At 45.1% G+C, this 115,343-nt stretch carries 119 protein-coding genes, 1 other RNA gene and 2 other annotated features (2 of these 122 running past the window's edge); of the genes, 104 read left to right on the top strand and 16 right to left on the bottom strand.

What is annotated here, in order from left to right; translation table 11 throughout:
* From rplU to OC538_RS04290, 16 genes are all read left to right on the top strand, one after another.
* On the top strand, window positions 1–210 hold the 3' portion of the coding sequence (gene rplU, locus OC538_RS04365) for a 50S ribosomal protein L21 (protein WP_251694297.1). 99 nt of this gene lie to the left of the window's left edge; only the last 210 of its 309 coding nucleotides appear in the window; its start codon lies off the left edge, out of view; the stop codon is at window positions 208–210.
* Between the two features lie 6 nt (window positions 211–216).
* Window positions 217–540 carry a ribosomal-processing cysteine protease Prp gene (locus OC538_RS04360; protein ID WP_251694298.1) on the top strand — a complete coding sequence of 108 codons (324 nt, stop codon included), beginning with the start codon at window positions 217–219 and terminating at the stop codon, window positions 538–540.
* Window positions 541–552: 12 nt separating this feature from the next.
* Window positions 553–843 carry a 50S ribosomal protein L27 gene (rpmA, locus tag OC538_RS04355; RefSeq protein ID WP_251624735.1) on the top strand — a complete coding sequence of 97 codons (291 nt, stop codon included), beginning with the start codon at window positions 553–555 and terminating at the stop codon, window positions 841–843.
* A gap of 114 nt (window positions 844–957) precedes the next feature.
* A complete protein-coding gene (locus OC538_RS04350; RefSeq protein WP_262173450.1) occupies window positions 958–1,476 on the top strand; it encodes a Spo0B domain-containing protein in 519 nt (172 codons plus the stop codon).
* An 11-nt stretch (window positions 1,477–1,487) separates the two neighbouring features.
* A complete protein-coding gene (obgE, locus tag OC538_RS04345; RefSeq protein WP_251694300.1) occupies window positions 1,488–2,780 on the top strand; it encodes a GTPase ObgE in 1,293 nt (430 codons plus the stop codon).
* Between the two features lie 45 nt (window positions 2,781–2,825).
* Complete coding sequence (locus tag OC538_RS04340) at window positions 2,826–3,281, top strand: ACT domain-containing protein (protein ID WP_251694301.1); 456 nt, start codon at window positions 2,826–2,828, stop codon at window positions 3,279–3,281.
* 58 nt (window positions 3,282–3,339) lie between these two features.
* Window positions 3,340–4,221, top strand: a complete 882-nt coding sequence (gene pheA / locus OC538_RS04335) for a prephenate dehydratase (RefSeq protein ID WP_262173449.1) — start codon at window positions 3,340–3,342, stop codon at window positions 4,219–4,221.
* 174 nt (window positions 4,222–4,395) lie between these two features.
* A complete protein-coding gene (gene safA / locus OC538_RS04330; protein WP_262173448.1) occupies window positions 4,396–5,499 on the top strand; it encodes a LysM peptidoglycan-binding domain-containing protein in 1,104 nt (367 codons plus the stop codon).
* Window positions 5,500–5,506: 7 nt separating this feature from the next.
* Window positions 5,507–6,376, top strand: a complete 870-nt coding sequence (locus OC538_RS04325; protein WP_262173447.1) for an aminoglycoside phosphotransferase family protein — start codon at window positions 5,507–5,509, stop codon at window positions 6,374–6,376.
* A gap of 11 nt (window positions 6,377–6,387) precedes the next feature.
* Window positions 6,388–7,110: a YebC/PmpR family DNA-binding transcriptional regulator gene (locus tag OC538_RS04320; RefSeq protein WP_262173446.1), complete on the top strand. Its 723-nt coding sequence runs from the start codon at window positions 6,388–6,390 to the stop codon at window positions 7,108–7,110.
* Window positions 7,111–7,330: 220 nt separating this feature from the next.
* Complete coding sequence (ruvA, locus tag OC538_RS04315; RefSeq protein ID WP_251694306.1) at window positions 7,331–7,936, top strand: Holliday junction branch migration protein RuvA; 606 nt, start codon at window positions 7,331–7,333, stop codon at window positions 7,934–7,936.
* Window positions 7,937–7,966: 30 nt separating this feature from the next.
* The gene (gene ruvB / locus OC538_RS04310; RefSeq protein ID WP_262173445.1) at window positions 7,967–8,971 is read left to right on the top strand and encodes a Holliday junction branch migration DNA helicase RuvB; all 1,005 of its coding nucleotides are present in this window, start codon (window positions 7,967–7,969) and stop codon (window positions 8,969–8,971) included.
* 188 nt (window positions 8,972–9,159) lie between these two features.
* Entirely contained in the window at window positions 9,160–10,200 is a 1,041-nt protein-coding gene (queA, locus tag OC538_RS04305) for a tRNA preQ1(34) S-adenosylmethionine ribosyltransferase-isomerase QueA (protein WP_251694308.1), read from the top strand.
* 38 nt (window positions 10,201–10,238) lie between these two features.
* Complete coding sequence (tgt, locus tag OC538_RS04300; protein ID WP_251694309.1) at window positions 10,239–11,378, top strand: tRNA guanosine(34) transglycosylase Tgt; 1,140 nt, start codon at window positions 10,239–10,241, stop codon at window positions 11,376–11,378.
* A 36-nt stretch (window positions 11,379–11,414) separates the two neighbouring features.
* A complete protein-coding gene (gene yajC, locus OC538_RS04295; protein WP_251694310.1) occupies window positions 11,415–11,684 on the top strand; it encodes a preprotein translocase subunit YajC in 270 nt (89 codons plus the stop codon).
* Window positions 11,685–11,802: 118 nt separating this feature from the next.
* Window positions 11,803–12,444 (top strand): DUF421 domain-containing protein, encoded by a 642-nt coding sequence (locus OC538_RS04290; protein WP_251694311.1) that lies wholly within the window; start codon window positions 11,803–11,805, stop codon window positions 12,442–12,444.
* Here OC538_RS04290 and OC538_RS04285 read toward each other — a convergent pair.
* The gene (locus tag OC538_RS04285) at window positions 12,438–13,955 is read right to left on the bottom strand and encodes a polysaccharide biosynthesis protein (protein ID WP_262173444.1); all 1,518 of its coding nucleotides are present in this window, start codon (window positions 13,953–13,955) and stop codon (window positions 12,438–12,440) included. The two genes, OC538_RS04290 and OC538_RS04285, sit on opposite strands and share 7 nt — an antisense overlap.
* A 102-nt stretch (window positions 13,956–14,057) precedes the next feature.
* Between OC538_RS04285 and OC538_RS04280 the strand changes: the two genes are divergently transcribed.
* The 7 genes from OC538_RS04280 (at window position 14,058) to dtd (ending at window position 22,949) form a co-directional block, all read left to right on the top strand.
* Window positions 14,058–14,366, top strand: coding sequence for a post-transcriptional regulator (locus OC538_RS04280; RefSeq protein WP_251694313.1), 309 nt, complete (start codon window positions 14,058–14,060; stop codon window positions 14,364–14,366).
* 133 nt (window positions 14,367–14,499) lie between these two features.
* Window positions 14,500–16,773: a protein translocase subunit SecDF gene (secDF, locus tag OC538_RS04275; RefSeq protein ID WP_262173443.1), complete on the top strand. Its 2,274-nt coding sequence runs from the start codon at window positions 14,500–14,502 to the stop codon at window positions 16,771–16,773.
* A gap of 95 nt (window positions 16,774–16,868) precedes the next feature.
* Window positions 16,869–17,207 (top strand): lipopolysaccharide assembly LapA domain-containing protein, encoded by a 339-nt coding sequence (locus OC538_RS04270; protein WP_251694315.1) that lies wholly within the window; start codon window positions 16,869–16,871, stop codon window positions 17,205–17,207.
* Window positions 17,208–17,315: 108 nt separating this feature from the next.
* Window positions 17,316–19,664: a single-stranded-DNA-specific exonuclease RecJ gene (gene recJ / locus OC538_RS04265; protein ID WP_251694316.1), complete on the top strand. Its 2,349-nt coding sequence runs from the start codon at window positions 17,316–17,318 to the stop codon at window positions 19,662–19,664.
* On the top strand, window positions 19,655–20,167 hold the full coding sequence (locus tag OC538_RS04260; protein WP_251694317.1) for an adenine phosphoribosyltransferase: 513 nt from the start codon (window positions 19,655–19,657) through the stop codon (window positions 20,165–20,167). Before recJ ends, OC538_RS04260 begins: the two co-directional genes overlap by 10 nt.
* A gap of 125 nt (window positions 20,168–20,292) precedes the next feature.
* Window positions 20,293–22,488, top strand: coding sequence for a RelA/SpoT family protein (locus OC538_RS04255; RefSeq protein WP_251694318.1), 2,196 nt, complete (start codon window positions 20,293–20,295; stop codon window positions 22,486–22,488).
* A gap of 20 nt (window positions 22,489–22,508) precedes the next feature.
* Complete coding sequence (gene dtd, locus OC538_RS04250; protein ID WP_262173441.1) at window positions 22,509–22,949, top strand: D-aminoacyl-tRNA deacylase; 441 nt, start codon at window positions 22,509–22,511, stop codon at window positions 22,947–22,949.
* Window positions 22,950–23,251: 302 nt separating this feature from the next.
* Here dtd and OC538_RS04245 read toward each other — a convergent pair whose 3' ends face one another.
* On the bottom strand, window positions 23,252–24,808 hold the full coding sequence (locus tag OC538_RS04245) for an SH3 domain-containing protein (protein ID WP_262173439.1): 1,557 nt from the start codon (window positions 24,806–24,808) through the stop codon (window positions 23,252–23,254).
* A 117-nt stretch (window positions 24,809–24,925) separates the two neighbouring features.
* Window positions 24,926–25,159, top strand: a binding site (T-box leader).
* A gap of 68 nt (window positions 25,160–25,227) precedes the next feature.
* On the opposite strand from OC538_RS04245, the gene hisS reads away from it, so the two are divergent.
* From hisS to OC538_RS04220, 5 genes are all read left to right on the top strand, one after another.
* A complete protein-coding gene (hisS, locus tag OC538_RS04240) occupies window positions 25,228–26,499 on the top strand; it encodes a histidine--tRNA ligase (protein ID WP_251694321.1) in 1,272 nt (423 codons plus the stop codon).
* 18 nt (window positions 26,500–26,517) lie between these two features.
* Window positions 26,518–28,275 (top strand): aspartate--tRNA ligase, encoded by a 1,758-nt coding sequence (gene aspS / locus OC538_RS04235; RefSeq protein ID WP_262173438.1) that lies wholly within the window; start codon window positions 26,518–26,520, stop codon window positions 28,273–28,275.
* Window positions 28,276–28,369: 94 nt separating this feature from the next.
* A non-coding RNA gene (gene ssrS, locus OC538_RS04230) (6S RNA) lies at window positions 28,370–28,550 on the top strand.
* A gap of 101 nt (window positions 28,551–28,651) precedes the next feature.
* Entirely contained in the window at window positions 28,652–29,419 is a 768-nt protein-coding gene (locus OC538_RS04225; protein WP_251694323.1) for a ThiF family adenylyltransferase, read from the top strand.
* Window positions 29,420–29,730: 311 nt separating this feature from the next.
* Window positions 29,731–30,636 (top strand): chemotaxis protein, encoded by a 906-nt coding sequence (locus OC538_RS04220; RefSeq protein WP_262173437.1) that lies wholly within the window; start codon window positions 29,731–29,733, stop codon window positions 30,634–30,636.
* A gap of 64 nt (window positions 30,637–30,700) precedes the next feature.
* Here OC538_RS04220 and OC538_RS04215 read toward each other — a convergent pair whose 3' ends face one another.
* On the bottom strand, window positions 30,701–31,987 hold the full coding sequence (locus OC538_RS04215) for a replication-associated recombination protein A (protein WP_262173436.1): 1,287 nt from the start codon (window positions 31,985–31,987) through the stop codon (window positions 30,701–30,703).
* 157 nt (window positions 31,988–32,144) lie between these two features.
* Here OC538_RS04215 and cymR point away from each other — a divergent pair, with 157 nt between their 5' ends.
* From cymR to mtnN, 15 genes are all read left to right on the top strand, one after another.
* Window positions 32,145–32,564 (top strand): cysteine metabolism transcriptional regulator CymR, encoded by a 420-nt coding sequence (gene cymR, locus OC538_RS04210; protein WP_251694326.1) that lies wholly within the window; start codon window positions 32,145–32,147, stop codon window positions 32,562–32,564.
* Window positions 32,565–32,588: 24 nt separating this feature from the next.
* Complete coding sequence (locus tag OC538_RS04205) at window positions 32,589–33,731, top strand: cysteine desulfurase family protein (RefSeq protein WP_262173434.1); 1,143 nt, start codon at window positions 32,589–32,591, stop codon at window positions 33,729–33,731.
* Between the two features lie 21 nt (window positions 33,732–33,752).
* Complete coding sequence (gene mnmA, locus OC538_RS04200) at window positions 33,753–34,877, top strand: tRNA 2-thiouridine(34) synthase MnmA (protein WP_262173432.1); 1,125 nt, start codon at window positions 33,753–33,755, stop codon at window positions 34,875–34,877.
* Window positions 34,878–34,888: 11 nt separating this feature from the next.
* Complete coding sequence (locus tag OC538_RS04195) at window positions 34,889–35,542, top strand: tetratricopeptide repeat protein (RefSeq protein ID WP_262173429.1); 654 nt, start codon at window positions 34,889–34,891, stop codon at window positions 35,540–35,542.
* Window positions 35,543–35,579: 37 nt separating this feature from the next.
* Window positions 35,580–38,033: an ATP-dependent RecD-like DNA helicase gene (locus OC538_RS04190; RefSeq protein WP_262173427.1), complete on the top strand. Its 2,454-nt coding sequence runs from the start codon at window positions 35,580–35,582 to the stop codon at window positions 38,031–38,033.
* Window positions 38,034–38,071: 38 nt separating this feature from the next.
* Window positions 38,072–38,272, top strand: a binding site (T-box leader).
* A 55-nt stretch (window positions 38,273–38,327) separates the two neighbouring features.
* Entirely contained in the window at window positions 38,328–40,961 is a 2,634-nt protein-coding gene (gene alaS / locus OC538_RS04185; RefSeq protein ID WP_262173425.1) for an alanine--tRNA ligase, read from the top strand.
* An 81-nt stretch (window positions 40,962–41,042) separates the two neighbouring features.
* Window positions 41,043–41,315, top strand: a complete 273-nt coding sequence (locus OC538_RS04180) for an IreB family regulatory phosphoprotein (RefSeq protein ID WP_251694332.1) — start codon at window positions 41,043–41,045, stop codon at window positions 41,313–41,315.
* Window positions 41,312–41,731: a Holliday junction resolvase RuvX gene (ruvX, locus tag OC538_RS04175; RefSeq protein ID WP_262173421.1), complete on the top strand. Its 420-nt coding sequence runs from the start codon at window positions 41,312–41,314 to the stop codon at window positions 41,729–41,731. The genes OC538_RS04180 and ruvX overlap by 4 nt, the downstream gene beginning before the upstream one ends.
* Before the next feature lie 10 nt (window positions 41,732–41,741).
* Window positions 41,742–42,035, top strand: coding sequence for a DUF1292 domain-containing protein (locus OC538_RS04170; protein WP_251694334.1), 294 nt, complete (start codon window positions 41,742–41,744; stop codon window positions 42,033–42,035).
* A gap of 102 nt (window positions 42,036–42,137) precedes the next feature.
* On the top strand, window positions 42,138–43,262 hold the full coding sequence (mltG, locus tag OC538_RS04165) for an endolytic transglycosylase MltG (protein ID WP_262173418.1): 1,125 nt from the start codon (window positions 42,138–42,140) through the stop codon (window positions 43,260–43,262).
* A 28-nt stretch (window positions 43,263–43,290) separates the two neighbouring features.
* Window positions 43,291–43,932 carry an O-methyltransferase gene (locus tag OC538_RS04160; RefSeq protein WP_262173416.1) on the top strand — a complete coding sequence of 214 codons (642 nt, stop codon included), beginning with the start codon at window positions 43,291–43,293 and terminating at the stop codon, window positions 43,930–43,932.
* A 32-nt stretch (window positions 43,933–43,964) separates the two neighbouring features.
* The gene (gene udk, locus OC538_RS04155) at window positions 43,965–44,603 is read left to right on the top strand and encodes a uridine kinase (protein WP_251694337.1); all 639 of its coding nucleotides are present in this window, start codon (window positions 43,965–43,967) and stop codon (window positions 44,601–44,603) included.
* Between the two features lie 101 nt (window positions 44,604–44,704).
* Window positions 44,705–45,181, top strand: coding sequence for a transcription elongation factor GreA (gene greA / locus OC538_RS04150; protein ID WP_251694338.1), 477 nt, complete (start codon window positions 44,705–44,707; stop codon window positions 45,179–45,181).
* Between the two features lie 65 nt (window positions 45,182–45,246).
* Window positions 45,247–45,972 (top strand): YrrS family protein, encoded by a 726-nt coding sequence (locus tag OC538_RS04145; RefSeq protein ID WP_251694339.1) that lies wholly within the window; start codon window positions 45,247–45,249, stop codon window positions 45,970–45,972.
* A 32-nt stretch (window positions 45,973–46,004) separates the two neighbouring features.
* A complete protein-coding gene (mtnN, locus tag OC538_RS04140; protein WP_262173413.1) occupies window positions 46,005–46,697 on the top strand; it encodes a 5'-methylthioadenosine/S-adenosylhomocysteine nucleosidase in 693 nt (230 codons plus the stop codon).
* Window positions 46,698–46,936: 239 nt separating this feature from the next.
* Here the strand turns inward: mtnN and sigK are convergent, their stop codons facing one another.
* The gene (gene sigK / locus OC538_RS04135; RefSeq protein ID WP_251694341.1) at window positions 46,937–47,638 is read right to left on the bottom strand and encodes an RNA polymerase sporulation sigma factor SigK; all 702 of its coding nucleotides are present in this window, start codon (window positions 47,636–47,638) and stop codon (window positions 46,937–46,939) included.
* Window positions 47,639–47,807: 169 nt separating this feature from the next.
* On the opposite strand from sigK, the gene OC538_RS04130 reads away from it, so the two are divergent.
* The 11 genes from OC538_RS04130 (at window position 47,808) to OC538_RS04080 (ending at window position 56,409) form a co-directional block, all read left to right on the top strand.
* Entirely contained in the window at window positions 47,808–48,323 is a 516-nt protein-coding gene (locus OC538_RS04130; RefSeq protein WP_251694342.1) for a YqeG family HAD IIIA-type phosphatase, read from the top strand.
* The gene (yqeH, locus tag OC538_RS04125) at window positions 48,311–49,426 is read left to right on the top strand and encodes a ribosome biogenesis GTPase YqeH (protein ID WP_262173408.1); all 1,116 of its coding nucleotides are present in this window, start codon (window positions 48,311–48,313) and stop codon (window positions 49,424–49,426) included. Before OC538_RS04130 ends, yqeH begins: the two co-directional genes overlap by 13 nt.
* Window positions 49,427–49,439: 13 nt before the next feature.
* Complete coding sequence (aroE, locus tag OC538_RS04120; RefSeq protein ID WP_251694344.1) at window positions 49,440–50,270, top strand: shikimate dehydrogenase; 831 nt, start codon at window positions 49,440–49,442, stop codon at window positions 50,268–50,270.
* On the top strand, window positions 50,271–50,558 hold the full coding sequence (gene yhbY / locus OC538_RS04115) for a ribosome assembly RNA-binding protein YhbY (RefSeq protein ID WP_251694345.1): 288 nt from the start codon (window positions 50,271–50,273) through the stop codon (window positions 50,556–50,558). It abuts the gene before it with no gap.
* A gap of 10 nt (window positions 50,559–50,568) precedes the next feature.
* Window positions 50,569–51,159: a nicotinate-nucleotide adenylyltransferase gene (locus OC538_RS04110; protein WP_262173402.1), complete on the top strand. Its 591-nt coding sequence runs from the start codon at window positions 50,569–50,571 to the stop codon at window positions 51,157–51,159.
* Entirely contained in the window at window positions 51,128–51,688 is a 561-nt protein-coding gene (gene yqeK, locus OC538_RS04105; protein ID WP_262173399.1) for a bis(5'-nucleosyl)-tetraphosphatase (symmetrical) YqeK, read from the top strand. Before OC538_RS04110 ends, yqeK begins: the two co-directional genes overlap by 32 nt.
* 31 nt (window positions 51,689–51,719) lie before the next feature.
* Complete coding sequence (rsfS, locus tag OC538_RS04100; protein WP_262173397.1) at window positions 51,720–52,064, top strand: ribosome silencing factor; 345 nt, start codon at window positions 51,720–51,722, stop codon at window positions 52,062–52,064.
* Complete coding sequence (locus tag OC538_RS04095; RefSeq protein WP_262173396.1) at window positions 52,054–52,800, top strand: class I SAM-dependent DNA methyltransferase; 747 nt, start codon at window positions 52,054–52,056, stop codon at window positions 52,798–52,800. The genes rsfS and OC538_RS04095 overlap by 11 nt, the downstream gene beginning before the upstream one ends.
* A 67-nt stretch (window positions 52,801–52,867) precedes the next feature.
* Window positions 52,868–53,530 (top strand): helix-hairpin-helix domain-containing protein, encoded by a 663-nt coding sequence (locus OC538_RS04090; RefSeq protein ID WP_262173395.1) that lies wholly within the window; start codon window positions 52,868–52,870, stop codon window positions 53,528–53,530.
* Window positions 53,531–53,554: 24 nt separating this feature from the next.
* Window positions 53,555–54,118, top strand: coding sequence for a ComE operon protein 2 (locus OC538_RS04085; RefSeq protein ID WP_262173393.1), 564 nt, complete (start codon window positions 53,555–53,557; stop codon window positions 54,116–54,118).
* A complete protein-coding gene (locus tag OC538_RS04080) occupies window positions 54,115–56,409 on the top strand; it encodes a DNA internalization-related competence protein ComEC/Rec2 (protein ID WP_262173392.1) in 2,295 nt (764 codons plus the stop codon). Before OC538_RS04085 ends, OC538_RS04080 begins: the two co-directional genes overlap by 4 nt.
* Window positions 56,410–56,467: 58 nt before the next feature.
* Here the strand turns inward: OC538_RS04080 and OC538_RS04075 are convergent, their stop codons facing one another.
* Entirely contained in the window at window positions 56,468–56,602 is a 135-nt protein-coding gene (locus OC538_RS04075; protein WP_251694353.1) for a YqzM family protein, read from the bottom strand.
* A 160-nt stretch (window positions 56,603–56,762) separates the two neighbouring features.
* Between OC538_RS04075 and holA the strand changes: the two genes are divergently transcribed.
* A complete protein-coding gene (gene holA / locus OC538_RS04070; RefSeq protein ID WP_262173389.1) occupies window positions 56,763–57,779 on the top strand; it encodes a DNA polymerase III subunit delta in 1,017 nt (338 codons plus the stop codon).
* A 256-nt stretch (window positions 57,780–58,035) separates the two neighbouring features.
* On the opposite strand, the gene rpsT is transcribed toward holA, so the two are convergent.
* The gene (gene rpsT / locus OC538_RS04065; RefSeq protein WP_251694355.1) at window positions 58,036–58,287 is read right to left on the bottom strand and encodes a 30S ribosomal protein S20; all 252 of its coding nucleotides are present in this window, start codon (window positions 58,285–58,287) and stop codon (window positions 58,036–58,038) included.
* 166 nt (window positions 58,288–58,453) lie between these two features.
* Here rpsT and gpr point away from each other — a divergent pair, with 166 nt between their 5' ends.
* The 25 genes from gpr to recO all read left to right on the top strand — a co-directional run bounded on the left by gpr (window position 58,454) and on the right by recO (window position 83,304).
* The gene (gpr, locus tag OC538_RS04060) at window positions 58,454–59,497 is read left to right on the top strand and encodes a GPR endopeptidase (protein WP_251694356.1); all 1,044 of its coding nucleotides are present in this window, start codon (window positions 58,454–58,456) and stop codon (window positions 59,495–59,497) included.
* Window positions 59,498–59,539: 42 nt separating this feature from the next.
* On the top strand, window positions 59,540–60,373 hold the full coding sequence (gene spoIIP, locus OC538_RS04055) for a stage II sporulation protein P (protein WP_262173388.1): 834 nt from the start codon (window positions 59,540–59,542) through the stop codon (window positions 60,371–60,373).
* A gap of 206 nt (window positions 60,374–60,579) precedes the next feature.
* Window positions 60,580–62,403 (top strand): translation elongation factor 4, encoded by a 1,824-nt coding sequence (gene lepA, locus OC538_RS04050; RefSeq protein ID WP_251694358.1) that lies wholly within the window; start codon window positions 60,580–60,582, stop codon window positions 62,401–62,403.
* A gap of 126 nt (window positions 62,404–62,529) precedes the next feature.
* Window positions 62,530–63,663, top strand: a complete 1,134-nt coding sequence (gene hemW, locus OC538_RS04045; RefSeq protein ID WP_262173386.1) for a radical SAM family heme chaperone HemW — start codon at window positions 62,530–62,532, stop codon at window positions 63,661–63,663.
* 95 nt (window positions 63,664–63,758) lie between these two features.
* The gene (gene hrcA, locus OC538_RS04040; RefSeq protein ID WP_251694360.1) at window positions 63,759–64,808 is read left to right on the top strand and encodes a heat-inducible transcriptional repressor HrcA; all 1,050 of its coding nucleotides are present in this window, start codon (window positions 63,759–63,761) and stop codon (window positions 64,806–64,808) included.
* On the top strand, window positions 64,805–65,413 hold the full coding sequence (gene grpE / locus OC538_RS04035; protein WP_251694361.1) for a nucleotide exchange factor GrpE: 609 nt from the start codon (window positions 64,805–64,807) through the stop codon (window positions 65,411–65,413). Before hrcA ends, grpE begins: the two co-directional genes overlap by 4 nt.
* A gap of 44 nt (window positions 65,414–65,457) precedes the next feature.
* A complete protein-coding gene (gene dnaK, locus OC538_RS04030; RefSeq protein WP_251694362.1) occupies window positions 65,458–67,296 on the top strand; it encodes a molecular chaperone DnaK in 1,839 nt (612 codons plus the stop codon).
* Window positions 67,297–67,454: 158 nt separating this feature from the next.
* On the top strand, window positions 67,455–68,576 hold the full coding sequence (gene dnaJ, locus OC538_RS04025) for a molecular chaperone DnaJ (RefSeq protein ID WP_251694363.1): 1,122 nt from the start codon (window positions 67,455–67,457) through the stop codon (window positions 68,574–68,576).
* Between the two features lie 15 nt (window positions 68,577–68,591).
* A complete protein-coding gene (gene prmA / locus OC538_RS04020; protein ID WP_262173383.1) occupies window positions 68,592–69,536 on the top strand; it encodes a 50S ribosomal protein L11 methyltransferase in 945 nt (314 codons plus the stop codon).
* Between the two features lie 3 nt (window positions 69,537–69,539).
* Window positions 69,540–70,280, top strand: a complete 741-nt coding sequence (locus OC538_RS04015) for a 16S rRNA (uracil(1498)-N(3))-methyltransferase (RefSeq protein WP_251694365.1) — start codon at window positions 69,540–69,542, stop codon at window positions 70,278–70,280.
* Between the two features lie 16 nt (window positions 70,281–70,296).
* The gene (gene mtaB, locus OC538_RS04010) at window positions 70,297–71,637 is read left to right on the top strand and encodes a tRNA (N(6)-L-threonylcarbamoyladenosine(37)-C(2))-methylthiotransferase MtaB (RefSeq protein ID WP_262173381.1); all 1,341 of its coding nucleotides are present in this window, start codon (window positions 70,297–70,299) and stop codon (window positions 71,635–71,637) included.
* A 109-nt stretch (window positions 71,638–71,746) separates the two neighbouring features.
* Window positions 71,747–72,418, top strand: a complete 672-nt coding sequence (gene deoC, locus OC538_RS04005) for a deoxyribose-phosphate aldolase (RefSeq protein WP_251694367.1) — start codon at window positions 71,747–71,749, stop codon at window positions 72,416–72,418.
* A gap of 153 nt (window positions 72,419–72,571) precedes the next feature.
* Window positions 72,572–72,745: a 30S ribosomal protein S21 gene (rpsU, locus tag OC538_RS04000; RefSeq protein ID WP_009496905.1), complete on the top strand. Its 174-nt coding sequence runs from the start codon at window positions 72,572–72,574 to the stop codon at window positions 72,743–72,745.
* Between the two features lie 159 nt (window positions 72,746–72,904).
* Window positions 72,905–74,236: an NfeD family protein gene (locus OC538_RS03995; RefSeq protein ID WP_262173371.1), complete on the top strand. Its 1,332-nt coding sequence runs from the start codon at window positions 72,905–72,907 to the stop codon at window positions 74,234–74,236.
* A gap of 32 nt (window positions 74,237–74,268) precedes the next feature.
* The gene (floA, locus tag OC538_RS03990; protein ID WP_251695261.1) at window positions 74,269–75,255 is read left to right on the top strand and encodes a flotillin-like protein FloA; all 987 of its coding nucleotides are present in this window, start codon (window positions 74,269–74,271) and stop codon (window positions 75,253–75,255) included.
* Between the two features lie 37 nt (window positions 75,256–75,292).
* Complete coding sequence (locus OC538_RS03985; protein WP_251694369.1) at window positions 75,293–75,784, top strand: hypothetical protein; 492 nt, start codon at window positions 75,293–75,295, stop codon at window positions 75,782–75,784.
* 47 nt (window positions 75,785–75,831) lie between these two features.
* Window positions 75,832–76,089, top strand: coding sequence for a hypothetical protein (locus tag OC538_RS03980; protein ID WP_251694370.1), 258 nt, complete (start codon window positions 75,832–75,834; stop codon window positions 76,087–76,089).
* Window positions 76,079–77,167, top strand: coding sequence for a sporulation protein YqfD (locus tag OC538_RS03975; protein WP_251694371.1), 1,089 nt, complete (start codon window positions 76,079–76,081; stop codon window positions 77,165–77,167). The genes OC538_RS03980 and OC538_RS03975 overlap by 11 nt, the downstream gene beginning before the upstream one ends.
* 5 nt (window positions 77,168–77,172) lie before the next feature.
* Window positions 77,173–78,132, top strand: coding sequence for a PhoH family protein (locus OC538_RS03970; RefSeq protein ID WP_262173368.1), 960 nt, complete (start codon window positions 77,173–77,175; stop codon window positions 78,130–78,132).
* Window positions 78,133–78,197: 65 nt separating this feature from the next.
* A complete protein-coding gene (locus OC538_RS03965) occupies window positions 78,198–80,324 on the top strand; it encodes an HD family phosphohydrolase (RefSeq protein ID WP_251694373.1) in 2,127 nt (708 codons plus the stop codon).
* Between the two features lie 19 nt (window positions 80,325–80,343).
* Window positions 80,344–80,814, top strand: coding sequence for an rRNA maturation RNase YbeY (gene ybeY, locus OC538_RS03960; RefSeq protein ID WP_251694374.1), 471 nt, complete (start codon window positions 80,344–80,346; stop codon window positions 80,812–80,814).
* A gap of 7 nt (window positions 80,815–80,821) precedes the next feature.
* Entirely contained in the window at window positions 80,822–81,172 is a 351-nt protein-coding gene (locus tag OC538_RS03955; RefSeq protein WP_251694375.1) for a diacylglycerol kinase family protein, read from the top strand.
* Between the two features lie 22 nt (window positions 81,173–81,194).
* Window positions 81,195–81,608: a cytidine deaminase gene (locus tag OC538_RS03950; protein ID WP_251694376.1), complete on the top strand. Its 414-nt coding sequence runs from the start codon at window positions 81,195–81,197 to the stop codon at window positions 81,606–81,608.
* Window positions 81,589–82,503 carry a GTPase Era gene (gene era, locus OC538_RS03945; RefSeq protein ID WP_251694377.1) on the top strand — a complete coding sequence of 305 codons (915 nt, stop codon included), beginning with the start codon at window positions 81,589–81,591 and terminating at the stop codon, window positions 82,501–82,503. Before OC538_RS03950 ends, era begins: the two co-directional genes overlap by 20 nt.
* A gap of 15 nt (window positions 82,504–82,518) precedes the next feature.
* Window positions 82,519–83,304, top strand: coding sequence for a DNA repair protein RecO (gene recO / locus OC538_RS03940; protein WP_251694378.1), 786 nt, complete (start codon window positions 82,519–82,521; stop codon window positions 83,302–83,304).
* A gap of 139 nt (window positions 83,305–83,443) precedes the next feature.
* On the opposite strand, the gene OC538_RS03935 is transcribed toward recO, so the two are convergent.
* Complete coding sequence (locus tag OC538_RS03935; protein ID WP_262173362.1) at window positions 83,444–84,823, bottom strand: glycine--tRNA ligase; 1,380 nt, start codon at window positions 84,821–84,823, stop codon at window positions 83,444–83,446.
* Between the two features lie 1,100 nt (window positions 84,824–85,923).
* Here OC538_RS03935 and ltrA point away from each other — a divergent pair.
* The 11 genes from ltrA (at window position 85,924) to OC538_RS03880 (ending at window position 97,185) form a co-directional block, all read left to right on the top strand.
* Window positions 85,924–87,198: a group II intron reverse transcriptase/maturase gene (gene ltrA / locus OC538_RS03930; protein WP_262173361.1), complete on the top strand. Its 1,275-nt coding sequence runs from the start codon at window positions 85,924–85,926 to the stop codon at window positions 87,196–87,198.
* A 173-nt stretch (window positions 87,199–87,371) separates the two neighbouring features.
* Complete coding sequence (locus tag OC538_RS03925) at window positions 87,372–87,926, top strand: hypothetical protein (protein WP_251693436.1); 555 nt, start codon at window positions 87,372–87,374, stop codon at window positions 87,924–87,926.
* A gap of 405 nt (window positions 87,927–88,331) precedes the next feature.
* A complete protein-coding gene (locus tag OC538_RS03920) occupies window positions 88,332–88,961 on the top strand; it encodes a helix-turn-helix transcriptional regulator (protein WP_285846962.1) in 630 nt (209 codons plus the stop codon).
* A 39-nt stretch (window positions 88,962–89,000) separates the two neighbouring features.
* Window positions 89,001–89,816: a pyruvate, water dikinase regulatory protein gene (locus OC538_RS03915; protein WP_251694382.1), complete on the top strand. Its 816-nt coding sequence runs from the start codon at window positions 89,001–89,003 to the stop codon at window positions 89,814–89,816.
* 194 nt (window positions 89,817–90,010) lie between these two features.
* Complete coding sequence (dnaG, locus tag OC538_RS03910; RefSeq protein WP_251694383.1) at window positions 90,011–91,819, top strand: DNA primase; 1,809 nt, start codon at window positions 90,011–90,013, stop codon at window positions 91,817–91,819.
* 35 nt (window positions 91,820–91,854) lie between these two features.
* Window positions 91,855–93,027, top strand: coding sequence for an RNA polymerase sigma factor RpoD (gene rpoD / locus OC538_RS03905; RefSeq protein ID WP_251694384.1), 1,173 nt, complete (start codon window positions 91,855–91,857; stop codon window positions 93,025–93,027).
* A gap of 72 nt (window positions 93,028–93,099) precedes the next feature.
* Window positions 93,100–93,513 (top strand): hypothetical protein, encoded by a 414-nt coding sequence (locus tag OC538_RS03900; RefSeq protein ID WP_251694385.1) that lies wholly within the window; start codon window positions 93,100–93,102, stop codon window positions 93,511–93,513.
* Window positions 93,514–93,599: 86 nt separating this feature from the next.
* Window positions 93,600–94,742 (top strand): acyl-CoA dehydrogenase, encoded by a 1,143-nt coding sequence (locus tag OC538_RS03895; protein WP_251694386.1) that lies wholly within the window; start codon window positions 93,600–93,602, stop codon window positions 94,740–94,742.
* A 136-nt stretch (window positions 94,743–94,878) separates the two neighbouring features.
* Window positions 94,879–95,262, top strand: a complete 384-nt coding sequence (cccA, locus tag OC538_RS03890) for a cytochrome c550 (RefSeq protein WP_251694387.1) — start codon at window positions 94,879–94,881, stop codon at window positions 95,260–95,262.
* A 109-nt stretch (window positions 95,263–95,371) separates the two neighbouring features.
* On the top strand, window positions 95,372–96,070 hold the full coding sequence (locus OC538_RS03885) for a tRNA (adenine(22)-N(1))-methyltransferase (RefSeq protein WP_251694388.1): 699 nt from the start codon (window positions 95,372–95,374) through the stop codon (window positions 96,068–96,070).
* The gene (locus OC538_RS03880) at window positions 96,067–97,185 is read left to right on the top strand and encodes a Nif3-like dinuclear metal center hexameric protein (protein ID WP_251694389.1); all 1,119 of its coding nucleotides are present in this window, start codon (window positions 96,067–96,069) and stop codon (window positions 97,183–97,185) included. The genes OC538_RS03885 and OC538_RS03880 overlap by 4 nt, the downstream gene beginning before the upstream one ends.
* A gap of 55 nt (window positions 97,186–97,240) precedes the next feature.
* On the opposite strand, the gene OC538_RS03875 is transcribed toward OC538_RS03880, so the two are convergent.
* Entirely contained in the window at window positions 97,241–98,221 is a 981-nt protein-coding gene (locus tag OC538_RS03875) for a 4-hydroxy-3-methylbut-2-enyl diphosphate reductase (protein ID WP_251694390.1), read from the bottom strand.
* A 64-nt stretch (window positions 98,222–98,285) separates the two neighbouring features.
* Window positions 98,286–98,717 (bottom strand): YqfQ family protein, encoded by a 432-nt coding sequence (locus OC538_RS03870; protein ID WP_262173358.1) that lies wholly within the window; start codon window positions 98,715–98,717, stop codon window positions 98,286–98,288.
* 112 nt (window positions 98,718–98,829) lie between these two features.
* On the opposite strand from OC538_RS03870, the gene OC538_RS03865 reads away from it, so the two are divergent.
* Complete coding sequence (locus tag OC538_RS03865) at window positions 98,830–100,131, top strand: DEAD/DEAH box helicase (protein ID WP_251694392.1); 1,302 nt, start codon at window positions 98,830–98,832, stop codon at window positions 100,129–100,131.
* 7 nt (window positions 100,132–100,138) lie between these two features.
* A complete protein-coding gene (locus OC538_RS03860) occupies window positions 100,139–101,026 on the top strand; it encodes a deoxyribonuclease IV (RefSeq protein WP_262175138.1) in 888 nt (295 codons plus the stop codon).
* Between the two features lie 47 nt (window positions 101,027–101,073).
* Here the strand turns inward: OC538_RS03860 and OC538_RS03855 are convergent, their stop codons facing one another.
* Entirely contained in the window at window positions 101,074–101,319 is a 246-nt protein-coding gene (locus OC538_RS03855; protein ID WP_410055847.1) for a hypothetical protein, read from the bottom strand.
* Between the two features lie 113 nt (window positions 101,320–101,432).
* Between OC538_RS03855 and OC538_RS03850 the strand changes: the two genes are divergently transcribed.
* From OC538_RS03850 to OC538_RS03840, 3 genes are read left to right on the top strand one after another with little or no spacing between them, the layout of a single operon-like run.
* The gene (locus OC538_RS03850) at window positions 101,433–102,197 is read left to right on the top strand and encodes a metal ABC transporter ATP-binding protein (protein WP_262173357.1); all 765 of its coding nucleotides are present in this window, start codon (window positions 101,433–101,435) and stop codon (window positions 102,195–102,197) included.
* A 2-nt stretch (window positions 102,198–102,199) separates the two neighbouring features.
* Entirely contained in the window at window positions 102,200–103,066 is an 867-nt protein-coding gene (locus OC538_RS03845; protein WP_262173356.1) for a metal ABC transporter permease, read from the top strand.
* A complete protein-coding gene (locus OC538_RS03840; protein ID WP_251694395.1) occupies window positions 103,063–103,476 on the top strand; it encodes a Fur family transcriptional regulator in 414 nt (137 codons plus the stop codon). The genes OC538_RS03845 and OC538_RS03840 overlap by 4 nt, the downstream gene beginning before the upstream one ends.
* Window positions 103,477–103,874: 398 nt before the next feature.
* Here the strand turns inward: OC538_RS03840 and OC538_RS03835 are convergent, their stop codons facing one another.
* The 4 genes from OC538_RS03835 to OC538_RS03820 form a co-directional block, all read right to left on the bottom strand.
* A complete protein-coding gene (locus OC538_RS03835) occupies window positions 103,875–104,459 on the bottom strand; it encodes a 5' nucleotidase, NT5C type (protein ID WP_262173355.1) in 585 nt (194 codons plus the stop codon).
* Window positions 104,456–105,580, bottom strand: coding sequence for a flavodoxin-dependent (E)-4-hydroxy-3-methylbut-2-enyl-diphosphate synthase (gene ispG / locus OC538_RS03830; protein ID WP_410055846.1), 1,125 nt, complete (start codon window positions 105,578–105,580; stop codon window positions 104,456–104,458). The genes OC538_RS03835 and ispG overlap by 4 nt, the downstream gene beginning before the upstream one ends.
* A gap of 91 nt (window positions 105,581–105,671) precedes the next feature.
* On the bottom strand, window positions 105,672–106,001 hold the full coding sequence (locus OC538_RS03825; RefSeq protein ID WP_251694397.1) for a hypothetical protein: 330 nt from the start codon (window positions 105,999–106,001) through the stop codon (window positions 105,672–105,674).
* 45 nt (window positions 106,002–106,046) lie between these two features.
* On the bottom strand, window positions 106,047–106,550 hold the full coding sequence (locus tag OC538_RS03820; RefSeq protein ID WP_262173354.1) for a DUF1189 domain-containing protein: 504 nt from the start codon (window positions 106,548–106,550) through the stop codon (window positions 106,047–106,049).
* Window positions 106,551–106,752: 202 nt separating this feature from the next.
* On the opposite strand from OC538_RS03820, the gene OC538_RS03815 reads away from it, so the two are divergent.
* From OC538_RS03815 to OC538_RS03800, 4 genes are all read left to right on the top strand, one after another.
* Entirely contained in the window at window positions 106,753–108,384 is a 1,632-nt protein-coding gene (locus tag OC538_RS03815) for a Na/Pi cotransporter family protein (protein ID WP_262173353.1), read from the top strand.
* 128 nt (window positions 108,385–108,512) lie between these two features.
* The gene (locus OC538_RS03810) at window positions 108,513–108,998 is read left to right on the top strand and encodes a DUF456 domain-containing protein (RefSeq protein ID WP_251694400.1); all 486 of its coding nucleotides are present in this window, start codon (window positions 108,513–108,515) and stop codon (window positions 108,996–108,998) included.
* An 85-nt stretch (window positions 108,999–109,083) separates the two neighbouring features.
* Window positions 109,084–109,686 (top strand): superoxide dismutase SodA, encoded by a 603-nt coding sequence (sodA, locus tag OC538_RS03805; RefSeq protein WP_251694401.1) that lies wholly within the window; start codon window positions 109,084–109,086, stop codon window positions 109,684–109,686.
* Between the two features lie 105 nt (window positions 109,687–109,791).
* Window positions 109,792–111,993, top strand: coding sequence for a peptidoglycan D,D-transpeptidase FtsI family protein (locus OC538_RS03800; RefSeq protein WP_262173352.1), 2,202 nt, complete (start codon window positions 109,792–109,794; stop codon window positions 111,991–111,993).
* A 45-nt stretch (window positions 111,994–112,038) separates the two neighbouring features.
* Here OC538_RS03800 and OC538_RS03795 read toward each other — a convergent pair whose 3' ends face one another.
* Window positions 112,039–112,533, bottom strand: a complete 495-nt coding sequence (locus OC538_RS03795; RefSeq protein WP_251694403.1) for an endolytic transglycosylase MltG — start codon at window positions 112,531–112,533, stop codon at window positions 112,039–112,041.
* The gene (locus OC538_RS03790; protein ID WP_251694404.1) at window positions 112,530–112,892 is read right to left on the bottom strand and encodes a hypothetical protein; all 363 of its coding nucleotides are present in this window, start codon (window positions 112,890–112,892) and stop codon (window positions 112,530–112,532) included. The genes OC538_RS03795 and OC538_RS03790 overlap by 4 nt, the downstream gene beginning before the upstream one ends.
* A gap of 171 nt (window positions 112,893–113,063) precedes the next feature.
* On the opposite strand from OC538_RS03790, the gene rpmG reads away from it, so the two are divergent.
* The 4 genes from rpmG to OC538_RS03770 form a co-directional block, all read left to right on the top strand.
* Window positions 113,064–113,213: a 50S ribosomal protein L33 gene (gene rpmG / locus OC538_RS03785; RefSeq protein ID WP_060210366.1), complete on the top strand. Its 150-nt coding sequence runs from the start codon at window positions 113,064–113,066 to the stop codon at window positions 113,211–113,213.
* A gap of 63 nt (window positions 113,214–113,276) precedes the next feature.
* On the top strand, window positions 113,277–113,858 hold the full coding sequence (locus OC538_RS03780; RefSeq protein ID WP_262173350.1) for a 5-formyltetrahydrofolate cyclo-ligase: 582 nt from the start codon (window positions 113,277–113,279) through the stop codon (window positions 113,856–113,858).
* A complete protein-coding gene (locus tag OC538_RS03775; protein WP_251694406.1) occupies window positions 113,855–114,049 on the top strand; it encodes a YqgQ family protein in 195 nt (64 codons plus the stop codon). Before OC538_RS03780 ends, OC538_RS03775 begins: the two co-directional genes overlap by 4 nt.
* Window positions 114,050–114,190: 141 nt before the next feature.
* Window positions 114,191–115,343, top strand: the 5' portion of a protein-coding gene (locus OC538_RS03770; RefSeq protein ID WP_262173348.1) for an LTA synthase family protein. It continues 728 nt past the right edge of the window; only the first 1,153 of its 1,881 coding nucleotides appear in the window; it begins with the start codon at window positions 114,191–114,193; its stop codon lies off the right edge, out of view.

The raw sequence follows: 115,343 nt of genomic DNA, 5'->3' as shown, positions 1-115,343 counted from the left end.
ACATTCGACAAAGTTCTATTCGTTGGTGGAGAAGACGTGAAAGTCGGCGCTCCATTCGTGGAAGGTGCTTCTGTAACGGCTAAAATCGTTAAACAAGGCCGCGCTAAGAAAATCACTGTTTTCAAATACAAGCCGAAAAAGAACTACCACAAAAAGCAAGGTCATCGTCAGCCATACACGAAAGTTGTCATCGAAGGCATCAACGCGTAAGCCGGCATGATCAAAATCATTATTGATGAACAATCCGGCCGCATCAGCTCTTTTGAGATGAAAGGCCATGCTGAATTCGCAGAACATGGAAAAGACCTCGTCTGTGCGGGCGCATCCGCGGTTTCATTCGGAGCCGTCAATGCCGTCATTGCACTCACTGGCATAACCCCTGACATCCAACAAGGATCCGACGGAGGTTATTTGAAAGTGATTTTTCCGGAAACGGAGAAAGATGATGAAATCCAATTGATCGTGAAGGCGATGATTGTTTCATTACAGACGATTGAACAAGATTATGGGCAACATATAAAAATTATTTTCAACCGATAGGAGGTGGCACTTATGTTACGTTTGGATCTCCAGTTTTTTGCATCGAAAAAAGGGGTAGGTTCTACAAAGAACGGTCGTGACTCTCACTCGAAGCGTCTTGGCGCAAAGCGTGCTGATGGACAATTCGTTTCAGGCGGCTCTATCCTTTATCGCCAACGCGGAACAAAAATTCACCCAGGTGAAAACGTTGGCCGCGGCGGGGACGATACACTTTTCGCAAAAGTTGACGGCGTAGTTCGTTTCGAACGCTTTGGCCGCGACAAGAAAAAAGTGAGCGTGTACCCTGTAGCTCAAGAAGCTTAATGTTATTACTAACATTGAAAGGACTGCATTTTACCGTGCAGTCCTTTTTATTTTTGGCGAATTTTGTGAAAGGGATGCTATACTGTAGTATATGAAACAGTTGGCGGTGAGAAAATGGAGTCGGAAAATCTGACGATTGGAAAAGCATTGAAGTTTGCACGCCATGATTTTTTAAATGAACTGCAATTAATGTTATTATATATGGATCTCGGGAAAATACCCGAAGCGCGAAGAGCATTGCTGGAAGCGACGGAACGAATGCGTCATCTATCCATGCTGGAAAAGCTCCGCCTGCCAAAGACGGAAATGTGGCTTAACACATTCGAATGGAGGCATACTGCGTTCTCAAAGAAGTTGTACAGCGATATCATTGCTGGGAACCGAAACGCAAATGACGAGGCAGTCGCGAATTATTTGGAACAATTGATCGTCATTGTTGAAGCAGCGGTCGATCCGATGGATGAATATTTCATTCGTATAGAGGTACATGCTACTGATAAGCAATGGATGATCCAATTGACAGTCGAAGGAGCCTTAGCAGGACCGCTCGATTTGCCACAGACGGATAGCGGGTTTGAAGCGAGTGGTGTTCTGCAGGATAAGGAATGGACGTTCACGATAAGTGGACAATAGGAGGAAAAAACATGTTTGTCGATCACGTTAAAGTATATGTAAAAGGCGGCAACGGCGGTGATGGAATGGTTGCATTCCGCCGCGAGAAGTATATTGCATACGGAGGCCCAGCCGGAGGGGATGGCGGAAAAGGCGGCGATGTCGTGTTCATCGTTGACGAAGGCTTGCGGACACTTATGGATTTCCGTTACCAGCGCCATTTTAAAGCCCCGCGCGGAGAGCACGGCGGCAGTAAAAACCAACACGGCAGAGGCGGCCAGGACATGGTCGTTAAAGTTCCGCCGGGTACAATTGTGAAGGATGCCGAGACGGAGACAATCATCGCTGACCTCGTTGAGCACGGCCAGACAGCGGTCATTGCTAAAGGCGGAAGAGGTGGGCGCGGGAATTCCCGTTTTGCAACCCCTCAAAACCCAGCGCCTGAGCTTTCGGAAAAAGGAGAGCCGGGTGTTGAGCGTGAAATCACACTTGAATTGAAAGTACTTGCGGATGCAGGCCTTGTAGGTTTCCCGAGCGTCGGAAAGTCGACATTATTATCTGTCGTATCGGCCGCAAAGCCAAAAATCGCCGATTACCATTTCACGACGCTTGTACCGAATCTAGGCATGGTTGAGCTGGAGGCAGGCACAACGTTCGTTCTCGCAGATCTGCCGGGGCTTATCGAAGGAGCGCATGAAGGCGTCGGACTCGGTCATCAATTCCTGCGCCATATCGAAAGGACAAGGGTCATCATCCACGTCGTCGATATGTCTGGGATGGAAGGACGGGATCCTTACGATGATTTCATCACAATCAACGAGGAGCTAGAGAAGTATAATCTCCGTTTGATGGAGCGTCCGCAAATCATCGTTGCCAATAAAATGGACATGCCGGAAGCGGAAGAGAATCTTAAGCTGTTCAAAGAGAAGCTCAATGATGAAGAAGCGCGTGTGTTTCCGATTTCTGCAATCACACGTGAAGGCTTGGATCAGCTGTTGTTTGCCGTAGCGGACTTGCTTGAAACGACGCCAGAGTTTCCGATGCATGAAATCGAGGAAGAAGATGAAAATCGTTCAGTATTGTATAAGCATGAAGCCGAAGCTGAGGACTTCAAGATTACCCGCGATGACGACGGAGCATTTGTCCTGTCGGGTTATACGCTTGAACGCCTATTCAAGATGACCGACTTCAATTTCGATCAGTCCGTCCGTAAATTTGCACGTCAAATGCGTGGGATGGGTATCGATGATGCACTCCGTGAACGTGGGGCGAAGGACGGGGATACAGTTAGGATCCTCGACTTTGAATTCGAATTCCTTGAATAGATGACAGAAGCTGTCGGTTAATGATTTGTTGCAAGGAGGCATTCAATGAAGCCATTGGGGGAAGGGCAGTTTTATCTTGTAAGGGAAGATGTGCTGACGGAATCAATGTTGAAGATGCTGGAGGCGAAAAGGCTTCTGGCGAGCGGAGAGGAAAGGACGATCCAGGAAGCGACGAAGCGGGTCGGATTGTCCCGCAGCGCCTACTACAAATATAAGGACACCGTCTTCCCGTTCGAGTCGATCGCCCGGGAACGTGTTTTGACGATTTTCATTCAACTGGAGGATCGAAAAGGCTCGCTTGCAACGATTCTTCGGATCATTTCGGAAGCGAAATGCAATGTGCTGACGATTCACCAGACGATACCGGTGCAAGGTCGAGCGAATATTACATTATCACTCGACGTTACCGAGATGCCGATCAAAATGGAGGAATTCATGCAAAAATTGAAAGCCCCGAATTTCATCGATTCCGTCCATTTGATCAGTTCTGGCGCACTATAAAAGCGTAGGGCGCTTTAATCAATAAAAATACAGAGAGCAAGAAGTTGGAGGATCTGGGATGGGCGAAAAAAAATACAAGCCTACGGTCGCCTATTTGGGGCCGGAAGCATCATTTACTCATGTTGCGGCAACTCATCTTTTTGGTACTGATGGTCTTGTACCACAACCGACAATACCTGATTGTATTGAAGCCGTTACAACTGGACATGTCGCATATGCAGTTGTGCCGCTTGAAAATGCATTGGAAGGCTCCGTGCCGATGACAATCGATTATTTGTTCCACGGAAGTGACCTGTTCATCAACGCGGAAATTTCAATACCGATTGAACAGCATCTGATGGTGAATGAAAAATGGAAGGATTCATTGGAACAGCTTGAATCAGTCCGTTCCCATCCACATGCACTTGCACAGTGCCATAAATATCTTCAATACCATTACCGCCGTACGCCATTGATTCAGACAACATCGACTGCGGCGGCAGCAAAGTATATCTCCGAAAATCCGGATCTATGCATTGCCGCAATTGGAAATAGTTTGGCTGCTGAAAAATATGGCTTACATATCGCAGAAGAAAATATCCATGATTTTCATTTCAACCATACAAGGTTTGTTATCTTGTCTTTACGGAAAGGGCAGTTGGAAAAGAACGGCCATTCTGAATTGCCGAAAACGACTTTCATGGTCAAGTTGCCCGAGGACGACCGTTCAGGTGTGCTCCATCAAGTACTATCCGTTTTTGCATGGCGGAAGCTTAATTTAAGCAAAATTGAATCCAGGCCAATGAAAACCGGGTTGGGCAATTATTTTTTCATCATCGATGTAATGGAAAGTGAAGAGCATCCGATGATGAGAGGAGCGCTTGAAGAGCTTGCCGCACTCAACGTCACTGTACGATCTTTCGGCACGTATTTCAGTTATGAACAAAGACCTTCACGCTAATCACAGTGTGAGGGCTTTTTCATGCATACAGCAGTGCGGACATCGTTTTTTTGAATGAATAAACAAGCCACTTCTACAATATACATACTAAGAGAGAGGGCGCCTTTGACAAATTTGCGTCACATAGACGGGCGTTCGTTCATACGATGGATTGATGGAAGGGGGATTTTGTTAGTGGATGTCCATATTGTTGTAAAAGGGGATACGTTGTGGAAGATTGCACGCCAGTACGGTATCTCTTTTGATGAATTGAAAAGGGTGAATGCCCATCTGGCAAATCCGGATTATATCGTTCCGGGCATGAAAATTTTCCTGCCGAAGAAGAAGGCGGACCATATGCCGAGTCAGAAGGGGAAAGACAAGATGCCGGAGAAAGTTGCGCCGCAAACACAGGAAAAACCGAGCCCAATCCCATTGCCGAAGGAAAAAACCGAATTTGAAATGCCGAAGCCGCCATCCGTGCCGATGCAACCTATTCCAAGTGCACCTGTTCAGAGGCCTCCTGCTGCGATGACACCGCCGGCTGAAAAAACGGTTCAACCTTTGCCGTCTGTACCGTCCTTACCGCCGACGCCGCCAATGCAGATGCCACAATTTTTTCAACCGATGATGCCGGTGCCTTGCGGATGGATGCCTATTTACGACGCGGATTGTGCTCCGATGGCATTCCCGAGTTTTACACAACAACTACCTGCGGCCCCCGCTATGCCGCAACAGCTCATGCCGTCGCAAGAATTGCCGATGCCGCCTGCACGGCTCGGTGTGAAGCCGCCTTCAATTGACATGACCGAAGACCTTGATGAGTTCGATGAATCGCCGATTTATCCTGGTAGAGGTGCAGGAGCTTCTCCGCCATATCCAATTACAGGTTGGGAATTGATGGAGTCGCCAATTATGCCGGAAGAATCTCCGGAACAGCAGGTTCATTGCCCGCCTGAGCAAGGCTATGTACCTCAAATGGTATCACCTGAATATCAAAACCCCTATGGGATGATGCAACCGACTCCGCAGCCGTTCCCATTCGGTTATCCATGTCCGCCAATGCAACAACCAATGCATCACTGTGGTTGCGGTTGCCATTCACAAGGATTCTACAGTGTGGCTCCAAACGAGATGCAGCCGAATTACATGATGCCGATGCAAGTGAGCCCAATGCAAATGCAGCCGGCACAAATGTATCCCATGCAGATGAATCCGATGCCGATGAACCAGATGCCGATGAATCCGATGCAAATGCAACCATTTAACCCTATGGACAATTACGGGTGCGGTTGCTGACCGGCGTATGGCGCTGGAAAAGGAAATCCGGAAAATAAAAAAGAATGTCTGGAAGATGGTGGAAGGGGATGCGGCCTATTCTCTGAAAAGGTATACATCTCGATCGACAGCCGTGAAAGTGGAATATGTACACCGGCAGCTGCAAGCAATCCGATTCCCGCACATTATGCCAGTAATCCCAACTGAAGATCCGTTATTCATCATGCAACCATGGATTGAAGGGACGAAAGCCGTAAACTTCAGGCGCAGGATTGATCGGACCGATTCATTAACTGCACTTCAAGCATTGCACAGAACGAAGGAGCAGATCGATTGGGACGCCTCCCCTTATCTGCATAGATATCAGCTCCTGGATAAATGGCGGGAGAGATTGGATCGATTCATCGATCATCGTGATGTGTTGGGAAATTTCCTACGGATACAAGCGATTGACGAAATCATCATGTATGGGGAGGAAGCCCTTCCTGTATTGAAGAAGAACTATCGTCAACTTTCAGGTCATACGCTCTTGCATGGAGATGTCGTCCATCACAACATTCTCCGTGATGGCAACGGGCTCATTCGTTTCATCGATTTCGATCTTGCGTGTGCAGGGCCCCCCGGAACCGAGTTGGCGCTTTGGATGCACCGCGTCTTGCCGAATGTGTGTTATAATTTGGAGTTTCTTCTGGCGGAGCAATCATCTTTAAGCGATCTGGATGATGCTTCGATGTCCATGCTACTTTATCCGAATGAATTGCTAAGGGAATGGCTGCACCTGTCGAGCATGCCGGAACCGAAGCAGGAAAGTCTTGCGAAGAAGCTCATCCCCTTTACGGAATATGCACTCTCTTCATGGCCGAAGCTATGGTATGATATAGAACGGAACATGAAGTAGGAGGATGCATAATGGCTGGCCATTCAAAGTGGAAAAATATCCAGAACCGTAAAGGGGCGCAAGACGCAAAACGAGGTAAAATCTTTCAAAAGATGTCAAGGGAACTATATGTAGCGGCGAAATCAGGTGGCGGAGATCCTGAAATGAATCCCGCGCTCCGTCTAGCAATCGAGAAATCGAAAGGCTTCAACGTCCCAAATGATGTCATAAAGAGAGCAATCGATAAAGCGACCGGTACAGGTGCGGATGAAAACTATGAAGAAGTCGTCTATGAAGGATATGGACCTGGAGGAGTAGCGGTTCTTGTACAATGTCTGACAGAGAATCGAAACAGGACAGGGCCGAATATCCGTGTAGCTTTCAATAAAAACGGCGGCAGTTTAGGGGAAAGCGGTTCAGTTGGCTATCTTTTCAATCGTAAGGGACGTCTGTTCGTTGAGCGTACAGAGGAAACCGATGAAGAAGCGATTATGCTAGCTGCGCTTGAAGCGGGAGCTGAGGATATAGAGTCAACGAAAGACGGCTTCGAAATTATTACAGAACCCTCGAGCTTCATGGAAGTAAAGGAATCCCTTGAAGCTGAAGGATTTGAATTTATTTCAGCAGAAGTTGACATGATTCCAACAATCTATACAGAATTACAAGGTGAAAACGCCGACCAATTCGAAAAAATGATTGAGGCATTGGAAGACGATGATGACGTACAAAACATCTATCATAACGCAAGTGAATGAGCCGCCTCGTCTGCGGCTTTTTTTATTTGTCCAGCTCCGTGTGGCAGCATCTCGGGTCACTTCGATCTTGAAGCAAAAGGCAAAAAGCGCCTTTTGTCCAAGCCCTCCATCGCCTGTCGCAGCTCACCGCCACACTGCGCATTTCGTTGACATCCACATCGATAGGTAGAAAACGCGTTCGTATGCTATAATAGTTTCGATACTTTAGGGGGAGAATGTCTTGTACGATTATATTAAAGGAATAATTACACGGGTGACACCCGAATACATAACGCTTGAACAAGACGGCATCGGTTGGCAGATAATGACACCAAATCCATATGCCTTTCATCAGACGGATGAGATCCAGCAAGTGTTCACATATTTGCACGTCCGTGAAGATGTGCAATGGCTCCTCGGATTCAAGTCACTTGAACAGCGCGAACTGTTCAAGAAGCTCATCACTGTTTCCGGAATTGGTCCGAAAGGCGCGCTCGCCATATTGGCTAGCGGCATCCCTTCACAAGTTATTGGCGCAATCGAAAGGGAAGACGAAGCTTTTCTCGTACAGTTCCCGGGAGTCGGAAAGAAGACGGCTCGTCAAATGATCCTAGATTTAAAAGGAAAGCTGGGAGATTTATTCACAGAAATCGAAATGCCTGATACGGATGTAACATTACTTTCCATGGCTGAAAACGGCGCATTGGAAGAAGCGATCCTCGCCTTGCAGGCACTTGGTTATTCGCAGCGTGAATTGGCGAAAGTGAAAACGGACATGCAGAAGGAAGAGTTGGATACGGAAGGCTATATGAAGCTCGCATTACGTTTGCTTCTAAAACATAAATAACAATATACAAAGGAAGGAGGAGCGGCAGTCATGGAACGGGTCATTTCAAGTGAACAATCCAATTACGACGACAGTTTTGAACAATCTTTGCGGCCCCAGACGTTGCAGCAATACATTGGACAGGAGACCGTGAAGGATAATCTAAGCATTTTTATCCAAGCCGCAAAAGGCAGGAGTGAAAGCCTTGACCATGTCCTATTATACGGTCCGCCTGGTCTAGGGAAAACGACGCTGGCGACCGTTATCGCAAATGAAATGGGCGTCAATGTAAAGATGACGAGCGGCCCGGCAATTGAAAGGCCAGGAGATCTGGCTGCCGTCGTTTCATCTTTGGAACCGGGCGATGTCTTGTTCATAGATGAAATCCATCGGTTAAATCGATCGATTGAGGAAGTGCTCTATCCCGCGATGGAAGACTTTTGTCTCGATATCGTTGTCGGAAAAGGTCCTTCCGCAAAATCGATACGTCTCGACCTTCCGCCTTTTACGTTGATCGGAGCGACAACGAGGGCGGGTTCTTTATCCGCTCCACTCCGTGACCGTTTTGGCGTGCCGCTCCGCCTTGAATATTACGGCGAAGGCCCGTTGAAAGAAATCGTCATCAGAAGCGCCAATCTATTTGATGTCAGCATAGATGCAAATGCGGCGGTTGAAATCGCAAGGCGCTCGAGAGGAACGCCGAGGATTGCGAATCGCCTCCTGCGCCGGGTGCGGGATTACGCCCAAGTGCGAGGAGACGGCAGCATCACAATGGATATCGCAAAAGAAGCGCTCGAAATGCTGCAAGTCGATTCACACGGTCTCGATCATATCGACCATAAACTGCTCATCAGCATGATCGAACGGTTCCGAGGCGGTCCGGTCGGAATTGATACAATCGCCGCAAGCATCGGTGAAGAGTCCATAACAATTGAGGACGTCTACGAACCTTACTTGCTGCAAATCGGTTTCATTCAAAGAACCCCGCGCGGCAGGATTGCAACTAAACTCGCGTACGACCACTTTGGCTACGCTTTCCCTGTGACAATCAAATAAATCACTAAAGTGAATTAGTAGCAGTCTCCATTGATTGAAGCGGAAGGCGGCGACTCCAGCGGGAACAGCACGAGCTGAAGACCCTGGACTGAGCGTAGCGAGGGAAGCGGCTGAAGCCGTGCCCGCGGAAAGCGTCCGCCTGGAGCGGAAATCAATAATATCGAATATAGAAGGAGTTCACCCGCATAATGGATGTAAATGATTTTGATTTTGAATTGCCTGAAAGTCTCATTGCTCAAACGCCACTCGCAGACCGGACTGCGAGCAGATTGATGGTTTTGGATAAAGTGACGGGCGACGTAAAGCATCGTCAGTTCCGTCAAATTGTGGACGAACTGCAGAAAGGTGACGTCATCGTCCTGAACGATACACGAGTTCTGCCTGCCCGCTTGATTGGTACAAAAGAAGATACAGGCGCGTCGATAGAAGTGCTTCTGCTGAAGGAGACGGGCTCGAACGAATGGGAGACGCTCGTAAAGCCTGCGAAGCGAGTGAAGGTAGGAACTGTCGTAACATTCGGGGATGGCAGGCTGGAAGCGGAATGCACTGAAATCCTGGAGCAAGGCGGTAGGATCTTCAAATTCCGCTATGAAGGCATTTTCTATGAAATACTCGAGTCCCTCGGACAGATGCCACTTCCTCCATACATTACAGAGACGCTTGACGATCAATCGCGTTATCAGACTGTCTTTGCAAAAGAGAGAGGTTCGGCCGCAGCACCTACTGCTGGACTTCATTTCACTGAAGAAATCCTTCAGGAAATCAAAGACAAAGGTGTCGGTGTCGAATTTATCACCCTGCATGTCGGCTTAGGAACATTCCGACCGGTCAGCGTAGATGTAATCGAAGAGCACACGATGCATTCAGAGTATTACCAAGTGACCGAACAGGCTGCGACAGCAATCAATGAAGCAAAAGCGAGAGGCGGCAACGTCATTGCGGTCGGAACGACTTCTGCGCGGACGCTTGAGACGATCGCTTCGCAAAATGACGGGAAAATTATTCCGACGAGCGGTTGGACATCGATCTTCATCTATCCCGGGTATCGTTTCAGCATTCTCGACGGCATGTTGACAAATTTCCACTTGCCGAAATCGACATTGATCATGCTAATTTCAGCGCTGGCTTCACGCGAGCATGTACTAGCCGCCTATAAGGAAGCAGTACAGGAGAAATATCGCTTCTTCAGTTTTGGAGATGCGATGTTCATCAAGCCAAATGCAAAGTAAAGGGATATATATTCCCAGAATGGAAAGGATCGTATTAAATGGCAGCAATTACTTACGAACATATTAAAACATGCAAGCAGACTGGAGCGCGGCTCGGCATCGTCCATACGCCGCATGGTTCATTCGAAACACCGGCATTCATGCCTGTCGGGACACAGGCGACGGTAAAGACAATGTCTCCTGAGGAATTAAAGGAGATGGGCGCAGGAATCATCCTTGGCAACACCTATCACCTTTGGCTCCGTCCGGGACATGACATTATTAAAGAAGCGGGCGGTCTCCATAAATTCATGAACTGGGATCGGCCGATTTTGACGGACTCAGGTGGGTTCCAAGTGTTTTCACTAAGTGAATTCCGGAAGATCGAAGAGGAAGGCGTCCATTTCCGCCATCATTTAAACGGAAGCAAGCTTTTCCTCAGCCCTGAAAAAGCGATGGAAATCCAAAATGACCTCGGTTCGGACATTATGATGGCTTTCGATGAATGTCCTCCGTATCCTGCTACATTCGAATATATGAAAGCGAGTGTGGAGAGAACGTCCAGATGGGCGGAGCGCTGTCTAAAAGCGCATGCGCGTCCAGAGGATCAAGGGCTTTTCGGAATCGTGCAAGGAGGAGAGTTCGAGGAGCTTCGAAAACAGAGTGCGAAAGACCTGATTTCACTCGACTTCCCCGGATATGCAATCGGTGGATTATCTGTCGGTGAGCCGAAAGATGTCATGAACCGTGCTCTTGAATTTACGACTCCTTTATTGCCGGAAAACAAACCGCGCTACTTGATGGGCGTCGGCTCGCCCGATTCCTTGATCGACGGGGCAATCCGCGGGGTGGATATGTTTGACTGTGTATTGCCAACCCGAATTGCAAGGAACGGTACGTTGATGACGAGCGAAGGCCGTCTCGTCGTGAAAAATGCAAAATACGAGCGAGATTTCGGCCCGTTGGATCCGAATTGCGATTGCTATACGTGCAAAAACTATAGCAGGGCATATATCCGCCATTTGGTCCGTGCAAATGAAACGTTCGGCATCCGGTTGACATCCTATCACAATCTGTACTTCCTGCTGCGTTTGATGGAGCAGATCAGGGAAGCGATCCGCAACGACCGGCTCGGCGATTTCCGGGAAGAATTTTTTGAACAATACGGATTTAACAAACCAAATGCAAAAAACTTTTGAATCTTGTATAATAAACCGAGTAGAGGGGGGAATAAAATGAATGGTGATATGTTAGGTACGTTGCTTCCGATTATTGCAATGTTCGCAATCATGTGGTTCTTATTGATTCGACCTGCACAAAAAAGGCAAAAACAGACAAAGTCAATGCAAGAGAGTTTGAAGCGTGGCGATAAAGTCATTACAATCGGCGGTCTTCACGGCGTGATCGATGCTGTTGACGACACTTCCGTATTTTTGAAAGTCGCAGACGGCACAACTTTGCAATTCGATAGACAAGCTGTCGGTCGCGTTGTCGATGCATCTTAATCACGTTTAAGTTCAAAGAGGCGGTTCCACAGTGAAGAAACTGTGAACCACCTCTTTTTCGTTTGCGTATATTCCTGATTGGGAAAAGGCATGCTTTCCCCATAAGGAGGGATACGTTATGAATGATTTCATAATCATCGGTTTCAGGACGATTTTCTTATATGTGTTCATTCTCATCATTCTCCGGATGATGGGAAAGCGGGAAGTTGGCGAATTGAGTGTCATCGATATTGTTGTATTTGTCATCATGGCGGAAGTCGTAGCGGTTGCATTGGAATCACCCGATAAGAAGTTGAGCCACTCAATCTTCCCGGTGCTTCTTCTGCTAGGCATCCAATTGCTCACTTCATTCCTATCTTTAAAGAGTAAAAAATTCCGGGATGTCGTCGATGGAGACCCTACGTTGATCATAGAAGATGGAGTGATTCAAGAAGAAGAAATGAGAAAGCAAAGATACAATTTGGATGATTTGTTCCAGCAGCTTCGTGAGCAGCAAATCGGATCCATAAAAGATGTCTCCTATGCCTATCTGGAGCCTTCAGGAAATTTGTCAGTTTTCACACACGAAAACACCCAGCCGGTTCTTGCCCTCATTTCAGATGGAGTCATCCAAAGCCGCCACGTCAAAATGGTCGGTAAATCGGAGGATTGGCTCGTTCAAGAGTTGAAAGAGCAAGGTGTGATTGACGTGGGACAAGTTTTTTATTGTTCCTTAGAAAAAGGGAAACTGCACTTCCAGTTAAAGAAAGGCTTTCAGTAAATTTTCGTCAATCTTTTAATCATGTGGAGATCATTTTTCTTCACTTGCCCGAAAAGCAATAAAATGACAAGAAGGAATACCGTTGTAATGATACATTCCGTCAATAAACCAAACTGCCCGATCGGGATGAAGATGGGCCGAATGACCGCTGTCAGGATGAAGGATGCATAAGGCAGAGCAAACATTGTGAAACCGGCAGCTGCGGCTTTATTTTTCCGCAAAGTCGCGATATGGAGGAATGAAGTGACAAGCACTCCGAATCCGATGGCGAGTACGGCCCCTGTTTCCTGCAGTCCTGGTTGGGAGGCTAATATGAACATGACACCCAATTTCGCAATGCCTCCATATACCGAATTCATCATTCCGGCTTTCGCATCACCGGTCGCCTGCAAAATGGAATACAATGGGCTTTGGATATAGTAAAAGAAAAAAATTGGTGCAAGTAATGACATATAGGAAGCGCCTTCGGTAATATGGAAAAGCTTCTCGGCAAGCGCCTGTCCGTGAATGTAAAATACAGCCGCAGCAAAGGCACCTGTCAAAGCGGAAAGACGCAATGCCAAGTGAATCCGTTCCTGGAGTTTTTTCTTGTTGCTTGAAGCGGCAGCCCCACTCACAGCTGGCACAAGAACGACAGACAGCGCGTAAGGGATGAATGAGGGGAAGAGCAGCAAAGGAATGAGAACGCCCGAAATGATGCCGTAGAGCGATGTTGCGGCTACTGCCCCGACCCCAGCCATTGAGAGGGCGCGCAGAAAAATGATCGGTTCAAGGAACCATGTGAATGTGCCGAAGAGCCTGCTTCCCGAAGAAGGCAGCGCAATGGAAAGGAGCGGCTCCATCGGATATCGCTCTTTTTTTGCAACCGGCTTTCTATCTTGTCGTTTATGTTGATGATATTTGAACCCAAGATAAGCAGCCGACAACGCTTCCGCAAGTAATGTGATGCCCATTGCATAGGCAGCGTTCATCGGGTTGTTATCAGGCACGAGCGCAATTGGCAACAGCCATGTTATCAAGACGATTCGGAACAACTGTTCGATGATTTGAGACCATGCCGTTTCTTCTATTCTAACAATCCCTTGAAAATATCCTCTGATTAATCCGCATACAGAGGCAATCGGAATGATGGCAATAGCTACATACAAGGTTGTGGAAGAAGCCGCATTGCCCAATAAAGTTTCAGATAAATACGGGACAAATAAAATGGACAGCGGGATGAAAATCGCTCCCGTGAAAATCGTAATGAACGTCGCCGTCCTCATTACTGCAGAAAGTTTTGCAGTTTCCCCTTTCACTTTCAACTCCGCAATCACTTTTGCAACCGCAATGGGTATCCCAAGTTGGACGAGTGACAGAAAGAAAATGAAAGCGGGATAGGCAGTCATGTAAATCCCGACCGCTTCTTCACCGGCCACCCGCATGAATTGGATTCGATAAACGAATCCCAATAGCTTGGACATGAAAACGGCAACCATCAGTATGGCAGTTCCACGGATGAAAGTGGACAATAAAAACAACTCCTTCTCAATTCCGGTCATTTCGTATACACTAAATCTATGCATAGGATTGTCTATTTACGACTGAACGGGAACGGGAAAGGGATGGAGAAGGTGACAATACAGTTCGAACAGATATTTAAACATGCTTTGCCTGCTATTCAGAGCAAAAGAGATGAATTCCGCCTTTATGGCTATCCAACAGTGACGAATGAAGAAATATGGAAATACTGCATACGTAAAAAATGGCGGAAAAACAATGTGTCTACGATGCGCATCCATGAGATTGTAAACGGCGTGTTGTCATTGACGCCTGCGGAATTCATGACCTATACCCAAATCGAGGAACAAAGGGGTTCAAATTGGTTTTCTGATTTGAACAGCGATGAATTGCAACTGCTTCTTTCGCCTAAAAACAAGTAATGTTCGTAGTTTACATGATGTCCAAGTATTTGACAGATGCAAATCTCTGTTTCATAATTGGAGTGTTGTATTTTCTTAAAAACTGTACATAGCAATCTTCTCAACGCTCCACGTACAGAGGGGGAACTAATTTATGAAAAAAAGAAGCCGGATTGTAGCGTTTCTATTACTGCTTGTCATGTTGGGATCTTTGATAGGCGTTACAGTAAGTCCGATTATAAAAGATGTACGTCTCGGTCTAGATCTGCAAGGGGGCTTTGAAGTCCTTTACGAGGTCAAGCCGCTTAAAGGAAAAGAAGGCCAGAAAATTACGGAAGACGTCGTGGCCGATACAGCAGGTGCGTTACGTAACCGTGTCGACGTGCTTGGCGTAAATGAGCCGGTCATCCAAGTCGAATCCAATAACAGGATTCGCGTTCAATTGGCAGGTGTGGAAGATCAGGAAACTGCGCGTGAGCTCTTGTCTACACAAGCAAATCTTACATTCAGGGATGCAGACGACAATCTGATGTTGGATGGAGATGACTTGAAAGAAGGAAAGGCGAAAGCCAACTTCGGTCAAAATGGTAATCCTGTCGTTACACTCGAAATGAAAGACCCGGATAAATTCGGACAAGTGACAGCTGAAATTAAAGCTAAAGCACCCGAAAACGTAATGGTCATCTGGATGGACTTTGAAGAAGGTGTCGATTCATACAAAGAGGAAAGAATGAAGGAAAAACCTAAATTCATTTCCGCTCCTTCTGTAAATGAAGTCATCAATTCATCCAATGTTGAAATTAATGGAAGCTTCACAGTCGATGAAACGAAGGATTTAGCTGGGATTTTGAATGCAGGCGCACTCCCAGTCCATCTTGAAGAAATTTACTCTACTTCTGTTGGCGCTCAATTCGGTGCACAGGCTTTGGATAAAACAATTTTCGCTGGAATCGTTGGTATATCGTTAATCTTCCTTTTCATGCTGGTTTATTATCGTGTACCTGGTTTTGTGGCTGTTGTTACACTATCCGTCTATATTTACCTGATCCTTACTGTCTTCACGGGCATTAACGGAGTCCTTACACTTCCGGGAATTGCAGCTCTGATGCTCGGGGTCGGTATGGCAGTCGATGCGAATATCCTGACGTACGAGAGGATTAGAGAAGAACTCCGTGTTGGGAAATCAGTGAAGACGGCTTTCTCGGTAGGTGCGAAATCTGCGTTCACTGCCATTTTGGATGCCAATATTACAACTTTGCTAGCAGCTGTCGTCTTGTTCATATTCGGGACAAGCTCCGTCAAAGGCTTTGCAACAATGTTAATCATCAGTATCCTCGTCAGCTTCTTGACCGCTGTTTGGGGCTCACGTCTATTGTTAGGTCTTCTCGTCAATAGCGGGATGCTTGATGGCAAGACAGGACTATTCGGGATTTCGAAAAAACGGGTCCACGCACCTGAAGAAGATGTGGATACGCTTGATTTAACAACGAAATTCGATCGGTTTGACTTTGTTCGTGCCCGTAAGAAATTCTATGTCGTTTCGATGGCATTGATTATTGCTGGCATAATTGTTCTAGGGGTCTTCAAATTAAACCTTGGAATCGACTTTGCAGGTGGTACACGTGTTGAAATCTTATCGGACACCCCTGTAACAGCTGAGGAAATCTCAAGCACCCTTGAGAAAATTGGCCACCCGGCAACGGATATCGTTATCTCTGGAGATACGAACAATATCGGTGTTGTGCGTTACAAGGAAGAATTCAAGCAGGAAACTGTCAATAAGTTCAAAAAAGATCTCAAGGCTCACTACGGTGCTGACCCGAATATTTCAACAGTTTCCAATACAGTTGGTAAAGAACTTGCGGAAAATGCGTTGAAAGCATTACTAGTCGCTGCCCTTGGAATTGTCGTCTATGTCGCATTCCGTTTTGAATGGCGCATGGGAGTTTCATCCATTATCGGACTGATTCATGATGCATTCTTCATGGTTGCGGTATTCAGCATATCGAGGCTGGAGGTGGATATCACATTCATCGCCGCCGTCTTGACGATCGTCGGATATTCGATCAACGATACGATTGTAACGTTCGACCGTATCAGGGAGAACCTTCATAAGCGAGGTAAAATTGAAAGTGCGACAGAATTGGCGGACATCGTCAATAGATCACTTCGTCAAACATTGGGGCGTTCGGTGAACACCGTCTTGACAGTCGTCTTTGTCGTAGTCGCATTGATCGCACTTGGAGCGGAAGCGATCCGTCCATTCTCGATCGCCTTGCTGATCGGTTTGCTTGCAGGAACGTATTCTTCCATCTTCATCTCAGCTCAAATCTGGTTTGACCTGAAGAAGAAGGAACTTGAAAAAACAGGTACATTGAAAGTTGAAAAAGAGAAAAAACAATGGGGTTCTGACGAGCCGGTAGTCTGATGGCTGCAGCTCCAAAGACGTTTTAAACCTCCAAGGAACAGGGTATACCTATGTGTATATCCTGTTTTTGTTTACAAAAAGGAAGGTCGGAAGATATGAAGATGCAATGGTCGTTGATACTCAGTATTCTTTTCGCCATCATCATAGCCATGTTCGCCATATTCAATATTGAATCCGTCCAAGTGAACTACTTGTTCGGAAAAGCGCATCTGCCACTCATCCTCGTCATTCTTTTTACAGCACTGCTTGGTGCAGCCATCAGCGGCTTCATGGCTATGTTCAGATCCATTCATACCAATCGGCAAATCAATGAACTGAAAAAGGAAATGACTGCAAAAGAGATATTAATTGCCTCTCAGCAAAATGAAATTGCGGCATTGCAACACCTTGTGGACCCTCCTCCAAATGTAGATAAAATCGAAGGAGAAATGTAAGCACCCTTGCACGGGTGTTTTTTTATGCATTAATTTGAAGACGATTCGCTTACCCCTTTAAGAGTGTGCCCTCTTCCGATATAATGGGCATAGAGGATGTGAGCTATTTTGATAGAATCGATGAAAACATGGACGGTCAATCGTCCCGATGAAACAATCGTAAATACATTTATGAAAGAGCTTAGTATTCCTTCAATCCATGCTAAAATCCTTGTCTCCAGGGGCTTTTCGGATGTGGAGGAAGCTAAGACCTTTTTACATATGGAAGAAAGTTGTCTGCATGATCCGTTTTTGTTGTTCGATATGGAGAAAGCGGTTAACCGGATTCATCATTCGATAGAAGCAGGTGAAAAGATTACCATCTATGGTGATTATGATGCGGATGGCGTGACGAGCGTCACTGTATTGACGACCGCCCTTGAACAGCTTGGTGCGAACGTTGACTTCGCTATCCCGAACCGCTTTGAACATGGATACGGACCAAATATCGATCTATTCGATGAACTGCATAAAGCGGGGACTTCGCTTATTATCACTGTCGATAACGGCATTTCCGGCTTGGAGGCAGTCGCGCATGCCAAATCCATCGGAATGGATATCATCGTGACGGATCACCATGAAATAGGCGAGAAGCTTCCGATTGCAGACGCCATCATCCATCCGCGGCATCCTGAAGGCAATTATCCTTTCGGTGAACTTGCGGGCGTTGGCGTCGCGTTTAAACTGGCATGTGCATTGCTAGGTGAAATACCTGAAGAACTGTATGAAATCGCAGCAATCGGCACTGTCGCCGACCTCGTTCCTTTGAAGGGTGAGAATAGGTTCCTTGTCAAGGAAGGAATCCGGCGGATGCGGATGTCTGAGCGGCCAGCAATCCAGGCGCTTGTCAAAGTGAGCGGGACTGAACAGCGAACACTTACTGAGGAGTCGCTCGGTTTCATGATTGGGCCACGATTGAATGCGCCAGGGCGGCTAGGAAGTGCAGACCCTGCTGTTCATCTGTTGAAGACGGAAGATAAGATGGAAGCAATGAGCATAGCCCAACAATTGGATACATTGAATAAAGAAAGACAGGCGCTCGTTACGAAAATCGCGGAAGAGGCGGAGCAGGCCTTGGTCGATATGTATGGTGATATGCTTCCTTATGTTATCGTCATTGCTGGGGAAGGCTGGAATCCAGGTGTCGTCGGTATCGTTGCTTCGCGTTTGACCGAAAAGTATTACAGACCGACAATTGTCCTGTCCGTAGACCTCGAGACGGGAACAGCAAAAGGTTCCGGGCGGAGTATTGTAGGTTTTGATTTATTCAAAGAGCTCTCGAAAACTGCAGATCTCTTGCCTCATTTCGGCGGTCATGAAATGGCGGCGGGCATGTCGTTGTCAGTTGAGGATGTGGCAGAATTCCGCAACCGATTGAATGATCAAGGGAAAATAAGCTTGACGGATGAAATGCTTACACCGCAGTTGCAGATCGATGTTCCACTTGAAATCGGTGAAATAGATGTTGACGTGTTGGAAGCGATGGAATTGCTCCGGCCATTTGGCATGTCGTTCGAGAAGCCTGTATTTTTAATTGAGAACCTTTCGGCGTCATCCGTTAGAAAGATAGGCGCAGCGAAAAACCATTTGAAACTTGAATTGTCTGATGGGGTGGATACACTAGATGTTATCGGTTTCGGGTACGGGGAAATCGCCGACCAAATGAGCCCAGGCGTCAAGATGTCCGTCACCGGGGATTTACAGGTGAATGAATGGAACGGACGTAAAAAGCCGCAGATGTTGCTCGACGATCTCCAGTCGAATGATCGACAGCTTTTCGACTTGCGTGGCATTCGTGAACCGAATCGTTGGATTTCTGTCATACCGGACAGAAATAATTTATTTATTGCCTTTCAAGAAACGTCAATTGCCTTTTTCCAGCCAATCTTGAAAAATGTACAGATCCATCAATTCGGGCAAACGGAACTGTCGGAAACCGATCATGTAATCGTATTGGATTTGCCTTCAGATACAGAGCAAATGAAAGAGTTGATCGAAAGGACGAACCCGAAAAGGGTCTATGCCCATTTCTTTGTCAATGAATCATTGTATTTCGAAGGGATTCCAAGTCGCGAGCACTTCGGTTGGTATTATAGCTTTTTGAAAAAGCGTGGTTCGTTTGACTTGCGGAAGCAATCACAGGATTTATCGAAGCATAAAGGTTGGAAGGTCGATACAATTTATTTTATGACAAAGGTGTTTTCCGAGCTTGGATTTGTTAAGATAGAGAATGGTCTTGCCATTGTAATCGAAGATGCAGAGAAGAAAAGTCTTTCCGAAGCTCCATCTTATAAACAGAGAGAGCATCAGATTGAATTGGAACAGATGCTTGTCTACGCGCCATATATGGATTTGAAAAAGTGGTTCGATGAAATTTGCAAAGAAACCGTTAATAGGGAGGAACAATTATGGATTTGAAAAGTTTTGTGACAATCGTCCCAGACTATCCGAAAGAAGGCATTAGCTTTAAAGATATTACGACAATTATGGATAACGGGGAAGCTTATAAATATGCGACCGATCAGATTGTCGAATTTGCTAAGCAAGTGGGTACGGATATTATCGTCGGTCCCGAAGCTAGGGGGTTCATCATCGGCTGTCCTGTTGCGTACGCATTAGAAGTAGGTTTCGCACCGGTCCGGAAACCTGGGAAATTACCGCGCGAGACAATAGCAGTTGAGTACGACCTTGAATACGGCAAGGATTCATTGACGATCCATAAAGATGCCATCAAGCCTGGTCAACGTGTATTGATTGTTGACGACCTGCTTGCAACGGGCGGGACAGTAGGCGCTACAGTTGAACTTGTTGAGAAACTCGGAGGAGTAGTAGCAGGTTGCGCGTTCCTGATCGAGTTGTCGTATTTGAACGGCCGTGAAAAACTTAAAGGTTATGATATTCAAGCACTTATGACCTATTGATGTAAGACCCTCCGCGATGAGCGGAGGATCTTTTTTTATCCATAGGGCTTTACATTCTTATCTGTTTATACATACAATAGAATTATCTTTAATTTTTTGCGGAATTAGTCGAAAGGAGTAGAATGATGGCGAAAAATCGTGACATGACGGCAGAAGATATATTTGAAATCGTTGCCTCATATATGAATGAACAGCATGTCGCGTTCGTCAAAAAGGCGTATGAGGCAGCGAAGGCTGCTCATGAAGGGCAATTCAGAAGTTCGGGGGAACCGTATATACTTCACCCAATTCAAGTGGCTGGAATTTTAGCAGAATTGCAGATGGATCCTTCTACAGTCGCCGCGGGCTTCCTCCATGATGTCGTGGAAGATACCGACGTGAGCCGCGAGGACATTATACGCGTCTTCGGTGAAGAAGTGGCAATGCTTGTCGATGGCGTGACGAAATTGGAAAAGCTGAAATTCAAGTCGAATGAAGAAAAACAGGCAGAGAACCACCGTAAAATGTTCATTGCGATGGCGAGGGATATCAGAGTCATTCTTATCAAGCTCGCTGACCGTCTCCATAACATGAGGACTTTGAAGCATGTCCCGGAGGAAAAGCAGCGGAGAGTTGCAGCTGAAACTCTTGATATTTTCGCACCGCTTGCACATCGGCTCGGAATTTCCACAATTAAGTGGGAACTGGAAGACACTGCGCTTCGCTATTTGAACCCTCAGCAATATTACCGGATCGTCAATATGATGAAGAAAAAACGGGATGAACGTGAAAAGTATTTATTGAATGTCATGGATACAATACGGACGGAAATAGCTGAAATGAGCATCGAAGCAGAAATTAATGGCCGGCCAAAGCATCTATATTCCATTTACCGCAAAATGATCCTGCAAGACAAGGAATTCAATGAAATCTATGACCTTCTTGCCATTCGCATCATTGTGAAAAGCATTAAGGATTGTTATGCGGTGCTTGGAATCATCCATACGTTATGGAAACCGATGCCGGGAAGGTTCAAAGATTATATCGCAATGCCGAAACAGAACCTTTATCAATCTATCCATACAACAGTAGTCGGGCCAGCTGGCGATCCGCTTGAAGTCCAAATCCGTACAGAGGAAATGCATAGGATTGCAGAATATGGGGTCGCGGCACATTGGGCGTATAAAGAGGGGAAAACCGTTTCGGAAAAACCGGATAATATTGATTCCAAATTGAAATGGTTCCGCGAAATACTTGAATTCCAAAATGAATCCTCCAATGCAGAGGAATTCATGGAATCATTAAAGTTCGATCTATTTTCGGATATGGTGTATGTTTTCACGCCGGATGGGGATGTCATTGAAATCCCACAAGGCTCGGTACCGATCGATTTTGCATACCGGGTCCATTCGGAAGTGGGGAATCGGACGATCGGTGCAAAAGTGAACGGCAAAATGGTCCCGTTGGATACAGAGTTATTCACGGGCGATATTGTCGAGATCCTCACATCAAAACAATCATTCGGACCGAGCCGCGATTGGTTGAAAATCGCTAACACATCGCAGGCGCGAAATAAAATACGTCAATATTTCAAAAAGCAATTGAGGGAAGAGAATATTACGAAGGGGTCTGAACTCGTCGAGCGGGAAGTTAGGCTCCAGGAATTCGATCTGAAAGCTGTCCTAACTACTGAAAACATTCAGCGGGCGATAGACAAATTCAGCTTTACGTCAGAAGAGGACATGTATGCTGCGGTAGGATCGAATGGCATCACCGCACAGCAAGTTGTCAACAGGCTGGCGGAAAAAATCCGCCGTGAACGCGATCAACAGGAAGCAATCGATAAAATCGTATCCGATATGAAAACGCCTCAGCCTGTCCGGACAACAGAGTCGGGGGTTATCGTAAGAGGACTCGAGAATCTGCTCATCCGACTGTCGAAATGCTGCAATCCGATACCGGGTGACGAGATTGTCGGCTTCATCACAAAAGGCCGTGGCGTATCTGTACACCGCGCTGACTGTCCAAACATCCTCACCGATGAAGACAATGACCGTCTCATTGAAGTTGAATGGGCGGTGGATATGAACAATGAACGCAAGGAATTCCAAGTGGATATCGAGATTTCCGCATTTGACCGCCAAGGCCTTCTGAATGAAGTGATGATGATGGTAGCAGATTCGAAAACGCCGATTGTGGCAGTGAGCGGGAAAGCGGACCGGGACAAACTTGCAAAAATCAGCATGACGATAAAAATTACGGATATATCCCATCTGCACAGGATTGTCGACCGTATTAAACAAATACGCGACATATATTCCGTGCAGCGGGTGATCCATTAAGCAGGAGTGTGAGGGTTTGCATGAAGGTCGTATTACAAAGGTCCGGAAATGCTTCCGTAACGGTCGATGGTGAAGTGACCGGATCCATTCAGAAAGGGTATGTTCTCCTTGTTGGGATCACGCACGAAGATACGGAGCAGGACGCAGACTATATTGCAAAGAAGGTTGCAGGTCTGCGGCTTTGGGAAGATGAAGAAGGGAAGATGAACCGGTCAATTGATGAAGTGGAAGGGGAGATCCTTTCCGTCTCCCAATTTACGCTGTACGGAGACGTGAGAAAAGGGCGCCGCCCAAGCTTCATTGAAGCGGCAAGACCGGAAAAGGCAGAACCCATTTGGAATCACTTCAACGAAGCGCTCCGTGAGCAAGGCTTGAAGGTTGAAACTGGTGTGTTCGGCGCCATGATGGACGTAAGCCTCGTCAACGATGGTCCAGTGACAATTATAATCGAATCGAAATAAATGAAATCGCAGCCCATATAAACTAGGGCTGCGATTTTTTCGTAAGGGCTCATTAATTCCATCAAAGGCTCTATTAATCGCACAAGGGCTCAATTATACCATCAAGGGCTCCATTAATCGCACAAGGGCTCAATTATACCATCAAGGGCCCCATTAATCGCACAAGGGCTCAATTATTCCATCAAGGGCTCCATTAATAGCACAAGGGCTCAATTATTCAGTCAAAGGCTCCATTAATCATACAAAGGCTCAATTCCATACAAAAAACACCATGGAATCACGAAATTCCATGGTGTTCGTATTTATTTTCCGTCAAAATACTCGAGCAGCCCTTGATAAATTCCATGGGTTGCCTGTTCACGGAACATTTCAGTCGTCAGAACCCGCTCCTCGGAAGGATTCGATAAAAAACCTAATTCGATGAGGATGGCATTCTGACGATTTTCCCGCAACACTAGAAAATTGGCAGGTTGTGCGCCGCGATTCCGAAGTGTAATCGTCGACGCTAGTCCATCATTGATTGAGCTTGCTAGCGATTTCTGGTTGGAATGTGTGTAATACGTTGTGAATCCGGTAATCGATGTATCTGGATTTGCATCGTAATGGAGGCTGATGAAAGCGTCTGCTCCAGATTGATGGCTAACGGATACTCGTTTGCGCAGTGAAATATACGTGTCGGATTCACGCGTCATGACAACATTCGCACCTGCCGCCTTCAGTTTGGCGGACAGCAACTCGGCAGTCATCAATGTAAGCAGTTTCTCGTCTGTCCCTTGCATTCCAGTCGTTCCACGGTCATTGCCGCCATGTCCTGCATCGACAACAATCGTAAGTCCGTTTAACGTGCCCGGCGCTCTGGCTGTTTTCTTCTTTTCGGGCGAGAGTTCCACCTGCGCTACCTCCCCAGTTGAAACGACCCATTTAGCAATGAAAGCCGTCTCCCCGGAAGATAGTGAGACATTATACCACTCGCCTTCTTCACCGATTACCGTCAATTTCTCGCCGGCATTAACTCTCGTTACAATCGATGAAGAAGTCGTTGCGGATGATCGCAGGTTCGTACCGTTCGTGAGCACGGTCACTTTTTTGTCGGCAGCCACTTTAGTGTTGCCCTCGGTACTTTTCGCCCCAAGTGTTCCATGGAATGAATAGACCCAGCCGGATGATTTCTTATCTACTGATAACCGGATCCAATTCCCATCAATTTCTTCAATCTTGAAGGATTCCCCTTTGCGTATCAAGCCGACCTTTTTTGACGATAAGCCCGGTGACTTCCTCACATTCAGCGCATCGACCGATACAGTGAATTGCTCTGGATTTTTCACTTCTGGCTTAACTGCTGTACCGGCTTGACCGCTTTCACCGTTTTTACCGTTTTCACTTTGAGGAATTTCAGTAATGTAATCAGTATGTACCCAACCGTCCATGCCGTTTTTGACGATGGAAGCCCATTCCCCTTGTCTGCCAGTCATCACCGCCGCTTCACCTGCATTCATTTTTCCAATGACAGCTGAGCTTAACGAAGGCTCGGTCCGAATGTTCAAGGCATTCACTTTCGAAACGGCGGTCATTGGCGAAAGTTCCTTCGCACCTTCATTTACGACAAGCCACGATGCAATCCAGCCTGTACCAGACCCGAATCTGATCTCATGCCAGTCCCCGGACGTTGCCAGAACTTCGGCGCGTTCCCCTTGTTTCATGGAGCCGGCGACCGGATATGTAAGTCCCGGACCTGTACGTACATTCAGGGATTTCGTATTAATGATGATTGTTTCGCCTTTCGCGGAAATTATCGGCATCTCGCAAACAATTGAAGCGAAAAGGATGATAGCTAGAAGCCATTTGATTAATTTCGACAAACTACCACTCTCCCTTTTTTCCATTGTAGAAGTTTTGGGAAGAAAAAACCACATCGAAATGAAAAAGGTTGACACTTCGTGAATGAATGGCTAAGATTAGTCTTAATTCAAAATCACAATTTGCTGTAGACATGGAAAGTAACTGTATCATAGGCTGACAAGAGAGAGGTGGACGTGGCTGAAATCCACCTTGCAGACGGATATAGTGAACAACACCATCGAGGCTCCGTGCTGAACAATATTCTTCAGTAGGTGCGGACGGAACCGGCCGTTATCCGGGTACGAGTGGGCATGTATTTTGTGCCAATTTGGGTGGAACCGCGGAAGCTATCATTAGCTCTCGTCCCTTGTGTGAACAAGGGATGGGGGCTTTTTTGTATTTCTGCGGCTAAGAACAGATTGAAAGAAGGGGTAGTCAAATGAATTTCAAAGTGCCAAGAGGGACACAGGACATCCTGCCTTCCGAGTCGTGGAAATGGCAGAAGGTCGAATCGATCATCCGTACTATTTGCGACAGTTATCGTTACAAGGAAATCCGCACACCGATTTTCGAACAGACCGAATTGTTTCAACGGACAGTTGGGGATACTACTGATATCGTAACAAAAGAAATGTACACGTTTACGGATCGCGGAAACCGATCCATGACGCTTCGTCCGGAAGGGACAGCACCGGTCGTCCGTTCATTCGTCGAGAACAAGATGTTCGGATATCCCGATCAGCCGGTAAAACTGTATTACCAAGGTCCGATGTTTCGCTACGAACGTCAGCAAGCTGGCCGTTACCGTCAATTCGTTCAGTTCGGTGTCGAAGCAATCGGCAGCGCGGATCCCGCGATTGATGCCGAAGTGATCGCTTTGGCAATGGACGTCTACAAACGTGCCGGATTGACGGATGTGAAGCTCGTACTCAATTCTTTGGGCGACAGTGAATCAAGGAATGCACACAGAGATGCCCTCGTCGCACATTTTACACCGCATATCAGCGCATTTTGCGGTGATTGCCAATCGCGTCTCGAGAAAAACCCGCTCCGGATCCTCGATTGCAAAGTGGACCGCGAACATCCTTTGATGGAGAGTGCACCATCATTGGCCGATTATTTGACTGACCAATCGGCAGCTTATTTTGAACAGGTAAAAGGGTATTTGGATGAAGTTGGCATTGCTTATGAATTAGATCCGAACTTGGTCCGCGGTCTCGATTATTACAATCACACCGCCTTTGAAATCATGAGCACCGCATCAGGCTTCGGGGCGATCACTACGCTATGCGGCGGAGGCAGATACAATGGCCTGGCAGAGGAAATCGGCGGTCCTTCAGCGCCTGGCATCGGTTTCGGAATGAGCATAGAGCGCCTTCTGTTAGCTCTTGAAGCGGAAGGAAAGTCGTTCACTCAGGAACCTGAACTTGATGTCTATATCGTCACTCTTGAGGAATCTGCTCACCGGAAAGGCTTCAAATTATTGAATGAACTAAGAAATGCAGGCATCCGGGCAGATATGGACTATATGGACCGCAAAATGAAGGCCCAGATGAAATCGGCAGACCGGTTCAATGCAAAAGCGGTCATCGTCATCGGTGAAGATGAGGTGGCGGGAAACTCGGTACAGCTGAAAAATATGGCTGACGGCTCCCAGGAAAAAATCGAAGATGCAATTATTATTGGAAAAATAAAAGAACAGTTGAAATAAGGAAGGTTGATGAACGATATGCAACGGACACATTATTGCGGACAATTGACAGAGGAAGTCATTGGCAGGGCGGTTACATTACAAGGCTGGGTACAGAAAAGAAGGGATTTAGGCGGTCTGATTTTCATTGATCTGCGGGATCGCGAAGGGGTTGTACAAGTCGTTTTCAATCCGGATTTCTCGAATGCTGCGCTTGAAATTGCCGAAACGGTACGCAATGAATATGTCATTGAAGTGACTGGGAAAGTCGTTGAACGTCAAGAGCAACAGAAAAACCCGAAAGTGAAAACCGGTTCAATCGAAGTGCATGTAGAAAAGATTCAAATTATCAATGAGGCAAAAACTCCTCCATTCATGATTGAAGATGAAACCGATGTAAACGAAGAGATCAGACTGAAATACCGTTATTTGGACCTTCGCCGTCCGGCACTTGCACGTATATTCAAAATGCGTTCTGATATCACAAAGACTGTCCGTAATTTCTTGGATGAGGAAGGATTCCTTGAAGTGGAAACTCCGATTTTGACGAAATCCACGCCTGAAGGGGCAAGGGATTACCTAGTCCCAAGCCGCGTGCACACAGGGGAATTTTACGCGTTGCCGCAGTCACCTCAACTTTTCAAGCAAATGCTCATGGTGTCAGGCTTCGACAGATATTACCAAATAGCGCGTTGTTTCCGTGATGAAGACCTTCGCGCTGATCGCCAACCTGAATTCACGCAAATTGATATGGAAATGAGCTTCATGACCATTGAAGACATTATGGAATTGAATGAGCGTCTCATGAAGAAAGTAATGAAGGATGTTAAGGGGATTGACATCGAAACTCCGTTCAAGCGTATGCCTTATGAAGAAGCGATGGGACGTTTCGGTTCAGACAAACCGGATACCCGTTTTGCCATGGAACTGCAGGATGTGTCTGAGATCGTGAAGGATTCTTCCTTTAAAGTATTTGCCGGTGCTGTAGAATCGGGCGGGCAAGTGAAAGCGATCAATGTTAAAGGTGCTGCAGATAATTACTCACGTAAGGATATTGATGCATTGGGTGAATTTGCATCCGTTTATGGCGCAAAAGGGCTTGCTTGGCTAAAAGTGGACGCTGATGGATTGAAAGGACCGATTGCAAAATTCTTTGAAGGGGAAGCGGGAGAGGCTTTGGCGAATTCCCTGGATGCGACAGCAGGTGACCTCCTCCTATTCGTCGCGGATAAGAAATCGGTCGTTGCTGATGCGTTGGGAGCTCTAAGAATGAAGCTTGCCAAAGATTTGAACCTGATTGACGAAACGCAATTCAATTTCCTATGGGTGACTGAGTGGCCGTTATTCGAATACGACGAAGAGGAAGGGCGATTCTATGCAGCCCACCATCCATTTACGATGCCTGCGGATGTCGATGGACTTGAAACAGATCCTAGCAGCGTCAAGGCCCAAGCATATGACCTCGTGTTGAATGGCTTTGAGCTTGGTGGAGGGTCATTGAGGATCTATCAGCGCGATGTCCAGGAGAAGATGTTCAAGGCACTCGGTTTCTCTGCTGAGGAAGCACGGGAGCAATTCGGATTCTTGCTTGATGCTTTTGAATACGGTACGCCTCCGCATGGTGGGATTGCATTCGGGTTGGACCGGATTGTCATGTTATTATCAGGTTCGACAAATCTCCGGGATACAATTGCATTTCCGAAGACCGCTAGCGCAAGTGATCTGCTGACAGAAGCTCCAAGTGCTGTGGATAACTCACAACTTTCCGAATTGGGTATTTCTATCCTGTCGAAATGAGGAAAACAGACAAGCTATCGAAATTAAAACGTAATAATTTGTTGAAGTGAATTCGTTGAAAACGAATCTTCTGTGTGGTAGGATACAAGTAATACGAATCCTGAAGTGTACGTTTTTTGCAAATCAGTTTTGACCGAACATAATTATCGTAGGGAGCTGTCATTCTGTTTTGGATGGAATGCCCTCGTAAGGGACTTCAGAAAAGATAGATGGAGCACCCACCTGCTGAGTGCGGGTTCAAAACGATAAACAAAGACGGCACGTTCGGGATTCGTTCCTATGCTTTTACAAACATTTGGTAGACTATATTCCCCTCTGGCGCATATGCGGAGGGGTTTTGTATGTATTTATTCATATACGGAAGGGCTGAATACCATTGTTACACCAATTTTCCCGAAATGAACTGGCCATCGGAAAAGAAGGCATTGATTTGATGCGCAACACAACTGTCGCCATACTAGGCGTCGGAGGAGTCGGTTCGTTTGCAGCCGAAGCTTGTGCCCGCAGCGGTGTCGGTCGGATCATCCTCATCGATAAAGACACTGTTGACATTACAAATGTCAATCGTCAGCTTGTGGCAACCTTATCAACAATTGGCAAGTCTAAAGTTGAAGTGATGAAAGAACGCATCGCAGATGTGAACAAGGATTGCGAAGTGATTGGACTTCATATGTTTTATACGGAAGATACGTACGAAGAGTTTTTCAGTTATGCACCTGATTACGTTATCGACGCATCTGACACAATCAGCTACAAAATCCATCTGATCAAAGAATGTGTAGCAAGAGGCATTAAAATCATTTCTAGCATGGGAGCTGCAAACAAGCTTGATCCAACCCGCTTTCAAATAGCCGATATTTCCAAAACGCATACCGATCCAATTGCAAAAGTGATTAGACTACGTTTGAGAAAAGAAGGCATTACAAAAGGCGTCCCAGTCGTGTTTTCCGATGAAAGTCCAATTGTCGTCAGAGAAGACGTCGTTGAGACCGTCGGCAAACCCGAGGCGCAAATCCGAAAAGCGAAAATGCCGCCCGCTTCAAACGCCTACGTCCCTTCCGTCGCAGGTCTGGTCTGTGCAAGCTGGGTGCTGAACGACATCGTAAAAGACATCCACATCGAACGAGTTAAGGACAAGAAGTGATAACTAGCTGTTTCCTGTTGTTATTTAGGAAACAGCTAGTTATTTTTTTGTGCTTTATTTTCAAGTAGCTTCTACAGGATTGTAGCGTAAGGCGGCGACTCCAGGGGGATTAGCGGGACAGGTGAGACCCCGCAGAGGAGCGTTAGCGACCGAGGAGGCTCACCGCCCGCCCCCCGGAAAGCGACCGCCTGAAGCGGAAATCCGGAACTGAAAACCCCTTGTTCCATCATTCTCCAACTGGTACAATCGTCATATAGGTAAAAACAAGAAACGATTGCATTATAATAGTTAAATCGGAAGGGCTGAATCCATTGCAAAAACAGGACGGAATCTTACTCGAAAGCGGAACGAACGAACTCGAAATCGTCGAATTCCAAATGGGACAGAACCGCTATGGCATCAACGTAATTAAAGTGAAAGAAATTATCCTGCCTACACCAATCACTACCATCCCGCATGCACACCCGTCCATCGAAGGAATCATCCAACTCCGCGGAGCCGTCCTTCCCGTTATTAATATGGAAAGAGTGATGGGTCTGCCTGAAACAATTGGCAAGAATGAAGGGAAATATATCGTCGCGGCCTTCAACAAGCAGGAAGTCGTCTTCCATGTCCACGAAGTTGCACAAATCCATCGCGTTTCATGGAATCAGATTGAAAAGCCTTCAGATTTATATTCAGGTGATGCCTCTCAAGTCATCGGGGTGATCAAACGGGAAAATGATATGCTTCTACTGCTTGATTTCGAAAAAATCGTCGTTGATATTAACCCAGATAGCGGAATTCAAGTCGAACAGGTAAGAAAGCTAGGGGCGAGGGAGAGGTCCAATAAGAGAATCTTTGTGGCAGAGGATTCACCGCTGCTCCGTAAGTTATTGAATGATACATTAACCGAAGCGGGTTATGGGAACATCGAGTTTTTTGAAAACGGAAAAGATGCACTAGGGTTTTTAGAAAGTTTGACAGTTGACGGTAAAAAGGTCTCCGATGAAGTTCAACTTGTCATCACCGATATCGAAATGCCTCAAATGGACGGTCATCATTTCACGAAGAGGATTCGAGAGAATAAAGACCTGGCACTGCTACCGGTAATCATCTTCTCATCATTGATCACTGATGAACTGAAACATAAAGGAATCAGCGTCGGTGCGAATGATCAAGTGAGCAAACCTGAAATTGCCGAGCTCGTTCTGAAAATTGATCAGTATATCCTTTAAATAAGAAGCACCTCCCCGTATTCCAAGGGGAGGTGCTTTCTGTTAGTGACCACTGCCGGCTAGTCTATTTATTTCTCTTAAATTCCTTCAATCGTTCATAAATGCCCGCAAGCCTCTTCTCTTCACCGGCAATCACTGGCTCATAGTATTCCGCTTGTTTAATTTTATCCGGCAAATATTGCTGATTCACCCAGCCGCCGAATGTGCCAACCGGAGTGTCGTGAGGGTAACGGTATCCTTCATGTCCAAGCTCAGCCGCACCCGCATAATGAGTGTCCCGCAAGTGGAGAGGGATATCACCTGTTTTTCCTTCGTTAATCGCTTTTACAGCAGCATCAACTGCCTTATAAGCCGAATTCGATTTGGAAGCGAGGCACATTTCAATAACGGCGTTCGCTAGCGGAATGCGTGCTTCCGGCATGCCGAGACGAACAGCTGCCTCCGTAGCGGCGAGTACATGGGGACCAATTTCGGGTGCCGCCAATCCAATGTCCTCATATGCCATGACGAGCAGTCGGCGTGATACCGCAATCAAATCGCCTGTCTCAAGAAGATTCGCCAAATAGAAGATAGCTGCATTCACATCGCTGCCACGCACAGACTTCTGCAAAGCAGATAGTAGATTGTAATGATGCGACCCTTTCTTATCACCGACAAGTCCGATCCTTCCGATCAAATTGTCGATCAACCAATCTTCAACAACGATCTTGCCCTCTTCCTCGTCACTTGCTGAAATGATGGATTCCAGTAACGTGAGCGCTTTCCGTGCATCACCATTAACCCCTTCGGCGATTTTCCGAATTTGGTCGTCGTTCATCTCGATAGTCATTTTTCCAAGGCCGCGTTCTTCGTCATGCAAGGCGCGTTCAATCAATTCAACCAGGTCATTGGGCTCGAGTCGGTTCAATTGAAGAATTTCCCCACATCTCGACCGAATTGCGGGATTCACGTCGTGGAAAGGGTTTTCCGTCGTTGCGCCGATCAGCACAATTGAGCCTTTTTCAACATGAGGCAATAGTGTATCTTGCTGTAATTTATTGAAACGATGAATTTCATCAAGGAATAAGATGACCTTTCCCGTGATCCGGGCTTCTGCAACGACTTCCTCAACGTCCTTCTTTCCTGAAACTGTCGCGTTTAATGCGATGAATGGCAAATCGCTTGTACCGGCGATCGCATAGGCCATCGAAGTCTTTCCAATCCCCGGCTCCCCGTATAGCAGCATGGAAGGGACATGTCCTCTGTTAATCATCCGATAGAGCACAGTATCTTTGCCGATAATATGTCGCTGTCCGGCAACCTCATCTATATTTCTTGGTCTCATTCGAAATGCTAGTGGTTCATTTTGCAATCAAATCACTCCCCGTACATCCGTTCCACTATTATACACAACGCAAAGGCAGAAGTCATTTGAAGGAAGCGAGAGTGCAGTTTATGCTATACTATTTTGAAGTGCAATGATGAAATAATACGGTGTGAAATGGACGAGAAAAGGACGTTGGTTATATATGAGGATTTCAACGAAAGGCCGATATGGGCTGACAGTAGTTGTGGAACTTGGAAAGAAGTATGGGGAGGGGCCATTGCCATTACGCAAAATCGCGGAAGAACAAAATTTGTCGGAAGCGTATTTGGAGCAGCTTATCCCTGCGTTGCGTAATAGCGGAATCGTAAAAAGTGTCCGCGGAGCATACGGAGGCTATAAACTTGCAAAGCCACCTGGCGAAATTACCGCGGGGGACGTGATCAGATTACTTGAAGGACCTATCCAGGTCGTAGAGGGAATAGATGGCGACAAAGTTCCTCAGCAGTCTTTATGGAACCGTATCGGCGACGCCATTCGTGAAGTTTTGGATACAACGACAATCAAGGATCTGGTGGAATCGGACGAATCCGCTGATCTAGATGGATATATGTTTTACATTTAAGCCATTCATTAAAGGAGTCATATTATGCAAACGATATATTTGGACCATGCCGCCACGACACCGATCCATCCGGCAGTGAGTGCGGTTTATGTAAAAGCAATGGATAGGGTTTTCGGCAATCCTTCAAGCATCCATAGCTTTGGACGGACTTCCCGGAAATTGCTGGATGATTCACGCAAAGCAATAGCGGAGGCGATCAGCGCCGAACCAAATGAAATCATTTTTACATCAGGAGGAACAGAAGCCGATAATATCGCCATTTTCGGAACTGCCGCTGCAATGAAGGATAAAGGAAATCACATTATTACGACTGCTATTGAGCACCATGCCGTTTTAAACTCTTGCAAGGAATTGGAGAATAACGGATTTGATGTCACTTATTTACCAGTTGATGAAAATGGTAAGATAAGCGCCGAACAAGTTGCTGAAGCACTTACCGATCAAACTGTTCTCGTAACGGTCATGTATGGCAACAATGAAGTCGGAACGATCCAACCTATCAAGGAGATCGGCGAAATATTGAAGGACCATCAAGCTGTCTTCCATACAGATGCAGTTCAAGCATTCGGAATTATGGATTTGGATGTGAATGAACTGGGAGTCGATCTGCTCAGCGCCTCAGCCCATAAATTGAATGGGCCAAAAGGTGTCGGTTTCCTCTATCAACGGAAAGGCCTGCAAACAACGCCGCTTCAGTTCGGTGGGGAACAGGAACGGAAAAGGCGAGCAGGAACTGAAAATATCCCTGCCATCGCAGGCTTTGCAGAAGCTATAAAAATAGCTAGAAATGAAATGGAAGAAAATCATCGCAAATACGACCGATTCACAACGATTTTGACGGAAGTTTTTCATCAAGAAGGAATCGACTTCGAAGTCAATGCGGATGTAGTCGATCGGTTGCCGCATGTAGTGAACATTAGCTTCCCTGGAACCGAAATTGAATCATTGCTCGTGAACATGGATATGGCGGGCATCGCTGTATCGAGCGGTTCTGCGTGTACAGCGGGATCTCTTGAGCCATCGCATGTTTTATCTGCGATGTGGGGAAGCGAATCCCCGAAACTTCGGAACTCGGTACGCTTCAGTTTCGGTCTTGGACTCGACGAACAGATGGTACGTGAAGCTGCGACGAAAACAGCGCAAATCATCAAACGACTCGTGAAATGAAATGATAAAGGATGAATATGTATGAGAACTGCAAATAAACCAATATCCGAAACCCGGGTTGTCATTGGAATGTCGGGAGGAGTCGACTCATCTGTCGCTGCTCTTCTCTTGAAGGAGCAAGGATACGATGTCATTGGAATTTTCATGAAAAACTGGGACGACACCGATGAATTCGGCGTTTGCACAGCAACTGAAGATTACGAGGACGTCATCAGCGTATGTAATGAGATTGGAATTCCTTATTATGCTGTCAATTTTGAACAGCAATATTGGGATAAAGTCTTCACCTACTTCCTCGAGGAATATAAAGCCGGAAGAACTCCAAATCCGGATGTTATGTGCAATAAGGAAATTAAATTCAATGCGTTCCTTGATCATGCTATGAGCCTCGGCGCGGATTTCCTTGCGACAGGGCATTATGCACAAGTCGTCGAAACAGCTGAAGGCGTCGCAATGCTCAGAGGGAAAGATGAAAACAAAGACCAGACCTATTTCCTCAATCAGCTGTCACAGGAGCAGCTGCAAAAGGTCATGTTCCCAATCGGTGGTCTTGATAAGTCGGAAGTGCGTCAAATTGCCGAGCGTGCAGGGCTAGCTACCGCGAAGAAAAAGGATTCGACTGGCATTTGTTTCATCGGTGAAAGGAATTTCAAGGAATTCCTTGGACAATATTTGCCCGCACAGCCAGGAGATATGAAAACGATGGATGGCCAGACTGTCGGAAAGCATGATGGACTGATGTATTACACGATCGGCCAACGCCATGGGTTAGGGATCGGCGGTGCAGGCGATCCATGGTTCGTTATCGGTAAAGACCTGAAAGAGAACACATTGCTCGTCGGACAAGGCTTCCATCATGACGCCCTTTATTCCGACAGCTTGACTGCTATTAATATAAGCTTCGCAACTGCCCGCGCATTGCCGGCCACATTTGAATGCACAGCAAAATTCCGCTATCGTCAACCGGATACGAAAGTTACGGTTGAGTTGACGGGTGATGGAAATGCAAACGTCACATTCGCGGAACCCGTCCGGGCAATCACCCCGGGTCAGGCAGTCGTCTTTTATGACGGAGAAGAATGCCTTGGCGGTGGGACAATCGATAAAGTAGTGAAAAACGGAGTGCAACTTGATTACGTAGGATGAGAGGAAACGCTATGGAATACAATGAAATTGGTATTAAAGCCCTTCAAGAAGGGGAGTACGAAAAGGCTATCGAAGCCTTCATGAAGGCAGCGGAGGAAGAGCCGGAAAACCCGGTTGGCTACATCAACCTCGGGAATGTCTTCGCTTCTGCTGGTGACACTGAAAGGGCTGAACGCTTCTTCCAGAAAGCAATTAGCCTGGACGGAAATGCAGGTTCAGCACTTTATGGCTTAGGCAATCTCTATTATTCCAACGAGCGGTTCGAAGAGGCGGCGATTGTTTACGAAAAGGCAATCCGTGCCGGTCTGAATGAAGCCGATGCCTATTTCATGCTTGGGAAGAGCTTGAAACAATCGGACAAATCCAAGCTCGCATTGCCGTATTTCCAAAGAGCTGCAGAGTTGGCGCCGGATGATCTTGAGATCCGTCTTGCATTCGGGATTCTGTTGGCTGAAATGGAACTCTTTGAAGAGGCGGGGAAAGAATTGTTGCTCGTCTTGGAAAAAGATGAAGAGAATGCAGATGCCCATTATAATTTAGGTGTGCTGTATGCAGTCTCGACGGATCGGAAGGATGATGCGCTTTACCATCTGGAAAAAGCGTTCACGATCGAACCGGAACATACGCAAGCGCGTTATATTTACGACATGATTAAATTAGGTTAATTTCCAATACGGGCGGATACGCAAGGCGGTGATCTGTATGACTGAAGGGAAAGGGAATAATGAAGCGGTGTTCATCGTTGGACGGCCTGTCGTCACTATTTTCCACAATCCTGATAATCTCTTTTCCATCGTGAAAATGAAAATAACTAAAACGAATAGCGGCTATGAGGATAAGGAAATTGTCATTAAGGGGAATTTCCCTCCATTGGCGAATGAAGATGACTACAGACTGACGGGAAGGCTCGTCAATCATGCAACATACGGAAAGCAGTTCGATGTCCATACGTTTACGAAAGAATTGCCTGAGACAGAAACTGGAATCGTACATTACTTATCCGGTGATCTATTTCCTGGAATCGGAAGGAAAACTGCCGACACCATCGTAAAAACGTTGGGCAAGGACGCCATCAAACAGATTTTGGAGAACCCGTCAGTGCTTGATCGGGTTCCAAAGCTTTCGGAAGATAGGAAGGAGACCCTTGTCACAGTACTTCAGGAAAATCTCGGATTGGAACGAAGTATGGTGCAATTGAATGAATGGGGATTCGGTCCTCAGCTTTCGATGCGGATCTACCAGACCTATCGTGAAGAAGTCATCGAATTATTGAAAGAGAATCCGTACAGGCTGATCGAAGACGTCGAGGGAGTTGGATTCCAACGCGCGGATGAATTGGGAAGACATCTAGGGATTACCGGAAAACATCCTTCCCGGGTGAAAGCTGCGATACTCCACACGTTGAACCAAGGAGTTCAGTCGGCTGGTCATGTCTATTTAGAGGCAGAGTCTGTTTTGCCCGAAGTTAAGCGGCTGTTAGAATCAAGCCAAACGGAAGAAGTGCCATTCGACCACATTTCCAAATGCGTCATGGAATTGGTTGAGGAAAGTAAGCTGTGCGGTGAAGGCAGAAAGTTGTATATACCTTCACTCTATTTTTCGGAAATCGGCATCGCCTCTAAAATGGAACGGATTATGGAAAATGATCTTTCCGAAAAATTCCCGGTTTCGGAAATCCGCAAGGCGATCGGTGAAGCGGAAGAAAGACTCGGCGTCAACTATGCAGAAACCCAAGTGGCCGCCATCGAGAAAGCGCTCCATTCACCTGCCATGATTTTGACAGGAGGACCCGGAACAGGAAAAACGACTGTCATCCGAGGTTTGGTAGAAGTTTATGCCGAGCTCCATGGCCTTTCACTCGACCCAAAACACTATGTTGAAAAAGAAGAGACCTTCCCAATCGTTTTAGCAGCTCCAACAGGGCGGGCGGCAAAAAGGATGTCCGAATCGACAGGGCTGCCGGCAATGACCATCCACAGGCTTCTTGGCTTCAATGGTCAGGAAAAGGATGATGCGGTCGGCAGGGAAGTGGAAGGGCGGCTCATCATCATCGATGAAATGTCCATGGTCGACACATGGCTTGCCCATCAGCTCTTGAAAGCATTACATGATGAAATCCAAGTCCTCTTCGTCGGAGACCAAGACCAACTTCCGCCTGTTGGTCCCGGTCAAGTATTAAAGGACATGCTTGATTCCGGAAAAATCCCAGTCGTAGAGTTGACCGAAATTTATCGCCAAAGTGCAGGGTCGACAATCATTGAGATGGCCCATATGATCAAAAATGCGAAATGGACTGATGATGTCACTCGAAAAACGACGGATCGGTCTTTTATCAAGGCAAGTGGGGACCAGATACTAGAGGTCGTAGAACAAGTCGTAAAAAACGCCGTTTCGAAAGGCCATCATATTAAAAACATCCAAGTGTTGGCTCCTATGTATAAAGGGCCAGCCGGGATCGATGGATTGAATAAGATGATCCAGCATATGGTCAATCCGCCGGGACCCGATCGGAAAGAAGTCGCCTTTGGGGATGTCGTCTATCGAATCGGCGACAAAGTGCTGCAACTTGTCAATCAGCCCGAAAGCAATGTGTTCAACGGAGATATGGGTGAAGTCATCTCCATTATCAAGGCGAAAGAAACCGTCGATAAAAAGGAAATGCTGATCGTTTCCTATGACGGCATCGAAGTTGAATATGAGCGCAACGACTTGAATCAAATTACGCTCGCCTATTGCTGCTCCATCCATAAGTCGCAAGGAAGTGAATTTCCGATTGTCGTCATGCCGATTGTCCGCGGATACAGGAAAATGCTCCGGAGAAATCTTTTATATACGGGAATTACGAGAGCTAAAAACTTCCTGATACTTTGCGGAGAGCCGGAAGAATTCAAAATCGGCATTAACCGGACAGATGAACTTGAACGGCAGACGACATTGAAAGACCGCTTGCGGAAGGAATCCACTATCGAAAACCAGGAAGAAACCGTGGAAGCCCCACTAAATAGGGGCCATCAAAACGAAACGAGTGAATCCACTGACAGGATGCCTGAAAGCCAGAAAGAGTATAGGCTCACGATGGAGACAATCCTTGGAATCGACCCGATGATCGGGATGCAAGACGTCACACCTTATGATTTTTCGGAAGTCATGGATTGACATAGTAGCATCAATTCCCTATAATCCAAAGTATCATATGAAATTCGATGACGGAGAAAGTACGCTGACTACCATGTTCAGAAAGGAATCCCAAGGCTGCAAGGATTCCCATGGCCGTTTGACGGAAAGCTACTCCTGAGAGCAACTAACACTTGCCGTTAGCCGCGTTATGGCTTCTTGAGATACCGGCTTTCCGCCGGTAAATTAGGGTGGTACCACGAAAAATCTTCGTCCCTTGTACAGGGGCGGGGATTTTTTTATTTGTATCGATGGATTATTTAAGGAGGAATAACATTGAAAAAATTAACAGCATCTGAAATTAGAAAAAAGTTTCTTGATTACTTCAAAGAGCACGGCCATAGCGAAGAGCCATCAGCACCTCTAGTGCCAATCGACGATCCTTCACTTCTTTGGATCAACAGTGGTGTCGCAACACTGAAAAAATACTTTGACGGACGTGTCGTCCCGACAAATCCACGAATCGTCAACGCACAAAAGTCCATTCGTACGAATGACATCGAAAACGTAGGGAGAACTGCACGCCACCATACATTCTTCGAAATGCTCGGGAACTTCTCGATCGGTGATTACTTCAAAGAAGAAGCGATCATCCGCGCATGGGATTTCCTGACGAATGAAAAATGGATCGGCTTTAACCCAGAGTTGCTGTCAGTTACTGTACACCCGGAAGATGAAGAAGCATACGCAATTTGGAGAGACAAAATTGGCATACCAGAAGAGCGCATCATCCGTTTGGAAGGGAACTTCTGGGATATCGGAGAAGGTCCGAGCGGTCCGAACTCGGAAATATTCTATGACCGCGGTCCGTCATTCGGCGATGATTTTTCAGATCCGGAACTATATCCAGGCGGCGAAAACGACAGATACCTGGAGATTTGGAACTTAGTATTCTCCGAGTTCAACCATAATCCGGACCATACGTATACGCCGCTTCCAAAGAAAAACATCGATACAGGGATGGGGCTTGAGCGGATGGCTTCTGTCATCCAGGAAGTGCCTACGAACTTTGACACGGATTTGTTCATGCCAATCATCCATTCCGTGGAAAAAGTGTCCGGCGAAGCGTACGGAAAAGATGATGTGAAGGACACGGCGTTTAAAGTAATTGCGGACCATATCCGGACAGTTGCGTTCGCAATCGGCGATGGAGCATTGCCATCCAATGAAGGAAGAGGATACGTCCTCAGAAGACTATTACGTCGTGCTGTGCGCTTCGCAAAACAATTGGGCATCAATAAGCCATTCATGTATGAACTCGTCCCTGTCGTCGGGGAAGTGATGCAAGACTTCTACCCGCAAGTCAAAGATAAAGAAGCATTCATCATGAAGGTCGTTAAAAATGAGGAAGAGCGTTTCCATGAAACACTAAATGAAGGAATGGCGATTTTGAATGGCGTTATCGATAAAGCGAAGGCAGCTGGAAATCCGGTCGTATCTGGCGCAGATGCATTCAAACTATACGATACGTACGGCTTTCCATTTGAGCTGACAGAGGAATTTGCGGAAGAGGCGGGGGTTACCGTCGATCGCGCTGGATTCGATGATGAGATGGATAACCAACGGAAACGCGCAAGAGCTGCACGACATGACGTAGATTCAATGCATGTCCAATCGGAAGTGCTTGGCAACATTCAAGTAAAAAGCGAATTCATCGGATATGATCATCTGTCCTGCGACACAAAAATCGCTGCCCTATTGCATAATGGCGAATTGGTTGCACATGCTTCTGAAGGCGATGAAATCCAGTTCATTCTTGATCGCACACCTTTCTACGCGGAAAGCGGCGGACAGATTGCCGATATAGGAACTGTCTCGAGCGATACATTCGTCGTTGATGTGAAAGATGTCAAAAAGGCTCCGAATGGTCAGCATCTGCATACTGCGGTTGTTCGTTCAGGTGAAATTACTGACAACGCGGAAGTCTTTGCTGAGGTAGATGCGGAATCGCGTAAATTGACAATCAAAAACCATACAGCTACACATCTGCTTCATCAGGCTTTGAAAACAGTTCTTGGGGAGCACGTTAACCAGGCTGGCTCTTATGTCGGCCCTGACCGTCTCCGTTTCGACTTCTCTCACTTCGGGCAGGTGACAAAGGAAGAACTGGAACAAATCGAAGAAATTGTTAATGCAAAGATTTGGGCTGATATTCCTGTCCAGATCGAACAGAAACCGATTAATGAAGCAAAAGAGATGGGCGCCATGGCATTATTCGGTGAGAAATATGGTGACATTGTCCGTGTCGTTTCAGTCGGGGATTACTCAATTGAATTATGCGGCGGATGCCATGTGCCTGCAACATCAACAATCGGGATCTTTAAGATCGAATCGGAAGGTGGCATTGGAGCAGGGACTCGTAGGATTGAAGCGGTGACAGGCCAAGAGGCGTATCATTCCTTTAAAAAGGAAGAGGCGCTTGTAACGGAAGCAGCTGCATTATTGAAATCCAATCCGAAAGATGTCGTTACAAAAGTCAGCTCCATCTTGTCGGAGATGAAAGAGCTTCAACGGGATAACGAATCGCTCTCAGCGAAGCTTGGAAACAGTCAACTCACTGATATCCTCACAACTGCACAGCAGATTGACGAAGTAACGGTGCTTTCGGCTAGGGTCGATGTAAAAGACAATAATGCTCTGCGTCAAATGATTGATGAATTGAAGCAGAAAGTAAGCAAAGGTGTAATTGTGCTCGGCTCTGCTGCTGATGGGAAAGTTCTACTGGCAGCAGGAGTGACGGAAGATTTGAAAAACGGGAACTTCCACGCCGGGAAGATCGTCAATCATGTAGCATCTCTTTGTGGTGGTAAAGGCGGAGGCCGTCCCGACATGGCGATGGCAGGTGCGAAGGATGCTTCTAAACTTGATGAAGCACTTCATTCCGTGTATGATTATGTCAAATCCGTTTAAGTGGAAATGGAAGTCGGGTATAGAGTTAGTGGGAAAGGTATCCGATTTGCTAACGGACGATTGGAAAGCGGGGTGTCGACTATGAATTCATACGACAAGACGATGAAATTCAACTTTCCTGAAGAATCGATGGAGCAGGAAGTTAAGCAGGTCATGCTCCATGTGCATAAAGCACTGGAAGATAAGGGCTACAATCCCATCAACCAAATTGTCGGTTACCTCTTATCGGGCGACCCGGCGTACATCCCTCGCCACTATGAGGCGCGTAACCTCATAAGGAAATTGGAGAGAGATGAGATTCTCGAGGAATTGGTTAAGTTTTATATCCGTGAAAACGGGGGTCAGCCGAATTGAGGGTAATGGGATTGGATGTCGGTTCCAAAACGGTCGGTATTGCAATCAGCGATGCACTTGGGTGGACAGCCCAAGGCATCGAAACGATTAAAATCGATGAAAGCGCCGGCCAATTTGGCATGTCCAGAATTCAGGAGCTTGTAGCTGAATATGCGGTCACCTCTTTCGTAGTCGGATTTCCGAAAAACATGAACAACTCCGTAGGTCCGAGAGGGGAAGCATCCGAAAGGTTCGCTGAAATGTTGGAAGAGGCGTTCGGTTTTCCTGTCATCCTTTGGGATGAGCGATTGACGACGATGGCAGCAGAACGCATGTTGATCGATGCCGATGTCAGCAGGAAAAAAAGAAAGACTGTCATCGATAAGATGGCGGCAGTCATGATACTCCAAGGGTATCTTGATTCAAAAAATAGATGAGGTGATTGTAATGGAACATGGACAAGAAACAATGACAGTCGTTGATGAGCACGGTGTGGAGCATGTATGTGAGGTAATTTTCACATTCGAATCAGAGGATTTTGGAAAATCATACGTCCTTTATCATATTTTAGGCGAAGACGAAGTGGGCGATGATGAAGAAGTGGAAATTCATGCTTCTGCATTCATACCATCCGAAGACAACGAAGACGGCGAGCTATTGCCGATCGAGACTGACGAAGAATGGGACATGATCGAAGAAATGTTGAACACATTCCTTGAAGAGGAAGAAGACGAAGAATAATCCATATTGTGCACGGACGACGGAATGGTGCAGGCCATTCCGTCTTTTCACTGCAATGAAACTTTTTTTAGATAGTATTTGTTCGGATTGAGGTGATGTTGGATGGATAATGGTTCAAAAAAAGATCAAATGTTCGAAAAGATGATTGAACAGAAAAAAGAAGTGAAGATTGTCAGGCGTATCGTTTTTGTTGTCGCGCTCGTTCTGATAATCGGCGGCCTGATCGGGGGTCGGGCAATCTATAAATACATAAGCGAGGCCCTTCAACCGGTCGATCCGAACTCGGAAGAAGTGATTGAAGTGGAAATCCCGATTGGTTCGGGCTTAACGTCTATTTCAGAAATGTTAGAAGAAAAAGGACTAGTTAAAGACGCGAAGATCTTTAAATACTATGCTAAATTTAACAATGAATCACAATTTCAGGCTGGTTCCTACGGTTTGACAAAGGCAATGACATTAGATGAGTTGATCGAGAGTTTGAAGACCGGAAAAGTGTATCGGACCCCGGTATTTACAATGACGATTCCAGAAGGTTTGACGTTGGACCAAATTGCAGCAACCGTGCAAAAGCGGATAGGCATACCTGAAAAAGAGTTTTTGGATTATGTCAATGACGAACAAACAATTGCCGACCTGATGGGACGATATCCGAACATCCTTACAGAAGAAATATTGAAAGAGGATGTCCGATATCCGTTGGAAGGGTATTTATTCCCTGCGACGTATCCATTTTATGAAGAAAAGCCATCGGTGGAAACGGTTGTGACGACAATGCTGAATGCAACGTCGGATAATATCACACCATATTATGCATTTTTGGAAAGCAAAGAGAAATCGGTCCATTGGCTGCTCACATTCGCCAGTCTGCTTGAAAGGGAAGCGACTTCAAATACAGATCGCGAAACGATTGCAAGCGTCTTTTACAATCGGATGGATGAAGGAATGCCATTGCAGACGGATCCTACGGTGTTATATGCATTAGGCAAGCATAAGGATAGGGTCCTGTATGAAGATCTTAAAGTCGAGGATCCGTACAATACGTATGTACACACAGGCCTCCCTCCAGGTCCGATTGCAAATGCCGGTAGATCATCTATAGAGGCTGTCGTGGATCCTTCTGTCACAGACTATTTCTATTTCCTCGCCGATAAAGAAGGGAAAAATTATTTTTCTAGGACATATGAAGAGCATTTGAAAAAGAAGGCTGAACATATATCAGGTGAATGACCGATCTGAAGAGAATGGAAGTGCATGTATGAAAGACTTTGAATCCTACATTTCCGACTTGCGGGAAGAAGACAATCCGTTACTCCGTGAAATGGAGGAATTCGCCGCAGAACATCGGATTCCGATCATGGACCGGAGCGGAATGGAAACGTTCATCGGCCTGCTTCGAATACAACGACCGAAGCTAATACTTGAAATCGGAAGCGCAATAGGCTATTCTGCTATCCGGATGGTTTCTGCCTTGGAGGAAGCGTCAGTCATCACAATTGAGCGGGACAAAGAGAGGCATGCATCCGCTGTGAGTTATATTGAACGTAGCGGATTCGGGGACAGGATAACGATCATCGAAGGAGATGCCCTTCTTTTATCGGATGAATCACTTCCATCCTTGCAATATGATGCCCTTTTCATCGACGCTGCAAAAGGACAATATAAACGGTTCTTTGAAAAATATTCCGAGCATGTGGCAAAAGGCGGCATCATTTATTGCGATAATATGTTCATGCATGGTGCCGTGATGCTTCCCGATGAAGAAGTGCCGAAACGGAATCGGACGATGATCCGTAATCTGAAAGAATTCACTTCGTGGGTCATGAAGCATCCGAATTATGAAACCTCATTGCTGCCGGTCGGCGACGGCATACTGGTTGCTGTAAAAAAGAGGGACTGAGCAACAGCCCTGTATTTGTGGGAGGAAAAGAAATGGATAAAAGAAAGCCTCTTGTCATCGGCATAGCCGGTGGTTCGGGATCAGGGAAGACAAGTGTCACAAATCGAATTTATGACGTTTTTAAGGAACATTCAGTTGTTGTCATAGAACAGGATTTTTATTACAAGGATCAATCCCATCTAGCATTTGAAGAAAGATTGTTGACGAACTACGATCATCCGTTAGCATTTGATACGGATCTGTTGATAGACCATATCGGAAAGCTGCTTGATCGGGAGACAATCGAGAAGCCGGTTTATGATTATGCGCTTCATACAAGATCAGAACAGAAAATAGCAATTGAACCGAAAGATGTTATCATCCTTGAAGGAATTCTCGTTTTGGAGGATGAGAGGCTCCGTGATCTGATGGATATTAAACTCTTCGTCGATACGGACGCGGATTTGCGAATCATCAGGCGTCTGATGCGGGACATTAATGAGCGGGGACGCACAATCGAGTCAGTCATTGAGCAATACCTCTCTGTCGTCCGTCCGATGCATAATCAATTCATTGAACCAACTAAACGCTATGCGGATATTATCATTCCAGAAGGCGGTCATAATGAAGTTGCAGTCGATCTGATGGTCACGAAAATAAAAACAATTCTTGAATTTGGAACGAACTTGTAATATGATAAAGTCAGAATTCAATATAAATGAGCCTATGTCGCATACCTCTTGCAGGAGCGGCATAGTGTTTTTATGAACAGGAATATGAGGAGTGTTGAATAATGGTATCAGAGAAAAAGTATCCGATGACTGCGTCGGGTAAGAAAAAATTAGAAGAAGAACTTGAGTTTCTTAAAACTGTTAAACGCAAAGAAGTTGTAGAGCGCATCAAAATTGCACGAAGCTATGGTGACCTATCGGAGAACTCGGAGTACGATTCTGCTAAAGAAGACCAGGCATTTGTAGAAGGAAAAATCTCTTCTCTGGAATCGATGATCCGCAACTCCGTAATCATTACAGAGGATGAACTGAACACTGATGAAGTCCAACTTGGTAGAACGGTTACATTCAAGGAACTGCCTGACGGAGACGAGGAGACCTACACCATTGTCGGCTCAGCTGAAGCGAATCCGATTGAGGGATTGATTTCCAATGATTCACCTATTGCAAAAGGCTTGATCGGCAAGGGTAAAGGCGACGAAGTGAAAATCACAACTCCTGGGGGAGAAATGTCGGTCGTTATTGTTGAAATCAAGTGACTTGGAATGGCCGCCTTCAAATGAGGGCGGCCATTCAACATTAACGCTAATAGGGGGAAGGTTATATGAAAGGGAATGAACCCAGATTCTCGCGTGTCAATCGCAAGAAAATGCGCAACCGCAGCAATCGGCTATTAAATAGTATGATCGGGCTTGTCATCTTATTGATTCTCATTGTAGGTGCTTCCATCATAACTGGGAATAATGATGATGAAGGAAAAGAGAACGCCTCTGAAGAAAAGGTGCTCGATGAAGCCGGTTCATCCGACGATGAGACACAACAGGAAGAAAATGATCCCATCTCCGATTCAGAAGATGAAGAGGGAGCGGATGGACATAATGACGCGGAAGGTGACGATGCGGAGGAGTCTTCATCACCTAGCAAAGAAGCGGAAGGAACTACGGGCAGCGAGGATGGCACTAAGGAAAATGATGAACCTGGCATTGTGACAATCGTTCCGGGCACTGACGAAATCATTAAGGAAACTATCACCAATCCAGCATGGAAACCGATCGGCACAGACCAATCGGGTGAGCATATTTCACAATATGAAGCCAATTCTATAGATTATATCGAAAAGAAAAAAGCTATTGCGTACGCGACTGGCTTCTCTGAAGATGAATTATTCTATAAGAGGGTTAAAAATGGCGGCGGACCACAAAATTCAATTGGAATCGTTACAACGAAGGATGGATCTAAAATATTCCGCGTTTATATCGAGTGGATTGATGGGGAAGGCTGGAAGCCGGTTAGTATGGACGTTTTAAAAACATTGGATTTTGATTATTGAACAGCAAAGGATACTCAACAGGAGGATTAGTAATGAAAATTGCGGTCATTGGTGCAATGGAACAAGAAGTTGAAATTTTAAGAGGGAAGATTGAGTCGCCAACTAGTCGTGAGATTGCTGGTTGTGAGTTCATAGAAGGTAATATGGGTCAACATGATGTCATACTTGTCAAAAGCGGCATTGGAAAGGTGAATGCAGCGGTTGCGACGACAGTGCTTATTCAGGAATATCAACCTGATGCAGTATTAAACACCGGTTCAGCTGGTGGTTTTAAAGAATCCCTTGAAGTTGGTACGATTGTCATTTCTGATGAAGTAAGACATCATGATGTTGATGCAACGGCCTTTGGTTATGAAATCGGACAAGTTCCAGGAATGCCTCCATCTTTCCCGGCGGATGAAAAGCTTATTCGAATTGCGAAGGAAGCGGTCGAGGAGGTCGGCGAGCATGAGTATGCTGTCGGATTAATCGCTTCCGGTGATGTGTTCATGAGTGATGCGGCGCGCGTCGAAGTTGTAAAAGGACAATTCCCTGCAATGATTGCAGCTGAAATGGAAGCCGCCGCAGTTGCGCAAGTATGCCATCAGTTTGGAACACCATTTGTCGTTATCCGTGCGTTATCCGATATCGCAGGCATAAAATCATCGATTAGTTTTGATGAATTCTTACCTCTCGCAGCGAAACATTCTTCGGAAATTGTTATGCGTGCCATCTCGAAATTTTAAAATGACTATGGTAAGATGAAAACAGGTTGCATTTTGCTGTGAAGGAGGTAATAAGGTATGTTTTATCTAATGGCAGGTGTGTTTTTCGTGACGACAGTCATTGCGGTTGTTATCGCGCGTGAGGTTAGTGCAGACTGATAGGCAGGCAGTACAGATAATGAAGTGAAAAGAGGCGTTTCCTTTCTTAGGGCCGTGGCCCCATGTCAGGAAACGCCTTTTCATTTGCAGTTGTGTACTTCTCATTCATTATACTCGTGCTTGAATAGCTGGTACAGTTTGACAATAGCTCTTTTTTCAATACGTGAGACATAGCTTCTTGATATGTTGAGCTGCTGCGCAATTTCCTTCTGAGTCATTGGTTGGTCGTCAAGTAGACCATACCTTCTTTGAATGATTTCTAATTCTCTTCCATCCAGTTTTCCAAGATGGCGGTATAATCTTTCCTTTTGCTCTTTCTGCTGTACGGTATCGATTGGCGCTTCCTCATCGGTCTGCAACAGATCTGCTATTTGAAGGGACTGTCCGTCTTTATCCGTTCCGATCGGATCGAAGAGCGATACGTCCTTCTGCACTTTCTTTTGCGTTCGTAAATACATCAGTATCTCATTTTCTATACAGCGGGCAGCATACGTCGCGAGTTTCGTCTTACGATCAAGCGTGAAACTGTTCACGGCTTTCATGAGCCCGATTGTACCGATGGAAATATAGTCGTCAAGTTGTTCGTGTTTTGGATGGAATTTTTTTACGACATGAGCGACAAGGCGCATATTCCTTTCAATGAGTTCATCTCTCGCACTTTCATCACCTTCTGCCAGCCGTTGCAAACAATCAGCCTCTTCCGCTTTAGAAAGCGGTCGACGGAATGCCTGCCCCCTGATATAGCCGACCATAGCAGGAACTTCGACCCACAGTTGGACAAGGGCCATGACAAACCCGCTCATCGGTCCACCTCCTGTGTCGTTATATGACAGCATATGCGATGAATGCTTGTTTACATTCAGTAAAACGTGCGAGGAAATCGAACAGATTTCCCGCTTGGTCCAATCCGTACCAATGGATGCCAATATGGTATAATCGGAATACTATTAGTGAAATAACGGAGTGGATAACTTGTATAAAATTTTCTTGCCAGATGAATATGTAAAAGACATCTTTCAAATTTCTCCCGAAGCTTTAAAGGAAAAGGGGATTAAAGGAATTATCACAGACTTGGATAATACCCTAGTGGAATGGGATCGTCCGGAAGCGACGCCTGAAATTAGGGAATGGGTACGAATGATGCAGGAAGCCGGCCTCCAAGTGACAATCCTTTCGAATAATAATCAAAGCCGGGTGGAATCTTTCTGTGGCCCGATTGGCACGCCATTCATTTGCGATGCCAGGAAGCCGTTAGCGAAAAATTTCAAAAAAGCCCTTGCGATGATGGGCTTGAAGAAGGATGAGGCCGTCATGGTCGGCGATCAGCTGATGACAGATGTTTTGGGCGGCAACCGTTTCGGCCTCCATACGATTTTAGTCGTGCCCGTCGCAAGCTCGGACGGATTTGTCACGAAATTCAATAGAATGATCGAAAGAAGAATCATGGCGAAACTGAAAAGACAAGGATTGATTAAATGGGAGGAATAAGCTTGGAGCGACTTACATGCATAGGTTGTGGAATTGAAATTCAATCAGAGGACCCGAAAAAGGAAGGGTATGCACCTGCAGCTTCTTTGGAGAAAGAGGAAGTCATTTGCCGCCGCTGCTTCCGCTTGCGGAATTACAACGAATTACAGCCAGTTTCCTTATCAGGCGATGATTTCCTAGCTATATTGAATGGCATCGGCGAAAAAGACGGGTTGGTCATCAAAGTCGTTGATATATTTGATTTTAACGGTAGCTGGATCAACGGCTTGCAGCGTTTTGTCGGTAAAAAAGACATTCTTCTGATCGGCAATAAGTCCGACATTCTTCCTAAATCAATCAACCGAAACCGTATGATCAATTGGATGAAGACAGAGTCAGCGAAGCTAGGCTTGAAGCCAATTGATGTATTGCTCATTTCTGCATATAAAGGGCATGGTATGGAAGAGGCGCTGAATGCCATTGATACTTATAGAAAAGGGAAAGACGTCTATGTTGTCGGATGCACGAATGTTGGGAAATCAACATTCATCAACCGGATCATAAAAAATGCGACCGGCATGGGCGAAGTGATTACCACTTCCCATTTCCCGGGAACGACATTAGATCTTGTTGAAATTCCGCTTGACGATGGAAAGGCCATTTTCGATACACCAGGAATCATTAACAATCATCAGATCGCCCATCACCTTGATACGAAGGACTTGAAAGCGATCACGCCGAAAAAGGAACTGAAGCCAAAAGTGTTCCAATTGAACGCGGAGCAGACCTTATTCATCGGAGGTCTTGCAAGGTTCGATTTTATATCAGGTGATCGTTCATCATTTACAATTCATGTTTCAAATGAATTACCGATCCATCGGACAAAGCTTGAAAATGCCGATTCGTTATATGCCACACATCTTGGCGAAATGCTATCCCCACCGAGCGGCGATTCGCTTGAAAAGATGCCGCCACTTGTAAGGCATGAATTCTCAATTAAGAAACCGAAAATGGATCTTGTCATTTCGGGATTAGGTTGGATCACGATACAGCATCCTGGTGTCGTCGTTGCGGTACATGCACCGCGTGGAGTTGATGTAGTACTCCGTCCATCGCTAATTTAAGGAGGACTGCTTCATGAAAAAATGGTATGCAGTGATCGGTGACCCGGTTGCGCAATCGAAGTCTCCCCTCATGCACGAAGCATGGTTTCGGGAAAATGGAATGGACGCATCCTATATACCGATCCACGTAGAAGTGGATCATTTAGAGGATGCAGTTGCTAGTTTGAAACGATTAGGCTGCAGTGGTTGGAATGTCACCGTCCCTCATAAAAGCGCAATCATCCCTTTCCTCGATCAAATTGACGAAGAAGCTAGACGGATGAACGCGGTCAATACGGTGAAGGTCCTTGAAGATGGTACCCTCTTCGGAACGAATACTGACGGGCGTGGTTTTGTGCGCTCCTTAGAGGAATTTGGAGCTAGTCCGGCGAATGTCGGTGAGTTGCTGATCATAGGAGCAGGTGGGGCTGCTGCAGGTATTTCCTTCGCGCTTGAATCGGCCGGTTACGGTCCGATTAACATAACCAACCGTACAGTCGAGAAAGCAAGGCAAATGTCAGAAAGTCTACCGGGAAGTTCAGCACTACCTTTGGAAGAGGCGAAACTGGCAATCGGAACATTCGGTTTGATTGTTCAAACGACATCTGTCGGAATGAATTTTGCTCAAAGTGGATTTCCGCTCGATCCATCCGGTATATCTGAGGGTGCGACGGTCGCTGACATCATCTACAATCCACTGGAAACCGAATTTCTCCGCTGTGCTCGTGAGGCTGGCGGCAAGACGATGAACGGGATTGGCATGTTTGTCCACCAAGGGGCATTGGCCTTTGAGCTTTGGACAGGCATCTACCCCGATACGAAGAAAATGATTCAATCAATTACAACTCAACTTGGAGGAAAATAAATGTTAACAGGTAAACAGAAAAGTTATTTACGAAGTGAAGCGCATCATCTTCAACCGATTTTCCAAATCGGAAAAGGCGGCTTGACGGAACCGATCATCAAGCAAATCGAAGAGGCGCTCGAAGCACGTGAGTTGATTAAAGTGAGTATTCTACAAAATTGTGAGGAAGATAAGAATACGATTGCCTTAAAACTGCAAGAAGCAGGAATCGAAGTAGCTCAAGTGATCGGAAAAATCCTCGTGCTTTATAAAGAATCAAAGGAGAAAAAGCGGATCGTTCTGCCGTAAGGAGGAAAACATGAAAAAGGTTGGATTGTTAGGCGGCACTTTCAACCCACCACATATTGGACATCTGATTATGGCGAACGAAGTGAAGCACGCATTGCAATTGGACGAAGTCAGGCTCATGCCCACTTCAATCCCGCCGCATAAAGCGGATCCATCGGATGCAACGCCGAATCAGCGGTTGAGCATGGTGGAGCTTGCAGTTTCGGGGATTCCTGGACTTAGTGCATCTTCTTTTGAAGTTGACCGAGGCGGGATCTCCTATACATTCGATACAATAAAAGCATTAAAGGAACAGGAGCCGGATACGGATTTCCACTTTATCATCGGCGGCGATATGATCGATATGCTGCCTAACTGGTATAAAATCGATGAACTGATGAAAATTGTGAAGTTTGTCGGGGTAGGCAGGCCGGGTACTGAAGGTAAAACGCACTATCCGGTTACGATGGTTCAGATCCCTGAAATTGACCTGTCTTCAACACTGATCCGAAACCGGTTGCAAACGGGCGGCACAATCCAATTTCTTGTACCGGAAAAAATCGGGACATTTATCAGACAGGAGGAACTTTATGGAATCCGCAGCGCTGATAATGGATCTTGAAAAAAGATTGCCAAGAAAACGCTTTGAACATGTACTGAGAGTGACGGAAACGGCTAAGGAATTGGCCGAGCGTTTCGGTGTTCCGGCATGTAAAGCGGAACAGGCAGCATTGTTCCACGATATTGCGAAGTTCATGGAGCCTTCCGATATGCGAAGATTGATTGAAGATAATGGGGAAGATGTAAAGTTGCTTTCGTTCCATCATGAACTTTGGCATGCAGCTGCTGGACGTATCATCGCTGAGCAGGATTTTGGCGTCCAGGATCAGGATGTCCTGAATGCTATTCGCTATCATACAACGGGCAGAGCAGGCATGTCCGACTTGGAGAAGCTCATCTACATCGCCGATCTTATTGAGCCGGGTAGGGACTTTCCAGGCATTACTGAGCTGCGTAAGGCTGCCAATCTGCACTTAGACGAAGCGATGAGGGCTTGCATCGTTCATTCAGTGCTGTATCTTATCGATAGGAACGCGGCTGTGTTTCCCGACTCCATTGAGTGCTATAATGAACATGTGCAAAGAATTTGAACGACCCAACTACGAAAGGAAACGTGAAAAAATGCCAACATTACTTGAAACAGCTTATACTGCCGTAGATGATAAAAAGGGGCAAGATATTGTCGTAATGAATATGGAAGGGGTTTCCCTTATTGCGGACCAATTCATTATCTGTCATGCGAACTCCGAGCGGCAAGTGCAAGCGATTGCCAGGGAAGTTGCCGATAAGGCTGCTGAAAACGAATATGAAGTGAAAAGGGTTGAAGGCCTCGACAATGGAAGATGGGTCCTCGTCGATTTGGGCGATGTCGTTGTCCATGTATTCCATAAAGATGAGCGCGGCTATTATAACTTGGAGAAGTTGTGGGGAGACGCTCCATTGCTGAAAATGGATAATGGGCAATAAGGAAGCCTATACGGATTTCGCTCTCGTCTATGATGAATTGATGACTGATATCCCTTACGATGCATATGTGGATTTGATATCTATTGCTGCAGATGGGATTAAAGGAAAGAAAATCATCGATGTCGGCTGCGGGACGGGTCTGCTTTCCGTCAAGCTAGCGAAATCCGGAGCGTTCGTCACTGGAATCGATCTATCACAGGACATGCTCAAAATTGCGGAAAAACGCTCAAATGACCTTGCCTTGACTATTGAATTTCATGAGAAGCCAATGCAGGAAATAGAGGGCTCGGAGCAGTTTGACGTAGCGGTCATCGCGATCGATTCGCTGAACTATTTACCGGACCGGGAGAGTGTTCTTGCCACATTTAGAGGGATCCAGTCAGTCTTGAAAAACGGTGGAGTGCTCATTTTCGATGTGCACTCCACTTTCAAGACCGATGTCATTTTCATGGACGGCCCTTTTACTTTCGATAACGACCGTATCGCGTATATATGGCACACGGAAGAAGGGGACGAGGAACATTCCGTGCTATCGGAACTCAGCTTCTTCGTCAAAGAGGAGAGCGGACTTTATCGCCGATTCAATGAACGGCATCAACAACGTACATTCCATGTTTTTGAGTATGTGGATTTTTTGAGGGAAGCCGGTTTTACGATTGAACGCATTTTTGCAGATTGGGAAGATGAGCCACCGCACGAAGAAAGTGAAAGAATATTTTATCAAGTGCGTAAATGAAACTTCCATTTTCCGAAGTAATCATATATAGTGGGAGATGACTCCATATGGATGCCTCGTAGAAAGGGTGGGAAAGCTGTTTCTATCGATCGTATCCGGAAAATGGCGTAAGATCATCACCCCTATCGCAGCAATCGCTGTACTATCCGCAATTCTGTTCTTTCCCCGAGGACAGGCCGGCAGTCAACTGACAGTCGAAGGCGGACAATCCCCAATTATTGACGTTATACAAGAGCAACTTCAAGAAGAGCAACCGATTGAACGTATTGAGGCGGCCGAGGTGACAATCATGGTCGACATACAAGGCGCCGTGAAATATCCGGGCGTCTATTCACTTATGGAAGGAGATCGTCTGATTGACGCCATTCACGCGGCGGGAGGCTATTTGGAACACGCGGATTCGCGTATGTTGAACCACGCGATGAAGCTGCCAGATGAATTTTTCATTTACGTCCCGAGGGAAGGCGAAGAAGTCGATTTCTCCGGTCCATCGGCATCATTTCCGCCCCAACAAGGCGGAGGGGTGAAGGATGACGGAAAAGTGAATATCAATACTGCTGATGTGCAGGAACTTATGACAATTCCGGGAATCGGGCCGTCAAAGGCTGGTGCCATCCTTCAATATCGGGAAGAGCATGGACCTTTCAGTTCTCCCGACGCTATAATGGAAGTGTCCGGAATAGGACAAAAGACGTTTGAAAAGCTTGAGTCTTTCATCATGGCAAAATAATTGACACAGTTTGGAGGCATACATATGGAGCGGATTACATGGGATCAGTTTTTTATGGCGCAATGCCATTTGCTTGCGGTCAGGAGCACGTGCACAAGACTTACAGTCGGAGCGACGATTGTCAGGGATAACAGGATCATTGCAGGAGGCTATAACGGCTCCATTTCGGGTGGGGATCATTGCATCGATCACGGATGCTATGTCGTCGGGAACCATTGCGTCCGGACAATCCACGCGGAAATGAATGCATTGCTCCAATGTGCAAAATACGGAAGCCCTGTTGAAGGATCTTCTTTGTATGTAACTCATTTCCCTTGTTTGCAATGTTCGAAAGCGATTATTCAATCCGGAATAAAGACCGTCAATTATGCATCGGATTATAAGAACCACGAATACGCCATAGAGCTTTTCAAGCAATCCGGAGTCGAAATCAGACACGTCCCTTTCGATGAGAGGAAAGTGGATTTCACAAAGGAAGGGAAACTGCAGCTAATCAATGACTTGCTTGTGGAAATGGAAACTTTAGGCGCGCCGACTGACGAGCTTCTCCCATTCAAAAGAAGGGTGGATGACCTATTCGGGAAATGATCGGCAAAGTCCGTTTTATTTACATTTGCATGCCGGTTGCCGTATCCGCTTTTGCCGTATACGGTCCGGTTTACATTTTATTCCTCAATCTATTACTTGTCCCCATTTTTCTCCTTAGAAAAGAAGCCCTCACTCCGATACTCGCAGTGGCGGCATCATTACTCTCCTATTATTTCATTTCACTGCATGTACCTGAACTTAAAGAAGGCGGTCAGCCTGCCACCCTTAATCTGACTTGGACAGATCAAGTCAAGATTGATGGCGGTAAAATAAAAGGATTTGCTAGAACCGAAGCGGGCGATACCGTTTATGCCATGCTGAAATTCGAGAGCGAGGCCCAGAAATTGCAATTTCAAAACTTGCATATCCCTTCATACCGTTTCACTTTGGAAGGCGTCTTCCTGGAACTTCCCGACCCTGCACATGAATACTCTTTCAATATGGAGCGTTATGTAAGGATGAACGGCGCCGTAGGCATGTTCGAGTCCGAAAGGTTGATAGGCTATGAATTTAACTCCGGATTGCAGACTATCTTATCTCGGCATAGATGGAAGGTGAAACATCATATCCAGGAAACCTTCCCGGAATCACTCGTAACGGAAGCACAAGCACTGCTCATCGGGGACCGAAGTGGCATGGATGAAGAAGTGGCTTCCAGATACAGGACTCTTGGCATAACCCACCTGTTTGCGATCTCAGGCTTACATGTGGGGTTATTGACCTTTCTATTTCGAAGCCTTCTCATCAGGTTGTCGATACGGATTGAGACAATCGACAATCTACTGATCACTCTTTTGCCTTTATATGCAGTGATGGCAGGTGGTGCGCCATCCGTTTGGCGGGCGGTATCCGTGACGATTTTAATCTTGCTCACCGCAACGGGACGTTTCCGGATGAGAATGGATGACGCACTCGCCATGAGTGCATCTGGTTTTATCATTTTGCAGCCGTTCGTCGTGTTCCAGCCTGGATTCCAACTTTCTTATTTGGCGGCATTCTCGTTGATTTACTCGACAAGAATTCTCTCGCGTAGTGGATCCGCACTCAAAGTATCTTTCCTAGTGACGTCCATAACCCAATTGGCGTTATATCCGGTCCTTTTATATCATTTTTATGAGTTGTCATTATCGTCGTTCATTGTGAATCTTGTCTATGTGCCACTATATTCTATTATTATTTTGCCGATCAATATCGTTTTATTATTGTTGACCTATGTTTCCCCTTTTATTGTTGGAGGCGTTTTTTCACTATATGTTCCGCTAAGAGGCTGGATAGAAGCCTTGACGGAATACTTGGCTTCAATGCCTTACCAACTATGGGTGCCAGGTCGTCCAGGGGCGATTACATCGGCACTGGCTGTAGGTGGTACCCTCTCCTTCTTACTTTCACTTGAAAGGGGAGGGAAGGTATTTCGGGCTATCCCGTTCGTCTTGATCCCTGCGCTTCTCATCCATGTGGTTCCCTATGCAGAATCCGAATTAAAGGTGACGTACCTTGATGTCGGACAAGGGGATTCCATCGTCATCGAACTTCCGCATCGGCGCGGTATATTTATCATTGACACAGGAGGGACTGTGAATATCGGAGCACCTAATTGGCGTTCGCCAGAAAATGTTTTCGAAGTGGGCAAAAGCATTGTCGTCCCATTTTTGAAAGGAAAGGGCATTACTAAAGTCGATAAAATGATTTTAACTCACGCGGATAGCGATCATATGGAAGGCGCGGACGAAGTGCTAGAAGAGATCCGGGTGGATGAGATTCATATATCCCCAGGAAGCGAGAAGGAGAAAACGATGGAAGATGTGTTGCGGATTGCTAGCGAGAAGGGGATACCGGTATTTGCGATGGCTGAAGGGGTGGCGTGGTCGGACAAGTCCGCTGAATTCTTTTATATGGCGCCTGCTACAGGGACATACAAAGGAAATGATAGCTCCCTCGTGCTCTTCATGGCAACTGAAGGTCCTTCGTTCCTGTTCACGGGTGATTTGGAAGTAGAGGGGGAAAGGAAGTTCCTCAAAACATACAAGGACTTTGATTGGGGGGAATTGATCCTCAAAGCCGGACACCACGGCAGCCGAACTTCAAGCTCTGATGAATTCATACGGTTCTTGCAACCAAAGCTGACGATTTTCTCATACGGGAAGAATAATCGATATGGCCATCCGCACGCGGAAGTGGTGGAGACCTTTGAAAAATACCATGTCCCGACGATGGCAACTGCAGATCATGGATCGATAACAATTTCCGTGAAAAGAGGCGGCAACTATCACGTTATATCGCGGGAGAAATGAAAAGACGGCCTTGTCCATTCCGCTCGGGGAATGAACAAGCCGTCTTTCAGGAGTGCTATTAGTGCGCGACGAAGTCTACGATTGTAGCAATAACGAAAATTGCAGAAAAGGCAACGAAAGCTACAATGAAACCGATACCAGAGTCGATTAAATCATTGCGTTTAGACTGTACGTCATGTTCAAACTCATTCATTGCTACACCTCCTAATTCCTTTATAGTATAGATGATAACGAAAAAAAAATCTATATCAAACGATTTAATATGCCGGGTTTATGACATTCGACACAAATTGTTCATAGTCATGAACCGATAATGTATAATAGGACAATGTGAGTGACTGGAGGGGAAACAAGTGGTCAACGCGATATGGAAAAAGATAAATGAAGGAAAAATAGAACCTGTTTATTTATTGACAGGCGTCGAACAGCATTTGATTGATACAACAATTAAACGAATTGTGAAGGCGATGCCGGACATCGATGAAGCTTCTGTCGTCCGCTTCGATTTGGACGAAACGCCAGTTGAGGTCGTTCTTGAAGAGGCAGATACACTTCCTTTTTTGGAAGACAGGAAATTGATTGTTGCCAATAACGCCTCATTCCTGAAGGCGTCCGATAAAACGAAAGAGAAAGTCCTACATAATATCACACTGCTTGAATCATGGCTGGCGAGTCCATCACCGACTGCTGTAGTCCTGTTTGTTGCGCCTTATGAAAAACTGGATGGACGGAAAAAAATTGTGAAGGTGATGCAGCAAAAAGCTGTCGTAGTGGAAGCGATGCCACTTACCGGACGTGATTTGACAACCTGGATCCAAAATGAAGCAGGAACGAACGGCGTCAAAATCAGCCCTGAAACTGCGCAAGTGCTCGTTGAGATGGCTGGAGATAGCCTTTTGACATTATCCAATGAAATCGCCAAAATCAGTATGTATATGAATGGAACTGGTGAGGTGACTCGGGAAATCATCGAAATGCTCGTACCTCGCCTGCCCGAAATGGATGTCTTCCGTCTGACGGACGCATATATGACCGGAAATGTGAAGGGTACAATCTCAATTTACCATGACCTTTTACGAAATGGCGAAGAGCCCATCATGCTCACATCCCTCATTGCAGGTCAGATTCGATTGATGATCCATGTATCCTCATTAGTTAAAAAAGGATACCAACAGCAGCAAATTGCAAAAACGTTGAACGTTCATCCATACCGGGTCAAACTAATAATGGAAAATCGGAGCATCCCCAAAATGGAAAGGCTCCTTCTCATTTTGCAAAAGCTGGCGAAAATTGACCATCAATTAAAATCAACAAGCGGCAAAAGGGAAAGAGTACTAGAAATCTTTTTCATGGAGCCACTAAGGGTTTGATTATAAGTATAGTAGTAGGTACGATTTCTTAGGCTGCTGCAAGGATTGAAGCGGAAGGCGGCGACTCCTGCCGGATGCCGTTACGAGCAGGCTGCCTTAATTTCTGCAAAGTGCGCAGAAATACGGCAAATCGAACCCTACGCTGTTCGATTGGAAAGCGTCCGCCTGAAGTGAAATTCCGGTATTAAAGAATTTTAAAAATAGAAAAGGCTGTCCACTTTGTCGAATGAACGACATAAGTGACAGCCTTTTTTAATTACAAAGCTTTTCTTGTAAGACGTGCTTTTTGACGAGCAGCTGTATTTTTGTGGATAAGACCTTTACGAGCAGCTGTATCCAATTTTTTGACTGCGTCTTTCAAAAGTTCAGAGGAGTTCTCTTCTTTATTGATGAGCGCAGTGTCAGCTTTACGTACAGCAGTACGCATTGCTGCTTTGTAAGCAGAGTTTTGCTCATTTGCTGCTGCACTTTGTTTAACGCGCTTGATTGCACCTTTGATGTTTGGCATTCCATTCACCTCCAATTTCAGGTAAGGCAAGAGTGTTTCCATAATAGCATTCGGATATCTCTTTACAACATTAACATTTTAGCAAAAACCTAGCTTTAACGCAATAAAAATATGCAAAGAATATTTCCTTGACACAACGTGCAAACTGCATATTGAGGTGATGACAATGGATAAATACGATTTTTACCGAACGGACCTCCTAGTGGAAAACGAAGAAATGGTTCGTCATCGGACAGAAAAAGAGAAGCAGAAATTACAGGATTCGGAAGGCATACAATTTGACGAGCAACGGAAAGGCAGAGTGATTTTGACATCAGTCAAAATCAATGATGAAGGAGAAAAGAGGATTGGCAAGAAAAAGGGCACCTATTTGACGCTGACGAATCCGACGCTAATGCATACTGATCGTGAAGGCCTTCAGGAGATGGCGGAAATGCTTAAGTCCAAACTGACAGAGATGACTGAAGGCATAACGGATTTGAAAAACGGAAAAATTCTATTCGTTGGCCTAGGGAACCGGGAAGTGACGCCTGACGCAGTCGGACCGCTAACAATGGATCGTTTGAAAGAAATTGTACCGCTATATTATTCAGACGATGGCAGCGAGGTATTCGTATATGCACCAGGCGTGACAATTCAAACGGGGCTTGAAACAGCTGATTTTGTCAATGCGTTGGTCAACGAAATCAAACCTGATCTACTGATTGTCATAGATGCATTGGCAGCCAGGGACAGTTCGAGATTATGCAAAACAATACAGATGACAGACACAGGCATTCATCCCGGTTCGGGAGTGGGGAATAGCCGCAAGGAGTTATCCAGAGAAACGTTGGGAATCCCGGTCATCGCAATCGGCATCCCGACTGTCGTGGATGGACCAGTATTGATTGCGGATGCCATCAATACGTTATTCACTTATATCGCGTCCAAAATCGAGGAGGAAAGTCATCCATCCTCAAGACTGTCTGTTGGGAATTGGTTGCATACTCCTAATAAGGATGCAGATCGGTCGAAACTAATTCCTATTTTCGGGGATTGGACTTCATGGCCCCATGAAGAACGGGTGCAATTATTTGAAGAAGTTTTATCGAACCACGATTTGAATACATTCATTTCACCGAAAGAGATTGACTCTTGGGCCGCTCTTTATGCGGAGACATTAACCGATTCGATCAGTGAGTGGATTGAGGATATTAAAACGAGTCATTGACCCATTCCCCCGTGCATATAGTTGAAGACGGGGGGATGTCGCTTGAAGAAAAATATGCAAATATGGCTTGTAATCGTATTCGTTCTTTTCCTTTTCCCGGTACTCATCCAATTTATACCGGAAGAATCAAAAATCTCTAATTCGAAAATCATCAAGGAAAATGCAATAATCGTTTACGCTTCCAATATCGTCGAGGAAGAGAAAGTGGAGGCGGAACCTGAACCTGAACCAGAAGTCAGTAAGGAACTTGAAACGACAGCCGGGAAAGTCTTGATTTATTTCACCCATGCAACGGAAGCGTATAAACCGATCACAAAAGCGGTCGATGGAAAAATCATGGTGAACCATCAGACAGAAAATGTGATGAAGATGGGAGATAAACTCAAAGGATTACTTGAATTGAACGGTGTGGAAACTGACACGCTGAAAAAGATTGTGCCGCACGGGCGTGCTTATAACGATATTAGGCCATTTGTCAAAAAGCAACTTTCCGAAAATGAATATGATTTGATCATAGACATTCATCGCGATGCAGTCGGTCCCGACAAGACGACAATTGTCCATGAAGGGGAAAGGTACGCGAAAGTCGCATTCGTACTTGGGTTGGATAATCCTTCTTATAAACAGAATGAAGTGATGACGAATAGAGTGAAGACGGAAATGGAGAAAAGGATACCAGGCATCACGAGGAATGTCATCTCTAAAGGCGGAGCGGGCGTGGATGGGAAGTATAATCAAGATTTGCATCCAAATATCATTCTTATTGAACTTGGCGGAATCGGCAATTCAGAGGATGAGTTGTACCGGACTGTTGCCATAATTGCAGAATCCATTAGCGAGCTGTTGAGCAACTCGGATGATGCAGAAGAAAAGTGATAAAATAAGCTTCATGGCGAAATTGCCGTGGAGCTTATTTATATTCAGTCGGATCCCCATCAATCTTTATCAATACGCTGCCATCTGTTAGAATTGATAAGTCATATGAATGCTATCGGTATTTGATTTGCGGGAATAAGAAAATGTAACATGTTTATCAGTTATTTGCTATAATGCAAATAGCTTATATAGGAGTGAACTGACAGATGAATAATGAGGAAAGATTGGCACGTCAAAAAAACATAAGAAACTTCTCGATTATTGCCCATATCGATCACGGGAAATCGACGTTGGCCGATCGTCTATTGGAAAAGACGGAAACGGTAAGCTCGCGTGAAATGAAATCACAGACACTGGATTCTATGGATTTGGAACGCGAACGTGGAATAACAATTAAATTGAACGCAGTGCAATTATCATACACCGCGAAAAATGGTGAAGTGTACACATTCCACCTTATTGATACTCCGGGGCACGTAGACTTTACGTACGAAGTGTCAAGGAGCCTCGCAGCATGTGAAGGGGCGCTGCTTGTTGTCGATGCAGCTCAAGGAATCGAAGCGCAAACATTAGCGAACGTTTATTTGGCTTTGGACAATGATTTGGAAATCTTGCCTATTATTAATAAAATCGATTTGCCTGCTGCAGACCCGGATAAAGTGAAAAAGGAAATTGAAGATGTTATCGGGTTGGATGCATCCGAAGCAGTACATGCTTCGGCTAAAGCCGGCATCGGCATCGAAGAGATCCTTGAACAGATTGTCGAGAAAGTGCCTGCGCCGACTGGTGATCCACAAGCGCCATTGAAAGCATTGATCTTCGACTCGCACTATGATCAATATAAAGGTGTCATCGTCAATATCCGAATTGTCGAAGGCACTGTCAAGCCGGGTGATAAAATCCGCATGATGGCTACAGGTAAAGAATTCGAAGTTATTGAGACGGGCGTGTTCACACCGAACATATCCATGCGTGATGAACTATCAGTTGGTGATGTCGGATTCCTTTCGGCAGCGATTAAGAATGTCGGTGATACACGGGTTGGAGACACGATTACAAATGCGAAGAATCCGGCTAGCGAACCGCTTCCTGGTTACCGTAGATTGAATCCGATGGTATTCTGTGGATTATATCCGATTGATTCATCCAAATATGTTGACTTGCGTGAAGCGCTCGAGAAACTTGAGCTGAACGATTCAGCTTTGGAATATGAAGCGGAGACTTCGCAGGCACTGGGCTTCGGATATCGATGCGGATTCCTCGGACTGCTCCATATGGAGATCATCCAGGAGCGTATAGAACGTGAATTCAAAATTGACTTGATTACAACTGCACCGAGTGTTATTTACAACGTTGTTACGACTGACGGAAAAGAATTGAAAGTCGACAACCCTTCCATGATGCCGGATGCACAAAAAATCGACCATGTCGAAGAACCTTATGTGAAAGCATCAATCATGGTGCCGAACGAATTCGTTGGTTCCGTCATGGAATTATGCCAGCAAAAACGCGGCAATTTCATTACGATGGATTACTTGGATGCATCTCGTGTAAATATCATCTACGAATTGCCTCTTGCAGAAATCGTCTATGACTTTTTCGACCAACTGAAATCAGGGACGAAAGGATACGCGTCATTTGATTACGAACTGATCGGGTATAAAACATCGAAACTTGTCAAAATGGACATCCTGTTGAACGGTGAGCAAGTCGATGCCCTTAGCTTCATCGTTCACCGCGACTTCAGCTACGAGCGTGGCAAGGCAATTGTTGAGAAACTAAGAAAACTTATTCCTCGTCAACAGTTTGAAGTGCCTGTCCAGGCTGCGATCGGTCAAAAGATCGTTGCACGTTCGACAATCAAGTCAATTGGTAAAAACGTTCTTGCTAAATGTTACGGCGGAGATATCTCCCGTAAAAGAAAGTTGCTTGAGAAGCAAAAAGAAGGGAAGAAACGGATGAAGCAAGTCGGATCCGTCGAAGTCCCACAAGAAGCATTCATGGCCGTTTTGAAAATGGATGAGGACTAAAGCGAAGGACGTCTGCGAGTAAATAGCGCCCGGAGCTTAATGAAGAGTGATATCATGCAAAAGGAGTCCGCTCTGGGCTCCTTTTTGCTCGACTGATATTGCTGACTAGAAAGGGGACACAACTAAATGCGAGGCATGTATATTCATATTCCTTTCTGCCACCAGATTTGCCATTACTGCGATTTCAATAAAGTGTTCTTTAAAAATCAACCAGTTGATGAATATATCGAATCGATCGGTAACGAACTTACCATTATGGCGAATGAGGGACATTCATTCGAAGGGCTTGAAACGGTCTTCCTGGGCGGAGGTACACCGACTTCATTATCGGAAAAACAATTAGACCGATTGCTTGAAATCATCCATCAGCATGTCGATGTCCGTGCATTGCGGGAGTTTTCGACGGAGGCAAATCCAGATGAATTGACCCGAGGAAAGCTGTCCGTCCTAAAAAACGGTGGAGTAGGTCGTCTGAGCATAGGCGTCCAATCATTCGACGAGCAACTTTTGAAAAGGATCGGTAGGACGCATAGCGCGGATACTCCAACCAAAGTTATTCGCGACGCACGCGAGATCGGTTTTGAAAACATAAGTATCGACCTTATTTATGGGTTGCCGGAGCAGACCGTCAAACAATGGGAAGAAACTATTGATAAAGCTCTATCATTGGACCTTCCCCATTATTCGGGTTACTCGCTCATCGTCGAGCCTAAAACTGTTTTTTATAATTTAATGAATAAAGGCAAGCTGCCGTTGCCCGGCGAGGATATCGAGGCAGAGATGTTTTCCATGCTCATGGACCGGATGGTTAAAGCAGGTAGGCGGCAATACGAAATAAGTAATTTTGCGTTGCCTGGGAGTGAATCAATCCATAATCTCATTTATTGGGATAATGACGAGTACGCAGGCATCGGTGCAGGTGCACATGGATATTTGAAGGGACGAAGGTACGCAAATTACGGACCTCTCAGAAAGTATATGGAATCCATGGAGACAGGATCGCGACCCGTAATGGAATCAAATGAAGTGACAAGTACCGAAGCGATGGAAGAGGAAATGTTTTTAGGCTTGCGCAAATCCGAAGGCGTTTCCCTGCAGTCCTTCAAATCGAAATTTGGTAAATCATTGACCGAAGAGTATGGCATTGTTCTCGCAGAATTGTCCGGAAAAGGACTGATTTCCGAATCAGGGGGTAGTATTAAACTGACACGGAAAGGCGTTTTCAGAGGGAACGAAGTCTTCCAGCAATTTCTCAAATGAACGAGGGGTAATTCATTGACACTGGCAAATCGTTTTGTTAAATTATGAGTAGTATTAGCACTCGACATTAAAGAGTGCTAACAGGAGTGATGAGTATGTTGACAAACAGACAATTGCTAATTCTGCAACTGACGGTTAACGATTTCATCGAATCCGCCCAACCTGTCGGATCAAGGCAGTTATCTAAAAAACCGGAAGCCCCATACAGTCCCGCCACCATTCGGAATGATATGGCCGATCTGGAGGAATTGGGTTATCTTGAAAAAACCCATACTTCATCAGGCAGAGTACCTTCCGAAAAAGGGTACCGTTTTTATGTCGATCATTTATTGACACCCGAAAAGCTGACATTGGCGGACAGCATGCAATTACGTTCCGTTTTTCAGGATCGGGTATTGGAGACGGAGGAACTGATACGGAATTCGGCGAAAATCATATCCGAATTGACAAATTATACATCGATACTTTTAGGGCCGGACATGTCAATGCATTCAGTGAAGCGATTTTCAATCGTGCCGCTGGATGATACGAAAGCGGTCGCAATCATTGTGACGGATAATGGACATGTGGAGAACAGGGTCTTCGATGTACCGCAAGGCATGCTTGCTTCGGATATTGAAAAAATGGTCAATATTTTAAATGAAAGGCTTGTGGGAACGCCATTGAGCTTCCTACAGAATAAGCTTGCCCATGAGACGAAGACGGTCTTTGAACAGCATGTCCATCATGCTGGGGAACTGTTCGCTTCATTTCAAAGGGCAATGACGATCAAGCCTGAAGAACGTCTGTATTTCGGCGGCAAAATGAACATGATGAAACAGCCGGAATTCAATGACCTGCAAAAAATGAAGATGTTTTTCGAGTTGATGGAAAACGAAGCACCCGCGTTTGACTTTTTCCAAGATCATTCAAAGGGCATTCATGTGCGTATCGGTTCAGAAAACAAACATAACGCGATGGAAGATTGCAGTGTGATTACTGCAAATTACTCTGCCGGCGGTAATATGACCGGCTCCATAGCGATCATCGGACCGAAACGGATGGATTACGGCAGGGTCATTACGATGCTTGACATCCTGAGTGAGAATTTATCGCAAGCATTACTGAAAACGGCCATCGGATTGGATAGGAGGAACGACGAGTGACGGATAAAAAGGTAGCAGTGGAAAAAGAAGTCGTCCAGGAAACTGCAAACGAGGAATTGGACACGTTAGCGAGCAATGAAGCGGCAACGGGTCCACAGGGTACTGTTGAAGAAGATAAAGCTTCTGAAGAAATCCCTGTAGAGCAAGACGAGAAGGATGAGACAATCAGCGAGCTGGAGTCCAAGTTGCAGGAAGAGGAAAACAAGCTCCTGCGCGTCTTGGCAGACTTTGAAAATGCAAAGAGAAGAAATGCGCTTGATCAGGAAGCGCTTGTCAAATACAAAGCACAAAGCTTGTTGACATCAATTTTACCTGTATTGGACAATTTTGAACGGGCTCTTGCGGTCGAAGTCAAAAATGAGGAAGCTCAATCTATCATGACTGGAATGGATATGATCTATCGCAACCTGTTTGAAGCCTTACAAGGGGAAGGGTTGGTCGAAATAGAGGCGTTGAACAAGGAGTTCGACCCTAATTTCCATCAGGCCGTCATGACAGGAAATGACCCCGAAAAGTCATCAGGCATCGTGCTTGAGGAGCTTCAAAAAGGGTATTTGTTGAAAGATCGTGTACTTCGTCCTACCATGGTCAAAGTAAACGAGTGAGTAAGTAGTTTAATTGTAGACGCATTAAATTAGGAGGAATTCAAATGAGCAAAATTATCGGTATCGACTTGGGTACAACAAACTCAGTTGTAGCAGTATATGAAGGTGGAGAGGCGAAAGTCATTCCGAACCCGGAAGGCAACCGTACAACTCCATCCGTAGTTGCATTCAAAAATGGGGAGCGTCAAGTCGGGGAAGTGGCGAAGCGCCAATCCATTACAAATCCAAACACGATCATGTCCGTAAAAAGACATATGGGATCCGATTATAAAGTGAAAGTTGAAGATAAGGAATACACTCCTCAAGAAGTTTCTGCAATGATCCTTCAGTACATGAAAGGTTATGCAGAAGAATACTTAGGTGAAAAAGTGACGAAAGCGGTCATTACAGTACCTGCTTATTTCAATGATGCACAACGTCAAGCGACGAAGGATGCAGGAACAATTGCTGGTCTTGAAGTCGAAAGAATCATCAACGAGCCTACAGCTGCAGCATTGGCTTACGGTCTGGATAAAACAGACGAAGATGAAACAATTCTAGTATACGACCTTGGCGGCGGTACATTCGACGTTTCAATCCTTGAGCTCGGCGATGGCGTCTTCCAAGTCCGTGCGACAGCAGGTGACAATAAATTGGGCGGAGATGACTTCGACGATGTCGTCATCGATTACTTAGTGCAAGAATTCCGCAAAGAGAATGCAATTGACCTTTCAAAAGATAAAATGGCAATGCAACGTTTGAAAGACGCAGCTGAAAAAGCGAAAAAAGACCTATCAGGCGTAACATCTACTCAAATTTCATTGCCGTTTATCACTGCGGGAGAAGCTGGTCCGCTCCACCTTGAAATTTCATTGACTCGCGCTAAATTCGACGAATTGACAGCTGATTTAGTGGAGCGCTCCATGGTACCGACGCGCCAGGCGATGAAAGATGCAGACTTATCTCCATCTGAAATCGACCGTGTCATCCTAGTTGGTGGATCTACTCGTATCCCTGCTGTTCAGGAAGCTATCAAGAAAGAAACAGGCAAAGAGCCATTCAAAGGAGTTAACCCTGACGAAGTCGTAGCAATGGGTGCTGCTGTTCAAGGTTCCATCATTCGCGGAGACGTGAAAGATGTCGTCTTGCTTGATGTTACACCGCTTTCTCTAGGAATTGAGACGATGGGAAGCGTCTTTACAAAATTGATCGAAAGAAATACGACAATCCCGACAAGCAAGTCACAAGTGTTCTCTACAGCTGCAGATAACCAGCCTGCCGTTGACATCCATGTGCTGCAAGGTGAGCGTCCGATGGCTTCCGACAATAAAACGCTTGGTCGTTTCCAATTGACGGATATCCCGCCGGCACCACGCGGAATCCCACAAATCGAAGTTACATTCGATATTGATAAGAACGGTATCGTAACGGTAAAAGCGAAAGACCTTGGAACGCAAAAAGAGCAGAACATCACAATCCAATCAAGCTCTGGCCTTTCAGACGATGAAATCGATCGCATGGTGAAAGATGCAGAAGCGAATGCCGAAGAGGATAAACGCCGCAAAGAAGAAGCGGACTTGAAAAATGACGCAGATCAGCTCGTCTTCATGGCTGAAAAGACTTTGAAGGACCTCGAAGGCAAAGTATCAGAAGACGAAGTGAAAAAAGTCGAGGAAGCAAAAGAAGAATTGAAAACAGCTATTGAAGCTGGCAATTTAGATGATATGCGTACAAAGAAAGAAGCTTTGGAAGAAATCGTTCAGCAAATGACGATGAAATTATATGAGCAAGCAGCTGCTGAATCTCAAGCGCAAGGCGGCTCTGCTGAAGCTGGCGGCCAACCGCAGGATGATGGTGTTGTCGATGCCGACTTTGAAGAAGTGGAAGATGACAAGAAAAACTAATTGAACGATCGATTGACGGAAAAGTCAAAGTCCGATATTCCGGCTTTGACTTTTTCTTTTGTTACGTGATCGATCTGTATTTGGCCAACTGCACTTTTGTCACTTTTTTTCTGTGCGTGGTACAATGAGATGTCAATGATTCATGGGAGAGTGGAATAATGAGCAAGCGTGATTATTACGAAGTACTTGGCGTGCCTAAAACAGCAAGTAAAGAGGAAATCAGGAAAGCCTACCGGAAATTATCAAAACAATATCATCCCGACTTGAACAAGGAAGCGGGAGCGGAAGACAAATTTAAAGAAGTGACGGAAGCATTCGAAACATTGAGCGATGAGAAAAAACGTGCGAATTACGACCAATTTGGCCATGCAGATCCCAACCAAGGTTTTGGAGGATTTGGTGGAGGGTCTGCTGACGGATTCGGTTTCGAAGATATTTTCAGCACATTCTTTGGCGGAGGTACTAGACGGCGTGACCCGAATGCACCAAGGAAAGGCGATGATCTGCAGTACTCCATGACAATCGATTTCATGGAAGCTGTTTTCGGAAAAGAGACAGAAGTTGAATTGCCGAGGGAAGAAACATGTGATACGTGCAGTGGAACTGGTGCCAAAAAAGGAACACCAGTCAATACATGTTCACATTGCGGAGGCTCGGGACAAATTTCTATCACTCAAAACACGCCGCTTGGTCAGATGGTGAATCGCCGGACTTGTCCGCATTGTCAAGGAACCGGCAAGATCATCCCAGATAAATGCGAAACTTGCCATGGTGCAGGCCGTGTGACAAAACGGAAGAAAATTAAAGTTACAATTCCTGCGGGAGTGGATGATGGTCAACAATTACGTGTTTCGGGCCAAGGGGAAGCAGGCATCAATGGCGGTCCTTCTGGAGACTTGTACATCGTCTTCAGAGTAAGAGATCATGATCGATTTGTCCGTGAGGGCGACGATATCTATTTGGAAGTGCCTCTCACTTTCCCGCAGTTGGCGCTTGGTGACGAAATTGAAGTGCCTACTGTTACAGGGAATGTGAAATTGAAAATTCCTGCGGGGACACAAACGGGAACGAATTTCCGATTACGCGGTAAAGGCGTCAAAAATGTCCACGGGCATGGAGTGGGTGATCAACACGTCATCATCAAGGCACTTACCCCTAAAAAAATGACGGAAAAACAGAAAGAGCTTCTCCGTGAATTCGCATCAATCGAAGGGAACTCGCCGGATGAGTATTCGAGCTCACTTTTTGATAAAATCAAAAGAACAATAAAAGGCGACTGAAAGGGATGAACGTAGTTGAAGTGGTCTGAAATCTCCATCCATACGTCACATGAGGCGACCGAGGCCGTAGCCAACATTTTGCATGAAGCAGGGGCGAGCGGGGTCATCATCGAGGATTCCGAAGAGCCCGACCGAATTCATGAAGATCGTTTCGGCGAAATCTATGACCTGAAAAAAGAGGATTTCCCTGTCGAAGGGGTCATCGTAAAAGCCTATTTACCAGTTAACAGTTTTTTGATTGAAACAGTAAAAGAAATCAGTGAATCCGTCAATGGCCTTACGGAGTACGGCTTGGATGTGGGACTCAATCAAGTGCAGACGAATGAAGTGGATGAAGAGGATTGGGCGACAGCTTGGAAAAAGTATTACCATCCTGTCAAAATCTCAGGAAGATTTACGATCGTTCCTACGTGGGAAGTATATGAGCCTGTGGATTCCGATGAATTGATCATCGAACTAGATCCGGGCATGGCTTTTGGAACAGGGACTCACCCTACGACAGTCATGTGTCTGCAAGCATTGGAAAAGTATGTGAAGAAGGGCGACACAGTCATTGACGTCGGGACTGGTTCGGGAGTGTTATCGATCGGGGCGGCACTTCTTGGAGCGTCGCATGTCCACGCGCTCGATTTAGATGAGGTCGCCGTACAGGCAGCAAAAGAAAATATCAGTTTGAATAAAGTGGAGGAAGTCGTTGAAGTGACACATGGCAACTTGCTAGATTCCGTTAACGAGCCGGCATCCATAATTGTTGCAAACATCCTGGCGGAAGTGATTATGACGTTTTCCGGAGATGCATACACCATCCTACCTGAAGATGGGCTATTCATCGTATCGGGAATTATTGCTCAAAAACGTGACCTTGTGAAGGATGATCTCCAAAGCAAGGGCTTCGAAATTATCGAATCCGTTTTAATGGAAGAATGGGTGGCAATTATCGCTCAAAAGAGGAGCGTGTAACTATTGCAGCGTTATTTCCTTGAAACCCCATTTGATGAAGACGGAAATGCCTTCATTTCAGGTGACGATGGCAAGCATATCGCCAAGGTGATGAGGATGGAGGCTGGTGACCTCGTAATCGCTGTAGATAATGGTGAAGCATTTATCTCTGAGATTGCGGACATACTCTCTGAGGGTGTAACTGTAAGAAAGAAGGATGGTAAACTTCCTTCAAATGAAATGCAAGTCAGCGTGACAATTGCATGCGGATTGCCTAAAGGTGATAAACTCGATTTGATTGTTCAGAAGGGGACTGAACTTGGCATGTCCAGGATCATTCCATTCGAAGCGAAACGGTCCATTGTCAAATGGGATACAAAAAAAGGCGATAAAAAAGTGGATAGGCTTAAAAAAATCGCGAAAGAGGCGGCGGAGCAATGTCACCGGACGATAATCCCGGAAGTATCGACCCCGATGCCTTTCAAGCAATTGCTACAAGAGTCACGAAACTATGATGTCCGCTTTTTTGCAGATGAAGAGGATGCAAAAGGTATAGATCCGAACAGGATTGCAGACAGGCTGAAAAACGTGTATCATAAACAAACGGTACTAGTCGTTTTCGGTCCTGAAGGCGGATTATCAAGAGAGGAAGCGGAGGAAATGCGCGCTGCGGATTTTCTTTCAGTTTCCTTAGGGCCGCGTATATTAAGGACGGAAACCGCACCGCTTTATTTTTTGTCCGCAATGTCTTACGAATTTGAATGAAAGAGGTGAGCAGCTAGTGTCTTCTGTCGCTTTTCATACATTAGGCTGCAAAGTGAATCATTATGAAACGGAAGCGATCTGGCAACTTTTCAAGGACGCCGGATATGACCGCTCCGATTTTGAAAAAAATGCAGACGTCTACGTTATCAATACATGTACGGTCACGAATACCGGTGATAAGAAAAGCCGCCAAGTCATCCGGAGAGCTATCAGGCGTAATCCGGATGCGGTCATTTGTGTCACGGGTTGTTATGCACAGACTTCCCCGGCTGAAATCATGGCTATTCCAGGAGTCGATATTGTCGTCGGTACACAGGACCGTACGAAATTGCTCGGACTGATAGATGAATTCAAAGTCGAACGTCAGCCGATCAATGCGGTCCGCAACATTATGAAGAATCGGGTATATGAAGAACTTGATGTACCCGCTTTTACAGACCGCACTAGAGCTTCATTGAAAATACAAGAAGGTTGCAATAACTTCTGCACATTCTGTATCATTCCGTGGGCCCGTGGTCTAATGCGCTCTAGAGACCCTGAAGAAGTCATCCGCCAAGCTCAACAATTGGTCGATGCAGGTTATCTTGAAATCGTTCTGACGGGGATCCACACCGGAGGATACGGCGAAGATTTGAAAGAGTATAATCTAGCACGACTGCTGCGCGATCTGGAAACCCAGGTAAAGGGATTGAAAAGACTGCGGATCAGTTCCATTGAAGCCAGTCAGCTTACTGATGAAGTCATTGAAGTGCTTCGGGAGTCGACGAAGATCGTAAGGCACTTGCACATTCCGATCCAATCAGGTTCCAATACAGTGTTGAAACGTATGAGAAGGAAATATACGATGGAGTTCTTCGCTGAGCGTCTGAATCGTCTACGGGAAGCGTTGCCGCATCTTGCCATCACTTCCGACGTCATTGTCGGTTTCCCTGGCGAGACGGAAGACGAATTCATGGAAACGTATAACTTCATCAGGGACCATCGTTTTTCTGAATTGCATGTATTCCCATACTCCAAGCGTACGGGGACACCTGCAGCCAGAATGGAAGATCAAATTGATGAAGAAGTGAAAAACGAACGGGTCCACCGCCTGATCGAGTTGAATGATCAACTAGCGAAGCAATATGCAGCTGAATTTGAAGACGAAGTGCTTGAAGTGATACCGGAAGAGAAATACAAGCACGATCCTGATAGTGGTCTGTATGAAGGATATACAGATAATTATTTGAAAATCGTTTTCCCGGCTGATGAGTCGATGGTCGGTAAAATCGTAAAAGTAAAGATTACGAAGGCGGGCTATCCTTATAATGAAGGTCAATTCGTCCGGGTAGTAGAAGCAGAAGAAGTGCTAGCGTAAAGCAAACAAAAAACGGTTTATCCAATGTTGGATGAACTGTTTTTTGATGCGAAGAATATCTTTATTTGCTATGATGAATGAGGTACGTACAACTGGAGGAGGAATTATTTTGAATCAACAATATGCAGCATACATCGACCATACATTACTGAAAGCGGATACGACAAAAGAGGAAATCATCCGACTTTGCGAAGAAGCAAAGACCTATTCATTCGCATCGGTATGCGTCAATCCGACATGGGTGAAAACAGCAGTAGAGGTGTTGAACGGGTCGACTGTAAAAGTGTGCACAGTCATCGGCTTCCCTTTAGGTGCATCCACTAGCGCAGTCAAAGCGTTTGAAACGAAAGATGCGATTGAAAACGGGGCTGGCGAAATCGATATGGTCATCAATATCGGAGCGTTGCGGAGCGGCGATGATGAACTTGTGAAAAATGACATTGCTGCTGTTGTCGATTCGGCGAAAGGCAAAGCGATTGTGAAAGTGATCATTGAAACTGCATTACTTACTGATCAGGAGAAAAGGAAAGCGTGCGAACTGTCACGTGCTGCAGGTGCTGACTTTGTCAAAACATCAACCGGTTTCTCCACTGGCGGTGCTACCGAGGAAGACGTGAAATTGATGCGTGGTGTCGTCGGACCGGAAATGGGCGTGAAAGCTTCAGGAGGAGTCCGCAGCTTCGAGGATATGAAAAAGATGATTGATGCGGGCGCCACAAGAATAGGCGCAAGTTCAGGCGTGCAGATCATGCAAGGTTTGCAAGGCAATTCTGCATATTAATAGGGTTCTTGCCGGTAGGTGAATAAATTTTCCTATTTCGCATAGATATTTTGAAAGTTTTTTATTGACCACTCGAGGATAGTACGATATAATTTCTTAGTACAAGGAGTAACGCCTTGTTTCGAAGTGTGCTCGGAGGGAGGGACAAGAGATATGACGAAAACTGTCGTTCGCAAAAATGAATCGCTTGAAGATGCTCTTCGCCGCTTCAAACGTACTGTATCAAAAAGTGGTACAATACAAGAGGTAAGAAAGCGTGAGTTCTATGAGAAGCCAAGTGTCAAACGTAAAAAGAAGTCTGAGGCTGCTCGTAAGCGTAAATTCTAATATCTGTCCATATTATATTAACAACAATAAGTATGTTTATGAATGAAACCGGAAAATCCTTTGGATCTTCCGGTTTTTGTACTGTTTAAATTGAAACCTTTTAACAATACAATACGTATAGAAGGTATACTGGTTATATAGAAAGAGGTGAATGAACGAATGCGTAAAATGATTGGGAAGTTTCTCCTGTTCATTTTATTCTTATCTGCGATTTCAATCCCTTTTGCTCAGTCCGATGCGGCTGCTGAGAAAGTCTATCACGTAAAAATTGACGCAGCTGTGGAGAAGGGTCTATATGCGTATTTGAAGAGATCCTTCGCTGAAGCGGAAGAGGCGGGCGCTAAAGCTATCCTCTTGGAAATCGATACGCTAGGCGGACATACGGAAGCCGCGGGACAAATCGGGCAGCTAATGCAGGAAACTGATATGGATATCATCGCCTATGTCAATTACAGGGCGATTTCAGCAGGTGCGCTCATTGCGCTATATGCGAAAAAAATCTATATGTCTCCAAGCGGTGTGATGGGCGCCTCGCAAGTAATCAAAACATCAGGCAATGCAGCTGATGTCAAAGCTCACAGCATGTGGGTGGCGGAAATGAAAAGTGCGGCGAAATCACATAATCGGGAAACGTTGTATGCTGAGGCAATGGCCGAACCTTCCATCCCTTTATCCAAGTATCGGGCTGGAAAGGGTGAATTACTGACGCTTACCTCAGACGAAGCAGAAGAAGTCGGTTACAGCGATGGGACCGTTACTTCTTTCCACGAAGTTCTGAAGTTGAATGGTTTGGAAAATGCTGAAATCGTGAAGACTAATGTGACGTTTACCGAAGGCATCGCACGGTTTGTGACACATCCGATCGTCGTGCCAATTCTGTTGTCGATCGCGGGTCTGGGACTTGTGGTGGAGCTATATTCGCCAGGTTTCGGAGTTGCAGGCACAATGGCGCTCTCATCATTGCTGCTGTTCTTTTTCGGACATCTCATTGCGGGTCTAGCCGGGTATGAAACATTGATATTGTTCATTATCGGAATTGTCCTTGTCATACTTGAATTTTTCTTGGCGGGTGGGATAGCTGGCCTTCTTGGAGCGGTCGCTATCGTTGTAAGTATCATTTTGGCGGGGGGCAATCCGATGTTCATGGCATATTCCGTCATGATCGCGATTGCAGTGGCCGTCAGCGGGATGGTGATCATTATGAAGTTTTTCGGTAGGAAATTGCATTTGCTGAACAAAGTCGTCTTGATGGATTCGACTGACACGGAAAGCGGTTATGTGTCGAATATCAACCGGGTTGAATTGCTCGGAAAGAAGGCGGTTACAATCACGCCACTCCGTCCTTCGGGTACGATAGATATGGAAGGTGAGCGGATCGATGTCGTTTCTCAAGGAAGCTACATCGATAGAGGGAAACATGTTATCATTGTGAAGGTTGAAGGATCCCGGATAGTCGTTCGGGAATTCGAAGAAAAGGGGGAAAATGAATAATGGAAGCAATTTTTGCAGCTGGAACTGGAGGTATGATTGTGACGATAGCAATCATTATCGGAGCCATAATTATTCTGTCAGTATTTTTCACACTTGTACCAGTAACACTCTGGATATCCGCATTAGCGGCAGGTGTACGTGTAAGCATTTTCACGTTGATCGGTATGCGTCTCCGCCGGGTAATCCCGAGCAGAGTCGTCAACCCGTTGATCAAGGCTCATAAAGCCGGTCTAAATGTTGGCATCAACCAGCTAGAGAGTCATTACTTGGCTGGTGGTAATGTTGACCGCGTTGTCAATGCATTGATCGCTGCACATCGTGCGAATATTGAACTAACATTTGAGCGTGCGGCTGCTATCGATCTTGCCGGGCGTGACGTTCTTGAAGCGGTACAAATGTCGGTTAACCCGAAAGTGATTGAGACACCATTCATCGCCGGTGTTGCGTTGAACGGAATTGAAGTGAAAGCGAAAGCTCGAATAACAGTGCGTGCCAACATAGACCGCCTCGTCGGTGGTGCTGGCGAAGAAACTATTGTAGCGCGTGTCGGGGAAGGGATCATTTCAACAATCGGTGCATCGATTGACCATGCAAAAGTTTTGGAAAATCCGGATTTGATATCCCAAACTGTCTTGTCGAAGGGGCTTGACTCCGGTACGGCTTTTGAAATCCTATCCATCGATATCGCTGACGTTGATATCGGTAAAAACATCGGTGCAGAACTTCAAACTGAACAGGCGCAGGCTGATAAGAACATTGCCCAAGCGAAAGCGGAAGAGCGACGTGCGATGGCTGTGGCGAATGAACAAGAAATGAAAGCCAAAGTCCAAGAGATGCGCGCGAAAGTTGTCGGAGCAGAGGCTGAAGTTCCTCTTGCAATGGCTGAAGCGCTTCGAACAGGCAACATTGGCATCATGGACTATATGAACTATAAAAATATCCAGGCTGACACAGGTATGCGGGAATCCATCAGTAAAATTGGTGTAGATCAGCAAAAACCGGATACAACAAAAGATTGACGTTTGAGCATAAAGTTCCCGGAAAGGGGATGCACAGATGGAAATACTAATTTTTGTCGTCCTCGGAATCATCAGTATGCTCTTCAAAGGTAAAAAGCCGGAAGATGCAACGAAGACGCAGAGAAGACAACCAACCGCGCAGACGGGTTCTCCTGACCCAATGCGGAAGCTGAAAGAGATGACCCAGGAGATGTACAAGGATATCCAACGAGAATTTCAAACTGAGATTGATGAGCCTCCGAGCAGGCAGTCATTAGAGCGCAAACCACCCCAGGTCATTTCACTGCCTTCCGAGGTGAAAGAAGTGAAAAGACGGGACGGTGCAAAAACAGTGCCGGTTCATGCAGAAAAGCATGATAGGACATCAACTCGTGAAAAAACGCATCGTGGCCGATTATCGGCCCATCAAGACAGCGTAATTTCGAGAGAATCTGTCGAAAATCACGAGATGATTCCGACAAGTGAACAAGACTTGATCAAGGGCATCATCTTCTCTGAAATTTTGGGGCCTCCTAAATCAAAACAATAATCATTGACCCCCTATCCAAATCATAGGCTTGGATAGGGGGTTTTATCTTGAAAAAATTATTTAAAATGAACTCATCTGTTACGATTGAAGAATTTGTTTCGGTCAGGATCACAGGCCCTTATTCCTTAGTGAAACTGGGACCTGACTATGCAGTGATCCGAAGTGGGGACCATATCATCGAGGCGACGGGGGAGGATTTAATCGTCGAAACATTGTCGGAAGAGTTGGCAGTATTCTCTTTTGAAACGATAACTGCTGTTATTATCAAAGAAATGAAAAATGGACAGGATTTCTATGATTCATAAACGGTACAGCGTTGTCCTCACCGGTAAAACGGATCCGGCCAGGTTCCTGTCATTCCTTGTAGGCTACGGCGTGAAGATGTCCGGAGTAATGGAATCAGGAAAAGGAATCCGGTTTCGCACCGATAAAAAAGGAATTCAAGTCATTAGGAAACATAGGCGCCGTTTCAAAATGAAAGTGACTATCAAAACTGCGGATGAAGGTACCGTAGAGAAAAGGGTATTCACGTCCTTCCGTTTTCTTATTGCGTGCATCATTCCACTTATTGCATCCTTATTTCTGTGGAAAATTGAAATTGAAACCGACGTGCCTGAAGTATCTGAACGGATCGGCAACAAATTGGAGGAGACTTCGATCACCTTATTCCGGCCGCTTCACTTGATTCCGGATGAAGGGGAAATCCGAAGATCGCTCATGGTAGAGGATCCATCACTCTCCTGGGTGCGATTTAAAAGGTCGGGAAGCACATTGACAGTTATCCCGATGCTCTCCCCGAAATTGAATGACAGTATTGAAAAATCCGGCCCACCTTCAGATTTAGTCGCACGCACTGGGGGGGTTATTACAGGATTTCAATTAAGCAGGGGAGAAAGGGTCGCGCGCGTACATCAAACTGTGAAAAAAGGAGATTTGCTGGCGACAGGCATACTGGAGCAAGGAAGTAAAAAGACAGTTGTAGGGGCGGAAGGTTCGGTGTATGCTGATTTTTGGTTGGAATATTCTTTTAAGATCCCTAAAAAAGTTGATTACCATCTGCTTGGAGAGGAGAATGTGATTATTCATTGGAGATCTCCCATTGTATGGATGGATGGAAGAATGCCGAAGCTACAATCGTTCATACAGACTGAAAGGTACCGGGAAGATCGTCTGGACCAATTCGACTTGACCGAAGGCATGGAGCAAGATGTCATCATCCCGTTGCTAAAATACAAAATATTAACGGAAACTCAATCCGATCTGATAATAAAAGATGAAAACATTTTACACTTGACGTTTGGAAATGATACAGTTGAGGGGACAATATTATTTTTAATCAATGAGAATATAGCGATAAAAAGACCGTTATCCCAAGGAGACTGAAACTATTGAGCGAACAACTGATACAACTTCATATCGAAGAGCCGAACGAGGCCGTCCTGCTTCTAGGCATTTCCGACCAAAATATGAAATTGATTGAAGAGTCCATGAGTATTTCCATCCTCACCCGGGGTGATACAATTTCACTGGCCGGGGAAGAACAGGATATCATTGCAGGGAAGTTTCTCCTTGAGCAATTATTGAAAGTGATCCGTAAAGGCATCAATATCAATTTACGTGATATTTCCACTGCAATTGAAATGGTGAAAAACGGAACGATTGAATACTTCGCCGAGTTATACGACGAGGAGATAGCAAGGACTGCAAAAGGGAAGGCAATTCGTGCAAAGACGATCGGCCAGCGTGAATATATCCATGCCATCCGAAAGAATGACCTTGTTTTCTGCATAGGGCCAGCCGGAACTGGAAAGACATACCTTGCAGTCGTTCTTGCTGTTCAAGCAATGAAGTCAGGATCCGTGAAAAGAATCATTTTAACGCGACCTGCCGTCGAGGCCGGTGAAAGTCTTGGCTTCTTGCCGGGCGATCTAAAAGAGAAGGTGGATCCTTACCTGCGTCCACTCTATGATGCCCTGCACGACGTTCTAGGCGCGGAACATACAGAACGGCTCATGGAGCGCGGAGTGATCGAAATCGCTCCCCTGGCGTATATGAGGGGGCGTACGCTTGATGATGCATTTGTCATCCTTGATGAAGCTCAGAATACAACAAAGGCTCAAATGAAAATGTTTTTGACACGTCTCGGATTTGGTTCCAAAATGGTGATTACTGGAGACAAGACTCAAATCGATTTGCCGCGGGGAGTTGAATCAGGGTTGAACGCCTCCGAAGCGATTTTGAAAAATGTCTCTGAAATCCATTTTCAATACTTGGAGCAGGGTGACGTCGTCCGACATCCAATTGTTGCGAAAATCATCGAAGCATATGAAAGTGAGCAGTCATCCTAAAATGACTGCTCTTTCATCATGTCAAAATAGGATGATCAGATAAAGAGGGAAAGGGGGGATTGTTTATGTTTACACTGATCAGAAATCTTTTCAAATCCTTGAAATTCAAATACTTATCATTATTCATCATTGGATTGGCAGCTATCGCATTATTTTCGCTAATGCACGGCAATGTAAAGCAGGAGACATATGAGCTCCATGAATTCAAAATATCTCCGAAAACGATTCGATCATTGAAAACAGTTGAAGACACTGTTAAGACGGAGCAGGAAAAACGGAGAATCGAATCCGAAGTGACACCGTTTTACCAGTTCAATGAGGATGTTGCAAAGAATAGAGCGGCCATTGCCATTAACTTATTTGATTTCATCATTGAGGAGAAACAGCAAAACACCCCCGACGTCGAAGATCCAGATAAAGTAGTGAAAACACGTGCGGAGCAAATCAAGGAAATAAGGGAAAAGTTTTTAAAATTAGAGGAAGAGGAGCCGGGCCTTCGTCTGACCGATGATGCAATTGCGAGCCTGTTGTCTAGGGATATACCAGTCTTGCAGAAAATCCAGAGTGCTATTGCAAGTATCATCACTGAAGAGCTGTCCAAACCTGTACGGACAGGTGATCTGTCCACAGTCCGATACGAAGTGGAAAGGAAGCTACGATTATCCGAAGCAATTCCTCCTGCGGAACTGCAGACGCTAATCACCCTTGGCAGATCATTAGTCGTCGAAACGGAAACAATCAACAAAGGATTGACGGACAAACGAATTGAAGAAGAAAAAAATGCGGTTGAGCCTACGAGGATCCTACAAGGACAAGTCATCGTGCGGGAAGGACAATTCATCGACTCCGAAATTTATAGACAGTTGGAATTGACTGGGCTATTGAAGAATCAATCCTCCACCAAACCTATGGCGGGTCTCATCATGTATGTGATTTTTATATCAATCATTGTTTTTATGCATTTTGTTACGTGGCAGGAAGACAATAACAAGAAAAAGAAAGCATTGTTGATCATCTATTCCATCTTTTTCATTCTCGTAATCATGATGAAGCTTATCAGTTTGATTGACAGAGAGTTCGATGTGCAGGTCGCTTTTCTATTTCCGACAGCACTAGCACCCCTTCTAGCAAAATTACTTACGAATGAAAGACTTGCTTTCATGTTGACAATCATCACAGCTTCGACGGCAGGTATTATGTTGCAGGAAGGTTTCGCCGCAATCATGCAGATGGAAGTCGCTCTGTATATTTTGTTCAGCGCAATCATTAGTATCTATGTCTTAGGGGACAATGGAAGAAGATCGAATATATTACGGACAAGCCTTTTTGTTGCAGCTTCTAATATTCTTTTCATAGGTTTCTATTTGTTGATGACACAATCATCGTATGAGCTGTCCGAGTTGCTATTTTATTTAATTGCCGCATTGGCTTCGGGAGTCATTTCGGGTGCCTTGACAATAGGGTTGATGCCCTTTTTTGAATCCGCTTTCGGCTTGCTTTCTGACATGAGGCTGATTGAGTTATCAAATCCAAATCATCCGCTATTGAAAAAAGTGCTCACCGAAACACCAGGTACATATCACCATAGTGTCATGGTCGCTAATTTGGCAGATGCTGCTTGTGAATCAGTAGGCGCGGATGGATTGTTGGCGAGGGTAGGCAGTTATTATCATGATATCGGGAAGACGATACGGCCGGGATTTTTCATCGAGAATCAACATGGCACTGTGAACCCGCATGATGAATTGCCGCCGGAAAAAAGTCGTGATATCATTATTGCCCATGCAAATGACGGGGCTGACCTGCTTGCCAAGCATAAAATGCCGATTGAAATCATCAATATTGCAAGACAGCATCATGGAACAAGTTTTTTAAAGTTTTTCTTTGTAAAGGCGAAGGAAATGGGACAGGATGTAGTGGAGGATGACTTCCGGTATCCCGGTCCAAAACCTCAGTCGAAAGAAATTGCTATTATTTCAATTGCGGATAGTGTGGAAGCAGCAGTGCGTTCATTGAAGGAGCCTACTCCGGAAAGAATCGCCAAATTGGTAAAATCAATTATCACTTCCAAACTGAATGATGGGCAATTCGATGAATGCGACTTGTCGATGAAGGAATTAAAAACGATTGAAAATGTCATCTGCGAAACGTTGAACGGCATTTTTCATAGCCGGATCGAGTATCCGGACTGATCGGAAGGAAGGCGAAAGAATGCTGGATATTTATTTTAATGATGAAACGGGAAACGTTACCGAAGATATTACCCGACTGGTAGAAAGTTTATTGAACCATGCTGCCGCAATGGAGGGGCTATCTGATCATCCTGAAGTGTCCGTCACTTTCATGACGGATGATGAAATCAGGAAAATAAATGCTGAATACAGAGGTAAAGACAAAGCGACCGATGTCATTTCATTTGCATTAGAGGAGATGGCGGAAGGGGAAGTCGCAATTGTACAGGAAGAAGGCATGCCGGTAGTTCTTGGGGACATTCTCATTTCTATCGAGACAGCAGCGCGTCAGTCAGCTGAATACGGCCATGATAATAAGCGGGAAATCGGTTTTCTTGCATTGCACGGGTTCCTCCATCTACTTGGATATGACCATATGACGGAAGAAGATGAAAAGAGGATGTTCGGAAGGCAAAAAGAAATCCTCGCTTCTTTCGGCCTTGAAAGGTAAGTAAGGAATGCACCCTTTCTTCAAGTCCTTTTATTATGCGTTCAAGGGGATCCGGCATGGCTTTCAGACTGAAAGGAACTTCAGGTTCCATGTACTTGCTATTGCTGTCGTGACGACTGCAGGTGTTTTAACAGGCCTCACTGCGACAGAGTGGTGCATCATCTTCATTATGTTCGGCTGGGTTACCGCTTTGGAATTGATCAATACGGCGATTGAACGCACTATCGACCTCGTTACGGAAGAGATTCATCCGCTTGCAGGACAGGCGAAAGATCTTGCTTCAGGAGCCGTTTTGATATTCGCATTTTTCTCCGCTATCATTGGTCTGATTATTTTCATACCGAAATGGTTCTCATAAAAATTTACGTAGAGGTGTAATTATGGATAAAGTGAAATTGATGGAAGAAGCAAAAACAGCACGTGAAAAGGCATATGTGCCATATTCAAAATTTCCCGTCGGAGCGGCGCTTTTAACCGGTGATGGGAAAGTGTATCATGGCTGCAATATCGAGAACTCAGCTTATAGCATGACAAATTGTGCGGAAAGGACCGCATTCTTTAAAGCAGTTTCAGAAGGAATCACTGACTTCAAGGCATTGGCGGTGACAGGCGATACGGAAGGCCCGATTTCACCATGCGGCGCATGCAGACAAGTGATCGCTGAATTCTGCGATAGCGACATGCCTGTCTATTTAACGAATTTGAACGGTAAAGTGTTGGAGACGACTGTAAGGGAATTATTACCGGGTGCGTTTTCCAAGGAGGATCTTAAATATGCAGAAGGACAACAATAATTTCAAGTCAGGCTTCATATCGATCATCGGCCGGCCAAATGTTGGCAAATCAACATTTTTGAACCGCGTTGTAGGTCAGAAGATTGCAATCATGAGTGATAAACCGCAAACGACCAGGAACAAAGTGCAAGGAGTTGTTACTACGGACAACTCTCAGCTGGTATTCATCGATACGCCCGGAATTCATAAACCGAAGCATAAGCTAGGGGATTTCATGGTGAAGTCGGCACGAAATACGTTGAAGGAAGTCGATGTCATCATGTTCATGGTGAATGCCAATGAACCGATTGGCGGAGGGGACAGGTTCATCATCGATTTATTGCAGAATACGGAAACACCTGTTTTCCTAGTGATCAATAAAATCGATCTCGTCCATCCAGATGATCTATTGACGACAATAACATCTTACACTAAGGAATATGACTTTGCAGAAGTCGTTCCCTTATCCGCATTGAATGGCAATAATGTCGAAAGATTAATGGAAACATTGGCCAAGTACTTGCCGGAAGGACCGAAATACTATCCGGATGACCAAGTGACGGACCACCCTGAACGCTTCATTATTTCTGAATTTATACGGGAAAAAGTACTGCATTTGACCCGAGAAGAAATTCCGCATTCCGTCGCTGTCGTCATTGAAAAGATCGAAAGGGATGAAAGCCGCGGACTTGTTGACGTGGCAGCCACTATTATCGTCGATCGTGATTCTCAAAAAGGGATTGTCATAGGTAAAAAAGGCGCCCTGTTGAAAGAAATCGGAACGAAGGCAAGGCATGACATCGAAATGCTATTAGGTTCGAAAGTTTACCTGGAGCTCTGGGTGAAAGTGCAGAAGGATTGGCGCAATAAACCGGGACAACTTAGAGAATTCGGATTCCGCGAAGACGAATATTAATGAGGAGTGATGTCCTTGCTGAATAAATGGGAAGGGATCATCCTCAAGAGCATTCCATACGGCGAAGCGAACAAAATTGTCACTCTCTATACACGAGAGGCGGGAAAAATGACTGCGATGGCACGGGGAGCAAAAAAACCTGCGAGTCGTTTAGCAGCCGTTACCCAGACGTTTACACACGGATATTATCTTCTTAGAACGGGGCGCGGAATGGGGACGTTGGAACAGGGCGAACCAATTGATTCGATGAGGCATATCAGGGAGAATCTAGAAGCGACGGCTTATGCCAGTTACATAGTGGAACTCATCGACCGATTGACAGAAGATCGGGGACAAGGCTCAAATGTCTTTGGGTTGTTGCATGAAGCGTTGCATGCTATCAACGAGCAATATGACCCCGAAGCCATTGCTTTATTTGTGGAGTGGAAGATGCTGCCTGTTGCGGGTGTCCATCCTGTGCTTCATCAATGCGCGAATTGCGGAGCGACGGAAGGGGAATTCGCTTTCTCGTTTCAGGAGATTGGATTCCTTTGTCATCGATGCTTCCAAATCGACCCTTATCTTGTAAGAATTACGCCTACTCAGCTTAGGTTGATACGCACATTTTTCACTGTTCCGATCCAGCAAGTCGGTTCCCTGGATCTGAAGAAGGCGACGAAACAATTTATGAAAAAAATTGTTCGGACGGTTTACGATGAACAAGTGGGGGTCCGCTTGAAGTCACGGTCTTTTCTGGACCAGTTGGAGCGTACCCCAGAACTATTGCCGCAAAAAGAAAAACCGGAAGAGAAAGGTGAATGACCTTTCTCTTCCGGTTTTTTGTAAATCAATTAAGCTTTGGCGTAATTGCATCCAAATTTTTATCGAGCTAGGCTCGATAAACTCCCCTGAAAATCCGTGACATCTGCCGGAGGCTTTAACTTAATTCAGCTGAATTAAGTTAAAATTCGAGATGTTTTTCGATGTACTCCTTTACATCCGCAATCGGCATACGAACTTGTTCCATGGAATCGCGGTGCCTTACTGTCACTTGGCGATCTTCCTCCGAGTCGAAATCGTATGTGATGCAGAATGGAGTCCCGATTTCATCCTGTCTGCGGTAACGTCTACCAATGGATTGGGAATCGTCATATTGTGTCGCAAAATGCTTGCGCAGTTCAGCATAGACCTCTTCAGCACCTTCCGATAGCTTTTTGGACAACGGAAGGACAGCCGCTTTAATAGGCGCAAGTGCAGGGTGGAAACGCATGACAGTCCGTTTGTCGTCTCCCTCAAGCACTTCTTCATCAAAAGCATCGCATAGGAATGCGAGAGTTACGCGATCCGCACCGAGAGATGGCTCAATGCAATAAGGGATATATTTTTCGTTCGTAACTGGATCTTGATAATGGAAGTCTTCACCGGAATGTTCCATATGTCGAGACAAATCGAAATCTGTACGGTTCGCAATGCCCCATAGCTCTCCCCATCCGAATGGGAATTTGTATTCGATATCCACTGTTCCTTTGGAATAGTGGGAAAGCTCGTCAGCGTTATGCTCACGCAAGCGCATGTTTTCAACCGTCAAACCAAGGTCCACCAGCCATTTTTCGGAGAAGTCTCTCCAATACTCATACCATTTCATATCTTCACCAGGCTTACAGAAGAATTCCAATTCCATCTGTTCAAATTCACGAGTACGGAACGTGAAGTTTCCTGGTGTGATTTCATTACGGAAGCTCTTTCCAATCTGCGCGATTCCGAAAGGCATCTTTTTACGCATCGACCGTTGAACATTTTTGAAATTGACGAAAATCCCTTGTGCCGTTTCTGGACGCAGGAAGATTTCATTGGCAGATGAATCGGTAACGCCTTGTGAAGTTTTGAACATCAAGTTGAACTGTCGAATTCCTGTATAGTCCATCGCACCGCATGTCGGGCAGACGATGGCATGTTCCTGAATAAGTTCTTCCATTTTCTCAAATGGTAGACCGTCTACGACCAGTTCAATGCCCTTTTCATCCAATGCATCTTCGATTAGCTTATCTGCACGGTGACGTGTTTTACATTTTTTGCAATCGATCATTGGGTCATTGAAATTACCGATATGACCGGAAGCTTCCCATACTTTCGGGTTCATGAGGATCGCAGCATCGAGTCCTTCGTTATAAGGAGATTCCTGCACGAATTTCTGCCACCAAGCACGTTTGATGTTATTTTTCAGTGCGATGCCGAGTGGACCGTAATCCCAAGTGTTCGCCAAGCCGCCGTATATTTCCGATCCTGGAAATACAAAGCCCCTTTGTTTCGATAAATTGACAATCTGTTCCATTGAATACATGTAAAATCCCTCCAATTAAAATAAGCACCCATCCCCGGACATGAAGTCCGAGGACGAGTGCGTAATGACCCGCGGTTCCACCTCGATTGGCCGCCAAAGCAACCCTCTTAAAGTAAATAGCTCCAGGTTGCCGTTTCATGCCAATACGGGCTTCCACTATCCCCGTTCGCTTAAGGTGGCATTACTTATTGACCCATCTCCGCCTATTGAATTCTGTATTAGTGTAGCACGCTTCCTCATTCTCTGCAATCCATATTGCCATTCTCATTCCATATAGCCTGTTATTTTCATTTTTATAGTGAAATCAAAGCCGTGTTGATTTCCGTTCCGAGCGTACGCTTTCCGTGGGGCGTGCGGTGAGCCTCCTCGTCGCCAAAACCGTGCGCCTGCGGGGTCTCACCTGACACGCTGATCCCACAGGAGTCGCCGCTCTGCACTTCAATCAACAAAAAGCACCTTGTAAATAAAAAATGCATTGACCATAAGAAAAAAAATAGTAGAAATTTGTTTATTACCAATCAATGGAACTTGTCATTCTTTTAGAACGTTTAAGTATTAGGTCTGTTGTTGTTCAACTAAAGAGGCAGTTGTGCGGCCGAGCCTAGGTCGTATCATATAGCGGGTGGGATTCCCGCCGAGAAAGAACTAGCCATTCACTCGTAGCGAGTCTTGGAGGGCTACTGGTAACAGTAGCCTTTAAGCGTAGACAGTTAGGTGGCGGGCCGAAAGCCAAATGGTTGAAGGGATTGAGCTCCAAAATGTTAGTAAACGAGAGGGCTGATGCTTTAACTGCGGCAGAAAGCTACATTTTATCCTTCGCTAAAGGCAAGATGGATAAAACCTCTCTGGGGTCAGAGACCTTGGCACGTCACACATTGATATGATACGGCAACTCGGGAGGCCCTACCGGTCTTTTCTTTTTTTTTTAGAAGAGTATGGTGTACAAGCGATAATAAGCAAGGAAACCAAATGCCGTTGTAGGGAGTCGGATAGCAGCGTAGTACCAATGAAGTTGGGTAATGCCAATGGAGGAAAGGCTGCTACCAAGTTACCACCCTTACTAGGGACACATTTACTACACGCAGAGGTAGGGATAATAAATGGAAACAAAACTATTAAGGATAGCAGAATTAGCTAAATCTGAAACGAGAATGAAATTTACATCTCTTGCACATTTACTAAATAAGCAATCTCTAGTTCAATGCCATCATGAATTACCTAATAAGAAGGCAACTGGGATTAATGGCACAACTAAAGAGCAATACAGTGAATCACTAGAAGAAAATATAGTGGACTTAGTAAGTAGGCTTAAAAGTAAAAGTTATCATCCTGTTCCTGTAAGGAGAATGTATATTCCCAAGCTGAACTCCAACAAGAAAAGACCGTTGGGGATACCGGAACATGAAGATAAGATTGTACAGAGAGGCATTACAAAGATACTAAACGCCATCTATGAAAATGATTTTCTAGACTGCTCATTTGGGTTCCGTCCAAATCGTAATTGCCACGATGCCTTGAAGATATTAAATCATTATATTGAAAAGAGATCAGTAAATTATGTAGTAGATGTAGATATCAAAGGATTCTTTGATAACGTTGACCACATATGGATGATGGAGTTCTTAAAACTGCGAATTGCTGACCCAAACCTACTAAGAATAGATAAAGGTACACCGCAAGGTGGTGTTATATCTCCGATACTTGCCAATCTATATCTCCATTATGTCTTGGACCTATGGTTCGAGAAGAGGGTTAGGAAACAGTGCAAAGGGCAAGCATACATTGTTAGATATGCAGATGATTTTGTTTGTTGCTTCCAATACAAGAGCGAAGCGGAGGAATTCTTTCAATCATTAAAGGTGAGATTACAGAAGTTTAACTTAGAAGTAGCGGAGGATAAAACCAAAATTATTCCCTTCGGAAGATTTGCGGAGAAAGATGCAAAACAAAAGGGAAATAGCAAACCTGCGACCTTCGATTTCCTTGGTTTTACACATTATTGTGGGAAGAATAAACAAGGATATTTTCGAGTGAAGCGGAAGACAAGCAGGAAGAAACTCCGGGGAAAACTAAGAGAAACCAAAGAATGGTTAAAGAATAACAGAAATAAAGATATTCATATGATTATGGATAGATTTAAACGCTCGCTTGTAGGTTATTACAACTACTACTGCATCACGGACAACACTCCAAGTGTTCACCAATTTAAAGACAAAGTCTTATACTTACTCTTTAGGTGGCTCAATAGGAGAAGTCAAAGAAAATCCTTTACGTGGGACAAATTCAATCTCTTTCTTCATAAGTTTCCTTTACCTTCACCAAGAGTTAAGGTGAATATATATGACATAAGAAAAGAAATTGGCTATATTTTGTAAATGGTGACTTGGAGGAGCCGTGTGCGTAAATAGCGCAAGCACGGTTCTGTGAGGGGGGAGGAACACAATCTACCGTAAGGTAGAGAGGTTCCCTTCTACTCGACTAGTTGAATAAGGAATGATTGTAACTGAACAGGATAAACTAAACCTAAATATAATTTAGGGTGATGAAATTGGATAAAAGTAAACCTCTCCTATTGGTTTTGGTTCTATTTGGTGTATTCATTTACGGGTTGTATGTTGGAACAGTAAATGCAAAACGGAACGATACTCCTAAATCTTTTGAGGAATTATTTCCTGAAATAGGGTACAAATCGGTGGCTGCTGCAGTAAACGATTTTGAACATCATATGAACCAGGATCTTAAATTACCGACAAGAGTACCCCCAATTAGCTTTACTCATTACTTTGGTAGGTTTAGTAATCTGGATGGCGAGATAAACGATACGTTGGAAGTCAAATTCATAAGTGACCAATTACCTGACCATCATTTCAAAATCGATGTTCGACCTATACAGCATAAAATTACAATTGGAAAATATAAATCAAAAGTCTTTAAGATGAAAAATGGAACTACTGCAACATATATTGACGACCTGAAATTTGGTTTTAATATGTTAGTCTTCGAAAGAGATAATTGGCAATATATGTTTAGTGTTGATGCAGATGTATCTGATAAAGTAACCCCTGAAATACTCGTTCAGATAGCAAATTCTATTGATTCCTAATTCAACTAACGGGTGCGTTAGCATAACAATACCCGGAAGGACCTTTTCTATACTAATGAGATATCAACATATTCTATAAAATAGCCTATTATAAAATATTCCCATTGATTGAAGTGCAGATTGGCGACTCCTGCGAACGTCGTTACGAAGAACGACGTTTGCGAGCACAAGCGTAGCATTGCGAGCAGGATATAGGATGCCTTAATTTCTGCAGAATACGCAGAAATACGGCAAATCGAACCCTTCGCTGTTCGATTGGCTGAAGCCGTGCCCGCGGAAAGCGTCCAATTGGAACGGAAATCAAAGTTACTATTACAGAAACCAAGCCATCCGGTTAGGAATTATGGATGGAAAATGCTATACTTAGCAAGGATATATTATCGAACGATTAGGGCGGTGATTCATATGGAATTGAATAAGCGCCAGAATGAAATCCTTGAAATTGTCAAAATGGATGGTCCTATAACTGGTGAACAGATTGCTGAAAGGTTGAGTCTGGCAAGAGCCACTATAAGACCCGACTTGGCAATACTGACAATGGCAGGCTATTTGGATGCAAGGCCACGTGTCGGCTACTTCTATTCAGGGAAAAAACCAGCCCAATCCATTGCTGACGACATGAATAGCATGAAGGTCGGTGATTTTCAGTCCATACCTGTAGTTGTCAATGAAAATGTGACTGTTTACGACGCTATTTGTCAAATGTTCCTAGATGATGTTGGTACGTTGTTTGTCGTAGATAAATCCTCTTATCTGTCAGGGGTTCTATCACGCAAAGATCTTTTGCGGACGAGTCTTGGCAAAAGCGAACTGGATAAAATGCCGGTACATGTCATTATGACAAGGATGCCGAATATTACATATTGCAAGAAACAGGACTCCCTTATTCAAGCGGCAAAAAAAATGATTGAACAACAAATCGATTCTCTCCCTGTCGTTACCATCAAAGAGGAAGGACTGGAAGTGGCGGGAAGAATCACAAAGACGAATATTACCCGTGCATTCCTTTCGCTGGCTGAAGACCATGAACTATAAGCGGTTGCCTTCTGAGCAAAAAGAAAGAGGAGTGATACAATGAGAAAGTTGACATTGTTCATCGTTTCCGATTCTGTCGGTGAGACAGCGGATTTAGTTGCCAAGGCAGCGGCTAGCCAATTCAGACAGGATCTTGAAACAGTATCGACAAAACGTTTTTCGCATGTCGAAGATGAAACCCAATTGCGGGAAATTGCCTATTTGGCAAAACGGCAAAATGCAATTATTATCTATACACTTGTAAAGAGCTGCATGCGGAAGAAATTGAAAGAGGAATGCCAAATCAATGGATTGCAATGCATCGATCTGCTAGGGCCGATCGTCAAAGAAATCGGCACATCCCTTGATGAAAAACCTTTCGAGGAACCGGGGCTTGTCCGCCAGTTGGATGATGATTATTTCAAAAAAATTGAAGCGATCGAATTTGCCGTAAAGTATGACGATGGCCGGGATCCTCGAGGCGTCTTGAAGGCGGACATTGTTTTAGTTGGCGTCTCACGTACATCGAAAACGCCTCTATCACAATATCTCGCTCACAGGCGATACAAAGTGGCGAACGTACCGCTTGTCCCGGAAGTTGATCCTCCAGAAGAATTATATAATATAGATCCTAAGAAATGCTTTGGCTTGGTTATTTCTCCAAGCGTGCTAAATTCTATCAGGAAAGAAAGATTGATAGCGCTAGGCTTGAAGGATGACGCAAATTATGCGAGAATCGAACGCATCAAACAAGAATTGGAGCATTTTGAGAAAGTGGTCTCAAAAATCGGCTGTACCGTCATTGATGTTTCAAACAGGGCTGTCGAAGAGACGGCTAACCTGATCTTAACCGAAGTTGCCAATCGCAATTCATAATATACGCAAAAGAAGGACCACCCAGTAATAAATGGTTGGTTCTTCTTTTGCGGATTGTGTACAATAGTATATTGTCACTACACTATAATCATATTTCTTAAAAAAAGATTAGATAATGAAATAATTTTGTCGAATAAGAAGGATTTATGAATACTGTCTCGAATTCAAGTATGTGAGAAGAGAATGGTGATAGGATGAATAAAATTCCAGAGGAGACAATCGAAGAGATTCGATCCAAGACGGATATCGTCGATCTTGTCGGCGAATATGTCCAATTGACGAAACGGGGCAGGAACTGGTTCGGCTTATGTCCTTTCCATGGGGAGAACACCCCTTCTTTTTCCGTCTCAGAGGAAAAGCAAATATTTCATTGCTTCGGTTGCGGTGCTGGAGGAAATGCAATTACGTTCATCATGGATATTGAAAACAGTCCTTTTACAGAAGCTATCTCCAAGCTGGCCGGGCGGGCAGGTATAGAGCTAGCAGTCACCTTCAATGAAGCGTCCAGAAGCGGAAGGTCAAATGAACACCAACAGATGATTGAGGCCCATACACTTGCAGCCAACTTCTATAGTCATTTGTTACTGAATACTGTGGAGGGTGAAAAAGCATTACATTATTTGGAGCAAAGAGGGTTTTCCCGTGAACATATCGAAAAGTATGGTATAGGGTGGTCGCTTGACGATCGGGAAGTGCTCACTCAACTGCTAGTACGCAAAAAGTTTGATATGAAGGAGATGGAGCTTGCGGGACTTTGTATTATGAAAAATGATGGAACTGGGTATTTTGATAGGTTCCGCGGACGTATTATGTTTCCACTACATGACGATAATGGAAATGTAGTTGCTTTCTCTGGGAGGACATTATCCGATTCCAAAGAGGAAGCTAAATACTTGAACAGCCCGGAAACGCCAATTTTCGAGAAAAGTCAATTGCTCTATAATTTTCACAACGCACGTCTTAATGTCCGTAAAACGGGTAAAGTAATACTGTTCGAAGGTTTTATGGATACGATTGCCGCTGAACGTGCGGGAATCATGAATAGTGTTGCAGTTATGGGTACATCCTTGTCTGACACCCACCTGACCAAAATGAAACGCATTGCTAACCAGTTGATCATTTGCTGTGATGGCGACAATGCAGGATGGGATGCAGCGAAACGTTTTGCTGTCCTTTCCACTCAAAAAGGAATGGATGCGAAAATTGCTTTATTACCGGGAAAAATGGACCCAGATGAATATATTTCAAAATTTGGCGGTGAATCGTTCGCTGATAAGGTGATTGGAAATCCACACTCGTATATGTCATTTATAATGGCTTATTATAAAAGATCCAAAAATCTATCTCATGAAAACGATGTATTGCAATATATCCATGAAGTTTTGGAAGAGCTTGCCCCGAAAATTTCACCGGTTGAACGGGATTTAATGATCAGGCAATTGACTGCGGAGACGGGAGTTTCCCCGAGCGCACTCAACGAACAACTGATGAAGAAGGTCGGTAAGCAGGCAAAGCAGCAGAAAGCTATGCAACCGGAAGGACAAGCCATACCAATGGCAGTTACCAACCGGAAGATGTCGGGCATCGACCGGGCTGAAAGACTTCTGTTATGCCATCTATTGAATGACGGTAATCTATTCGACAGAATTCGGGATGACCACCAGGAACTATTCCTCCGGGAGAATTATGCTGCGATTTTCATAAGGCTTGCAGGCTTTTATGAAAAGCACGGCATGCCCGATTTTCACAGATTCGCGGAGTCGTTGGAGGATCGGGAGCTGCGCAAGGTTGTCATGGATGCAGCGATGCTTGAAAGAGATCCCGACTTTGCTGAACAAGAAATAGAAGATTGCATCCAACATCTCAAAAGGCAGCGGCTTATCAGACGCATTGAAGAGATGATGCACGAATCAAAAGAAGCGGAAAAAATGAACGATCATACCCGGGCACTGGAGCTGGCCAGGGAAATTATACAGCTCCGGAAATCATTATCGGCAATGTAAGCCGGATTCCGGTGAATTAAGGAGGAACGGGTATTATGACTAAAGAGCAATCTGGAGAAATGGAGCACGAAATGACATTAGATGAAGTGAAAGCTGGTTTATTGGAAGCAGGGAAAAAAGCAGGGGAATTGACCCTTGAAGATGTAACGGAGAAATTATCCGTATTTGAGATGGAGCCTGAACAGTTCGAAGAGTTCCTTGACCAGATTGAAGCCGCGGGCATCGAGATGGAACGCAAGGATGAAGAGGAAACGAGTGCCAAGGAAGAAGAACAATTCGACTTGAATGATCTGAGCGTCCCACCTGGCGTAAAAATCAATGACCCTGTGCGCATGTATTTGAAAGAAATCGGTCGTGTCGATTTGCTGACCGGAAATGAAGAAGTGAAATTGGCAATCGGCATCAAAGAAGGCGTGGAAGCGGAAGAGAAACTCGCCGAAATGAAAAAGCCAGACCCTGCACTTTTGGAGCTCGTCGAGAAAGGCGAAAATGCTAAGAAGAAGCTTGCGGAAGCCAACCTCCGCCTAGTTGTCAGCATCGCCAAGAGATATGTCGGCCGAGGAATGCTGTTCCTTGATTTGATTCAAGAAGGTAATATGGGTCTAATCAAAGCGGTTGAGAAGTTCGACCATACGAAGGGGTTCAAATTCAGTACGTATGCGACATGGTGGATCCGCCAGGCGATAACACGAGCAATAGCTGATCAGGCTCGTACCATTCGTATTCCGGTGCACATGGTCGAGACGATTAATAAATTGATTCGCGTTCAGCGTCAATTGCTTCAAGATCTAGGTCGCGAACCGTCTCCTGAGGAAATTGGAGAGGAGATGGACCTGACTGCAGAAAAAGTACGTGAAATCCTAAAAATTGCACAAGAGCCAGTTTCGCTTGAAACGCCGATAGGGGAAGAGGACGATTCCCACTTAGGGGATTTCATCGAAGACTCGGAAGCGCAATCACCCTCCGATCACGCTGCCTATGAATTATTGAAAGAACAATTGGAAGACGTTCTGGATACGCTCACTGACCGTGAAGAAAACGTATTGCGTCTACGTTTCGGTTTGGATGATGGCAGGACAAGAACGTTGGAAGAAGTAGGGAAAGTCTTTGGTGTGACCCGCGAACGGATTCGTCAAATCGAAGCGAAAGCATTACGGAAGCTTAGACACCCATCTAGAAGCAAAAGGCTAAAGGACTTTTTAGAATGATCATCCGCATCGGCATGCACTATGCCGATGCCTTTTAAGTTTATAGAGAATGATGACTAGGGGCGAAACAGGATGAATGCTCAGCGTAAAAAAATCATTATGGCTGAAATTAATTATTGGAAACAGAATAAACTGCTGCCGGAACAGTACTGCGATTTTCTACTAACGCTCTATACGCAAGGGGATCACGAACAGGAAATAAGTGCGACGGATGCTGTGTTGTCAAAAGAAAAAAAGAAGTTTAACACCCGTGTAATCTTACTCCAGTTCCTATACATAGTTATCGCATTCGCGGTACTTGGCATATCCCTCAAATTATGGTCACTTTTCTTTGCGGGGCAGATGATGCTATTGGTCGGATTTTTAATCATGAACTGCTTATTGTGGCTGTTAGCTGGTAGACTATTAAAATTGCTTTATTTTACAATTTCAGGGGCTGCTGGGTTGATTTTGATTGTAGCTTTTATAGTTAAGACTGTATTCTAGCTTCCTTTTGAAAGAATGATTTTGAAAATGACGACCATTTCGGTATAATCAAAATGTAAGCGTTCACAACAAGGGGGATGAAGTAAATGAATTTTGATTTGACAGATGAGCAACAAATGATCAAGAAAATGATGAGGGAATTTTCCGATGAGGTAGTTGCGCCGGGAGCAATCGAGCGGGACAGGACAAAGGAGTTTCCAATCGAGATATTCAAACAGCTTTCCCAAATGGGGATGATGGGGTTGCCATTCCCGGAAGAGTATGGGGGAGCAGGCGCAGATGCGACAAGTTTCGCAATCGTAACTGAGGAGCTAAGCCGTGGCTGTGCCTCCACAGGCATTACATACTCGGCACATATTTCTTTAGGAGGCGCACCAATTCATCTATTCGGAACCGAGGAGCAGAAAAGGAAATATTTGATGCCAATATGTACTGGGGATTCATTTGGTGCTTTCGGACTCACGGAACCGAATGCGGGTTCTGACGCAGGGGGGACGCAGACGACAGCGAAAGAAGATGGCGATCATTTTGTGATCAATGGATCAAAAGTATATATTACAAATGCAAGCTATGCTAAACATTTGGCGCTTACTGCAATTACAGCTAACGAAAATGGCAAAAAGGAAATCAGTGCCGTTATCGTACCTACCGATGCAGAGGGGTTTACGATTATTGACAACTATGAAAAGATGGGCTTGCATGCTTCCAACACGACGGAATTAGTATTCGACAATGTCAGAGTTCCTAAAGAAAACCTTCTTGGCAAGCGTGGTGATGGCTTTAGACAATTTCTTGTCACATTGGACGGCGGTAGGATTGGAATCGGTGCGATGGCGGTAGGGATTGCGCAAGCGGCTTTTGATCGAGCGTTGAAGTACTCGAAAGAGCGCAAGCAGTTCGGCAAGACGTTATCTGAATTTCAGATTACTCAATTCAAGTTGGCTGATATGGCGATGAAAATCGAATTAGCTAGAAATATGGTTTACAAGGCGGCTTGGTTGAAAGACCAGGGACGTCCATTTACGAAAGAAGCTGCTATGTGCAAGCTGTATGCTTCAGAAATTGCGATGGAAGTCGCTGATCAGGCAATTCAAATTCACGGAGGCTATGGGTACATGAAGGAATACGAAGTCGAACGATATTTGAGAGATGCAAAATTGCTCGAAATCGGAGAAGGAACCTCTGAAGTTCAACGAATGGTCATTGCAAGACAAATTGGATGCTTATAAGAAAAGTTTGTCCAAATTGTCACAAACCGTTAATTGTACGGGGATAACTCTTTCAGTTTTCATCAGTATACAGTACAATATGAGGTGTGCACTGTATACTTTTACAGAATAATTCCTGGTGAAGGAGGGTAATTCGATGAAAAACAATCCTGTAGTGCCTTATATCCTGATTTTCGCGCTAGGATTAGGACTTATTTTCTTCATGTCCTTATATGGCATCGAGCAGAAGAAAGAAATCGCTGCATCGAATGAGGAAGGTAAAACTGAAGAAACGACTGATGATGCAGCTGCATCCGAAGATTTTGATCCTGAAGGCTTCGCTCAAGGGAAATGTATCGGCTGTCACGGTGGTGACTTAGCTGGCGGCGCTGTTGGACCAACTCTTCATGGTCTGTCAGAATCCAAAGAAGAAATTCATGCCATCATTAAGAATGGTGAAGGTCAAATGCCAGCATTCGGCGGACAAATTTCCGACGAGCAAATCGACCAATTGTCAGAGTATATCCTATCATTAAAATAAGAACCGGAAGCCATCGGTAGCGTTATCTACACGCACCGATGGCTTTTTCAATTCTGGAAAAGAAGCGGAGAATCCCTTACAATAAGGGTATTGGAAAGGCGGGGATCTATTGAATTCCGAAAAATTATCAATGCGGCTCACTGCAGTAGCTTCGTTTGTTGAACAGGATGCCACTCTCGCGGACATTGGGAGCGATCATGCTTATTTGCCTTGCTATTTAGTGAAGGCAGGACAAATCTCTAAAGCGATTGCAGGAGAGGTCGTAAAAGGACCTTATGAGTCAGCAATAAAAAACGTACAAAAGAAGGGGCTTACGGAAGCAATCACGGTCAGAATGGCGAACGGATTGGAAGCCATTCATGATAGTGATGGGGTAGATACGGTTACGATCGCTGGAATGGGCGGGCCTTTGATTGCTTCCATTTTAAGAGATGGGGCCGAAAAGCTTTACAGTGTCAAGCGGATCATCACTCAACCGAATATTCATTCACTGTCAATCCGTGAGTGGGCTGTACAAAGTGGGTGGAAAATTGTCGAAGAGCAGATTTTAAAGGAAGATCATAAAATCTATGAAATCATCGTGCTTGAAAAGGGACAAGCGGAGTACAGCGAGCTTGAAATGATGGTCGGCCCATATTTGCTCGAAGAAAAATCGGAGATCTTTATTGAAAAATGGAAGCGGGAGTCGGATGAATGGAAGCGAATCCTAGCCTCCTTGGAAACCGCGGGAGTTACGGTTGAAATCAATAAAAAAAGGGAACAACTGCGTGAGAAAATTGAGCTGTTAGGAGGAGTTTTGACAAATTGAAAAAAGTGAATGGACATGAGATTATAACCCTATTTGAACATTGGGCGCCAAAACGCTTTGCAGAAGATTGGGATCCAGTAGGTTTGCATATAGGACAGTTGAATCGCACTGTCGATAGGGTCATTATCACATTGGATGTCAATGAAGCAGTCGTAGACGAAGCGATTGAAAAAGGGGCGAATCTAATCATAGCGCATCATCCACCTATTTTTAGCCCAATGAAACATATTTGGACAGACACGCCACAAGGAAGACTTATTGAAAAATGCATCAAAAATGACATATCCGTCTATGCTGCGCACACCAATCTGGATGTCGCTCCCGGAGGTGTAAATGATTTGCTTGCATCCCGCTTAGGGTTGGAAGACATCGAAGTGATGGAGCCGACAATTTCCGATCCGCTTTATAAATTGGCGGTCTTTTGCCCGGTCGAGCATGCGGATAAACTACGGGAAGTGTTGGCGCTTTCCGGTGCAGGGGCAATCGGGGATTATGCCGGATGCAGTTTCACTTCTACCGGAGTCGGGAGGTTCACGCCAGCTGCCGGCGCCGACCCATTTATCGGTGAAGTCGGGCAAACGGAAGAGGTTGCTGAAGAACGCATCGAAGTCGTGCTGCCAGGTCCTCTTCGGTCGAAAGTCTTAAAAGCAATGCTGGCGGCTCATCCATATGAAGAGCCTGCTTATGATTTTTTTGTTCTTGATCAAAGGACACAGGAGTTTGGGCTCGGCAGGGTTGGTAAATTACCTGAAACTATGGCACTTAATGAGTTTGCGAAATTCGTCAAAGAGGCACTTGACGTTCCTACCGTAAGGATTGTCGGCGACCTATCAAAGCCCATCCGTAAGATTGCTGTCCTTGGGGGGAGTGGCAGTAAATATATTAGGGCGGCGAAGCGTAAAGGGGCAGATGTATTCGTTACAGGTGATATGGATTTTCATAGTGCCCAAGATGCGGAATTGATCGACCTTGCGATTGTGGATCCGGGTCATCATGTGGAGAAGGTGATGATTGAAGGAGTAGCCAAGCATATGGAGCAAGCATGCCGGGAAAAGGGATACGATGTTTCCTTCATCAAATCAGAAGTAGACACTGAACCGTTCAGATTCGTGTAATAAGTAAAGGCTGTTCCGCGTCGGCAACGACGGCGGAACAGCCCTTTCATTTCTGTTATTCTGTAACTGCGTATGGCTCAATCCGTTTAACCGGCTCTGGGTTCTTGATTTTCGGCAAAATCCGGTCCAACTTGAATTTGCGTTCCGGTGAATGTGTCGAAGGATCTTCCGGATCGAAGCTCTCCAAGAAACCGATCACTTCACGGACAATCAACGTCGGCGTGGACGCGCCTGCAGTCACTGCGACCGTTTCTACGCCTTGCAGCCAATCAATATTAATCTCTGATACATCCGAGATTCTGTAGGATGGCGTATTGGCTATTTCAACAGACACTTGTGTCAAGCGGTTGGAGTTGTTGCTTTTTGGATCTCCAACAACAATCAGCAGATCTGCTTCACCAGCCTGTTCTGCTACCGCCTCTTGTCTTACTTGAGTGGCAAGGCAGATTTCCTGGTGCACTTCTATATGAGGGAATTTCTCTTTCAATGCATCCATGATATGTGCTACATCCCACTGGCTCATTGTTGTCTGATTTGTGACAAGAAGCTTTTCATTTTCAAGCTCTAGACCATTGACGTCATCTAGCGTTTCAATCAGATGAACTGCATGCGGCGCTACACCGATCGCTCCTTCAGGCTCGGGATGGTACTTTTTCCCGATATAGATGATATCATAACCTTCAGCAGTCTTCTCTTCAATCAGGTCGTGAGTGACAGTCACATCCGGGCAAGTGGCATCGATGGAGACAAGGCCTTTACGTCGGGCCAATTCCCTTACTTCCGGTGATACACCGTGGGCTGTGAAAATGACAGTCCCGGTTTCCACCTTTTCTAGGATCTCCAACCGGTTCTCCCCGTCCAAAGTGATAATACCATCTTCCTCAAATGCGTCTGTGACATGTTTATTATGGACAATCATGCCTAATATATATATAGGTCTCGGCAACGTTTTGTCGAGTGCTGCATTTCTTGCTATGACCATTGCATCGACAACCCCGTAACAATAGCCGCGCGGGGAAATCTTCTTAACTTTCATTCACTCCACACTCCTCTAAAGGGATCTGTATCCATTATAGCGGAGTCAGGCGCACGTTTCAAAATTATAATTTGGGCGGCTGAAAGATTCGAGGATTGGAGACGCCGGCTTGAGCACTTTGCGCTGCCGCCGACGCTGCACCAGCAGCAGTGTCTGCTGCGCCTCCAGCGGACGGGAGAGACTGGAAGCCTTTATATAATCTCCACATCGCGGGCAGGTTCTGGAACATCGGTGCAATCTGCTGAACGAGTGGCGCATATTGTTGGGCAGTATTTAAAAATCGGTTGGCTGTTTGCATGTACATTTCCTTTTTGGATGTATTTTGGAATGGACCTGGCATGGACTGGCCGTACGGATTTCCCATCGGAGACCCCTGAAAAGGTTGTCTCGGCGTTTGGGTAAAGGTTGGCTGTTGCTGTGGACCGCGAAATGGCTGCCTCATAGCGAACGGCGAGTTTTGCGCACGCGCGAATGGATAGAAGGATTCGTACCTCATGGATAACCCCTTTCATTTGGTCATTGTGAACTTTCACAATCTATACTATGCGAAAATCACATACTGCGGAACGGAATCATGCTACAATAAGAATACGTTAGGAGGCATATGAATGTCTAAATTCACTGATTATCAATTCAAACCTTTCCTTCGGGAAGCAATTGCCAAGTTGGGGTTTGATCAACCGACACCGATACAGAAAGAAATGATTCCCTTAATCCTTAAAGGCACCAATGCAATCGGACAAGCCCATACAGGTACAGGGAAGTCACACAGCTTCCTTATCCCGATTGTCGAGCGTCTCGATGAAGGGAAGGAAGAGTTGCAAGCGGTCATTACCGCACCGACGAGGGAACTTGCCTTGCAGCTATATGATGAATTGAATAAAATGATCGAAAATACTACGATTCGAAGCTCGCTTTTGATTGGTGGCACGGATAAACAACGCTCCATCGACAAGCTGAAATCGAATCCCCACATTATTGTCGGAACGCCCGGAAGAATCCGTGACCTTGCGGAAGAAGGGGCTTTGGCAATCCATACGGCATCCATGTTGGTCATCGATGAAGCTGATTTGGCTTTTGACATGGGGTTCATTGAGGATATTGACAAATTCGCTTCCAAAATGCCAACGAACTTGGAAATGTACGTATTTTCAGCTACAATTCCAGAAAAACTTAAACCTTTCTTGGCAAAATATATGGATAATCCCGTTCATGTCCAATTGGGAAGTAAAAAGCCATTGACGGAAGGGATGAAATATTCGCTGGTTCCTGTCCGGAGCATGGACCGCAAGAAAAAACTATTGCATGTTTTGGAAGCAATCAATCCATACTTGGCAATCGTCTTCACGAATACAAGGCAAAATGCCGACGAGGTTGCGGGGTACCTAGCCACACACGGTATAAAAGCGGGGAGGATCCATGGTGATCTGACGCCCCGTGAACGTACCCGGGTGATGAAGCAGATCAGGGATCTTGAGTATCAATATATCGTCGCGACAGATCTTGCTGCACGAGGAATTGACATCCCGGGAGTGAGCCACGTAGTCAACTATGAACTTCCGGACGATTTGGAGTTCTTCATCCACCGGGTGGGCAGGACCGCCCGTGCAGGCCTTACAGGAATCGCCATTACGATGTACGAGCCTTCCGAGGACGATAAGATTGTGCAAATTGAAAAAATGGGAATTCCATTCATCCATGAAGACGTGAAAAACGGAGAATGGATTGAAGTCAAGGAGCGCAATGCCCGGAAGAAGCGTGTCAAGGAAACGGATGAACTTGATCGTAAAGCTGCATCGTTTGTTCGGAAACCATCGAAGGTTAAGCCGGGTTATAAAAAGAAAATGGCAAAAGATATAGAGAAATTCAAGAAGAGGGAAAGGAGATTGAAACGAAAAAATGACAAATGATCAACCATTGCTCTTAGGGTCACATGTTTCGATGAGCGGCAAGAAGATGCTGCTAGGTTCTAGTGAAGAGGCGTTGGGTTACGGCGCAACGACTTTCATGATTTATACAGGTGCTCCGCAAAACACACGTAGGAAGCCAATCGAAGAACTGAATATTGAAGCCGGACTGCTGCACATGAAAGAGAATGGCTTATCCAATATCGTTGTACATGCTCCTTATATTATCAATATAGGGAATACGACCAAACCTGAGACGTTCAGGTTAGGCGTCGATTTTTTACAATCGGAAATCCATAGGACGGCGGCTCTCGGGGCCGATCAGATTGTTTTGCATCCGGGGGCTCACGTAGGGGCTGGTGCGGATAAAGGCATCGCTAAAATCATTGAGGGACTGAACGAGGTCTTGTCGGAAGATTCGACAGTCCGCATTGCACTTGAAACGATGGCAGGGAAGGGCAGCGAATGTGGCAGGAACTTCGATGAAATTGCGCAGATAGTAGACGGCGTCCAGAACAATGAGCGGCTTTCCGTTTGTTTTGACACTTGTCACGTCCACGATGCGGGCTACGATATCGTCAATGATTTCGATGGCGTATTGAGTGAATTTGACAAGATCATTGGAATCGATAGGATTTCAGTCATCCATGTCAATGACAGCAAAAACGAGCGCGGGGCTATGAAAGACCGGCATGAGAATATCGGTCATGGCTACATCGGTTTTGATGCTCTCAGCTATATCGTGCACCACCCAGCTTTCTTATCAATCCCTAAAATTCTTGAAACACCATTCGTAGGGAACGATGCGAAAAACAAAAAGGCACCTTATCAATATGAAATTGAAATGTTGAAATCAAAAACATTCCTTGCTGATCAAAGGGAACTATTGCTGGTATGATGAAAACCCCGCCAAAGGTATTCCGTTGGCGGGATGTTTTTTGTGTTTTATATCCTATCTAAATACTGACGGAATAATTCCTCTCCTTTTTTATCCCCGACAGCATACTTCACTTTTGCGATAAAGCTTTCCGGAATGCCGGTAAAAAGCCAGTGAAATGAAATCTCATCAAGCAAAGGTCGTAACGCTCTAATTTCTTTAATCGATAAATCGATGCCATATGCATCTGCCAGCGACTTTGCTTCTTCATCACTTTTCCTCTTTATCTCATTCAGCATTTGCATGTAATCCAATTTACACCATTCCTTCTTAATTAGTTGTGTCCGACCGACTGTTCCTATATACTTCTACTAGTAATCGTAATCGTTACTGTTTACACTTTTTTAGCAGAAAGGGATTTTACTATATGACTAATACGATAATTGAATGTAATGATGTCAATTTTCGATATGAGCACTCTACCGTTCTCGAAAATATTTCATTGGACGTGAAAGAAGGGGAGTTCTGGGCACTTATTGGTCCGAACGGCTCCGGAAAATCTACGCTGATCAATATCATTTTAGGATTATTGAAAGCAGATCAAGGGACCGTGAAGCTATTCGGCCAGAATGTGGATTCCTTCAAGCAGCGGGAACGTATCGGATATGTCTCGCAAAAATCGAATTCATTCAATTCAGGATTTCCGGCCACAGTACTTGAAGTAGTGAAAAGTGGCCTCACTCGTAAGGTCGGATTATTTAAAAGCTTTTCGAAACACGATGAACAAAAAGCATTGGAATCATTGCGAATCGTTCAAATGGAAGACTTCGCCTCTAAAAATATCGGCGAATTATCCGGCGGACAGCAGCAACGCGTATTCATAGCACGTGCGTTGGTAGGCGAACCGGATCTTTTGATCATGGATGAACCTACCGTAGGAATCGATCAGAAAAACGTAGCTTCGTTCTATTCTATGCTTAATGAATTGAACGGTGAACATGGCATTGCAATCCTGCTTGTCACACATGAAATCGACCTCGTCACCGAATTGGCAACACATGTGGCTTGTTTGAATCGATCAATCCACTTCCATGGGATGCAATCGGATTACAAGAAGATGAATGATACAGATATTTCATTATGGTACGGTCACCCTGTGCGGCGCGTCCATCAAGAACAGAAGGGGATATGACCATGATTAGTGCTTTATTCACTTATGAATTTCTTCAAAATGCATTTTTATCCGGACTGATAATCGGAGTCATAGCGCCGTTGCTTGGTCTGTTCATCGTTGTGAGGAGGCTTGCACTCATCGCAGATGCATTAAGCCACGTGGCGTTGGCAGGAATCGCGGGGAGCCTCTTTTTGAGTCAGTCAGTGCTCATGTTTTCCGCGTTGAATCCGGTGTATTTAGGGATGGCTAGTGCCGTAGGAGGATCATTATTAATTGAAAAGCTGAGAGGTGCGTATAAGCATTTTGAGGAGCTGGCGATTCCGATCATTCTTTCGACGGGTATCGGCTTCGGAGCGATTTTCATTTCCTTGGCAAAAGGGTTCGGCTCTGATCTTGTTGGCTATTTATTCGGTTCAGTTTCAGCCGTGAGCCGGCAGGATTTATTGGTCATCATAATTATTGCGCTTGTCGTCCTGGCATTTATCCGGTTTTTCTACAAAGAATTGTTCGCCTTGTCATTCGATAAGGAATATGCAAAAGTGTCTGGTATCAATGGAAAGTTCATTCAAATTGTTTTCATGGTCATTGTAGCACTTGTGATTGGTGCCTCTATGCGGATTGTCGGAATTTTGCTCGTATCCTCATTAATGACGATACCAGTTGCTGCGGCGATACAGCTCGCCAAAAGCTTTAAGGGAGCAATGCTGTATTCTATCGTCATCGGTGAGCTGTCTGTCATAATCGGACTTTTTGCTGCGTTTCATCTTGATATTGCTCCGGGGGGAACAATTGTTATCACATCCATCGTCATTTTACTGCTCGTTCTTGGCTGGACTAAAATGAAAGGGAAGCAGCCTTCAAAGAAAGCGAAGGGGGAATTTGCATGACACTTGATGAAGCATGGCGCATTTTACAGGAGCGTCAATTCAAGAGGACGAAGAACCGTGAGACGATTTTGGAGTTCTTTTCCGATAATGATCGGTATATGACTGCGATGGAAGTTCGTAATTTCATGGCGGTTGAAAATCCGGGGATTAGTTTCGATACGATTTACCGCAATTTGTCGACTTTTTCAGAGCTTGGTATTTTGGAAGAGACTGAGCTGAATGGTGAGAGGCATTTCAGGATGCAGTGCGATCATGGCGTCCACCATCATCATTTCATTTGCACGGCATGCGGAAAAACACAGAACATCGCACACTGCCCAATGGAGTCGATCTCGGTCAATCTCCAAGGCTTCGAAGTCGAAGGCCATAAATTCGAGATCTACGGAAAATGTCCGGTTTGTGTGGAATAATGAATATTAATTGATTTTGATAAGGGATTTCCGCTTCAGGTGTACGCTTTCTTCCCTGTAAAGTGTTTTACTAATTTTTTTGCTGCTTGAACACCACTGACTGGTATTGACCCCTTTCTTCAATTATGAAACGTATTCCGATTAGATCTTAACTACGTTAAAGGGACTACTATTGATACAAAGGGAGCAATTAGTTGATTGGAGCGGAAGGCGGCGACTCCTGGGGGATTAGCGGGACAGGTGAGACCCCGCAGTGGAGCGAAGCGACCGAGGAGGCTCACCGCCCGCCCCCCGGAAAGCGTCCGCCTGGAGCGCAAATCAACCGTACATACATTATTATTATAAAAAAAGGGTTGTCACAGAAAGTCAGTTTTCACTGACTTTCTGGACAGCCCCTTTCAATTCACTTTTTCTTCAATTGGGAATAGCTTTTTGATCCACTGGTCGGCTTCTTTCCAATTCTTCACTCGTATGACGCCTTCAGGAATCGGTTCACGGTTATACGGAGTGTCGAAAAGGAGGACTGGGATGTTCAATTCCTCATGTATATCGACTGCATTATCATGCTTATCCTCGAAGAAGGCATCGACATTGAACTTTTTCGCCGTCTCGACCTTATGATGGCTACCGATCAGCTCGATATGATCATAAGGAATTTCTTCCCGTTCGAACCAACCGAGCGTACACTCCGCAACGTTTATTCCTCGTGCAGAAATATAATAAAGCTCGTAATGCTCCCGCCACTCGGATAGGATCTTCTTTGCATATTCCTGCGCAGGAGATGTGTCGTATATCGTCACTTCCGCTTGACGGTACCACTCATAAAACTCCTTCACGTCAACGGGGAAGGCTTTCGTCAAATCGTACTCTTTAATATCATCTAAAATCAGGTTGCATCCAAATTGTGCATTGATATGTGGTAGAAGGGAAGTAGGACATGTGACGGTCCCGTCAATATCAATACCGAAGCGGATTTTTCTCATTCAACCGCTCCGCTTTGAAGAAGCAATTCCTCTTGACGTTTCTTTTCGAAATACTCTTCAGCAAGTTTATCGATTTCCATTTTCAACTCTTCTACCATCGTTTCCTCAGGCACTTTCCGGACAGTTTTCCCTTTCATGAAGAGCAATCCTTCCCCGCGTGCACCTGCAATCCCGATGTCCGCTTCACGCGCTTCTCCCGGACCGTTCACTGCACAGCCTAATACGGCGACTTTCAACGGCGCTTTAATAGTGGAGATGTATTCCTCCACTTCATTCGCGATTGAAATTAAGTCAATCTCGATGCGGCCGCAAGTGGGACAAGAGATAAGTGTTGCAGCGTTAGAAGATAGCGCGAACACTTTCAATAGTTCACGTGCCACCTTTATTTCTTGGACAGGATCAGCACTCAAAGAAACACGGAGCGTATTTCCAATTCCGGCTGAAAGCAACGTACCAAGTCCCGCAGCGCTCTTAATGGATCCCGCGAACAATGTCCCGGACTCTGTAATTCCTAGGTGAAGCGGGTAATCGAATGCGGCTGCCGCTTTCGTATACGCTTCGACTGCCAAGTTAACGTCTGAAGCTTTCAATGAAACGATAATATCATGGAAATCAAGATCTTCTAGAATTTTAATATGATGCAAAGCACTTTCTACCATGCCGTCTGCAGTCGGGTAGCCGTACTTTTTCAGTATATGTTTTTCAAGTGAACCGGCGTTTACACCGATTCTAATAGGAATGCCTTTTGCTTTCGCCGCTTTTACGACTGCTTCCACTTTTTCCTGACGGCCGATATTGCCCGGGTTGATCCGGATTTTATCCGCACCTTGCTCAATTGCAATCAATGCGAGCTTATAGTCGAAATGGATATCGACTACGAGAGGGATATTAATCCGTTTTTTTATCTCGCCGATGGAATAAGCTGCTCTTTCGTCAGGACACGCTACACGGACAACTTGACAGCCCGCTTCCTCTAGACGCAAGATCTCTTCCACGGTTGCTTCGACATCATGTGTTTTTGTTGTTGTCATACTTTGGATGAATAGTTCGTCACTGCCGCCAATCGTCAAATTGCCGACTCGTACAGGACGAGTTTTAGATCTGTGTATTATTTCACTCATGGATATATTCTCTCCTTAAAAAAACTCATAACTAATTTCTATTTTAGCAATCAATAGGATGAAAAGACAAGGGACACCGCTTGAAACATCTTCAATTGCAGTTATCTTGACCCGTTTTCGAAAGTGGAAGCTGCACGGATAGACCTCCGATAAGCTCTTGGTTTCGAAGATGTGGATTAAGGGAATAAAAAACTGATAATCTATCAACGAAAGTCGTTTCTGGGTCCGGGTACATGGAAAATAGGGATTCAATCGTATCACCTTGGATAGTCGTGACATGAATGGTTTTCACAGTCGTGGTCTCTGCACAAGGCTGTTCATTTCCGAAAAACGATGCTAGTGGGATTGTCCCATCCCCCAAGTCGATCCGGATGATGTGAAAGGTTATAAAAAGAATTACAGCTACGAATAAAGTGCGCATGAACATTCCCCCTCCCCACACAATATGCGGGGATTTGGAAAGTATTCATTTTACCGCTTTTGGATAATACTTGAGAGCAATGCTCAAGTAACCGATATGGATCAAGGACGAGAAAAGAATGCTGAAGGTTTCATGAAATTGAAAGAAATCGAGAAAAATCGTTACCAATAATGGTACGGTGATTGCAATAGCAGTCGTGCGCCAAATAAAACGGTACTCGACGCGCCTTCCCATGGCTTTTCCAATCCATATGCCGATTGCAGCAAAGATGCTGATTCTGACAAATACGTAAAATGTTGCAATGACAAATTGGGAAACAAAGGCCATCGGGTAAATGAGTACGCCTATCGTTTGGCTATACTCGGTCAATTCTGGGGTTGCCTCGAACAAGTCGGCATCTCTAAGTGAGAAGCGTGTGAATGAGATCAAGGTCATCAATAGGATGAATAGGAAAGCATAGCGGATCACCCGCCCGATTGGTAGCAACCGGAACGCCGCGAGTTTTTTCGGTTCATGGAACGCTGCCAGAAATAATTGATTGAACTTCAAAAACGGAACCTCCTTTACTTACTGTTAGTCTAACATGTCTTGTTCTTAGAAGTACGAATACCAAATTCGACAGAATGATGACTTTTTCTACAAGTATTGTTAAGGGAATGTAAAGATTTGTCCTCTCCTATTTACAATCCATTAACAAAGTCAACATAATAGGGATGCTAATATATAACGCATGATGGAGGTAGACGATTTAATGGAAGTGAATTGGCAGGAAGTGATTTTTCAATTTATAGGAGGTCTTGGGATCTTCCTATTCGCCATAAAGTATATGGGGGACGGTCTTCAGAAAGCCGCAGGGGATAGATTGCGGAGCATTTTGGATAGATTCACGACGAATCCTTTTATGGGTGTGCTAGTCGGAATTATCGTGACGGTGCTTATCCAGTCTAGCTCAGGTACGACTGTTATTACGGTCGGTTTGGTCAGTGCAGGATTTATGACCCTTCGACAGGCGATCGGTGTCATTATGGGTGCGAATATCGGTACGACGATTACAGCATTCATTATTGGTCTGGACGTAGGGGCCTATGCATTGCCGATTATGGCACTCGGTGCAATTCTTATCTTCTTCTTTAAAAAGAACTCCATCAAGAACGTTGGAGAGGTCGTTTTTGGCTTCGGGGGCCTTTTCCTCGGACTGGAATTGATGAGTGCCGGTATGAAGCCGCTCAGGACGCTTTCCGCCTTCTCCGACTTTACAGTTTCGATGGCTGATCATCCAGTACTTGGTGTTGTAGCGGGAACAGTTTTTACGCTTATCGTCCAAAGTTCCAGCGCAACAGTTGGGATATTGCAAGGTTTGTATGCAGAGAACCTTGTTTCGCTTCAAGCCGCATTGCCGATTCTGTTCGGAGATAATATCGGAACGACAATTACGGCAGTTCTGGCGTCGATCGGTGCATCCGTTGCTGCGAGAAGAGCTGCGGCGGCACATGTCCTTTTCAATGTTGTCGGTACAGTCGTATTCATGATTCTATTATATCCGTTTACAATGTACGTAGAATGGATTTCGGGACTTTTGGCTTTGGAAAGTAAAATGCAGATTGCATTCGCACACGGTACTTTCAACGTGTTGAATACCGTTATTCAATTTCCTTTAATTGGTGCCTGGGCATTGTTCGTGACGAAGATCATTCCGGGCAAAGACGTTACAATTGAGTATAGACCAAAGCATTTGGATCCGAATTTCATTAACCAATCTCCGTCAGTCGCAATTGGACAAGCAAAAGAGGAGATTATCAGGATGGGAGATTTCGCAGTTCAGGGAATGGAAGAGACGTACGAGTACTTGAAGACAAGCAATAAGAGACATGCTGAAACGGCATATCAGATTGAAGACGCCATCAATAACCTTGACCGGAAAATCACGGATTATCTTGTGGATATTTCCGCAGTCAATATTTCACCGGTCGAGTCCGCAAGACACGTCATGTTGATGGATACGGTTCGAGATATCGAACGAATCGGGGATCATTTCGAAAACATTATCGAGTTGATTGATTTCCGGGAAGTGAACCGTGTGAAATTGACTGAAGAAGCAATGGGTGATTTGACAGAAATGTTCACGTTGACAATTGCCACTGTCGATAAGGCAATACGTTCCCTAGATATGAATGATATTGAATTAGCGCGGGAAGTTGCCGAGCAAGAAGCCTTGATTGATAAGATGGAACGCAAATTCCGTAAAAATCATATTGTCCGACTCAATGAGGGGCATTGCTCTGCTCAGTCGGGAATGGTCTTTGTCGATATCGTTTCCAATCTTGAACGTATCGGAGATCATGCAGTAAATATCGCTGAAGCCATTTTAGGCAAACGGGTGTAAGGTGAAACTTCAATCAGTGGTTCCTTCACTGATTGTTAGTTGAACCAATCGGGCTTTTACTGGCTGTTGATCCCTGCTCAGGGATCTTACAGCCAGTCAAAGCGGGATAATGGAGGGAAGGGAATGGAATGGAGATAGCAGGCTGGATAGCGGCCATTATCATGTTCATCGTCGCATTTGTCGGATTGATTTATCCAATCATCCCTTCCGTAGTTTTCATCGTAGGTGGATTCCTGCTGTACGGGTTATTCGCTTCCTTTGAAGAGTTGAGCTGGTTGTTTTGGGTGATTCAAGCGTTATTCGTCATATTGCTTTTCGGCGCAGATACTCTTGCAAATATTGTTGGTGTCAAGAAATTCGGCGGTTCAAAGGCGGGTATGTGGGGAAGTACGATCGGCCTGCTAATTGGGCCGTTCGTCATTCCGGTAGCTGGAATCCTTATCGGACCATTCCTCGGTGCATTCCTGTCAGAGCTGCTTGTGACGCGGACTGGCGTAAAGCAGTCCATTAAGACCGGTATTGGTTCTATCGTAGGGTTTTTCACTTCCGTCGCTGCGAAGGGTGCTGTGATGTTGCTTATGATTGGGATTTTCATACTCTACGTCACGAGATAGTTCATTTCAATTGAATGGGTTACCTAATTTTGATAATGTTTATAGTGTAGGATAAATTATGAATCAATTGAGGAGGAATGGACAAATGGCTTACAAATTACCAGAATTACCATACGCATACGATGCGTTGGAGCCTCACATCGACAAAGAAACGATGAATATCCACCACACAAAACATCACAATACGTATGTGACGAACGTGAACAACGCATTGGAAGGGCATGACGAACTAGCTTCTAAATCAGTCGAAGAACTTATCTCCGATTTGAATGCTGTTCCTGAAAACATCCGTACGGCTGTCCGTAATAATGGAGGCGGTCATGCGAATCATACGTTCTTCTGGAATATCCTTTCACCAAACGGCGGAGGAAATCCGACTGGAGCGCTTGCAGAAGCGATTGATAAGAAATTCGGCAGCTTTGATGCATTCAAAGAAGAATTTGCTAAAGCTGCTGCAACTCGCTTCGGTTCAGGTTGGGCATGGCTCGTATCCAATAATGGTGAACTTGAAATCACATCGACTCCTAACCAGGACTCTCCATTGATGGAAGGAAAAACACCGATTCTAGGACTCGATGTTTGGGAGCATGCTTACTATTTGAATTACCAAAACAGACGCCCTGATTACGTTTCCGCTTTTTGGAACGTAGTAAACTGGGATGAAGTCGCTAAAAACTTCGGTAACTAATCCAGAGTAATGCAACCCGGCATATATCCTGTTCGTCAGGATATATGCTTTTTATGTTTAGAATGCTATAATTCAATCTGGACTAAATACGTAAGGGGAATACATATGAAAAAGCCGATGCGCAAAGTGGACCAAGCCAAAATCCGTCAACGGAAACATATCGCCTTCAGGATGAACCTTTTATTCTTCTCGATCTTCATCCTGTTTTCCTTGCTCATTTTCAGACTTGGATACTTGCAGATCGTTAAAGGCGAGAATTATACAAGGTTATTGGAGATGAAGGAAGAGATCGCAGTCAATACTAGCGTTCCTCGAGGAAGGATCTATGACCGAACAGGGAAGGTACTTGTTGATAATAAACCGATGAATGCAATTACATATACAAAGACATCATCTACAACAGCAAAAGAAATGTACGACATCGCAACAGAGCTTTCCAAGTTGATTGAACAGGATACAAAAAGGGTTACAATCGGCGATAAACGTGATTTCTGGATTTTATTGAATCCGGAAGAAGCGGAAGCGAAAGTGAGCAAGGAAGAATTGGCGAAAATCGGCAAAGACGGAACTGTCTCCAAACCGGATATTCAACGTGAAGTGACCCGTTTGACGCGTGAAAGGATTACGGATGAAGAGCTGGATTCCTTTACGGATCATGAGCTCGAAGTGTTGGCCATCTATCGTGAAATGATGTCCGGCTACGCGTACTCTCCTCAGATCATTAAAAGCGGGAATGTCACGGAAGAGGAATTCGCAGCCGTATCGGAACGGTTAAATGAATTTGAGGGGGTCGATACGACGACCGACTGGAACCGTATTAAATTCTCCGATAGCACAATTCTCGGGACGATGACAAGTTCGATCGAAGGGATTCCCCGAAGCCATCTCGATTATTATTTGTCTCGTGGTTATTCACGGAACGATCGAATTGGCAGGAGTTATTTCGAACAACAATATGAAGAATTATTAAGAGGGCAAAAAACCATCGTGAAAAATATAAAGGACCGAACTGGCCGCGTCATCGAGACTAAAACCGTCAGAGAAGGTGAACCGGGCAGGGATCTCGTATTATCGATGGATAGTGAATTGCAGGAATCATTGGAGGAACTACTATCGGAAAAACTTCTTGAAATGAAGAAAGACCCGCGATCCGGATTGTTGGACAGGGCATTCCTAGTCATGATGGATCCGAATAACGGGGAATTGCTTTCCTTGGTCGGTAAGCGAGTAGTGAAAGATGAGGATTCGGGCAGATGGGAAGTGCGTGATTATGCGTATGGAACGTTCACTTCAGCCTATGAAGTAGGGTCCACTGTGAAAGTAGCCACAGTATTGGCAGGATATAGTGAAGGTGTTCTATCAGTTGGAGAAAAGAAAATAGACGAACCGATGAATATTGCTGGTTTATCTAAGAGATCCCTGTTCAATCAGAACGGACGGGTGTCTGTCGATGATATAACAGCGCTCGGCAGGTCATCTAACGTTTATATGTTCAAAATCGCGATTTCAATAGGAAACGGAGTATACAGACCATTTAAGGCTCTTCCAATTGATATCGGTGGTTTTGATCGGCTGCGTAATGCCTATGCCTCTTTCGGTTTAGGGGTAAAAACGGAAATTGATTTGCCAGGGGAATATACAGGTGTTACCGGTACGGACACACGTTCAGGTAAGTTATTGGACTTCGCTATTGGGCAATTCGATACGTACACCCCGTTGCAGCTTGTTCAGTATGTGTCGACTGTAGCAAACGGTGGATACAGGGTAGCGCCAAAAGTATTAAAGGAAATAAGAGAACCTTCCCAAGATGGCGAAACGCTTGGAGAATTGCTAGAGGAAACAGAAGTGAAAGTCCTCAATCGCATTAATAATACGGCAAAAGAGATTGAACAAGTTAAAAAAGGGATGCACTACGTGTATTACGGACCGAATGGGACTGCACCGAACCTATTCAATGGCGCTTCCTATACGGCTGCAGGGAAGACCGGTACAGCCCAATCCTCCTATTACGGGGATGACAGAAGTAAATATGGGATGGCCTCTGTCAACTTGACGCATGTCGGGTTTGCGCCGGCTGAGAACCCTGAAGTGGCTTACGCTGTTGTTATTCCATACGCTTCGACTGATCGAAGCAATTACCGTACTCAAGGTAGAGCAATGCTTGATATAGTGAGAACGTCTCTAGATACCTATTTTGAATTGAAGGAAGAGCGGGCAAACTCGAATGCACTTGAAACGACCGATCAAAAAATAGATCGCAGATTTGAAAGAGAGAAAGAAAAAGAAAAAGACTCGGACGAGAAATAAGAAAAGCTGCCACAATCGCTATGTTCGGCGAAGGGCAGCTTTTTCTTATCTCTTAGTCGTATTCGTAATAATGCCAGCAATTGTGCCAAGGTCCATTGTCGTATCGACTTCGTGCACACCGATTTGAATGCGGCCGGATAAGCCATTGTCAATTAAGTATTGTTCCAACTCTTTCGCGCTGCCGATAATCCCCGCGCGCTCAAGCTTGTCAGCAACAGTAGCCGATGTTGAACCGGATTCGATGGTCAAAATTATTTTGGTTATTGGCTTTGATGTTGACTCACTGTCAGGTTTAGTTTCTTTCTTCCCACTGGCATTACTATTTTCCCCTGCACTTTTTTCGATTTTAGAAGAAGTGAGCGTTTGGGCGACAGCTAACTCTTTTTTCACCTTAACCAATTCAATCTGCAGCTCGTCCAACTGGGATTTGTACTGCTCAGCGCCCGATTCCGCGGAATTATTGTTGGTATTCGTGAAATAAAGGATTCCTCCTGCAAGGATGCAACCTATTCCGACTCCCCGTAAAATGTCCTTCATCATACGGTGACACCTCGGGATTTCAATACATCAATAACTTCCTCGTCAGACAGCGAGGAGCGTTTGGCTATTTCAGGAATTGAATAACCCTGAGCTCTCAAAGATAGGATTTGATTGATGATAATTTCGTGAACGGGTTTTTGCTTGCGTTGCTGTTGCTGTCCATTAGTTATAGGCGCCACACCAATCATTAATTCCTCTTCAACGGCTCTCAAGCGCTTTTTCAGTTGATTTGTCTCCTGATGAAGGCTTATTGAAACGTTTTCGATATCCTCTTCGCTTTTACGAGTGGAATTCCCGATAAAAAATGATAAAATGATACATATAAGGCCGATGCACAGTAAAATTAATTCAATATCCACGATTGAACAACCTCCGGGAATAAATTACTTTGTTCCCATAGTAACATATGCATCTTCCGAATGTAATTTGAAACTTTCTTCTTTACATCACCGTGTGATATGATACAATTGAAAAGTCGTATAAATCATGCTCATATTAATTTATATTGCTAATGAGTGGGAGGGACAACAATGCGCGTAAATATTACACTTGCTTGCACAGAATGTGGAGAGCGTAATTATATTACAAAGAAAAACAAGCGTAACAATCCGGAACGTCTTGAAATGAAAAAATACTGCTCACGTGAAAAGAAACAAACTTTGCACCGTGAAACGAAATAATCGCTCATGCCAAAACTCTTCACGGGTTTTGGTTTTTTATTTCAGAATGGAGGGAATACTTCTATGAGTAAATTGTCCAAACGTAAAATGATGATAACAATCATGAGAGATATGAATCATTCTGAACATGCTAGAAAATCTGCAGCGATTTTGGAACGTCTATATACATGCGAGGAGTATGTTTCTGCCCGAACGATCGGGGTCACTATATCTCGCTTTCCGGAAGTGGATACACTTCCTTTGATTGAATCTGCATGGGAATCGGGAAAGCAAGTTGCCGTTCCGAAATGCAACCCAGATACAAGGGAGATGGATTTCAGACTCATTAAGTCCTTGGATGATCTGGAAACGGTCTATATGGATTTGAAGGAACCGATAGTCGGAAGGACGGATTCCATTGATAAAGGACAAATCGACCTCCAGATTATTCCCGGAGTCGTTTTTTCCGATGAAGGCTTCAGAATCGGATTCGGCGGTGGGTATTATGATCGGTATTTATCTGACTACTGCGGCAATCGGGTATCATTGGCGTTTAATCATCAAACTTCCCAAGACGTGCCCATTGAAGAACATGACATTCCGGTCAATATGATTATTACTGAAAACAAAGTGATACAATGTCTGAAAATACGTGATGCCAAATGAATCATTTCTTAGATGTCCTGCAACTTCTTAAACGGTTCGGCATTTTTATATATACAGGGAATCAAAAAACAGATATCGAAATGATGATGTCCGAAGTGAAAGAGCTATTTGAAAATGGGTTGATTATGAAAGAGGATTACTTGCCTGCGGTTCTAATTTTGAAAAGAGAATTGGGTAAAAGGTCTGATTAATTTTTCCCAAATCAATTCCCTCCAGTTTTTAATTAAAAATGAAACTTTTTTGCGTTTCATCCGTCTATTATATGTAGTGTATGTCCAAAAGATAAGATGAATTTACAAATAGATGTCTTACTTATGAAAGGAAGATCATGTATGAAAAAAGCAACTTGGCCCAAACATTCCATACTCGTCATTGCAATTATTGCTACGTGGTTAACGACGTATATTGGCTACATCACTAGCTTTTCTATGAAAATCGATAATGTGATGCAGGAATTCATTCTGTTCATTAACCCACTTAGTTTTCTATTGTTCATTTATGGCATGGCCTTATTCATGAAGAATGAAAAACGACGTAATATCTATATACTTTCAATCAGTTTGCTAACATCAATCGTTATGTTCAGCAACGCTGTGTTTTATCGATTTTTTAATGATTTCATTACATTGCCAGTATTGTTCCAAACAAGCAACTTTGGAGATCTATCGTCTTCCGTAGGTGCCAATATACATCCTTGGGATATATTCTTCTTTGCGGATGTTATCATAATTGCATTGGCTATCAAGTTCATCCCAGTTTCGGAAAGCTCCCAAAGCCAACGAAGCATTGGGCGCAAGCTCTATTTCGTAGTTGCTGCAACAGTATTGATGGTCAACTTAGGATTATCCGAAGCTCAAAGACCGCAGCTGTTGACTCGAAGCTTCGATCGAGAATTGCTCGTTAAAAATATAGGGACATTCAATTATCACATTTATGATCTGTTCATCCAATCGAAAACGCATGCACAACGAGCGCTTGCCGATGGCAGTGAGCTGGCTGAAGTGGCGAACTACATTAATGCCAATTATGCAGAACCCGATCCGAAAATGTTCGGTGTTGCGGAAGGGCGAAATGTGATCTTTGTTTCTTTGGAATCACTTCAAAGCTTCGTTATCAATAATGAAATGAATGGTCATGAAATTACCCCATTCCTCAACGAACTGACAAATGATCCAGATACATTCTATTTCGATAACTTTTATCATCAGACAGGGCTGGGTAAAACCTCCGACTCTGAATTCATCGTGGAAAACTCATTATACGGCCGAAATGGCGGTGCCGTCTTCTTCACGAACAGTGGGAATACATTCAATTCGATGTCTGAAAAGTTAGGTGAGAACGGATACTTCACGAGTGTCATGCATGCGAACAACCGTAGCTTCTGGAACCGTGACATCATGTATCAAGCTTTGGGCATTCAGAAATTCTACGATGTTGAAAGCTATGAAATTGGCGAGGGGCAGGCTGTCAACTGGGGTATGAAAG

The sequence above is a fragment of the Saccharococcus sp. Marseille-Q5394 genome (assembly GCF_946901335.1).
Taxonomy (GTDB): domain Bacteria; phylum Bacillota; class Bacilli; order Bacillales_A; family Planococcaceae; genus Sporosarcina; species Sporosarcina luteola_C.
The sequence above is the reverse complement of the archived record's forward strand: the minus strand, read 5'-3'. Positions and strand labels throughout refer to the sequence as shown.

What these genes read in the sequence shown, in the direction of transcription:
- gpr (WP_251694356.1), top strand. Translation starts at nt 58,454, where the DNA reads ATGGATAAATACGATTTTTACCGAACGGACCTCCTAGTGGAAAACGAA.
- OC538_RS03950 (WP_251694376.1), top strand. Translation starts at nt 81,195, where the DNA reads ATGGATAAAGTGAAATTGATGGAAGAAGCAAAAACAGCACGTGAAAAG.
- ruvB (WP_262173445.1), top strand. Translation starts at nt 7,967, where the DNA reads ATGGAACGGGTCATTTCAAGTGAACAATCCAATTACGACGACAGTTTT.
- OC538_RS04170 (WP_251694334.1), top strand. Translation starts at nt 41,742, where the DNA reads ATGGAACATGGACAAGAAACAATGACAGTCGTTGATGAGCACGGTGTG.
- OC538_RS03965 (WP_251694373.1), top strand. Translation starts at nt 78,198, where the DNA reads ATGTTTACACTGATCAGAAATCTTTTCAAATCCTTGAAATTCAAATAC.
- yajC (WP_251694310.1), top strand. Translation starts at nt 11,415, where the DNA reads ATGAATGGTGATATGTTAGGTACGTTGCTTCCGATTATTGCAATGTTC.
- OC538_RS04110 (WP_262173402.1), top strand. Translation starts at nt 50,569, where the DNA reads ATGAAAAAGGTTGGATTGTTAGGCGGCACTTTCAACCCACCACATATT.
- aroE (WP_251694344.1), top strand. Translation starts at nt 49,440, where the DNA reads ATGAAAAAATGGTATGCAGTGATCGGTGACCCGGTTGCGCAATCGAAG.
- OC538_RS04340 (WP_251694301.1), top strand. Translation starts at nt 2,826, where the DNA reads ATGAAGCCATTGGGGGAAGGGCAGTTTTATCTTGTAAGGGAAGATGTG.
- OC538_RS03870 (WP_262173358.1), bottom strand. Translation starts at nt 98,717, where the DNA reads ATGAGGTACGAATCCTTCTATCCATTCGCGCGTGCGCAAAACTCGCCG.
- yhbY (WP_251694345.1), top strand. Translation starts at nt 50,271, where the DNA reads ATGTTAACAGGTAAACAGAAAAGTTATTTACGAAGTGAAGCGCATCAT.
- OC538_RS04080 (WP_262173392.1), top strand. Translation starts at nt 54,115, where the DNA reads ATGATCGGCAAAGTCCGTTTTATTTACATTTGCATGCCGGTTGCCGTA.
- OC538_RS04260 (WP_251694317.1), top strand. Translation starts at nt 19,655, where the DNA reads ATGGATTTGAAAAGTTTTGTGACAATCGTCCCAGACTATCCGAAAGAA.
- queA (WP_251694308.1), top strand. Translation starts at nt 9,160, where the DNA reads ATGGATGTAAATGATTTTGATTTTGAATTGCCTGAAAGTCTCATTGCT.
- OC538_RS04160 (WP_262173416.1), top strand. Translation starts at nt 43,291, where the DNA reads ATGAAAGACTTTGAATCCTACATTTCCGACTTGCGGGAAGAAGACAAT.
- dtd (WP_262173441.1), top strand. Translation starts at nt 22,509, where the DNA reads ATGAAGGTCGTATTACAAAGGTCCGGAAATGCTTCCGTAACGGTCGAT.
- OC538_RS04145 (WP_251694339.1), top strand. Translation starts at nt 45,247, where the DNA reads ATGAAAGGGAATGAACCCAGATTCTCGCGTGTCAATCGCAAGAAAATG.
- tgt (WP_251694309.1), top strand. Translation starts at nt 10,239, where the DNA reads ATGGCAGCAATTACTTACGAACATATTAAAACATGCAAGCAGACTGGA.
- OC538_RS03795 (WP_251694403.1), bottom strand. Translation starts at nt 112,533, where the DNA reads ATGATGAAGGACATTTTACGGGGAGTCGGAATAGGTTGCATCCTTGCA.
- ybeY (WP_251694374.1), top strand. Translation starts at nt 80,344, where the DNA reads ATGCTGGATATTTATTTTAATGATGAAACGGGAAACGTTACCGAAGAT.
- OC538_RS04205 (WP_262173434.1), top strand. Translation starts at nt 32,589, where the DNA reads ATGCAAACGATATATTTGGACCATGCCGCCACGACACCGATCCATCCG.
- hrcA (WP_251694360.1), top strand. Translation starts at nt 63,759, where the DNA reads ATGTTGACAAACAGACAATTGCTAATTCTGCAACTGACGGTTAACGAT.
- OC538_RS03915 (WP_251694382.1), top strand. Translation starts at nt 89,001, where the DNA reads ATGAGAAAGTTGACATTGTTCATCGTTTCCGATTCTGTCGGTGAGACA.
- OC538_RS04325 (WP_262173447.1), top strand. Translation starts at nt 5,507, where the DNA reads ATGGCGCTGGAAAAGGAAATCCGGAAAATAAAAAAGAATGTCTGGAAG.
- OC538_RS04350 (WP_262173450.1), top strand. Translation starts at nt 958, where the DNA reads ATGGAGTCGGAAAATCTGACGATTGGAAAAGCATTGAAGTTTGCACGC.
- OC538_RS03995 (WP_262173371.1), top strand. Translation starts at nt 72,905, where the DNA reads ATGCGTAAAATGATTGGGAAGTTTCTCCTGTTCATTTTATTCTTATCT.
- OC538_RS03775 (WP_251694406.1), top strand. Translation starts at nt 113,855, where the DNA reads ATGAATCATTTCTTAGATGTCCTGCAACTTCTTAAACGGTTCGGCATT.
- OC538_RS03810 (WP_251694400.1), top strand. Translation starts at nt 108,513, where the DNA reads ATGGAGATAGCAGGCTGGATAGCGGCCATTATCATGTTCATCGTCGCA.
- OC538_RS03895 (WP_251694386.1), top strand. Translation starts at nt 93,600, where the DNA reads ATGAATTTTGATTTGACAGATGAGCAACAAATGATCAAGAAAATGATG.
- OC538_RS04270 (WP_251694315.1), top strand. Translation starts at nt 16,869, where the DNA reads ATGAAGATGCAATGGTCGTTGATACTCAGTATTCTTTTCGCCATCATC.
- rpsU (WP_009496905.1), top strand. Translation starts at nt 72,572, where the DNA reads ATGACGAAAACTGTCGTTCGCAAAAATGAATCGCTTGAAGATGCTCTT.
- obgE (WP_251694300.1), top strand. Translation starts at nt 1,488, where the DNA reads ATGTTTGTCGATCACGTTAAAGTATATGTAAAAGGCGGCAACGGCGGT.
- sigK (WP_251694341.1), bottom strand. Translation starts at nt 47,638, where the DNA reads ATGAGCGGGTTTGTCATGGCCCTTGTCCAACTGTGGGTCGAAGTTCCT.
- OC538_RS04195 (WP_262173429.1), top strand. Translation starts at nt 34,889, where the DNA reads ATGGAATACAATGAAATTGGTATTAAAGCCCTTCAAGAAGGGGAGTAC.
- sodA (WP_251694401.1), top strand. Translation starts at nt 109,084, where the DNA reads ATGGCTTACAAATTACCAGAATTACCATACGCATACGATGCGTTGGAG.
- OC538_RS04190 (WP_262173427.1), top strand. Translation starts at nt 35,580, where the DNA reads ATGACTGAAGGGAAAGGGAATAATGAAGCGGTGTTCATCGTTGGACGG.
- OC538_RS03835 (WP_262173355.1), bottom strand. Translation starts at nt 104,459, where the DNA reads ATGAGAAAAATCCGCTTCGGTATTGATATTGACGGGACCGTCACATGT.
- OC538_RS03800 (WP_262173352.1), top strand. Translation starts at nt 109,792, where the DNA reads ATGAAAAAGCCGATGCGCAAAGTGGACCAAGCCAAAATCCGTCAACGG.
- dnaG (WP_251694383.1), top strand. Translation starts at nt 90,011, where the DNA reads ATGAATAAAATTCCAGAGGAGACAATCGAAGAGATTCGATCCAAGACG.
- OC538_RS04320 (WP_262173446.1), top strand. Translation starts at nt 6,388, where the DNA reads ATGGCTGGCCATTCAAAGTGGAAAAATATCCAGAACCGTAAAGGGGCG.
- OC538_RS03845 (WP_262173356.1), top strand. Translation starts at nt 102,200, where the DNA reads ATGATTAGTGCTTTATTCACTTATGAATTTCTTCAAAATGCATTTTTA.
- yqeK (WP_262173399.1), top strand. Translation starts at nt 51,128, where the DNA reads ATGGAATCCGCAGCGCTGATAATGGATCTTGAAAAAAGATTGCCAAGA.
- ltrA (WP_262173361.1), top strand. Translation starts at nt 85,924, where the DNA reads ATGGAAACAAAACTATTAAGGATAGCAGAATTAGCTAAATCTGAAACG.
- lepA (WP_251694358.1), top strand. Translation starts at nt 60,580, where the DNA reads ATGAATAATGAGGAAAGATTGGCACGTCAAAAAAACATAAGAAACTTC.
- hemW (WP_262173386.1), top strand. Translation starts at nt 62,530, where the DNA reads ATGCGAGGCATGTATATTCATATTCCTTTCTGCCACCAGATTTGCCAT.
- OC538_RS03780 (WP_262173350.1), top strand. Translation starts at nt 113,277, where the DNA reads ATGAGTAAATTGTCCAAACGTAAAATGATGATAACAATCATGAGAGAT.
- mtnN (WP_262173413.1), top strand. Translation starts at nt 46,005, where the DNA reads ATGAAAATTGCGGTCATTGGTGCAATGGAACAAGAAGTTGAAATTTTA.
- udk (WP_251694337.1), top strand. Translation starts at nt 43,965, where the DNA reads ATGGATAAAAGAAAGCCTCTTGTCATCGGCATAGCCGGTGGTTCGGGA.
- OC538_RS04085 (WP_262173393.1), top strand. Translation starts at nt 53,555, where the DNA reads ATGGAGCGGATTACATGGGATCAGTTTTTTATGGCGCAATGCCATTTG.
- floA (WP_251695261.1), top strand. Translation starts at nt 74,269, where the DNA reads ATGATTGTGACGATAGCAATCATTATCGGAGCCATAATTATTCTGTCA.
- era (WP_251694377.1), top strand. Translation starts at nt 81,589, where the DNA reads ATGCAGAAGGACAACAATAATTTCAAGTCAGGCTTCATATCGATCATC.
- dnaK (WP_251694362.1), top strand. Translation starts at nt 65,458, where the DNA reads ATGAGCAAAATTATCGGTATCGACTTGGGTACAACAAACTCAGTTGTA.
- dnaJ (WP_251694363.1), top strand. Translation starts at nt 67,455, where the DNA reads ATGAGCAAGCGTGATTATTACGAAGTACTTGGCGTGCCTAAAACAGCA.
- hisS (WP_251694321.1), top strand. Translation starts at nt 25,228, where the DNA reads ATGAATTTCAAAGTGCCAAGAGGGACACAGGACATCCTGCCTTCCGAG.
- rpmG (WP_060210366.1), top strand. Translation starts at nt 113,064, where the DNA reads ATGCGCGTAAATATTACACTTGCTTGCACAGAATGTGGAGAGCGTAAT.
- OC538_RS03935 (WP_262173362.1), bottom strand. Translation starts at nt 84,823, where the DNA reads ATGTATTCAATGGAACAGATTGTCAATTTATCGAAACAAAGGGGCTTT.
- rpoD (WP_251694384.1), top strand. Translation starts at nt 91,855, where the DNA reads ATGACTAAAGAGCAATCTGGAGAAATGGAGCACGAAATGACATTAGAT.
- OC538_RS04180 (WP_251694332.1), top strand. Translation starts at nt 41,043, where the DNA reads ATGAATTCATACGACAAGACGATGAAATTCAACTTTCCTGAAGAATCG.
- cccA (WP_251694387.1), top strand. Translation starts at nt 94,879, where the DNA reads ATGAAAAACAATCCTGTAGTGCCTTATATCCTGATTTTCGCGCTAGGA.
- mltG (WP_262173418.1), top strand. Translation starts at nt 42,138, where the DNA reads ATGGATAATGGTTCAAAAAAAGATCAAATGTTCGAAAAGATGATTGAA.
- OC538_RS03975 (WP_251694371.1), top strand. Translation starts at nt 76,079, where the DNA reads ATGATTCATAAACGGTACAGCGTTGTCCTCACCGGTAAAACGGATCCG.
- yqeH (WP_262173408.1), top strand. Translation starts at nt 48,311, where the DNA reads ATGGGAGGAATAAGCTTGGAGCGACTTACATGCATAGGTTGTGGAATT.
- OC538_RS04095 (WP_262173396.1), top strand. Translation starts at nt 52,054, where the DNA reads ATGGGCAATAAGGAAGCCTATACGGATTTCGCTCTCGTCTATGATGAA.
- greA (WP_251694338.1), top strand. Translation starts at nt 44,705, where the DNA reads ATGGTATCAGAGAAAAAGTATCCGATGACTGCGTCGGGTAAGAAAAAA.
- OC538_RS03815 (WP_262173353.1), top strand. Translation starts at nt 106,753, where the DNA reads ATGGAAGTGAATTGGCAGGAAGTGATTTTTCAATTTATAGGAGGTCTT.
- ispG (WP_410055846.1), bottom strand. Translation starts at nt 105,580, where the DNA reads ATGAGTGAAATAATACACAGATCTAAAACTCGTCCTGTACGAGTCGGC.
- OC538_RS03985 (WP_251694369.1), top strand. Translation starts at nt 75,293, where the DNA reads ATGGAAATACTAATTTTTGTCGTCCTCGGAATCATCAGTATGCTCTTC.
- OC538_RS03850 (WP_262173357.1), top strand. Translation starts at nt 101,433, where the DNA reads ATGACTAATACGATAATTGAATGTAATGATGTCAATTTTCGATATGAG.
- rsfS (WP_262173397.1), top strand. Translation starts at nt 51,720, where the DNA reads ATGCCAACATTACTTGAAACAGCTTATACTGCCGTAGATGATAAAAAG.
- OC538_RS03875 (WP_251694390.1), bottom strand. Translation starts at nt 98,221, where the DNA reads ATGAAAGTTAAGAAGATTTCCCCGCGCGGCTATTGTTACGGGGTTGTC.
- OC538_RS04360 (WP_251694298.1), top strand. Translation starts at nt 217, where the DNA reads ATGATCAAAATCATTATTGATGAACAATCCGGCCGCATCAGCTCTTTT.
- cymR (WP_251694326.1), top strand. Translation starts at nt 32,145, where the DNA reads ATGAGGATTTCAACGAAAGGCCGATATGGGCTGACAGTAGTTGTGGAA.
- OC538_RS04255 (WP_251694318.1), top strand. Translation starts at nt 20,293, where the DNA reads ATGGCGAAAAATCGTGACATGACGGCAGAAGATATATTTGAAATCGTT.
- OC538_RS03920 (WP_285846962.1), top strand. Translation starts at nt 88,332, where the DNA reads ATGGAATTGAATAAGCGCCAGAATGAAATCCTTGAAATTGTCAAAATG.
- aspS (WP_262173438.1), top strand. Translation starts at nt 26,518, where the DNA reads ATGCAACGGACACATTATTGCGGACAATTGACAGAGGAAGTCATTGGC.
- rpmA (WP_251624735.1), top strand. Translation starts at nt 553, where the DNA reads ATGTTACGTTTGGATCTCCAGTTTTTTGCATCGAAAAAAGGGGTAGGT.
- OC538_RS03840 (WP_251694395.1), top strand. Translation starts at nt 103,063, where the DNA reads ATGACACTTGATGAAGCATGGCGCATTTTACAGGAGCGTCAATTCAAG.
- OC538_RS03900 (WP_251694385.1), top strand. Translation starts at nt 93,100, where the DNA reads ATGAATGCTCAGCGTAAAAAAATCATTATGGCTGAAATTAATTATTGG.
- OC538_RS04075 (WP_251694353.1), bottom strand. Translation starts at nt 56,602, where the DNA reads ATGAATGAGTTTGAACATGACGTACAGTCTAAACGCAATGATTTAATC.
- OC538_RS03825 (WP_251694397.1), bottom strand. Translation starts at nt 106,001, where the DNA reads ATGCGCACTTTATTCGTAGCTGTAATTCTTTTTATAACCTTTCACATC.
- secDF (WP_262173443.1), top strand. Translation starts at nt 14,500, where the DNA reads ATGAAAAAAAGAAGCCGGATTGTAGCGTTTCTATTACTGCTTGTCATG.
- OC538_RS03955 (WP_251694375.1), top strand. Translation starts at nt 80,822, where the DNA reads ATGCACCCTTTCTTCAAGTCCTTTTATTATGCGTTCAAGGGGATCCGG.
- OC538_RS03865 (WP_251694392.1), top strand. Translation starts at nt 98,830, where the DNA reads ATGTCTAAATTCACTGATTATCAATTCAAACCTTTCCTTCGGGAAGCA.
- mnmA (WP_262173432.1), top strand. Translation starts at nt 33,753, where the DNA reads ATGAGAACTGCAAATAAACCAATATCCGAAACCCGGGTTGTCATTGGA.
- pheA (WP_262173449.1), top strand. Translation starts at nt 3,340, where the DNA reads ATGGGCGAAAAAAAATACAAGCCTACGGTCGCCTATTTGGGGCCGGAA.
- OC538_RS04290 (WP_251694311.1), top strand. Translation starts at nt 11,803, where the DNA reads ATGAATGATTTCATAATCATCGGTTTCAGGACGATTTTCTTATATGTG.
- rpsT (WP_251694355.1), bottom strand. Translation starts at nt 58,287, where the DNA reads ATGCCAAACATCAAAGGTGCAATCAAGCGCGTTAAACAAAGTGCAGCA.